This is a genomic window from Streptomyces sp. NPDC005017 (assembly GCF_042873115.1).
In the GTDB taxonomy this organism is placed as follows: domain Bacteria; phylum Actinomycetota; class Actinomycetes; order Streptomycetales; family Streptomycetaceae; genus Streptomyces.
In genome coordinates, this window is record NZ_JBIALD010000002.1 from 98,830 (window position 1) to 212,397 (window position 113,568).

The following is a 113,568-nucleotide window of genomic DNA, read 5'->3' on the forward strand; positions in this document are numbered from 1 at the left end:
CGGCCCCCGGGGGGGGGGGCGCCCCCCCCCCCCCCCCCCCGCCGCGCGCCCCCCCCCCCCCCCCCCCCGGTGGGCCGATCGGTGTCAGCCGAGGATGCGGCGCTTCTGCTCCGCGAACTCCGCTTCGCTGAGCAGGCCCTGTTCCTTCAGTTCGCCCAGCTTCTTGATCTGGTCGAGCTTGCTCGACATGTCGTCCGGCTGGGCGGCCGGCGGCGGTTCGGCGGGTTGCTGCTGCTGGTAGGTCTGCTGCTGCTCGTAGCTCTGCTGCGCCCAGCGGCCGGCCTGGCGGCGCGATACACGGTTGGACACCGCCGTGGCGGTGCCGGCGACGACTGCGGTGCGCGCGACACCGCGAAGCAGTCCGGGCATGTCCCCTCATCTCCCAAGGGTGTGCGTCGGTCAGGCTGCAGTGGGGCCGGCCCCGGGCGGGGTCTCCTCGACGGCTTCCAGCGAGGCCAGCAGTGCCTGGACCGGGATACGCCCGCTGGCCACCAGCTGGGCCCCGCCGCGCCGCAGGGCACGGGCCAGGGGCGCTGCCCACAGGTTCTCGTAGACGAGGAGCGCCGCGGAGTTGCCCGGCTCGAGCACGGCTCCCGCCTCGTCGAGGTCGTCCTGGCCCATGAGGCCGGAGGAGGCTCCCTCGAAGACGGACAGGTCCACCTCGTCACCGAGGTCGGTCAGCTCCACGACGGCGACCGAGCCGTCCTCGTCCTTGCGGACGAAGAGGAGGTCGAGGACGCGGATGATGCCGCGATCGACCAGATCGACGAGCAGCGGCAGCCCCTCGCCGGTCATCCGGTTGCCGGGGAACTCGACGACCAGGTAGTCGACGGGCCCCATCTCCTCCACGTCGTCACTCATGGCGACTCCTCACAGGCGAACGGCACGGGGGTACCGCCATCGGCGCCCGGCCTCATTCCACCACCGCGCCGCAGGGGCCGCATTTCGTGCGGAGCCGGGCATCCGGGGCGCGTCACGGGAGGGACGCCCGTGCCGCCGCGCCCGTACGCCCCGCGGGCCGCCCTGGAGCGGTACACCCAGCAGGCTGCCCCAGGCCGGTACCGCCCCGCGGGCCCTAGAAGAGCACCGCCCCTCGCTCGAAGTCCAGCAGCCGCTGCTTGCGGGCGATGCCGCCGCCGTATCCGGTGAGGCTGCCGTCGGCGCCCACCACGCGGTGGCAGGGCACGATGAGGCTGACCGGGTTCTTGCCGTTGGCGAGGCCGACCGCGCGGGAGGCGTTGGGGTTGCCGAGGGCGTCGGCGAGCTGGCCGTAGCTGCGGGTCTCGCCGTAGGGGATGCGGACGAGCTGCTCCCAGACCGAGCGCTGGAACGGGGTTCCGTGCAGCCGCAGTTCGAGGTTGAACTCCTTCAACTCGCCCGCGAAGTAGGCCTGGAGCTGTTCCTCCGCCTCCGCGAAGAGGGTGTCGTCGAAGGTGCCGAAGGTGTCCTCGGCGGGACGGTGGCGCTGGTCGGTCATGTAGAGGCCGCACAGGACACCGTCGTCGGCGACGAGGGTGAGCAGGCCGTAGGGGCTGTCGATGACGGAGTGCTGCTTCATGGTGAACGTCCTCATACGGGCAGGAAGTTGATCGGGTGGCTGTCGGTCGCCCACAGGTACTGGACGGCGTAGGCCCGCCAGGGGCGCCAGGCCGCCGCGGCGGCGGTGAGGGCGGCCGGGGTGGAGGGCAGGCCCAGTTCCCGGGCGGCGCGGCGCATGCCGAGGTCGGTGGGCAGGAAGGCGTCCGGGTCGCCGAGGGCGCGCATGGCGATGACGTCGACGGTCCAGGGGCCGAAGCCGGGCAGTTCGAGGAGCCGGGCGCGGGCCTCTGCCCAGTCGCTCTCCACGCCGAGGTGGAGCGAGCCGTCGGCGAGCCGCCCGACCAGGGTGGTGAACGTGGTGCGACGGGTGCGGGGCATCGCCAGCGTCCCGGGGTCGACCGAGGCCAGCGCCGCGGGCGTGGGGAACAGGTGGGTCAGCCCGCCCTCGGGGTCCTCGACCGGGTCGCCGTGGGCGGTGACCAGGCGCGCGGCGTGGGTGCGGGCGGCGGCCGTGGAGACCTGCTGTCCGAGGACCGCGCGGACGGCGAACTCGGCCTCGTCCACGGTGCGCGGCACCCGGCGGCCGGGCGCCTTGTCGACCAGCGGCCGGAGCACCGGGTCGGCGCGCAACTGGCCGTCCACGGCGGCCGGGTCGGCGTCGAGGTCGAGCATGCGGCGGCAGCGGCTGATGGCCACGGGCAGGTCGCGCAGGTCGCTGAGGGAGAGCCGGCAGCCGATGTGGTCCGGCTTCGGCGTGAGCGCGACGACGCCGTGTCCGTACGGCAGGCGCAGGGTGCGGCGGTAGGCGCCGTCGCGCCACTCCTCGACGCCGGGTACGGCGGTCGCGGCGAGGTGGCCGAAGAGGTTGTCGGGGTTGAGCGGGGCGCGGAACGGCAGGCGCAGGGTGAGGGCGCCGTTCTGGGCGCCGGTGCGGGGCGCGCGGTCGCGCAGCAGGCTCGGGGTGAGGGCGTAGACCTCGCGGACGGTGTCGTTGAAGGTGCGGATCGAGGCGAACCCGGCGGCGAACGCGACCTCCGCCATGGGCAGTTGGGTGGTCTCGATCAGCAGGCGGGCGGTCTGGGCGCGCTGGGCGCGGGCCAGGGCGAGCGGGCCCGCGCCCAGCTCGGCCAGGAGCTGGCGTTCGATCTGCCGGGCGCTGTAGCCGAGCCGGGCGGCGAGGCCGGGGACGCCGTCGCGGTCGACCGTGCCGTCCGCGATGAGCCGCATGGCGCGGGCCACCAGGTCGGCCCGGCGGTTCCACTCGGGCGAGCCGGGGGTGGTGTCGGGGCGGCAGCGCTTGCAGGCCCGGAAGCCGGACTGCTGGCAGGCGGCCGCGCTCGGGTAGAACACCATGTTCTCCGGCTTGGGCGGTACCACGGGACAGCTGGGCCGGCAGTAGATCCCGGTGGTGCGGACCGCGGTGTAGAACCATCCGTCGAACCGCGCGTCCTTGCCCTGGACCGCGCGCACGCAGCTCTCCCGGTCGGTGTGCATCGCCTTCTGCATGCGTCCAGCATCCCGGACGCGCACCCGCGGGGCTGGCGAGAATCCGACATCAACCCCGTCTGTCCTGGGCCTGCCATGCGCTAGCGGGCAGGGCCGTCGCTTCATGTGCCCGACGCAGGCCGGCAGGGCCCCCGCCACGGCCCCCCCGCCCGCCGCACCCTCAGCCCGCCACCCAGGCGGTCGCCTCCGCGCGTCGCGCCGAAGGGAAGGTCCTGGTCTCCCCCGGCGTCATCCAGCCGAACATCGCGGTGAGATGGGTCATCCACTCGATGTCGGTGACCAGCGCGATGCGCTTCCACGAGCGCAGGTGCTCGACGCCGACCTTCAGGTCCTCCCAGACCGCGCCGCCGGTCATGCCGTCGAAGTCGCCGACGACGAGCAGGAACCGTACCTCGCCCCCGCTCGCGGCCTCGGTGAGCGCGGGCAGGACCGCGTCGCGGTAGTCCTCCGCGGAGATCGTCCCGGACGCCTCGAAGCCGATGACCCCGTCCGGCATCCCGTCGAGTCTGCTGATCATCCGCGCCTCACCCCGCGTGTTCCATACGGCTGGCCAGGGCCCAGATGACGAACACGTCGACGGCCATCATGATCATGGACCAGACCGGCGCGTACGGCAGGAACAGGAACTGGGCGACCAGACTGAGCGCGGCGAGGAAGATGCCCACGGGCCGGGCCCAGACGGCGTCCTTCAGCAGGCCGCCGCCCGTGACCGCGACGAGGACGCCCAGGACGACGTGGATCCAGCCCCAGCCGGTGAGGTCCAGCTCGTAGACGTAGGAGCCGATCCGGCCGTACACGTCGTCGTCGGCGACGGCCGCGATGCCCTGGAGGACGGCGAGGACGCCGTTGCAGAGCATCAGGACGCCCGCGAAGAGGACTCCGCCCGAGACCCAGGGGGTGCGCTCGCCGGGGTCGGCGGACGGCCGCTCCCGCTTCGGCGCGGTCCAGGCGTCGCCGACCTCGCCCTCCGGCTCGCCGCCGGGCTGTGCCGTCTGTCCGCTCATGACGCGACGCCTTCCCTGGTCCCGCCTTCCCTGGTCCCGTCGGCCGGTCCGCTCGCCGGGCCCGGTCCGCCCTTGTCGTCCGCCTCACCCTGCCCGCCGCCGTCGCCCGGGGTGCCCGGGCCGGGGGCGTCGTCCTCGGCCAGGAAGTCGACGACGGTCAGCGCGAACAGCAGGCCGAGCGCCAGGCCGAAGATGACCCAGCCCGTCGGGTACGACCACAGGACGAAGGCGAGCACGGCGGCCGCGACGAGGATCCAGGTGATCCAGGTGCGGTAGCGGTGCACGAACGGGCCCACGGGGCCGGTGCGCATGCCCAGCCGGTCGGCGCTGGAGCGGACCGCGCGGATACCGGAATGCCACATGTTCCGCAGCCCGGTCGCCCAGCGGCCCGGCCCGGACAGCCAGGCGGCGAGCGCGACCACGATGCCCAGCGTCACCACCATCCGCACCGCGGCCCGCAGATAGCGGATCAGCGTGTCGTACACCGACCCGGCGGCCGGCTGGTTCACCCCGGACGGCAGGGCGTCCAGGTACACGCCCCGGAAGACCGTGAGGGCGACGCCGAGCACCAGTGCCGCGAAGGCGAAGCACAGGGCCGCGGCGACCAGGACCTTGCGGCGGTGGGTGGACAGGAACACACCGGCGGCGACCAGCAGGACCGAGATGACGGGCAGCCAGAAGCCGAGCAGCTGGAGCAGCCGGAAGTACGTCTTGATCTTGCCGATGTCGTCGGACTTCACGACGGTGATGCTGGTGTGGATCTCGGGGATGTTCGAGGCGACCGTGAGGCCGGAGTCGACCAGTCGCTGTTTGACCTGCTCCACGACGGGTCCGAGGTCCACGGTGACCGTGTCGTTGTTGAGCTGCACGGTGCCGTCGCCGCCGCCGGTCAGCGCCTCGTCCACGGCGCCGTGGATACGGCGGTTGGCCTCGGTCCAGATCCGTTCGAAGGCGTCGGAGGCGACCACCGCCTCGGCCTTGTCGTGCACGAAGCTCTTGACCGCGCTCTCCAGCGAGTCGCCCACCTTGCCGAGGGCCTTGTCGACCAGCGGCCGGTCCGGCGGAGCCACGTCCGACAGCAGAGAGGGCAGGTCCAGGTACTTCATCACCGCGTCGGTGACCCGGTTCGCCACCGCGTTCTGCACGTCCTCGTCGGAGGCGAGCGGGGCGACGGTGTCGACGTAGCGGCCGGTGTCGCCGACGATGCTGGAGGTCCAGGCCGCGACCAGGCTCAGCGGGGCGAGGACACAGCCGAGGAAGATGAGCACCACGGAGAAGAAGGCCCGCACGCGGTGGTGCTGCGGACGGACCCGTTCGGCCTCCAGCGCCGCGATACGAGCGTGCAGACGATCCAGTTCGCTCTCGCCGCGGCCCTGCGGGGCCTCGCCGTCCGCCATGGCGGCTCCCTCCTGTGCGCCGGAGTGCGTCCGACGCAAGAAGGACAACCCGCCGGAGCGGCGGCGGCGAGCGCTGCGGGGCCGTTCGGGTGAACGGCCCCGCCCCGTCTCACATGTTGATCATGTGTCCCGCGAGGCCGTGGACGGCCTCCTTGACGGCCTCGCCCAGGGTCGGGTGGGCGTGCACGTTGCGGGCGACCTCGTGGACGGTGAGGTCCCACTGCTGGGCCAGGGTCAGCTCCGGCAGCAGCTCGGTGACGTCGGGGCCGATGAGGTGGCCGCCGATCAGCTCGCCGTACTTCGCGTCGCTGATCAGCTTGACGAAGCCGGTGGTGTCGCCGAGGCCGTGCGACTTGCCGTTCGCGGTGAAGGGGAACTTGGCGACCTTCACGTCGTAGCCGAGCTCCCGGGCCTGGGCCTCGGTGTAGCCGAAGCTGGCGATCTGCGGCTGGCAGTAGGTGGCGCGCGGGATCATCGCGTAGTCGAGTTCCATCGTCTCGGCGCCCGCGAGCGTCTCGGCGGCGATCACGCCCATGGCCTCGGCGGTGTGCGCGAGCATCAGCTTGGCGGTCACGTCACCGATGGCGTAGATGTGCGGCACGGACGTACGGCAGCGGCCGTCGACGTCGATCGCGCCGCGCTCGGTGAGGCGTACACCGGTCTTGTCCAGGCCGAAGCCCTCCACGTTCGGCGCGAAACCGATCGCCTGGAGCACCTTGTCGGCCTCCAGCACCTGCTGGGCGCCGTCCTTGCCGGTGACCGTGACGCGCACCGTGGGGCCGGACTCGTCGATGGCGTCCACGCGGGTGGAGGTCAGCACGTCGATGCCCAGCTTGCGGTACTGCTTGGCCAGTTCGGCCGAGACCTCGGCGTCCTCCAGCGGGGCCATGCGGTCCAGGAACTCGACGACGGTGACCTTCACGCCGTAGTTGTGCAGGACGTAGGCGAACTCGATGCCGATCGCGCCCGCGCCCGCGATCACGATCGACTCCGGCAGGTCGTCGGCGAGGATCTGCTCCTCGTACGTCACCACGCGCGCGCTGCGCTTGGTGCCCGGCAGCAGCTTCGGGGTGGCGCCGGTGGCGATGACGCAGTCGGTGAAGCCGATGGTGCGGGTGTCGCCGTCGTAGCCCGCGACCTGGAGGGTGTTCGCGTCGAGGAAGGTGCCCCGGCCGTCGAACTCCTTGATCTTGTTCTTCTTCATCAGGTAGTGGACGCCCTTGACCCGGCCGTCCGCGACCTTGCGGCTGCGCCGGAACGCCTCGCCGTAGTCGAAGGAGACCGTGCCGTCCACCTTGATGCCGAAGGTCTTCGCCTCGCGGGTGAAGATGTGCGCCAGTTCGGCGTTGCGCAGCAGGGCCTTGGTGGGGATGCAGCCGACGTTCAGACAGACGCCTCCCCAGTACTTCTCCTCCACGACGGCGACCGTCTTCCCGAGCTGGGCGGCGCGCACGGCGGCGACGTACCCGCCGGGGCCCGCTCCGAGTACGACGACGTCGAAGTGCTCGTCCTGCTCGTTCATGGTGGTCCTCTTCGGTGAAGTGGGAGCGGGGTGACCGCTCGGTGAGGTGAGAGCGGGGTGACCGCCTGGTGCGCCTCAGATTGTTTCGTCCGGCCCCGCTCACCGCCACACAGCTCCACCAAAGGTGATCACCCTCTCAGTGGTTGGGGACCGCCCGGCTGATGTCCGCCAGCGCGGAGTGCGGGTCGTCGGCGGCGGCCAGGTCGCCGAGCGTGACCATGCCCACCGGGCAGCCGCCGTGCTCGACGACGGGCAGCCGGCGCACGGAGTGCAGCCGCATCAGCTCGGCCGCGCGGTCGGTGCTGTCCTCGGGCGACAGCGTCACCACCGGCGGCCGGGTGCACACCGAGCCGACCGTGGTGGCCTGCGGATCGCGGCCCTCCGCGACGACCCGGACGGCGATGTCCCGGTCCGTCAGCACACCGAACAGGTCGCAGTCGTAGGCCACCAGCACATCGCCGATGTCCTGCTCGCTCATCAGCCGTGCGGCCCGTGCGACCGTGGTCATCGGTTCGACGGCCGCGGTGCCGGGCGACATCACGTCACGTATCTGCCGGGACATGGGCACCTCCTGGGTGGAGGGGGGCGTCGCCTTCCATTGTCGCCCGTTCCGCCGGTGGCGCAGTTCCTCGGTGTGGGAACCTGTCCGTTCATGATCCACGAGCTGGTGCGGACGCCCGGGTGTTCGTCCCCGCCGTCCACCGGGAGCACCTGTGACCAGTGCGGCCGTCCCCGCTCTTCTCTCGGACGTGGTCCGTTCCGCCGACCGCTTCCTCGCGACCGCCGCCCGGCTCGACGAGGAGCGGCTGCGCGCCCCGTCCGCCCTCGCGGGCTGGAGCCGCGCCCACGTCCTCGCGCACGTGGCCCGCGGCGCCGAGGCGTACATCCGTCTGCTGGACGAGGCGGAGAGCGGCGGCTCCGGCACACGGGCGGACGCCACGGCCCTCGCCGAGGCGACGGCGAGCGCGGTCGCACTGCCCGCCGACGAGCTGCTGGCCGATCTGCGCACGAGCGTGGACCGCTTCGTCGTCCGGGCGCGGACGCTGCCGGAGCCCGCCTGGGAGGCTCTGGTGACCGCGCTGGCGGGCTGGCGGCACCCCGCCTGGTTCACCCTGCACCGCTGCCGGCGCGAGCTGGAGACGCATCACGCCGACCTCGACGCCGGTTACGGCAGCGCGGAGTGGCCCGCCTCCTACGTCACCTGGGCGCTGGACGACACCCTGCGGTCCCTCGCCGCCCGCGGCTTCGCCCTGGGCACCGTCGAGGCGACCGACCTCGGCCGCACCTGGCGGCTCTCCCCGCACGGCCCGAGTCCGGCCGCACCGGGGCACGTCCTCCTGGCCTGGCTCGCCGGCCGTGCCCCGGCGTCCGGCGTCCACCCGGCCCCGCTGCCGAAGCCGCCGGGCTGGCCGCTGCCGCCCGTGCCGGGGTGGTGACGGGGACCTGCCGGACAGGCCCGGGGCGTGTTGAGCCGCTCTCAACCGGCCTGCTTCGCGAAGGCGTTGTACGCCTGCTCGTCGAACAGCACGAAGCGGACCTCGTCGACGGAGGTGTCCGTGCCGCGGACCGTCTCGAGCGCGATGCGGGCCGCGTCGTCGAGGGGCCAGCCGTAGATGCCGGCGGAGACGGCGGGGAAGGCGACGGTACGGGCGCCGAGTTCGTCGGCGACGCGGAGGGATTCGCGGTAGCAGGACGCGAGGAGGGCTGAGCGGTCCTCCTCGCGGCTGAACACGGGGCCGACGGTGTGGATGACCCACCGGGCGTCCAGCTCGCCGGCGGTCGTCGCGACGGCCTGGCCGGTGGGCAGGCCCTTGCCGTAGTGGCCGGCGCGCAGGCGGCGGCAGTCCTCCAGGACGGCGGGGCCGCCGCGGCGGTGGATGGCGCCGTCGACGCCTCCGCCGCCGAGCAGGGAGGAGTTGGCGGCGTTGACGATCGCGTCGACGGTCTGGTCGGTGATGTCGCCCTGGACGAGCTCGATGGTGGTCATGGTGGCCTTCTCCCGGTGTGTTCCGGCCGGTCGGGGGTGCCCCTCACGCCTGGCGGAGCCGTCTCCAGACCGCCTTCGCCGCGTTGTGCCCGGACATGCCGTGCACACCGGGGCCGGGCGGCGTCGCCGAGGAGCAGATGAAGACGGCCGGGTGCGGGGTGCTGTACGGCCGCAGGGAGGGGCGGGGGCGCAGCAGTGACTGGAGGCCGGTGAACGCGCCGGTGGCGATGTCGCCGCCGACGTAGTTGGCGTTGCGGGCGGCGAGTTCGGGCGGGCCGGCGATCGCGCGGGCGAGGACGCGGTCGCGGAAGCCCGGGGCGAAACGCTCCAGTTGGCGTTCCATGGCGTCCGTGAGGTCGCCCTTCCAGCCGTTGGGCACATGGCAGTACGCCCAGAAGACGTGCTTGCCCGCCGGGGCGCGGGTGGGGTCGACGACTCCGGGCTGCACGGTGATCAGGAACGGCACCTCGGGCGCCCGTCCCTCGCGGGCGGCGGCGTGCAGGGCGGTGTCGATCTCGGTGGCGCTCGCGCCGACCTGGACCGTGGTGGCGGCGCGGGCCTCGGGCGCGGTCCACGGCACCGGGCCGTCCAGGGCGTAGTCGATCTTGAAGACGGCGGCGCCGTAGCGGTAGCGGTCGTAGCGGTCGCCGAGGCCCGCGATCCGGGCGAGGGCGGTGGGCGAGGTGTCGAAGACGTAGGCGCGTGCGGGCGGCAGGTCGTCGAGCCGCTTGACCTCGTAGTCCGTGTGGATGGTGCCGCCGTGGGCCCGCAGCAGGGAGGCCAGCGCGTCGGAGATCGACTGTGAGCCGCCCTCGGCGACGGGCCAGCCGCGGGCGTGCGCGGCGAGCGCGAAGACGAGGCCGATCGCGCCGGTCGCGAGGCCGTTCAGCGGGGCGATGACATGGGCGACCAGGCCCGCGATCAGGGCCTTGGCGCGCTCGTCCCGGAAGCGGCGGGTCAGCCAGGTGGACGGCGGCAGGCCCAGCAGTCCGAAGCGGGCGAGGGTGACCGGGTCGCGGGGCAGCGCGGTCAGCGGCAGGGACATGAAGTCGCGCACCAGGGTGTCCCAGTGCGGCAGGAACGGCTGGACCAGCCGGCGGTAGGCGCCCGCGTCACGCGGTCCGAACGAGGCGGCGGTCTCGGCGACGGACCGGGCGAGGACCGCGGCGCTGCCGTCGGGGAAGGGATGCGCCATGGGCAGTTCGGAGTGCAGCCAGCGCAGCCCGTGCTCCTCCAGCGGCAGGGCGCGGAACGCGGGTGAGCTGATACCCAGCGGGTGTGCGGCCGAGCACGGATCGTGGCGGAATCCGGGCAGGGTCAGTTCCTCGGTGCGGGCGCCCCCGCCGACGGTGTCGCGTGCTTCGAACAGGGCCACGGAGAAGCCGCGGCGAGCCAGCTCGACGGCGGCCGTGAGCCCGTTCGGCCCCGCACCCACCACGACGGCATCGAACATGGACGGCACCTTCTGACCCCTTCGTCAGCGGACGGTCTTGCCGGGGCCTGTCGTCACCTTCCCGTCGTCGCCCGAAGGGCGGCCTCGCGGCGTCCGGTGCGTGCTCTGGGGGTCCCCCCTCCGGGGGAGTGCCGGGCGGGAGTCCTCGTACTGGACGTGCTTGGGCTTTCGCCCGGTGCGGCGGGTGGGGGCACCTCCCACGAAGCGGGGGAGCGTGCAGGGCGTCGCGAGGCGGACGGGAAGGTGACGACAGGCCCCAGGGTTCAGGATATGCCGCGGCGCTGACAACACCCGTGCCCGGGGCGCCCCCTGCATGCCCGGTGCGGACTCCGTGCATCGCGACGGTCTCAGGAGGCCGGGGTTCCGCTCCGCGCGGCGGTACCGGCCCGGCCCTCGGCGTCCGGCCGGGTGCCGGACGCGTGGGCCGGGTCGTCCCTCGTCAGGCCGCACCCGCCAGCAGGTCGCGCACGGTCCGGGCCGTCGCGGCGTCCCGGGCGGCCGTGAAGGGCAGGGTGTTGCCGCCCGTGACACGGAAGGGCTCGCCGGTCAGCGTGAGGTGGGCGCCGCCCGCCTCCTCGACCAGCAGCAGGCCCGCCGCGTGGTCCCAGGCCGCTTCCCAGGAGAAGGCGATGGCGTCCAACTCGCCGCGTGCGAGGGCGAGATACTCCAGGCCCGCGGAACCGCACGGGCGCGGGGCCGTGCTGGCGGCCCACACCCCGAGCAGGGCCCGCTTCTGCTCGTCCGTCGTGTAGTCCGGATGCGAGGTGGCTATCCGCAGCGGGCTGCGAGCCGCGGGCGGTCCGGCGAGCAGCCGCTCCCCGTCGAGGTACGCGCCCCGGCCCCTTACGGCGGTGGCGAGTTGGTCGCGGGCGGGGGCGTACGTCCAGGAGGCGAGCAGGACGCCGTGCCGGGCGAGGGCGACCAGGGTGCAGAAGCCGTCGTCGCCGTGCACGAACTGCCGTGTCCCGTCGACCGGGTCGACGATCCACACCGGCGCGTCGCCGCGTATCGCCTCGTAGGTCGCCGGGTCGGCGTGCACCGCCTCCTCGCCGACCACCACGGAGCCGGGCAGCAGACGGGTGAGGGCCTCGGTGAGATACCGCTCGGCCTCGCGGTCGGCGTCCGTCACCAGGTCGTGCGGGCCGCTCTTCTGGTCGATCTCGTGGGCACCGAGCTGCCGGAAGCGGGGCATGATCTCGGCCGCGGCGGCCTTGCGGACCGCCTCCTCCACGTCGGCCGAGCGGCGCGCGAGAAACTCGTCGATGGTTTCCGTGTCTTCGATCATGTCCCCCATAAGAGCACGGACCACTGACAATCCCTGCCCGTTTCGTGAACTACCAGCAGAATTGCGATGAATACCGGGTGAGGGGGCTCACGCCCTCGCCCGGCCGGGTCCGGGATCCGCCACTGGGGGTCCGCCGCTCACCCCCGCTCACCGCCCGACCGCGTACCCCTGCATGCCCCGTGCGTTCGCCGCCGCCGACAGCACTCCCGTCCGCGGGTCCCGCGCCACCGCGCACAGCCGCCCCTCCGACCAGGCGTCACCGACGGTGACGTCATGACCGCGCCGCCGGAGCCCGGCCACGACCTCCGGCGGCGTCCGGGACTCCACCGTCAGGCTGCCGGGCCGCATCCCGCGCGGGTAGAAGGAACCGGTGAAGGAGTCGTTGTGCCAGTTCGGGGCGTCGATCGCGCCCTGGAGGTCGAGCCCGCCACGCACCGGGGCCCGTAGCGCGACGGCCAGGAAGAAGTGCAGCTGCCACTGGTCCTGCTGGTCCCCGCCGGGCGTGCCGAACGCCATCACCGGCACACCGTCGCGCAGCGCCAGGGACGGCGTGAGGGTCGTACGGGGACGCCGGCCGGGCGTCAGGGTGTTCGGCAGGCCCTCCTCCAGCCAGGCCATCTGGAGCCGGGTGCCGAGCGGGAAGCCGAGTTCGGGGACGACGGGGTTGGACTGGAGCCAGCCGCCGCTGGGCGTGGCCGCGACCATGTTGCCCCAGCGGTCGACCACGTCCAGGTGGCAGGTGTCGCCACGGGTGCCTCCGTCGGCGGCGACGGAGGGCTCACCCGGCGGCCGTACGCCCGCCCTCCCAGGCCCGCCCACCGGCCCGCCCGCCGGATCGAAGCCCGCGACCGTCGGCTCCCCCACGCCCATCGGGCTGAAGCCGGGCGGCTCCGTCACGGCCACGCGCGCGTGGCCGCTCAGCCGCGGCTCCCGGCCGCCCGGCGCCCCGGGTCGCAGTTCGTACGACGCCGAGTCACCGATCAGCTCGCGCCGCCCGGCGTTGTACGCCTCCGACAGCAGCTCCGCGAGCGGCACCTCGGCGGCGTCGCCGTACCACGCCTCACGGTCGGCCATGGCGAGCTTGCAGCCCTCGACCAGGAGGTGCACATACGCCTCGGAACCGTAGGGCGGCAGCCGCCGCGGGAGCAGCGCGAGCTGCTGGAGGAGGACGGGGCCCTGGCTCCAGGGGCCCGCCTTGCACAGGGTCCAGCCGTTCCAGTCGTAGGTCACCGGCGACTCGTAGGAGGCGGACCAGCCGGCCAGGTCGGCCGCCGTGAGCGTGCCCGTGTGGCGCCGTCCGCTGGTGTCGAGGGTGGGCCGGGCCGACTGGCGCAGCAGCGCCTCGGCGACGAAGCCCGTGCGCCACACCTCGCGGGCGGCCTCGATCCGCGCCTCGCGGTCCCCGGCTCCGGCGGTCTCGGCGAGCAGCCGCTTCCAGGTGGTGGCGAGGGCGGGGTTGCGCAGCAGCTCGCCGGGGCGGGGCGCCCGGCCGCCGGGGAGGTAGACCTCGGCGGAGGAGGTCCACTCGGTCTCGAAGAGTTCGCGTACGGACTCCACGGTCGCGCCGACGTTCTCCACGGGTGCGTGGCCGTGCTCCGCGTAGCCGACGGCGTACTCGAGGACGTCGTCGAGGCCCTTGGTGCCGTGGTCGCGCAGCAGCAGCATCCAGGCGTCGAAGGCGCCGGGCACGGCGGCGGCGAGCGGGCCGGTGCCGGGGACCAGGTCCAGTCCGAGCCCCCGGTAGTGCGCCGCGCTGGCCCCGGCCGGGGCGACGCCCTGTCCGCACAGCACCCGCACCTCGCCGCCGGCCGGGGCGAGCAGGATGGGGACCTCGCCCGCGGGGCCGTTGAGATGGGGCTCGACCACGTGCAGCACGAAGGCGCCCGCCACGGCCGCGTCGAAGGCGTTGCCGCCGTCCTCCAGCACGGCCATCGCCGACTGCGAGGCCAGCCAGTGCGTGGAGGACACCATGCCGAAGGTGCCCTGGAGGGTGGGACGTGTGGTGAACACGGGCGGACTCCCCTACGGTGCGGCGACGGACCGGGTGATCGTAACGACGGCGGTCCGGCGCGGGGAGGGATCGCCGGGCGGGCCACGAGGGCGAATCACGGGTGCGGATCACCGGGGCGGGCCACGAGCGCGAATCACCGGTGCGGATCACCGGGGCGGGCCGCGAAGGGAGCCAGGAGGCGGACCACCCGGGCGGGCCGCGAGCGGGAATCACAGGTGCGGATCACCAGGGCTGGCCACGAGGGGGACCAGGGCGCGGGTTCACCGAAACGGACAACTCGCCCGAACCGCACCCGAAGGCGCCCTGACCGGGTCACCGGAACCTCGACGGAAGCGCCACCGGGGCGGGTCGCCGGCCCGGGCAACTCACGTCGCCGCGACGGCACGCCCCTTCCCACCGCAGGGACATAACCGGACAGAATACCCGCCGGTAACTCGCCCCCGTCACCGGCCGCGTACGGAGCGAGTTGGCACTTCCGCCCCACTGCCAGTCGTGTGACACTGGCGTCCCCGTCCGCTGTGCGGACCGCTTCCGCACCGTCCCCCACGAAAAGTGCGCCGTGCGTTCTCTTCCTCTGCCGCTCGCCCTCACCGCCCGACTGACCCCCGTCGCGGTACTCGCCTGCGCCGGCTGGGTCCTCACGTCCGGCCCCGAGACCGCGGCGGCCGCCAAGGACACGCCCAGCCGGAAGACGGGCACGCAGTCGGCCTCCGAGTCGTCCGCGTCGACCGCGCCCCGCACGTACGCCACCTCGCCCGCGCCCTGCACGAGCCTGGCGAAGAAGACGATCACCTCGCTGGTGCCCAGCGCGAAGACGGCCGGCAAGGAGATCAAGTCCACGGACTCCAAGGTGCGCCGCACCTGTTCCTGGAACGCGCTCGACGGCTACGACTACCGCTGGCTCGACGTGTCCTTCGAGGTGATGGACTCGGACGCGGCGGCGGAGAAGTCGTACCGGGGACGGGTGGAGAAGGCGAAGGGCGGCGGCGAGGTCCCCGGTCTCGGGGACGCGGGCTACTCCGTCGTCAACCTCACCACCGAGGACGGCCAGAAGAGCCGCGAGGGCATGGTGCTGGCCCGGACGCACAACGCGCTGGTCGTCGTCACCTACACGGGCAGCGACTTCGAGTCGAAGGACGCGCCCAGCACGGACGAGATCAACAAGGGCGCCATCAAGGCGGCCAAGGAGGCGACGGCCGCGCTGGAGAACGGCGGGGCCTGAGCCGTTCTCCGGCGGACTGCCGTCAGCGGGCGGTGTGTTGCCGTCCGGTCGTCAGCATCAGCAGCAGGTACAGCGCCATCGACGTGCCGAGTCCGACGGCCCAGCCGTAGTCGGCGAGCGGCTCCAGCGCGGGGACGGGCCGGCCGTCGATCAGCGGTTTGAAGGTGGCCCCGCCGACCGCCAGGACACCGCCCGTCAGGAAGGCGACGACGGCCCGCCAGTTCCAGCCGCCCTCGTACCAGTAGCGGCCGCCCTCGCGGTACAGCTCGACCAGGTCGAGGCGGGAGCGGCGCAGGATCCAGTAGTCGGCGATGAGGATGCCCGCGACCGTGCCGAGCAGTCCGCCGACCAGGCCGAGCCAGGTGAAGATGTAGCCCTGCGGGTCGGAGTACAGCTTCCACGGGAAGATCAGCACGCCGAGGACACAGGTGGCGAGCGCCCCGGCCCGGAAACTGATCCTCCTGGGCGCGATGTTGGAGAAGTCGAAGGCCGGGGAGACCAGGTTGGCGGCCACGTTGACGGACAGGGTCGCGACCAGCACGGTCACCAGGGCGAACAGCAGGCCCACCGTGTTGTCGGTCTTCGCCGCCAACTGCACCGGGTCCCAGATGGGTTCGCCGTAGACGGCCTGCGAGCCGGAGGTGACGAGCACGGACAGGAACGCGAACAGCGTCATGGTGGTGGGCAGGCCCAGGGCCTGCCCCCGGGTCTGCGCCTTCTGGCTCCTGCCGTAGCGGGTGAAGTCGGGGATGTTCAGCGACAGCGTGGACCAGAAGCCGATCATGCCCATCAGGGCGGGCCAGAACAGCTTCCAGAAGTCGCCGCCCCAGCCGAGCCGGGAGGGCTGGTCGAACAGCGGGCCGAGGCCTCCCGCCTTGCTGCTCATCCACCACAGCATCACGAACGCGCCGACCAGCACGAAGGGCGCCGCCCAGTTCTCGAAGCGGCGGATGGTCTCCATGCCCCGGTAGATGATGGCGACCTGGATCGCCCAGAAGACGGCGAAGGACAGCCACATCGTCCAGGCGTGGCCGCCGACCTTCGCGGCGTCCGTCCAGCCCTCGCCGATCAGCTTCCCGGCGAGGAAGTAGATCGCCTCGCCGCCGATCCAGGTCTGGATGCCGAACCAGCCGCAGGCCACCAACGCCCGTACGACAGCGGGGAGGTTGGCGCCGCGGATGCCGAAGGAGGCCCGTGCGAACACCGGGAAGGGGATGCCGTACTTGGGGCCGGCGTGCCCGGTGAGCAGCATCGGGACGAGCACGATCACATTGGCGAGGGCGATGGTGAGCACCGCCTGCTTCCAGTCCATGCCGACGGCGATCAGCCCGGAGGCGAGCGTCCAGGAGGCGGTGTTGTGGGCCATGCCGACCCACAGCGCGGAGAAGTTGTACGTCGTCCAGGTGCGCCGCGCCACGGGGACCGGGAGCAGGTCCTCGTTGGCGAAGCGGCCGCTCGGCGGCGGGGAGTCCGGGGCGATCTCCACGCGCCCGTCGGCGAGGGTGACTTGGGTGGTCGGCGGTATGGCCGTGGGAGCGGTGTCGGTCATGGGCAGGCCAATCGGACGAGGTGGGACGGGAGAGGCCGTGCGGGTGGCGCCGAGGGGGGTGCGCGGGGCCGCGCGACGTCGGCGGCCCGGGGCGCGGATGCGCCCTGGCCCCCTTCCCGGGACGGCGGGAAGGGGGAGTCCGGGGAGGGATCAGCCGTTGACGGCCGGGATCACCTGGGAGCCGTACGCGTCGATCACGGTCTCCTGCGCGTCGTGCATGTCGTACACGGCGAACTGGTCGACACCCAGTTCGCGCAGCGCGTTCAGCTTCTCGATGTGCTTCTCGACGGGCCCGACGACGCAGAACCGGTCGACGATCTCGTCGGGCACGAACTGGGTGTCGGGGTTGTCGGAGCGGCCGTGGTGCGCGTAGTCGTAGCCCTCGCGGGACTTGATGTACTCGGTGAGTTCGTCGGGGACCTGCGCCGAGTGCTCGCCGTACTTGGCGACCAGGTCGGCCACGTGGTTGCCGACCATGCCGCCGAACCAGCGGCACTGCTCGCGGGCGTGGGCGAGCGCCTCGGGCGAGTCGTCGGCGGTGACATAGGCGGGCGCGGCGACACAGACGGTGACCGAGTCCGGGTCGCGTCCGGCGTCCGCGGCGGCCTGCTTCACCGCCTTGACCATGTACTCGGTGAGGTAGAGGTCGGAGAGCTGGAGGATGAAGCCGTCGGCCTCCTCGCCGGTCATCCTCAGCGCCTTGGGGCCGTACGCGGCCATCCACACGGGCAGTTCGGCGCCCGGCTTGATCCAGGGGAAGCGGACGACCGTGCCGCCTAGGTCGGCCTCCTGCCCGCTGCCGAGCGCGCGGATGACCTTCATGGCCTCGCTGATCCGGGCGAGGGTGTTGGGCTTGCGGCCGGCCACCCGCATGGCCGAGTCACCGCGGCCGATGCCGCACACGGTGCGGTTGCCGAACATGTCGTTGAGGGTGGCGAAGGTGGAGGCGGTGACCTCCCAGGTGCGGGTGCCGGGGTTGGTCACCATCGGTCCGACCTTCAGCCGGGTCGTGTTCGCGAGGATCTGGCTGTAGATCACGAACGGCTCCTGCCAGAGCACGGCGGAGTCGAAGGTCCAGCCGTACGAGAAGCCGTTGCGCTCGGCGCGCTTCATCAGGCTGACGACCCGCGAGGCCGGCGGGTCGGTCTGGAGAACGAGTCCGAAGTCCATCTGCTCCACTCCTAGTTGAGGTACTGACAGGTGGAACGCGGGGTGTAGACGCCGTGCCCGGCACGGCCGGTGTACTCCCGCTCGGTGACGACGGGCACCCCGCGCGAGAGCACCGTCTCGACCCGGCCGCCGACCCGCCTGCCCTCGTACGCCGAGTAGTCGACGTTCATGTGGTGCGTCCCGGCGGAGAGCACCTGCTCGGCGTGCGGGTCGTAGATCACGACGTCGGCGTCGGCGCCCGGCGCGATGGTGCCCTTCTTCGGGTACATGCCGAACATGCGGGCCGGGGTCGCGCAGGCGATCTCGATCCAGCGGCGGCGCGAGATGTGTCCGTCGAGCACGGCCTGGTGGAGCAGGTCCATGCGGTTCTCCACGCCCGGCAGGCCGTTGGGGATCTTCGAGAAGTCGCCCCGGCCCAGTTCCTTCTGGCCGACGAAGCAGAACGGGCAGTGGTCGGTGGAGACGACCTGGAGGTCGTTGGTGCGCAGGCCCCGCCAAAGCACGGACTGGTGCTCCCTGGGCCGCAGCGGGGTCGAGCACACGTACTTCGCGCCCTCGAAGTCCGGCTCGGCGAGGTTGTCCGTGGACAGGAACAGATACTGCGGGCAGGTCTCGCCGAAGACGTTGAGGCCTTCGTCGCGCGCCTTGGCCAGTTCCGCGACCGCCTCCATGGCGGAGACGTGCACGACGTACAGCGGGGCTCCGGCGACCTGGGCGAGCCTGATCGCCCGGTGGGTCGCCTCGGCCTCCAGCAGGGCCTTGCGGACCTCACCGTGGTAGCGCGGGTCGGTCTCGCCGCGGGCCAGGGCCTGTTCGACGAGGACGTCGATCGCGATGCCGTTCTCCGCGTGCATCATGATCAGTCCGCCGTTCTCGGCGGAGCGCTGCATGGCGCGCAGGATCTGGCCGTCGTCGCTGTAGAAGACGCCCGGGTAGGCCATGAACTGCTTGAAGGAGGTGACGCCCTCCTCCACGAGGTGGTCCATCTCCTTGAGCGTCCCCTGGTTCACATCGGAGACGATCATGTGGAAGCCGTAGTCGATGGCGCAGTTGCCCTCCGCCTTGGCGTGCCAGGCGTCCAGGCCCTCGCGCAGGGACTGGCCGACGCTCTGCACGGCGAAGTCGACGATCGTGGTCGTACCGCCCCACGCGGCCGCGCGGGTGCCGGTCTCGAAGGTGTCGGAGGCGGAGGTGCCGCCGAAGGGCAGCTCCATATGGGTGTGGACGTCGACGCCGCCGGGGACGACGTACTTTCCCGTGGCGTCGAACGTCGTGTCCGCGGTGAAGGCCTCCGCGGCGGGGGTGCCGGTGGCTGCGAGGGCGGCGATGCGGCCGTCCTCGATCAGGACGTCGGCGTGGAGTTCGTCGGATGCGGTGATGACGAGGCCGCCTCGGATGACGCTACGGCTCATTGCTCGCTCCTCACGGATTGCGTCTGCCGGTTGTCTGTGGCTGGTCGCGCTCACGCGGCGGCAGCCGCACGGGGAACAGGGCCCCGCGCCCCTTGCGGGTGTTGCCGTCCGGGTCTCTTGTCAGGGAGCTGTGAGCGGGCCGTAGGCGCCCGGGGCGCGGTCGCGGTAGAACTGCCAGCGGTCCCTGACCTCCCGGAGCTTGCCCATGTCCAGGTCCCTGACGACCAGTTCGGGTTCCTTGTCGCTGGCGACCTCGCCGACGAACCGGGCCTCGGGGTCCACGAAGTACGAGGTGCCGTAGAAGTCGTTGTCGCCGTACTCCTCCACGCCGACCCGGTTGATCGCGCCGACGAAGTACTCGTTGGCCACGGCCGCCGCGGGCTGTTCCAGCTGCCAGAGGTAGCCGGACAGGCCGCGCGAGGTGGCGGAGGGGTTGAAGACGAGCTCGGCGCCCGCGAGGCCCAGGGCCCGCCAGCCCTCGGGGAAGTGGCGGTCGTAGCAGATGTAGACACCGACCCTGCCGACGGCGGTGTCGAAGACGGGCCAGCCGCTGTTGCCGGGGCGGAAGTAGAACTTCTCCCAGAAGCCGCGCACTTGGGGGATGTGGGTCTTGCGGTACTTGCCGAGGTAGGAGCCGTCGGCGTCGATCACGGCCGCGGTGTTGTAGAGGACACCCGGCTGCTCCTCCTCGTACATGGGCAGCACCAGGACGAGGCCCAGCTCCTTCGCGAGGGCCTGGAAGCGGCGCACGATCGGACCCTCGGGGATCTGCTCGGCGTACTCGTAGAACGCCGGGTCCTGCACCTGGCAGAAGTACGGTCCGTAGAACAGTTCCTGGAAACACAGGACTTGGGCGCCCTGGGCGGCGGCGTCGCGGGCCGCCTGCTCGTGCACCCGGATCATCGACTCCTTGTCGCCCGTCCAGGCGGTCTGGAAGACGGCGGCGCGGATCACTCGGCTCATCGGGACCTCCGGTAGCTCGGTGTCCGGTGAGCCTAGAAAGTCCGCGCGTCCGCTTTGAGTTGCACCGTGTCACGTCTGCGGGGGTGCGGCGTGGCACCGTGTCACCCTTGACCGACCCCATGTTTCCTCACCGTTTTCCCAGGTCGTCGCATGTTTCACCCCTGTTGCGCGTCATGCGCGAGGAGCGCGATGTGCACCGAGGCCGCCTGCTCGAAGTCGTCGAGGTCGGCACCGAGCCGGGCCTGTATCGCCTCCAGCCGGCGGTAGAGGGCGGGCCGGGAGACGTGATGGAGCTGCGCGGTCAGGGACTTGTTGCGGCCGGTGGCCAGATAGGTGCGCAGCACGGCCAGCAGGTCCTCGTCCGCGGCGCGCAGCAGTCCGGCCAGCTCCCGCTCGGCGAAGGACTGCACATGCGGGTCGTCGCGCAGCAGCCGGACGAGGCCGCGCAGATGGACGTCCTTCAGACGGACGACCGGCGGCGGTTCGAGGGCGGAGCCCGCGACGGCGTCCGCGACGTGCCGGGCCTCGCGCAGCCCCGCGGGGACGTCGTCCCAGTCGGGGCGGGGCGCGGCGGCGGCCACCACGGCCACCGGGCCCTCCTGCCGCAGCCGGGCCGCGAAGTGCCCGGTGAGCGTCTCGGCGTCCTGGTCTCGGGCGAGGCTGAGCAGGACGGCCGTGGCGTCGTCGGCGAGTTCGGCGACCAGGCCCGGCAGACCGATCAGCCGCAGCACCCGGTCGAGCCGCTCGCGATCCGGCCCGCGCACCACGAGCGGGACGAACGTACGGCGGTTGACCGGCAGTCCGGCGGCCCGCGCCCGCGGCAGCAGCTGCCGTGGGGGGACGACGCCGGAGACCAGGTCGGTGAGCAGGCTCTGCGCGGACTGCTCCTCCCAGGAGGCCGCGGTGCCGCCGAGCATGCGGTGCAGGACGAGGGCCTCGGCGGCGCGGTCGGTGAGGAGGCGTCCGGCGGCGGTGTCCCCGCGGAAGCCGCACAGCACGAGGCGGCCCCAGCGCTCGCCGCGGCCGCCGAGTTCGGCGCGGATCCAGCCGTCGCCCTCGCGTCCGCCGGCCTGCCGGGCGATGCGCTCCCAGTCGCGCAGGACGTCGTCGACGGCGGGCCGCTCCCCCGCGGTGGCCAGCACCCGGTGGGCGAGGTTGGTGACGACGACGGGGCAGCCGCTGTGCTGGGCGACCTCGTCCAGCAGCCGTTGCAGGGGCGCCCCGGCCGTGATGAGGCCGGTGAGCGCGGTGCGTACGGCCTCGGAGAGGCTGACGGCGGCGAACTTCCGCCGGACCAGCCGGGACTGGACCTCCTCGGTGAGTTCGGCGAAGGGGAAGGGCCGGTGCAAAACGACCAGGGGCAGTCCGCAGCGTTCGGCGGCCCGGCGCATCACGTCCGGCGGCGCGGGGAAGGCGCGGCCGAGTCCGAGGACCACGGCGGCGGCCTCCGCGCGGTGCAGGGAGCGGATGTACTCGGCCTGTTTGTGCTCGTCACCGGCGAGCAGCACACCGGTGGTGAGGACCATCTCCCCGCCGGAGAGCATCACCCCGACGTCGGCGGCCTCGGCGACGTGCACCCAGCGCACCGGCCGGTCGAGATGGCCAGCCCCGGCCACCACCTCGGGCTCCCCGGCGAGCACCCGTTCCAGGCCGAGCACCTGACGGACCGACAGGGCGGGTTCCAGGGACTCCAGGGCGATGGTCATCGGCGGCGCTCCCTCAACTCACGTGCTGCTAGCGGATGCTCCTCAGAGCGCGTTCGAGGATCGCGGCTCCCTCCTCGGCCTCCGCGACGGTCAGGGAGAGCGGCGGGGCGACCCGCAGGGCGCTGGTGTTGTGGCCGCCGCCCTTGCCGATGAGCAGTCCGCCCTCGCGGGCCGCCTCCAGGACGGCCGACGCGGCCTGCGGGTCGGCCTCGTCGGTGCCGGGGCGGGCCAGCTCGATGCCGATCATCAGCCCGCGGCCGCGGACCTCGCGCACGGCCGGGATCTGCGCGCCGACGGCCCGCAGCCGCTCGATGAGCAGTCCGCCGACCCGGCGGGCGTTGCCCTGGAGGTCGTGCTCCAGCAGGTAGTTGAGGTTGGCGAGGCCGGCCGCCATGGTGATCTGGGTGCCGCCGAAGGTGGAGATGCTGTTGGCGTCCAGGCAGTTCATGATCTCGGAGCGGGCGATGACGCCGCCGATGGACATGCCGTTGCCGATGCCCTTGGCGAAGGTGACGATGTCGGGCGGTCCGGCCTTGGCGTGCGCCTGCCAGCCCCAGAAGTGCTCGCCCGTGCGGCCCCAGCCGGTCTGCACCTCGTCGGCGATCCACAGGACGCCGCGCTGGGCCAGGACCTCCCGGAAGGCGGCGTAGAGGCCGTCGGGCGGTGAGGTGAAGCCGCCGACCCCCTGGATCGGCTCGGCGATCAGCGCGGCGGGGGCACGGGTGTGGCCGAGCAGGTCCTGGAGGTCCTCGACGCAGGCGGCGACGAACTCCCGGTCGTTCAGGGCCGCGTAGGGCCCGCGGGTGCGCACACCGCCGTGGACGTAGAGCGTCTGGAGCGGGGACAGCGAGGTCGGTGACCAGCCCCGGTTGCCGGTGACGCCGACCGCGCTGAACGAGCGGCCGTGGTAGCTGTTGCGCATCGCCAGGACGGTGTTGCTGCGCCGGTACGTCGTGGCGAGCAGCAGGGCGGTGTCGTTGGCCTCGGTGCCGGAGGTGGTGAAGAACACCCTCGGGTCCGGGATGCCGCTCAGCTTGGCGATGCGCTCGGCGAGTTCGACCATCGGCCGGTTGAGGTAGAGCGTGGAGGAGTGGATGATCCGTCCGGCCTGTTCGCTCACCGCCTTGGTGATCTCCGGCAGGGCGTGCGCGGTCATGGTGGTGAGGATGCCGCCGAAGAAGTCCAGGTAGCGTCTGCCGGCCGCGTCCCAGACGTACCGGCCCTCGCCGTGGGTGATCTCCAGCGGGTCCTCGTAGTAGAGGGCGAGCCAGTCGGGGAGCACGCGGCGGTGTCGGCCCAGCAGGTCGTCGGTCACGGCTGCACCAGCCCTTCGTAGGCGTCGGGGCGGCGGTCCCGGTAGAAGGCCCACTGCTGCCGGACCTCTTCGATGGTGTCGAAGTCGAGGTCGCGGACGACGAGTTCCTCCTTGCTGTCGCTGGCGGCCTCGCCGACGAACTGCCCGCGCGGGTCGACGAAGTACGAGGTGCCGTAGAAGTCGTTGTCGCCGTACTCCTCCACGCCGACCCGGTTGATGGCGGCGACGAAGTACTCGTTGGCGACGGCGGCCGCGGGCTGCTCCAGGCGCCACAGATAGGAGGACAGGCCTCGGTGGGTGGCGGACGGGTTGTAGACCAACTGTGCACCGTTCAGCCCCAGTTGCCGCCAGCCCTCCGGGAAGTGGCGGTCGTAGCAGATGTAGACGCCGACCTTGCCGACGGCGGTGTCGAAGACGGGCCAGCCGAGGTTGCCGGGCTTGAAGTAGTACTTCTCCCAGAAGCCCCTCACCTGCGGGATGTGGTGCTTGCGGTACTTGCCTAGGTAGGTGCCGTCGGCGTCGATCACGGCAGCGGTGTTGTAGTAGAAGCCCGACTGCTCGACCTCGAACACCGGCACGACGACGACCATGCCGGTCTCGCGGGCCAGCTCCCGCATCCGGCTCACGGTGGGGCCGTCCGGGACCGGCTCGGCCCAGCGGTAGTGCTCGGGTTCCTGGACCTGGCAGAAGTAGGGGCTGTTGAAGACTTCCTGGAAGCCGATGACCTTGGCTCCCCGGCGGGCCGCCTCGCGGGCGTGCTCCTCGTGTTTCGCGACCATGGACTCGGTGTCGCCGGTCCAGGTGGCCTGGACCAGAGCGGCACGGACGACGTTCGCCATGAGCTGCTCCTTCGACGGGACGTCAGCGCCTCTACGCCCGTAGAACAGGGACGTAGAGGGATGAACGTATGCCTCCCCGAGAGCCTTGCCAAGACCATTGTCGTCAACCCGCGGGGTCCGGGGCGATTGCCACTCCCGTGGGTGAGCCGGGGCAGGGCCGCGGGCCGCGCGGCCGTCCCGCTCAGACGGCGAAGCCCGCGACCCGCAGGGCGTGCAGCAGGTCCCAGTACCGCTCGTCGGACACTCCCTGGGCGGCCTCCAGCAGTAAGGGGACCAGGGCCTGGGGGGCGACGGCGGCGCTGCGGGCGACCTCCTCGGGGGTGCGCATCCGCACGTAGGCGTCGAGCAGCGCGCCCACCTCGCGGCGCCGGCCCTCGGCCGCCATGGCCACGACGGCCTGCGCGACCTCGTGCGCGGGCCGTACGACGCCCTGCCGCAGGATCTGGTGCCCGTCGGCCTCCCGGCCCGCGGCGGCCAGCGCGTCCGCGGCGGCGACCAGCCGCTCGGGCGGCAGCGAGGCGGCCTCCCAGAGCAGGGTCGCCCAGTCCGCGCCGAGCCCGGCCTGCTCGAGTTCGGCGGCGAACACGGGGAAGCGGACGGCGGGCCAGTGGGCCGCCTCCACGAGCAGGGCGTGCGCCTCCCCGCTGCGTCCCTCGCCGCGCAGCCGCAGCAGCGCGCGGACGGCCCCGACCACGGCGGCCCGGTCCTCGGCGTCGGCGTGCAACTCCGGCACGGCCGTCCGCTCCGGTTCCCCGGCCGACCCGGCGAACCTGGCCCCGCGCGGGGTACGGCCGCCCGAGCTGGGCGGCACGGGCAGCTCCGGCATCGCCGCGTCCGGCACGGGCACGGGCGCCGCGGTCACCTCCTCGGCCATCCCCGCGAAGCGTGCACTTCCCCGGCGGCGCTTGCGCTGCTTGGGGGTGGGGGCGGTGGCGCCGGGCGGTGCGGGGGCGGGGGCCGGGTCGGCCGTGGGGGGCGTGTGCGGGCGGTTGCGGGGCGCGGGTCCGGCCGTGGAGGGTTGCGCGGGTGTGGACGGTCGGCGGTAGGGCGCGGGCGTGGGTTCGGGGGCCGGGGCGGGGTGCGCGTAGGCGGAGGGTTCGGGGGCCGGGGCCGGTTGGCTGTAGGGAGCGGATGCCGGGGCCGGGTGGTTGTAGGGAGCGGGTACGGGCGCGGTCGGGGCGTGGGGGTGCCCGGCGGGGCCCCGTTCGCCCCGGACCGCCCGTGCCGCCGCCGGGTCGGGCGGCCACTGCGGCGCGGGGGCGGGAGCGGGCGCGCCGGGCCCGCCGTCGGCCGGGGCGGGCGTGCCGCCGCCCCTCGGGCCGGGCCCCGCCGCTCCCCCGGCGCGCGGGGCGCGGCCTACGGCACCCGCCTGGGGCGGCACCCTGTCGTCACCCCACGCGAGCCGTCCTTCGTGCCCCGTGGCGCGGTCCAGGTCTCCCATCCGCCGGCGCAGCTCCACGCACCGGGCGCCCGCGCGGACGTGGTCGTCGCGGGCCCAGGCGAGGTCGACACGCAGCGCCTCGGCCTCGGCGGCGGAGGTGGCGACGGCCAGGGCCGCGGTGAGGGTGGTCAGGCGTTCGGCGGCGTACCTCTGCTCGCGGAGCATCACGTCGAGGCGGTCGCGGAGGGCCTCCCGGCCGCCGGGGCGCAGGTCGTGGGCCGTGAGCGCGGCCGTGTGCAGCGGGCGGGCGCGGGCCGTCTCCTCGGCCGCGACTCCGGGGCCGTACTCCGCGGCGTAGTCCTGGAGCAGGGCCTCCAGGACGTCCCAGGGCGGCAGCTCCCGCCCGTCGAGGCAGGCCTGCATGCCTTCGGGGTCGCGTTGCCAGAACACCCCGCACCAGCCGCCGCTCTCGTCCAGGCGGGCCAGCAGGCCGTCCAGGTAGTTCGCGAACTCCCGTACCTGAGTCGGGAGTTGATCCACTGACATCGTACGACCCCCGCAAGACCGGAGCATTCCGGTTCGTTAGCGAACACCAGCCGTGTTACGGACCGGCTACGGGGAGTTTTCCGGAAGGGCGCGGACCTCTCCACGGGCACTCCGACCTGCGGTGACCTCAGGCAGGCAAAAGTTCACAATGCGCGACGAGTTCGTCCATCGACAGACCGAGCGCACGCGCCAGCGCCGCCACGGTGAAGAAGGCCGGGGTCGGGGCACGGCCGGTCTCGATCTTGCGGAGGGTCTCGGCGGAGATGCCGGCGTCCGCGGCGACCTCGGCCATGCTGCGGCCGCCACGGGCCTCGCGCAGCAGTCGGCCGAGCCGCTCGCCACGTTCACGCTCTTCGGGAGTCAGCGGGGTGCGCACCATGAGGTCAGTCTACTATCGATCCCCATTCTTATACCGGTATAGTAATTGGCATGGTGGAACTGAAGACGGAATCGTCGATCGAAGCGATGTACGAGGCGGGACAGGTCGTCGCGCGGGCCCTCACGGCGGTGCGCGAGGCCGCCGACGTGGGGGTCTCCCTGCTGGAGCTGGACGAGGTGGCCCGTGGCGTACTGCGCGCGGCGGGCGCCGGCTCCCCCTTCCTCGGCTACCGGCCCTCCTTCGCGCCCACCCCGTTCCCCGCGGTGATCTGCGCCTCGGTCAACGACGCGATCGTGCACGGCATCCCGACCGCCTACCGGCTGCGCGACGGCGACCTCGTCTCCGTCGACTGCGGCGCCGAACTGGGCGGCTGGGTCGGCGACTCCGCCCTCAGCTTCACCGTGGGCCGGGCCCGCCCGGCGGACGTGCGCCTGATCGAGACCGCCGAGCGCGCCCTCGCGGCCGGGATCGGCGCCGCCGTCCCCGGCAACCGCATCGGCGACATCGCCCACGCCGTCGGCTCGGTCTGCCGCGAGGCCGGCTACGGCATCCCGGACGGCTTCGGCGGACACGGCATCGGCCGCCGTATGCACGAGGACCCCGGGGTCCCGAACGAGGGCCGGCCCGGCCGCGGCATGCGCCTGCGGGCCGGCATGGTGCTGGCCATCGAGCCGATGGTGGTCGCGGGCGGCCGCGACGACTACCACGCGGCGGGCGACGGCTGGACCCTGCGGACGAACGACGGCTCCCGCGCGGCGCATGCCGAGCACACGGTGGCGATCACGGCCGCCGGGCCGCGCGTGCTGACGGCCCGCACGGACACGACGGCGGTGCGGGGCACGGGTCTTCGGGCGGGCTAGGGCGGGGCGGGGCGTGCCGGGCGGGGCGGGCGGGGCGTGCCGGGCGGGACTTTCGAAGCACGCCTCGCCGAGCGGCGCGAAGCTGGCGGGCCGTGGCGCCGCCGCTGGTGCGGAAACCCGGTCCCCCGCCTCGTGCTCCGCGAGCCCCGGCAGAGCCCTGGTGCACGCGTCCGCCTCCCGAGGCAGGGGCCGGCGTACCCCGCGAGGAGCCCCTCCCGCCGGGCGCCCTCTGGAGGTGCCCCCGGTCCCTGTTCGTGCGAAGGTGTTCTACGGACGCGGTCAGGTGTAACCGGCTTCCGGCCGGGTTACCCGGCTCCGGCATGTCGATCAGCGAGGGCGACCCTGCCCGCGCAGGGAAGCCGGATGGGAACGCCATGACCAGCGGTTTCAGCGGTCCGGAGGGGTACGACGCCTTCGGAGAGTTCCTCGCCCGCTTCTTCGGCGGACCTCGCCCCGGTCCCCGGCAGATCAACATCGGCCAGCTGCTCAGCCAGCCGGCCAGGGAGCTGGTGCGCGGCGCCGCGCAGTACGCCGCCGAGCACGGCAGCCGAGATCTGGACACGCAGCATCTGCTGCGCGCCGCGCTGGCCGCCGAGCCCACCAGGACCCTGATCAGCAGGTCCGGCACGGACCCCGACTCCCTCGCCACGGAGATCGACGAACGGTCCGGCCCGGTCGTGCACCAGCCCGCCGAGGCCCCGCCGCCCACCTCGCTGTCGCTCACCCCGGCCGCCAAGCGCGCCCTGCTCGACGCGCACGAGCTGGCCCGCTCGCGCGGCGCGGGGTACATCGGCCCGGAGCACGTGCTCAGCGCCCTCGCCGCGAACCCCGACTCGGCCGCCGGGCACATCCTCAACCAGGCGCACTTCAACCCCGGCGCCGCCGCGCCCTCCGAAGCCCCGGAGCTGGCGCCGCCGCGGACCGAGCGGCGGCCTGGCACCACGACGCCGACCCTCGACAAGTACGGCCGGGACCTGACCGACCAGGCCCGCCAGGGCCGGATCGACCCGGTGATCGGCCGGGAGACGGAGATCGAGCAGACCGTGGAGGTGCTGTCGCGGCGGGGCAAGAACAACCCCGTGCTGATCGGCGACGCGGGCGTCGGCAAGACCGCCATCGTGGAGGGCCTGGCGCAGCGGATCGCGGACGGAGACGTGCCGGACATCCTGGCCGGCCGCCGGGTGGTGGCCCTCGATCTGACCGGTGTGGTGGCCGGCACCCGCTACCGGGGCGACTTCGAGGAGCGCCTGAACTCCATCGTCGAGGAGATCCGCACGCACTCCGACGAACTCATCGTCTTCATCGACGAGCTGCACACGGTGGTCGGCGCGGGCGGTGGCGGCGAGGGCGGCTCGATGGACGCGGGCAACATCCTCAAGCCCGCCCTGGCCCGCGGCGAACTGCACGTGGTCGGCGCGACGACGCTGGAGGAGTTCCGCCGTATCGAGAAGGACGCGGCGCTGGCCCGCCGCTTCCAGCCGATCCTGGTGCCCGAGCCGACCCCGGAGGACGCGCTGGAGATCCTGCGCGGCCTGCGCGACCGCTACGAGGCCCATCACCAGGTCCGCTACACCGACGAGGCGCTGGACGCGGCCGTAGAGCTCTCCGACCGCTATCTCACCGACCGCAGGCTGCCCGACAAGGCGATCGACCTGATCGACCAGGCGGGCGCCCGGGTCCGGCTGCGCGCCCGCACCAAGGGCACGGACGTACGCGCGATGGAACGCGAGGCCGAGCAGCTGACCCGGGACAAGGACCAGGCGGTCGCCGACGAGAGCTACGAGGAGGCGATGCGGCTGCGCGACCGGATCGCCGAGCTGAAGCAGCGGATCGCCGACGCCACCGGGGAGGGCACCGCCGACGAGGGCCAGCATCTGGAGGTCACCGCGGAGGCCATCGCCGAGGTGGTGTCACGGCAGACCGGCATCCCGGTCAGCAGGCTGACCGAGGAGGAGAAGGACCGGCTGCTCGGCCTGGAGGAGCATCTGCACCAGCGGGTGATCGGCCAGGAGGAGGCCGTACGGGTCGTCGCCGACGCGGTGCTGCGCTCCCGGGCGGGCCTGGCGAGCCCGGACCGGCCGATCGGCAGCTTCCTCTTCCTCGGGCCGACCGGCGTGGGCAAGACCGAGCTGGCGCGGGCGCTGGCGGAGGCGCTGTTCGGCAGCGAGGACCGCATGGTGCGGCTGGACATGAGCGAGTACCAGGAGCGGCACACCGTCTCCCGGCTGGTCGGCGCCCCGCCCGGATACGTCGGCCACGAGGAGGCCGGGCAGCTCACCGAGGTCGTCCGCCGCCACCCGTACTCGCTGCTGCTCCTGGACGAGGTGGAGAAGGCGCACCCGGACGTCTTCAACATCCTGCTCCAGGTGCTGGACGACGGCCGGCTCACCGACTCCCAGGGCCGCACGGTCGACTTCACCAACACGGTGATCGTGATGACCAGCAACCTCGGTTCGGAGGCCATCACCCGGGGCGGCGGCGGGATCGGCTTCGGGCCGGGGGACGGCGCGACCGACGAGGAGGCGCGCCGCGAGCGTGTCCTGCGCCCGCTGCGCGACCATTTCCGGCCGGAGTTCCTGAACCGCATCGACGAGATCGTCGTCTTCCGGCGGCTCACCTCCGAGCAGTTGCACCGGATCACCAATCTGCTGCTGGAGCGGACCCGGCGGCTGGTGCACGCGCAGGGCCTCACGGTCGACTTCACCGGTGCCGCGATCGACTGGCTGTCCGAGCACGGCTTCCAGCCGGAGTACGGCGCCCGTCCGCTGCGCCGCACCATCCAGCGCGAGGTCGACAACCGGCTCTCGCGGCTGCTGCTCGACGGCAAGGTCGGCGAGGGCGACCGGGTGACGGTGGACGTGACGGACGGGCACCTGGACTTCCGTACGGAGAACGTGGTCCAGGACACCTCGGGCGGCGCGTAGCACCGCCCGAGGGGCTTCCCGGGCGGGCGGGGCCGGGGTCAGGGCGCCGGGTGGACGACCATCGCCGATCCGCCGCCCCTGCGCGCCTTCTCGGCGGCGGCGAGCCACTTCCCGCCCGGCAGCCGCTGCACACCGGTCGCCGCGCCGATCTCCGGGTTCAGCCGGAAGCCGTGCCCGATCGCCTCCAGCTGGGCCCTCAACGGGCTGTCGTAGAGCCCGGGTTCGAGCTCGGTGGTGGTCTGGTTGCGCTGGCTGGCGCGGGGCGCGGCGATGGCGTCGACGAGCGGCAGGCCGCGGTCGAGGAAGCCGGTCAGGGTCTGGAGCACGGTGGTGATGATGGTCGCGCCGCCGGGTGAACCGAGCGCCAGGACAGGGCGGTTGTGCGCGTCGAGCACGATGGTCGGGGAGATGGAGGAGCGCGGCCGCTTGCCCGGTCCCGGCAGGTTCGGGTCGTGCACCGCCGGGTTGGCGGGCGCGAAGGAGAAGTCGGTCAGCTCGTTGTTGAGCAGGAAGCCCCGGCCGGGGACGGTGATGCCGCTGCCGCCGGTCTGCTCGATGGTGAGGGTGTACGCGACGACGTTGCCCCACTTGTCGGCGGTGGTGAGGTGGGTGGTGTTCTCCCCCTCGTACGTCGTCGGGGCCGCCGTGCCCGTCGCGGCGCAGTCGGCCGGGTCGCGGGGGTCGCCGGGGGCGAGCGGGCTGGTGAGGACGGCGTCGTCCTTGATCAGGCAGGCGCGGGAGTCGGCGTAGCGCTGCGAGAGCAGTTCCCTCGCCGGTACGTCCTCGAAGGCGGGGTCGCCCACCCAGCGCCCGCGGTCGGCGAAGGCGATACGGCTCGCCTCGATGAGACGGTGGAGATAGCGGGCCTCGGGCGCCTTCGACAGGCCGGTGTTCTCCAGGATGTTGAGGGCCTCGCCGACGGTGGTGCCGCCGGAGGAGGAGGGCGCGATGGAGTAGACGCCGAGTCCGCGGTACGAGGTCCGGGTCGGGGCCTGGAGTTTGGCGCGGTAGGCGCGCAGGTCCTCGGTGGTGAGCCGGCCGGGCCGGGCGTTCCAGCCGGAGGCCGGGTCCACGGGCGGGTGGTTGACCGTGTCGAGGATGTCGCGGCCGAGGCCGCCGCGGTAGAGGGTGCCGACGCCCTTGGCGCCGAGTTCGGCGTAGGTGCGGGCGAGGTCGGGGTTCTTGAACGTGGAGCCGACGACGGGGAGTTCGCCGCCGGGCAGGAACAGGCCGGCGGTGTCGGGGAAGGCGCGGAAGCGGGTCTCGTTGGCGGCGGTCTGCGCGCGGAAGGTGGCGTCCACCGTGAAGCCGTCACGGGCCAGGCGCTCGGCGGGCTTCAGCAGCGGGGCGAGGGGTCTGCTGCCCCAGCGTTCCAGTGCGGTCCGCCAGGTGGCCGGGGTGCCGGGGACGCCGACGCCGAGGCCGCTGCTGACCGCTTCGGCGAAGGGGACCGGCCTGCCGTTCTCCAGGAACAGGTCGGGCCCGGCGCCGAGCGGCGCGGTCTCGCGGCCGTCGACGGTGTGCACGGTCCGGGAGGCGGCGTCGTAGTAGACGAGGTAGCCGCCTCCGCCGATGCCCGCGGAGTAGGGCTCGGTGACGCCGAGGGCGGCCGCGGTGGCGACGGCCGCGTCGACGGCGTTGCCGCCCTTGCGCAGGACCTCGATGCCCGCGGCGGAGGCGTCCGCGTCGACGCTGGCGACGGCGCCGCCGTAGCCGGTCGCGACAGGGACCTTCTCGACGGGCGTGGGCGGTGCGGCGGGTGGCGCCGCGGCCCCCACCGTGACGACGGCGGCCGAGACCGCCAGGATCGTCAGCTTCCGGGAGACGGGTGGGACACGGACAGGGCGACGCATGCGCACCTCCAGTCGGGACCGTCCGCGCAGCCTAATCGACCGCTCCCGTCCCCGTCAGGAGCGCGCGGGGAGGGCACTGCGAGGTGCGCCGAACACGAGTTCGCCGGGGACCGCTAGCATGCGCGCCCATGAATGACGACGTCCGCAACATTGTTCTGGGGGTCCTGGCGGCCGGCATCAGCGCCACGCTGGGCTGGCTCGCCCGCACCTATCTGTGGCGGCGCAGACTCCGCCGCAAGCAGCGGTTCCTCGGCCTGCCGGAGAACGCGGAGGCCGTACTCGTCGTCAACCGCGACCCGGCGGCCGCGGAACCGGCCGTCCACCGCTTCGACGTGTTCGCGCTGGTGGAGCTGTCCGCCCTGATCAAGGACTGCGGGGCGCACGCGCAGCTCGTCACCCAGGACACGGCCCAGCCCGGTTTCGGGGAGCGCACGGAGTTCTGTGTCGGTGGGCCCGGCTCCAACCGGCGCATGGCCGCGCACATGTCGGCCATGCTGCCGGGTGTACGGATCAACGTGGACGCCGAACCGGGGCCGGACCGCGGCGCGTTCCAGGTCGGCTCCGAGCGCTACCGGCTGGAGGCGGGCCGTACCGAGTACGTACTGCTGGCCAGGCTGACGGACAGTCAGAACCCCAAGGCGCGGCCGGTGTTCCTCTTCTGTGGCCAGCGGGCGATCACCAACCAGGCGGCGACCCGCTATCTCGCCCGCAACCACGAGCGGTTGACCCGCAAGTACGGCACGGGTTCCTTCGTGCTGCTGCTGAAGGTGGTCAACTCGCAGGCGTACGGGGCCGATGTGGTGGAGCTGGTGGCGGATGTGACGCGGGCGGCCCAGGAGGCGCTGCCCGCCCCGTCTACGAGGGCGTCCCGCCGGGCCTCCTGACGCCGCGTCAGCAAGTCGCCGCGGAAGATCGTTACTCGTACGTAACTTACCGGTGGGTTACCCGTGGTATCCGGCCGAGGTTACCGTCAGGTCACTTTGCCACTGACACGCGTCGAGTGAGGAGTGACCCATGAAGCAAAGGGGCGCGGAGCACCTTCGAGCAGGGGGGTGGTGGGAGACGGGCGGGCCCCACCGCAAGGCGTTGCGCACCGCCGCCGTGGGTGCCGTCTCCGCGACCCTGATCGCCGGCAGCGCCCTCGGCCTCGCCCCCGCCGCCCAGGCGGCCCCGAACAGCGTCCGCTTCGTCGACATCACGGGCCAGGGCGGAACCGTGCTCAAGGCCAACGTCGTCACGCCCCGGGGCGCCGACGGCGGCCGCCGCCACCCGCTCGTCGTGCTGCCCACGAGCTGGGGCCTGCCCCAGGCCGAGTACCTCGTCCCGGCCCAGCGGCTCGCCGACTCCGGCTACGTCGTCGTCACCTACAACGTGCGCGGCTTCTGGCAGTCCGGCGGCTCGATCGAGGTCGCCGGGCCGGCGGACGTGGCCGACGCCTCCGAGGTCATCGACTGGGCGCTCGCCCACACCCCCGCCGACCCCGGCCGTATCGGCATGGCCGGTGTCTCCTACGGTGCCGGGATCAGCCTGCTCGCGGCCGCGCACGACCCGCGGGTCAAGGCCGTGGCCGCGCTCAGCGGCTGGGCCGACCTGATCGACTCCATCTACGGCGGCCGCACCCAGCACGTCCAGGCGGCCAGGCTGCTGGACGTCGCCGGCGCGCTCACCGGCCGCCTCAGCCCCGAGTCCAGACGGGTCTTCGACGACTTCTACGCCGCCGAGCTCGGCAACGAGGCGGACCTGATCGCCTGGGGCAAGGTCCGCTCCCCCGGGACCTACGTCGACCGCCTGAACGCCAACGGCACCGCCGTGATGCTCGCCAACGCCTGGGGCGACACCGTCTTCCCGCCCGGGCAGTACGCGGAGTTCTACGAGCGGCTGACCGGCCCGAAACGTCTCCAGCTGCGCCCCGGCGACCACGGAACGGCCGAGATCACCGGTCTGTTCGGGCTGCCCAACGACGTGTGGACCGACACCGGCCGCTGGTTCGACCACCACCTCAGGGGCGCCGCCAACGGCGTCGACCGCGAGCCGCCGGTGCGGCTCAGGTCCCGTACGGGCGACGGCTACGAGGGCTATCCGGACTGGAAGTCGGTCGCCGCGACGGACCGCAAGATCGCCCTGTCCGGCACGAAGAGGATCCACACGAACATCGATTCGGGCGCGAGCGGCGGCATCGTCCTGCTGTCCAGCGTCCTCGACCAGTTCGCCAAGCTCCCGCCGATGGCGTCGATCCCGCTGATCCCGCGCCTGTGGGCCGCCGTCTGGCAGTCGGAGAAGTACCCGACGGCCCAGCACGTCCGCGGCACCGCCCGGCTGCACACCACCGTCACCGCGACCGAGGAGAGCGGAACCCTCGTCGCGTACCTGTACGACGTGGGCCCGCTCGGCCTCGGCAAGCTGGTCGGCCACGCGCCGTACACCTTCCACGGGCGCACCCCCGGGAAGCCGTTCGGTGTCGACCTGGAGGTGTTCTCCACGGCCTACGACGTCCCGGCAGGGCATCGGCTGGCCCTGGTCGTCGACACGGTCGACCCGCTCTACATCGAGCACAACCCGACCGGCGCGCAGCTGACCTTCTCCTCGCCGGCGAACGACCCGTCCTATGTGACGGTCCCGCTGCGCGAGCAGTGATCTCCGGCTGCCGCCGGGCGGGTCTGGCTCTCCGCGACTGCTGCCACCCGTGGTCAAGGGGCGTGGGGGGATCCCCACCCGGCAGCAGCGTCCCTGGTCCGGCGGCGACGACCGCGGCCGCCCTCGCCGGAGGGACGAAGGTCCGATCGTAGTCGAGACCCCCCGCGGCGCGTCGGCCGGTGGGGGTCGGCCCGGCCCCGGCGGCACGCACGGGTGTGCCGTGGAGCACGGCCCGAGCCGGCCGGTCAGTGGTGGAGGATCTTCGACAGGAAGTCCTTGGCCCGGTCGCTGCGCGGGTCGCTGAAGAACTCGTCGGGGCTGCGGTCCTCCACGATGCGGCCGTCGGCCATGAACACCACGCGGTTGGCGGCGGACCGGGCGAAGCCCATCTCGTGCGTGACGACGACCATCGTCATTCCGTCACGGGCGAGTTGCCGCATGACCTCCAGCACCTCGTTGATCATCTCCGGGTCGAGCGCGGAGGTGGGCTCGTCGAACAGGAGGGCCTTGGGCTCCATGGCGAGGGCGCGGGCGATGGCCACGCGCTGCTGCTGACCGCCGGAGAGCTGGGCGGGGTACTTGTCGGCCTGGTCGGCGACGCCGACGCGGTCGAGGAGTTCGCGCGAACGCCTGTCGGCGTCCTCCTTCTTGCGCTTTCTGACCTTGATCTGACCGAGCGACACGTTCTGCAGTACCGTCTTGTGGGCGAAGAGGTTGAAGGACTGGAAGACCATGCCGACGTCGGCGCGCAGGGCCGCGAGCGCCTTGCCCTCCGAGGGGAGCGGTTTGCCGTCGAGCGTGATGGTGCCGGACTCGATCGGCTCCAGCCGGTTGACGGCCCTGCACAGCGTGGACTTGCCCGACCCCGAGGGGCCGATGACCACGACCACCTCCCCTTTGCCCACCGTGAGGTCGATGTCCTGAAGGACATGCAGCTCCCCGAAGTACTTGTTCACTTCACGCAGCTCGATCAATGGATCGACGGCCATTCCCAGCCCCACTCGCTCGTCGCCGTGTCGTGGCTGCCGCAAACTATCCACCCGGAAAGGGGGTTGATCAACGACACGCACTATTCGGTCATAAGCCGTATAACCGGCTCAGGCTTCCGCGACCTCCCCGTAGAGCTGGGAGAGTTCTGGCACTCCGCTGGCCGCCCATTCGCGTCCGGCGGTCACGACGTCGAACTCCCTCCCCGAGGCCAGCCGTACGACCGGCTGTCCGTTCGGCCACAGCCGCCATGCCGCGCCCGGCACGGTCCGCACGAGCACCGTGCCCAGATAGAGACCCGCGTCGTTGCCGAGCCAGGACAGGGTCTCCTCGTCGTCGCGCCAGCGAGGCAGCAACTGGTCCAGGGCCTCCAGCGAGGCCGCCGTGTCGTCCAGTCGCACCCCCGCCCGCTCCGCGTGGGAGCGCAGCAGTTCGCACTCGGACAGCAGCGCGGCGATCCCCTCGGGGTCCGGGGCGGCGCCGTCGGCCTCGTACACCGCGACACCACGTGCCGGGCCGTGCTTCTTCCGCAGATGGCCGAGGAACGGGATGTTCATACGTCCAGACTGTCATTCGCCCCCCGGTGCGCACCACAGGCGCGCGGGTCGGCCCTTCCGGGTGATTTTCCGGGGCCCGCACCGTCGTGATTTGACGAGGTCGTACCGTCTTCCTAGCTTCGACCTGCGCCGCTCGAGTGCACAGCGGCCGATTCGCCCCACCTGTGACCTGGAGGATCGGTTGGTACGCCGGGGACGCCGGATCATCGCTGCCGCCCTGTTCGTCATGCTCGCGTCGGCGGTCCCGCCGAACACGCCGAGCGCGACGGCGTCGGTGGCGGCACTCCCACAGCCGCTGGAGCGGCTGTTCGACAACACCGCCGTCAGCGACGACGCCCGGCCCGGCAGGGCCGACTTCGACGGCGCGGGCGGCTCGCTGTCGGCCCAGGACCTCGCCGCCGCGGGCTGGACGGCGGGCCGCACCTTGACGGTGCAGGGCGCCCGGCTGACCTGGTCGCGCGGCGCGCCCGGCAGCCCGGACAACGTACGGGCCGCCGGACAGCTGGTGCGGGTCACCGGCCACGGCGACGCGCTCGCCTTCCTCGTCTCGGGCACGGGCGCCGACACCAGCGGCACCGGCACCGTCGAGTACGGCGACGGCACCACCGGCCTCTACCGCCTCACCGCCCCCGACTGGCGCACCGGCCCCCTGGCCGCCAAGGCCGTCGCCCTGCCGCACATCAACACCCCCGGCGGACAACTCGCCGAGAAGGCAAGGCTGTACGTGGTGACGGTGCCGCTCGACGGCAACCGCGAGGTCAGCGCGGTGCGCCTGCCGCAGGCCGGTGATCTGCACGTTCTCGCGCTCTCGGTGCGCCCGGCGACGACCGGCTGGACCGGCACCTGGGGGGTGGCGACCGCGGGGCACCCGGCCGTGGGGCCGTGGACCGACCGCACGCTGCGGCTGGTGGTGCACACCTCGACGGGCGGCCCGCGGGTACGGCTGCGTTTCGACAACACCTTCGCGTCCGGCCCGGTGACGATCGGCGCCGCGTCGGTGGCCGTGCAGGGGCAGGGCGCGGACGCCCTCACCGCGCCCGTGCCGCTCGGCTTCGACGGCTCGGCGGGCGTCTCACTGGCGGCGGGCGCGCAGGTCTACAGCGACCCGCTCGACTTCGAGGTGCCCGCGGACACCAATCTGCTCGTCAGCCTCCGGCTGGCCGGCACGGTGAGCGCCCTGCCCGTGCACTCCCTCGCGGTGCAGCGGTCGTACGTCAGCGAGCCCGGCGACCACACGGCCGATGTGTCGGGTGCCGCGTACACCACGACGATCACCCACTGGCCGCTGCTGACCGGCGTGGACGTCACCGGCGGGCCGGGCTCCGTGGTGACGCTCGGCGACTCGATCACCGACGGCGGACGCTCCACCACCGACGCCAACCGGCGCTGGCCCGACGTGCTCTCCGACCGGCTCGGGTCGCAGGCCTCCCTGCCACGCTACGGCGTGCTCAACCAGGGAGTCTCGGGCAACCGCGTCACCCAGGACCGCTACCCCGGCGACGGCACCCAGACCACCACCTGGGGGGTCAGCGCCCTCAACCGCCTCGACCGGGACGTGTTCGCCCAGACCTCCGTGCGCACCCTCTTCGTCTTCGAGGGCATCAACGACCTGATCGGCGGCGTCGACGCCGATCAGGTCGCGACCGGCCTCAGCGAGATCGCGGACCGTGCCCGTGAGCGCGGACTGCGGGTGCTCGCGGCCACCCTTCTGCCCTGCGCGGGCCACGCCAACTGCACCCCGGCCGTACAGGCCGAGCGGACCGAGCTGAACACCTGGATCCGGCGGGCCGGGGCGAGCGGGGTGTTCGACGGGGTGACCGACTTCGACGCCGCGCTGCGCGACCCCGCCGACCCGTCCCGGATGCTGCCCGCCTACGACAGCGGCGACCATCTGCACCCGGGTGACGCGGGGATGGCCGCGCTCGGCGCGGCGGTGGATCTGGAGACCCTCTGACGATCCGCCGATCCGCCGATCCGCCGCTTCCGCCCACGCCCGCGGGTCCGGGCCCCCCGGCCCGCGGGCGCGGCCATGCCCGCGTCACCCGGCGGAACCCGGCCGCCCTACTGGACGTCCAGGTCCACGACCACCGGGGCGTGGTCCGAGGCGCCCTTGCCCTTGCGCTCCTCACGGTCCACATAGGCGTCGGTGACGGCCTTGGCGAACGGCTCGTTGCCGTAGACCAGGTCGATGCGCATCCCGCGGTTCTTGGGGAAGCAGAGCTGGCGGTAGTCCCAGTAGGTGTAGGGGTGCTCGTACTTCAGGGGGCGCGGCACCACGTCGTTCAGTCCGGCCTCCCGCAGCGAGGTCAGGGCGGCCCGCTCGGCGGGGGTGACATGGGTGGCGCCCTCGAAGGCCGCCACGTCGAAGACGTCGTCGTCGGTCGGCGCCACGTTGTAGTCACCGAGGACCGCGAAGGGGCGGCTGCCCGTCGCGTCCCCGGCGACGGCGGCTCTGAGGGCCTCGAACCACTGGAGCTTGTACGCGTAGTGGGGGTGGTCCACCTCGCGGCCGTTCGGCACGTAGACCGACCAGACGCGGACCGGGCCGCAGGTCGCGGAGACGGCACGGGGCTCGACCGAGCCGTCGTAGCCGGGGCCGCCTGGCAGGCCCTTGACCACGTCCTCCAGGCCCACGCGGGAGAGCACCGCCACCCCGTTCCACCTGCCGGTGGCGTGGACCGCCGACTCGTAGCCCAGCTCGCGCAGCTGGTCGGCCGGGAACTGCTCCTCGGAGACCTTGGCCTCCTGGAGGCACAGCACGTCGGTGCCGCTGCTCTCCAGCCAGGCCAGCAGCCTCGGCAGGCGGGCGGTGATCGAGTTCACGTTCCAGGTCGCGATGCGCATGCCTCACAACCTACCCGGAGGGTCTGACAACGCCCGTCCGCGGCCGTCACACCTCGGCGGAGTCGCCCGGGGTCAGCCGCAGGTGCTCCGCGCCGCCGAGGGCGCCGATCTGGCGGTCGTAGATGGGCCGCGCCAGGTCGGTGAGCAGGGCGTCGTGGATGTCGTAGGCGCGCTGCGGACGTACCTCGCGGACGTAGTCGATCACCTCGGAGATCTTGTTCCAGGGAGCCATCACCGGGAGCATCAGGGTCTCCACGGAGCGTCCGGGGACGGTGAGGGCGTCGCCGGGGTGGAAGACCCGGCCGCCGTCGACCAGATAGCCGACGTTGGTGATGCGCGGGATGTCCGGGTGGATCACCGCGTGCAGTTCCCCGTGCACCTCGACCTCGAAGCCGGCGGCGGTGAACGTGTCGCCGTGCCCGACGGTGTTCACCCGGCCCGGGAACGCCGCCGAGAGCTGGTCCGCGACGGACTTCAGGGTCCAGACGGCCGCCGCCGGGTTCGCCTCCAGGGCGGCGCGCAGCCGGCCCTCGTCGAAGTGGTCGGGGTGCTCGTGCGTGACCAGGATCGCCTCCGCGCCGAGCGCGGCGTCCGGCTCGGTGAACATGCCCGGGTCCACGACGAGGGCACGGCCGTCCTTCTCCAGGCGGACACAGGCGTGCGACATCTTGGTGAGCTTCATGACCACCATCCTGCCGCGCGGCTCCGGCCCGCGCCCACCGCCGCCGTGCCCGCCCGGGGCCTCAGTCCTGGAGGGTGGTCTCCTCCCGGATGACCTGCTGCGCGACCCGGAACGCGCTGCCCGCCGCGGGCATCCCGCAGTACACGGCCGCCTGCATCAGCACTTCCTTGATCTCGGCCGGGGTGAGGCCGTTGCGCAGGGCGGCGCGGGTGTGCACGGCGAACTCGTCCAGGTGTCCGCCCGCGACCAGCGCGGTGAGCGTGACGCAGCTGCGGGCCCGGCGGTCCAGTCCCGGCCGGTCCCAGATCTCGCCCCAGGTGTACCGGGTGAGCAGGTCCTGGAAGTCGGCGGCGAAGTCGTCGGCCTGGGACAGGGTGGCGTCCACGTGCGCGTCGCCGAGCACCTCGCGGCGCACCTTGAGCCCGGTCTCGTAGGCGTCGGCCCGGCCGCCCGCCTCGGGCCGGGCCGGGGGCGGGGCGAGCTCGGCGATCGGCGCGGCCTGCGCGGGCACCAGGAACGGCTGGGCCGGGGCGAGCGGCATCGGGATCTGGCCGGTGCCGGAGTCCTGGGCGTTCTGCCAGGCCGTGGAGAAGTGCCGCAGCAGCAGGTCGGTGACGGCCGCGGGCTGCTCGACGGGCACCAGGTGCGAGGCTCCCGGCACGACGGCCAGTCGGGCGTCCGGGATGCCGGCGACCAGGGTGCGCGCCTCGGCGGGTCCGGTGACCTGGTCCTCGGAGCCGACCAGCACCAGCGTCGGCACGCCGACCCGGGTCAGTTCGGGGCGTACGTCGAAGGCGGCGAGCGCCTCGCAGGCCGCGATGTAGCAGCCGGGGTCGGTGGTGCGGACCATCTGCACGGCCCAGTCGGTGATGGCGGGCTGGGCGGCGGCGAATCCGGCGGTGAACCAGCGTTCGGGCGAGGTGCGCGCGATCGGGTCGAGTCCGTTCGTACGGACTATCACCCCGCGCTGGCGGAACTCGTCGGCGGTGCCGAACCGCGGCGAGGTGGCGATCAGCGCCAGCGAGGCGAGGCGCTCGGGGTGACGCAGCGCCAGCTCGATGCCGACGGCGCCGCTGAGCGCGCAGCCCGCGAAGCCGAACCGCTGCACGCCGAGCCCGTCGAGGGTGGCCAGCAGCCGTGCCGTCAGATCCGCGACCGACCCGGCGGGGTAGGCGGGCGCCCCGCCGTGGCCCGGCAGGTCGAACCGGAAGACGCGCCACTGCTGCGCCAGTTCCGGCACTTGGCGGTCCCACATGTGCCAGGTGGTCCCCAGTGAGGGTCCGAGAATCAGGACGGGGGCGTCTTCCGGCCCTTCGAGGCGGTACTGCAGGATGTTCGGTGGTGTCTCGCTCACCCGTCGACTCTCTCATCTCTCACGAGATCTCACATCGCCGGTCCCAGCCTACGGGCTCTGCGGCGTGCGCTCGTGGCCTTCTCGGTCCCACGACGGGACGGCAGACGGACAGAGCAGGCGCCGAGGGGCAGGCCTCGCGCCACCGCCAGGCCTGCCCCTCACTTCGCTGGCCAGAACTGCACCAGAAATCGTTCCACGTCTTCAGGCGCCCCCTGCTGAGCGAGCCGCCGTGCACGCTCCTGGCCAGTGACATAAGCCCGCACCTGCCACGATGTGTCCGGCAGTCCCAGTTCCACGAGGGGCTCGCTCGGTCCTCCGTACGACCACAGTGCCACCTCCCCGGACCTGCAGAACCACTCGGCGTCCGCGCACGCTTCCCAGGTTTCACGCTCGTCCTGAGGCGGCTCCCGGTCCCAGATCTCCGTGGTGCTCGCGGCTGAATGCGTGTGACCGCCGCTCCTGAAACACAGCCGCCGGTCACGCGATGCCAGGAGTTCAGTCTCGGCGGGCACCGGAACTTCGCCGGGATCCACCTCGTCCGAGTCCTCCGTCCAGAGAGCGTAGAACTCGACATACACCTCGAGATCCTGGCGCCTCACCAACGGCATATCCGTTTCCTCCTGCGGCTGACGCGCCTGCGGAGCAATAGACAGTCAGCAACCAGTGGGCCTCATCCGGTCGTTCCTGCGCCGAGGCCACGCAGAGTCAAAGGGTCAGGGCGGTCAGTGATCCCTTGATGCCCGCTGCACAGGACCCAGGTATCCGGCGAGGCCGGAAGCTTTGGGTTGCGCCAGTTCGACGAGGTCGACGTTTCGGAGGTCGCCTCCTTACGCGGTCATGATCTGCTGCACCTCATCGCCATCGGCAGTTGCCGCGGTGAGTGCGATGCGGCTCTCGAGGCCTCCACTCCCTCCGGCACGCGGATGAAGTGGAGGATCAGCACGGCCAACGCGACATCTCTGGGCTCGAGTTGGACAGCGTCTCGAAGTCTGGCGACCTCCTGAGCCATCACCATGACTTCGCGCGCATCGGCCGTCATGTGTCTCATCGCGTCCCCTGGACGGTCGATGCGCGCGGGTCAGCGTGCGGACCGGAGAGCAGCAAGGCGGAAGTGTTTGTACGTTGCAGCGGAAGCCGACGAAGGCCAGGGCGATCACGCCGATGATCCAGGTCACGAGGACCAGACGGCGGCGCCGGTAACAGAACCGCGCCAGCCCCGCCAGGGCCCCTTCCGCGCGCCGAGTCTCGGTTGGCATCGTCTCTCCTCGATCGAGTGGCTGAGCGTCGCCCTCAATCCTGGTGAGGCCGCCTCACGGCGTCGATGTGCGTACGCAGGCACTATGGCGTGGCCACTACCACGGTTGCGGTACTCCCCGCGCAGTAGTGGCCGCGGCGGGACGGGCGGGTACGTGGACGGGTGCGTGGCCAGGTGCCTTGGCGGCGCGCGGCAGACCCGTCGGCATGGGCAGGTGCCCCGGCGGCACGCGGCAGGCCGGGGCCCGGCAAGCGGTCAGAGGCCGGACTCTGTGCCGAGGCCGGTGAGGGCGCCCACCGGGTCGTGGTCGGGGGTGCCGCGCGGCCACCAGTCGTCGGCGCCGGGCTCCGACTCGTAGGCGTACCACAGGCCGTCGCGGCCGAGGCGGAGCTGGACATGGCCGCCGGGGTGGGTGAGGCGGTTGCGGGTGGGACGGAAGGCGGGCAGGTCGGCGGCGAGGAGCAGGGGGCGCGCACGGTCGAAGCGGCCCGCCGGCGGGTCCCAGGGCTCCTCCAGCACGGCGAGCCCGTCCGGGCCTCCCTGCCGCCAGGCGGCGACGGCGCGCGCCAGTTCGGCCGGTGTGCGTCCGGCCGCGGCGGCGAGCGAGGCGTACAACGCGCGTGTGCCCGCGGTCAGCCCGGAACCCGGCCGGGCCGCGGCGAGGCGCACCGCGTCCTGCCACAGGGTCAGTTCGGCGACCGGGTCGCGGCCGGTGGCGAGCAGCGCGTGGGCCCGCGCGGCGGCGTCGGTGGCCAGCTGGTCCAGCGCGAGGGGGTCCGGGCCGCCGGGGGCCGCCGGGTAGGCGGGGGGCTGCTCGGGGTGCGCGGGGACGGGCAACGGGTCCGGCAGCGGCGGCCGTTCGCGCCGTGCGAGCACCTCGCTCGCCCGGACGGCGGGCAGCGCCGCAGGTTCCCGCTCGCGGGCGGCCCGGGCCGCGCGGGCCGCGTTGCGCCGTGACAGGGCGTCCAGCAGCGTCCGTTCGCCCCGGCCGCGCAGCAGGAGCAGCACGAACGGGTCGGCGTCCAGCAGCCGGGCGGTCTGGTAGCACAGGGCGGCGGCGTGCTTGCAGGGGTGGCCGCGGTCCGGGCAGCTGCACTGCGGCGCCAGGTCTCCCGGGCCGGGCAGCAGCGGGGTGCCGCCCTCCGCGAGGGCCGGGGGCAGCTCCTTGTCGAGCAGCGCGGCGATGTGCGCGGGCCGTTCGGCCGCCGTGTCCAGGAACCGCTCCCAGTCGGCGTCGTCGAGCGTGCGCAGCCGGACCTGCACCCGGTACGGGCGGGGGCGGCTGCCCTGTACGTACGCCAGCACCAGTCCGGGGGTGACGGTGATCGCGTCGACATGGCCCTGCTCGGCGTAACCGCGGCCGCGCGCCAGCCGCTTGGCGTCCAGCGCGCCCTCCTCCAGGGCCGTGACCCAGGCGTTGCCCCACCAGGTCGTGGCGAAGGCGGCCGCGCCCGTGGTGGGGGCGAGGGCGGGGAAGGTGCGGCGGAGATCGCCGTCACGGTGGGGGGTGGCCATGGTCTGGGGGGTCGGGTGCGCGGAGCGGGGCGCCGGATGGGCGGAGTGGAGGGCCGCCGGTGGGTCGGCTTCCGGAGCGGGGGTGGCGGTGGGGGCCTTTCGGGTCGGGGTGCCGACGGGGGCTTTCGAGGTCGAGGTGCGGGTGACGGTTTTCGGGGGCGGGGCGGTCTCGCCGGTGGCGCGGGACTGGCGGTGGGCGGCGAGGGCTTCGCGGAGGCGGTTCTTGGCGGCCGAGGCGGGTGTTTCTCCGGCGGGCGGGGCGGGCGCTTCGGCGGCGGGCTCGGGGAGCGGGTCCTTCTCGGGCGCGGCGGGTGAGGCGGGTGAGGCGACCGTCCTGGCGGACGGCCGGGGCTCGGCGGCGGGACCGGGGCCGGGGCCCGGTGCGGTGACGGTGGGCGCCGGGGCGGTGTCGCCCTGCTCGGGGTGCCTGTCGTCCTGCTCGGGGTGCCCGCCGGTCTGCTCGGCGTCGCGCCGGGCCGCGTCTTCCGTGCGGTGGGCGGCTCTGGCGGCCCTCAGCGCGGCGCGGGCGGCGTCACCGGGGCGCGGACGGCCGTCCTCGGGTCGTGCGGGGGCGGCCTGGCGCGGACCGGCCGGGGGCTGCTCGGTGTCCGGGTCCGGGGTGGCCCGCCGCAACGCGGCGCGCAGTGCGCGGCGGGCCTCGTCGGCGGGGTGTTCGTCCGTCATGCCGGCCTCCGCAGGGAGACCAGGTCGGACAGCTCCCGGTCGGAGAGCTCGGTGAGGGCCGACTCGCCGGAGCCGAGGATCGCGTCGGCGAGGGCGCGCTTGGCCGCGAGCATCTCGGCGATACGGTCCTCCACCGTGCCCTCGGTGATGAGCCGGTGGACCTGCACCGGCTGGGTCTGCCCGATGCGGTAGGCACGGTCGGTGGCCTGCTCCTCGACGGCCGGGTTCCACCAGCGGTCGAAGTGGACGACATGGCCCGCGCGGGTGAGGTTGAGGCCGGTGCCCGCGGCCTTCAGCGAGAGCACGAGCACCGGGGTGGCGCCGCTCTGGAAGCGGTCGACCATGCGCTCCCGCTCCGCCACCGGCGTGCCGCCGTGCAGCAGCTCCACCGGGATCGCGCGGGCCTCGAGGTGCGCGGTGATGAGCCGGGCCATGCCGACGTACTGGGTGAAGACGAGGGCCGAGCCGTCCTCGGAGAGCAAGGTGTCCAACAGCTCGTCCAGCAGGGCGAGTTTGCCGGAGCGGGCGGCGAGCCGGTCGGTGTCGGCGGGGGTGTGCCCCTCCTTGAGGTAGAGCGCCGGGTGGTCGCAGATCTGCTTGAGCGCGCCGAGGAGTTTGAGGACCAGTCCGCGCCGGGCGATGCCCTCGGAGGTCTCGATGGCGAGCATCGACTCGCGGACCACCGCCTCGTACAGCGCGGCCTGTTCGCGGGTGAGCGGGACCGGATGGTCGGTCTCGGTCTTGGGCGGCAGTTCGGGCACGATGCCCGGGTCGGACTTCTTGCGGCGCAGCAGGAACGGCCGCACGAGCCGGGCCAGCCGGGTCACCGCCTCCGCGTCCTCGCCGTTCTCCACGGCGCGCGCGTGCCGGGCGCGGAAGGACTTCAGGGGGCCGAGCAGGCCCGGGGTGGTCCAGTCGAGCAGGGCCCACAGCTCGGAGAGGTTGTTCTCCACGGGGGTGCCCGTGAGGGCCACCCGCGCGGGCGTCGGGATGGTGCGCAGCGCCTTGGCGGTGGCGGAGTACGGGTTCTTCACGTGCTGTGCCTCGTCGGCGACGACCATGCCCCACTTCTGCTCGGCCAGGGTGGCCGCGGCGGAGCGCATGGTGCCGTAGGTGGTGAGCACGAAGCCGCCGTCGACGTCGGTGAGGCTGCGCTCGGGGCCGTGGAAGCGGCGGACGGGGACGCCGGGCGCGAAGCGGTTGATCTCCCGCTGCCAGTTGCCGAGCAGCGAGGCCGGGCAGACCACCAGGGTCGGTTCGGTACGGGCGCGCCGCAGATGCAGGGCGATGACCGTGACGGTCTTGCCGAGACCCATGTCGTCGGCGAGGCAGCCGCCGAGGCCGAGGGAGGTCATCAGGTCGAGCCAGGCCAGACCGCGGAGCTGGTAGTCGCGCAGGGTGGCGGCGAGTCCGGCGGGCGGCCGGGCCGGCAGTACCCCGGCCGTGAGGCGGTCGCGCAGGGTGGCGAGCGCGCCCACGGGCACCGCCTCCACGGTCTCCCCGTCGATCTCCGCGCTGCCGGTGAGCGCCGCCGAGAGCGCGTCGACCGGGTCGAGCAGGCCCAGTTCGCGCCTGCGGGCCTTGCGGACCAGCGCGGGATCGACGAGCACCCACTGGTCGCGCAGCCGGACGACGGGGCGGTGGGCCTCGGCCAGGGCGTCCATCTCGCCCTCGGTGAGGGGGTCGCCGCCGAGGGCCAGCTGCCAGCGGAAGCTGAGCAGTTCCTCGCTCTCGAAGAAGCCGGTGCCGTCGGTCGCCGAGCCGGGCGCGGGACGTACCACCGCGGCCGCGGTGAGGTCCCGGGCGAGGTCGCGGGGCCAGTGGACGGCGACGCCCGCCGCCGCGAGCCGGGAGGCGGCGACTCCGAGCAGGTCGGCCAGTTCCTCCTCGGACAGCGCCAGGACGTCCGGCACGTCCTGTTCGGCGAGGCGCTCCAGCGGCGGCCAGACGCGGGCGGCACGGCGGACGGCGAGCGCGGCGTCCACCCGCGCGCGGGGCCCGAACGCGGTGTCGGCCTCCCCCGCCCACAGCGCGGCGGCGTCGGTGACGAGGGTGGGGTCGGCCAGGCTGTGCACCTGGACGAGCGCCGCCCCCGCGCGCCGCAGGCCGCGGCCGGAGGCACCGTCGGCGTCCGCCCCGTCCGTGTCGAACACCTCGTGCGCCGAGAGGTCCAGGCGCAGCGAGACGCGCACGCCCGCGTCCATGCCCGCGGCGACCTCCGCGGCCCACGCCTCGGCGTCGGGCAGCCGCTGGGGGCGGTGGTCGGCGAAGGGCCTGCCGACGGCGTGCGGGGCGGCCGGTGTGCGGGGCAGGGTGTCGGCGACGGCGTCGAGGAAGGCGCGCACGAGCGGCTCCGGCTCGGGCAGCCGGAGGGGGCCGGGTCCGGGCAGCGGGACGGCGTGTCCCTCGGCGGGCAGGGCGGCGGCCACCGCGCGCAGATGCGCGATGTCGTCCGGGTCGAGGGGTCCGGCCCGCCAGGCGTCGTGCCCGGACGGCGTGAGGCCGGGCAGCAGCCGTCCCCGGGCGGCGATCCGCAGCGCGTGCAGCGCGGCCGCGCCCCAGCAGACGGTGGCCGGGTGGGCGGCGGGGTCGCGCCGGGCCCGGACCAGGACGGGCAGGGCCTCGGCGAGGGACAGGGTGAGCGCGGTGGTCCGCACCCGGCGGACGCCCTTGCCGTGCGGGCGGACCACGGTCAGCTCGGTGGGGCCGTCGAAGGGCGCGGCCTCGCCCTCGGGGTCCCAGAACGCGACGCGGCTGTCGCGCGGCAGCGGCGCGGGCAGGAACACGGCCGCCAGGCGCGCGGGGACACGGGGCACGACGGGTGCCTGCGCGGCTGTCGCCGTCGCCGTGCCGCTCATCGGTCCCGCCACCTCCCCTCCGCACGTCGGATCCAGGTCTTCGACTCTACGGGCGGGGTCTGACATCGGGCCCCGGGGAACGGCCGGGGCCGCTCCGTCACGGGACCGTGCGGGAGACGACGTACACGAACGGGTTGTTCGGCTCGGACATGTTCACGACCACGTCCTGGGTGGGCGCGGGCTTGTCCTGTTCGTGGACGAGGCCGTACCAGGGGCCCGGCCCGCTGAAGTCCCAGCCGGTGATCCTCTGGTCGCGGGCGCCGATGGTGATGTCGTCGCGCTGGAGGGCGGTGCGGTCGGTGCCCATGTTCCGCAGGAACTCGTCCAGGTTCGCGTTCGGCGTCTGGAACTGGACGTAGAGCCTGCTGGTCCGCCAGTTGTTGGTCTCGTAGTAGGCGACCTTGCCGGACGGGTGCGGGACGGGCACCTGGTAGAGGCGGCGCTGGACCTTGGACGGCCAGTCCTCGGTCAGGCCGCGCGCCGAGTAGCGCGCTTCCTTGTCCTTGCCGCTGTCGCGGCTCTGCTCGGCGGAGATCGCCAGATAGCCGGCCGGCACACCGATGAGCAGCACGATGATCAGCAGGGTGAGCGCCCGGCGGCGGTTGCGGTGCCGGCGGTCCTCGGCGTCGTGGGCCGGCTCGTCGGGCGGACCGGACTGGTGGGGCAGTGACCCGGTCACAGCGAGTCCTCCGTACGACGGGCGGCGAGGCGTTCGTAGCGCTCGTGGCGTTCCACGCGGCGGCGCTTGGCACGCCGGAAGCGGCGGGCGACCAGTCGGGCCAGGTCGGCGGCGCCCACCATGCCGGCCTCGGGGCCGAGCTGGGCGCGGACGATCCGGGCCTCGGGGCGGTAGCCCCGGCCGGTCAGGTGGCGCTTGAACGCGTCACGGGCGGGGCCGATCAGCAGGTCGTCGGCGGCCGAGACGCCACCGCCGATCACGAAGCAGGACGGGTCGAGGGCGGCGGCGAGGTTGGCGATGCCGACACCGAGCCACTGGCCGATGTCCTGGAGCAGTTCGATGCACATGGCGTCGCCCTCGCGGGCGAGCTCGGTGATCACCGGGCCGGTGATGTCGGCGACCTGTCCCTTGACGTGCTCGACGATCCCGTACGCCACCGGGGAGTCGGCGGCGGCCAGTTCCCTCGCCTCGCGCACCAGGGCGTTGCCGGAGCTGTACTGCTCCCAGCAGCCGCGGTTGCCGCACGGGCAGCGGTGGCCGCCGGGCACGACCTGCATATGGCCGAACTCGCCCGCGACGCCGTACTTGCCGCGCTTGACCTGGCCGTCCTCCAGGATCGCGCCGCCGATGCCGGTGCCGAGGGTGATCATCACCAGGTGGTCCTCGCCGCGTCCGGCGCCGAAGCGCCACTCCGCCCACGCGGCGGTGTTGGCGTCGTTGTCGACGAGGACGGGCACCGAGAGGCGGCCTGACAGGCGGTCCCTGAGCGGCTCGTTGCGCCAGGACAGGTGGGGGGCGAACAGGACGCGGTTGCGGTCGGCGTCGACCCAGCCCGCGGCGCCGATGCCGACCGCGTGCACGTCGTGCCGGTCGGACAGGTCCAGGACCAGTTCGACGATGGTGTCCTCGACGACCTTGGGGCTCTTGGACTTGTCCGGCGTCTCGGCGCGGAGCTTCTCCAGGATGGTGCCGTCGGCGTCGACCACACCCGCCATCACCTTGGTGCCGCCGATGTCGATGCCGACGGTCGGCACACGGGGGGCCGTCAGGTGCGAGCGGCGTTCCCTGGTGCCGACCGTGCGCAGCACGGGGGCTCGGCGGGAGCCGATGGGGGCGGTTAGGTCGCGGTAGGTGCTCATCAGGGCCTGATTCTGCCGTACGCTCACGCTGGGTGTGGGCGGTGGCGCAGCGAGGTGGCTCGTCTCATATGACGTGCGCGGGTGATCTGTGGTTGATCGCGCCCCGCGGCGGAGCTGCAGACGGACACAGTCCCGCGCCCGTGTCCACGCCGCAGTTCGTGGCCTCGGGCCTCCAGCTCCGTGCCGCCTGCTGTCTGGTGTGTCGGCTCGTCCGGAGTGATCCGGTCCCGCCTGTGGTTCCCCACCATCGTGCCCCTTTTCAGCAGCACGAAGCGGTCGCCGACCGGGTAGACGTGGTGGGGGGTTGTGGGTGATGAGAACAACACCCAGAGCCTCGTCCCGTGCCGCGGCCGCATCCTTCAGGGACCTGGTGGCCGGGGGCGCGCGTCGGCTGGATTGTCCGGACATTGCGACGAACTCGGCGACGGCGCGAAGGTCGGGAGACGCCAGAGGGGCGCCCTCAGGGACGTACGAGGAGCTGGAACTCGAAGGAGTAGCGGGAGGCGCGGTAGGTGTGGCTGCCGTGCTCGACCGCGCGGCCGGTGTCGTCGAAGGTGGTGCGCACCATGGTGAGCAGCGGCGCGCCCTCGCCCTCGGCGAGCCGTTCGGCCTCGACGGCGGTGGCGGCGCGGGCGCCGATCGACTGCCGGGCGCTGTGCAGGGTGATCCCGGCGCCCCGCAGCAGCCGGTACAGTCCGGTGGCCTCCAGCTGGGCGCTGTCCAGGTCGAGCAGTCCGGGCGGCAGGTGGTTGCAGAGGTACGCCATCGGCTCGGCGTGCGCGAGCCGGAGCCGCTCGACGCGGTGGACGTCGCCGCCCTCGGGGACACCGAGCGCCGCCGCGATCTCGGGGGAAGCCGGGACCACCGTGTTGACCAGCACCTTCGTCCCGGGGCGCTGGCCCGCCGCCTCCAGGTCGTCGTAGAGGCTGCTGAGCTCCAGCGGGCGCTTGACCTGGCTGTGCACGACCTGGGTGCCGACGCCCCGGCGGCGCACCAGCAGACCCTTGTCGACGAGGGACTGGATGGCCTGCCGGACGGTGGGGCGGGAGAGTCCGAGACGGGCCGCGAGGTCGATCTCGTTGCCCAGGAGGCTGCCGGGGGTGAGGGTGCCGTGCTCGATCGCGGCCTCCAGCTGCTGGGACAGCTGGAAGTACAACGGGACCGGCGAACTCCGGTCGACGCTCAGTCCGAGCCGCACGGTCGGATCCACTTCAGGTTTCGGCACGGCCCGAGCGTAGCTCCGTGACGGGATGACGGGAAGTTGTGTAGTCAGATTGTCCGGACATGCACGTTGACAGATGCCCGGTCGGCCCTCACCTTGATTCCATGCGCATCGGGGTCATCGGTACGGGCCGCATCGGCACCTTCCATGCCAACACACTGAGCCGTCATCGGGAGGTCGGGTCCCTGATCGTGACGGACGTGGACCCCGTGCGGGCGCAGGAGGTGGCGCACCGGCTGGGCGAGACCGCGGCGCCCGGCGTGGACGAGATCTTCAAGTGGGGCGTGGACGCCGTGGTGATCACGACGGCGACCTCGGCGCACGCCGAACTGATCGGCCGGGCGGCCCGCTCGGGGCTGCCGGTGTTCTGCGAGAAGCCCATCGCGCTGGACCTGCCGGGCACGCTTCAGGCCATCGCGGAGGTGGAGACGGCCGGGACCGTGCTGCACATGGGGTTCCAGCGCCGCTTCGACACCGGCTACACCGGCGCGCGCGACGCGATCCGCGGCGGGCGGCTGGGCAGGCTGCACACCGTGCGGGCCATCACCTCCGACCAGGCGCCGCCCCCGGCCGCGTATCTGCCGCTGTCGGGCGGGCTGTACCGGGACACCCTGATCCATGACTTCGACGCGCTGCGCTGGGTGACCGGCCACGAGGTGGTCGACGTGTACGCCGCCGGGTCCGACGCCGGTCCCGCCATGTTCCGGGACGCCGGTGACGTGGACACGGCCGCGGCCGTGCTCACCCTCGACGACGGCACCCTCGCGACCGCGACCGCGACCCGGCTGAACGGCGCCGGCTACGACGTGCGCATGGAACTGGCCGGGGAGCTGGACCAGATCACCGTCGGCCTCGACGACCGCACACCGATCGCGTCCACCGAACCGACCGGGCCGCCGGCCGCCACCAAGCCCTGGACCGGCTTCCTGGAACGCTTCGGGCCCGCGTACGAGGCCGAACTCTCCGCGTTCATCGAGGTGGTGCGCGGCGAGCGGGCCAACCCCTGCGACGGACGCGAGGCGCTTCAGGCCCTGCGGATCGCGGAGGCCTGTGACGTGTCCCGGCGCGAGCGCCGGTCCGTACGGCTCGCCGAGATCGCCGGGGGGCGCGACACCGGGGCCTGAGCAGGCGGGCGCGGCACCGGGGCCTGAGCAGGCGGGCACGACACCGGGGCCTGGGCCTCGGGCCGCCAGGCCGATCGCCCCGGCCACGAGCCGCGACGCCGGACACCTGGGCCCGGCCGCGAGGCCCGCGTCCGGGTTCTCAGGGTCTGCCCGCCGACAGGACCGTGCCCTGCGCGACCGCGCACAGGGTCTGTGTGCCGTCCTCCGCGACGGTGAGCACCTCGCAGCGGACCACGGCCTGGCGGCGCCCGGCGTGCACCACCTCGGCCCGCGCGCGCAGCAGGCTGCCGACCGCCGGGCGGATGTACTGGATGGAGTACCCCGAGGTCAGCACGGCGGCGCCGAGCGCGGTGCCGGCGGCGAAGGTGATGGCGTTGTCCGCGGCGTAGGAGAGGACCCCGCCGTGCACGAAGCCGTTCTGCTGGAGCAGGTCCTCACGGATGTCGAGCTCCAGGGTGCACTCGCCGTCGCCGAAGGAGCGCAGGCGGGTACCGAGGAGCTTGCTGAAGGGCTGGGCGTGCAGGGCCAGTTCGGCCGCGCCGAGGTCGAGCGCGGCGGACGCCCCGGGACGGGCGGACCCGGCGGCGGGGTCGGAGGACGTCTCGCGGCGGGACGGCTCGGCGGCGGGGTCGGAGGGGTGGGTCATCTGCGGGCGGCCTCCGGGGCGTACGGACGGTCGGCGGGCTGTCGGTCGGCGGGCTGTCGGTCGGCGGACTGCCGGTCGGCGGACTGCCGGTCGGGCGAGCGGCCGGATCGGCCGGTCACCAGCGCACCGGCAGGGTGCGCACACCGCGTATCAGCATGCCCGGCAGCCACTCTCCGGCCGGTCCGTCCAGGGCGAGACCCGGAGCGCGCTCCAGCAGCGTACGGACCGCGATACGGCCCTCCAGCCGGGCCAGCGGGGCGCCCAGGCAGTAGTGGATGCCGTGGCCGAAGGCGACATGGCCACGCGGGTCGCGGCGGATGTCGAAGCGGTCGGCGTCGGGATAGCGGGCCGGGTCACGGTCGGCGGCGGTCAGGCCGACCAGCACGGACTCGCCCTGGGCGATCGGCACCCCGGCGATCTCCAGGGGCTCGGCGGCGAACCGGAACGTGGCGTTCTCCACCGGGCCCTCCCAGCGCAGCATCTCCTCGACCGCGCCGTCCAGCAGGCCCATGTCGGCGCGCAGGTCGGCCAGTTGGCCGGGGTGGGTGAGCAGCGCGTGGACCCCGTTGGTGATGAGGTTGACGGTGGTCTCGTGGCCGGCGATGAGCAGCAGGTAGGCCATGCCGCGCAGTTCGCTCGCGGAGAGCCGGTCGCCGTCCTCGGCGGTGGTGCGGATCAGGTCGCTGAGCATGTCGTCGCTCGGCCCGCCGCTGCGCTTGTCCTCGATCAGCTCGGTGAGGTACGCGGCGAGGCTCAGCACGGCGTCGTACTCGCTGCCGGGGCTGCTGGGCGCGACCACCTCCGTGGAGATCTTGCGGAACTCGGCGCGGTCCATCTCGGGGATGCCGAGCAGCTCGCAGATGACGGTGATGGGCAGCGGGAAGGCGAAGGACTCGACGAGGTCGGCGCCGGCCCGCGGCAGCATCGCGTCGAGCAGGTCGTCGGTGATCTGCTGCACGCGCGGGCGCAGTTGCTCCACCCGGCGCGCGGTGAAGGCGCGGGAGACGAGGGAGCGCAGCCGGGTGTGGTCCGGCGGGTCGACGCTCAGCAGGTACTTGCCGATGTGCTCCTCGTCCAGGAAGGTCATCCCGAGCTTCGCGGGGTCCTTGGCCAGACGCGGGTCGGCGAGCGCCTCGCGCGCCTCCTCGTACCCGACGACGAGCCAGCTCTCGTGCTCGGCCTCCGCGCCGGGCGGCCGTACACGGTGCACCGGGCCGCGCTCGCGCAGCTCGGCGTAGACCGGATGCGGGTCGGTGCGGAACGCGTCGCCGTACCGGCCCAGGTCGATGACCTCGGTCATGGTCTCCCCCTCACGGCACCCGGCCCCTGCGGTGTGCCCTCACCCGTCCCAACGGCCGGGCCGTGCCGCTAGTGCCCTTCTGACGGATCTCCGTGGGAGAAGGAGCGGCGTTCGGTGCGTGCGATCGGCGTGCGGTGCGGAGGGACAGGTGGCTCCGCGCCGTGCGACTGGGGGTACTCCCACGCCCTTGAGGCGGTGGGGAGGGCGTGGCGGGCGTCGCGGCGCCGCGGAGAGCCGTCAGAAGGGCACTATCCCCACGGCAGCCACGCCCGTACCTCGAAGCCGCCCTCCGGGGTCGGTCCGTGACGCAGGTCGCCGCCGGTCAGCGTGGCCCGTTCGGTGAGGCCGATGAGGCCCTGGCCGGAGCCGGGGACGGGCGGGACCTCGCCGTCGGGGGCGGGGTTGCGGACGGCCACGGTCAGGCCGTCGCCCGGGGTGCCGGTGACCGTCACGGTGACCTCGGCGCCGGGCGCGTGCTTGCGGGCGTTGGTCAGGCACTCCTGCGCGATCCGGTAGGCGGTGCGGCCGACGGAGGCGGGCACGTCGGCGGGGTCGGTGATCTGCTGGGCGAGCGTGACCTTCATGCCCGCCTCGCGGGACTCGGCGACGAGCGTGTCCAGCGCGGCCAGCGTCGGCTGCGGCCGGCCCGCGTCGTCGGACTCGCCCGCCCGCAGCACGCCGATGATCTCCCGCAGGTCCTGGAGGGCGTCGTGCGCGCTCTCCCGGATGACACCGGCCGCCCGCGCGATCTCGTCGCGGGGCGCGTCCGGCCGGAACTCCAGCGCCCCGGCGTGCACGCTGAGCAGGGTCAGTCGGTGCGCCAGCACGTCGTGCATCTCCCGGGCGATGGCCTCGCGGGCCAGCCGCTGCGCCCGCTCGGCCCGCAGCCCCGCCTCGGTCTCGGCCCGGCGCGCCCGGTCCTGGAGGGTCACCACCAGCTGCCGCCTGGACCGTACGAGCAGACCGCAGGTGATCACCGCGACGGTGAACAGGACGCTGAACGCGACCGCCACCAGGTAGGGCAGATCGGGGTCGGGCCGCAGCCAGTAGTAGAGGGGCTGCAACGCGAGCCAGACGCCGCCGATCCACGCCACGTACCGGAAGGGCCGGTGCACGGCGAGCGTGAAGACGGCGATCAGCCCGGCGCCGCCCGAGGTCATCGACAGGAGCCCGACCGGGATCATGGCGATGGCCAGCCCGACCGGCCGGCGGCGGCGCAGCCACACCGCGACGCAGGCCAGGGCGCCCAGCCACTGGTCGAGCAGGACGAGGCCGTCCGGCAGGTCCTCCTCGCGCGACACGGCTTCGGCGGCCAGTACGGCGAAGCCGACGGCCACGAGGAAGAAGGTGCAGTCGACGAGCCAGTCGCGCGCGGTGCGCCGCGGACGGTGGCCGGGTCGCACGGCGCCGGGGTCGAGTTCGTGGATCACGGCGGACGGGAACAGCCACCGGCGCCCCTCGAACGCCGGCCCCGTCGACTGACTGCCCTCGGTCCTCACGGTCGACCAATCTACGCAGGTGGGCGCCCCGACGCTTCCCCGCGCCGACGACCGGCTGCTTAAGTCGCGCGATCGTCATCCTTCGGACCGCGGCCCCGCCGTGACCGGCGGCTTCGGTCGCCGCCCCGCCGCCCGATGCGCGGGGCGGGGCGGCGGCGCGAGAGTCGTGGGCATGAGGAAACCCGTGCTGGAAGTGCTCGGATTCCTCGCCCTGGCGCAGGGCGTCCCCGGTCTGCTGCACGAGTGGGTCCACCGGGACATGGGCCTGGTGCGGCGGCTCGGTGTCCTCGACGGCTACGAGGTGCACGCGAGCGTCGCGCTCGTCGTGCCGGGGATCGCGTTGTCCGCGAGGGCCGGGAGCCGGGAGGGGAACTGACGCGGCGGGCCCGGGGGCCGCCCGGGCACCCCGCCAAGCGGGCGGCAAGTCACGGAACAGTGCCGGCCAAGAACGGTGTCCCAACCTGGGCGCATGGAGCGCCAACATCAGGACACCACCATCAGTGAAGCGGCCTGGGCCGGCCCGGAGGACGCGGTGCGAGGCCTCTACGCGGCGATCGAGGAATCGGCTCGGACGCTGGAAGTGCCGTGCGAGCCGGACAAGGTACTGCCCCTGCTGAACGCGTACGGCGACGGTCTCGCGGAGGCCGTGGTCGCGTTCCGGGTGGCGACCGGGGAACGCCGGGCCGGGGACCTCGACACCCGGTTCACGGTGCCGCGCGAGGTCGATCCGTACCAGCGGGCCGTCGAGAAGGGCCTGCTCCCGAGGACCGGCCACCCCGTCGGGGAACTGCTCGGGGACATCCGGGCGCACTGCCCCGTCGACAGCTACGGCATCGACTTCGGGATCGTCGGGGGCCTCAAGAAGATCTGGATCGTCCTTCCCCGGACCGACCTCCAGAGCGTGGCGAAGCTCGCCGGGATCCCCTCCATGCCGCGCGGTCTGGGCGCGAGCATCGACTTCTTCCAGCGGCACGGCCTCGGCGACACCGCCGGTCTGCTCGGCATCGACTACCGCAACAAGACGGTCAACATCTACTTCGGCGAGCAGCCCGCCGAGTGCTTCGAGCCGGAGGCCATCCGTTCGATGCTGGCCGAGGCCGGCCAGGCGGCCCCGACCGAGCGCATGATCGCGCTGGGCCGCAAGGCGTTCGGCATCTACGTGACGGTCAGCTGGGACGCCCCGAGGCTGGAGCGCATCTGCTTCGCCGTGGCGACCGCGAACCCGCTGGAGCTCGGGGTGCCGATCGACCCGCGCATCGAGCGGTTCGTGGAGCACGTCCGCGCCTCGCAGACGAACCGGAAGTTCGTCTACGCCGTCGCCTCCCAGCCCGACGGCGAGTACTACAAGCTCCAGTCCTACTACCGCTGGGCCGACGAGGTCATGGACATCATGCAGCTGTCCGACGCGGCCATCGAGGACCCGGTGTAGCGGCGCCGCTCTCAACAGCCCTCGGAAATAACGCTCTCTGACAATCCGCTGCTCTCTGGAAGGACAGAAATGGGAGCCATCGAAGTCCCGGTACTGATCGTGGGCGGGGGCGGGTGCGGCCTGTCCGCCTCGGTGTTCCTTTCCGACCACGGCGTCGGGCACCTGCTGGTGGAACGGCGCCCGGACACGTCGAAGCTGCCGAAGGCGCACTACGTCAACCAGCGCACGATGGAGATATTCCGTCAGCACGGCCTCGAGGAGTCGGTGGCCGAACAGGCCGCCACGCCCGAGCAGTTCGGCAAGGTGCGCTGGCAGACCACGCTGACCGGCGGGCAGCCGCTGGACGCGCGGGTGATCCACGAGATGGACGGCTTCGGCGGCGGCGCGCTGCGCGAGACGTACGAGGCGGCCGGTCCGGCCATGCCGGCGAAGCTGCCGCAGCTGCGGCTGGAGCCGATCCTGCGCAGGCACGCCGAGGAGCGCAACCCCGGGCGGGTGCTGTTCGGGCACGAGCTGACCACGCTCACGGACCAGGGCGACAAGGTCGTCGCCGAGATCCGCGACACCGCGACCGGTGAGATCACCACGGTCGAGGCCCGTTATGTGATCGGCGCGGACGGCGGCCGTACGGTCGGTGACGCGGTGGGCGCCCAACTCCAGGGCCTGCCCGCGCTGTTCGACGCCACGACGGTCTACTTCTCGGCCGATCTGTCCGAGGTGTGGAACGGCGGCTCGCTGATCACCTGGTTCCTCAACCCCTACCGCCAGGATTTCTCCAGCGCCCTCATCGAGATGGGCCCGACCTGGGGCAAGCACTGCGAGGAGTGGGGCATCCACCTCTCCCTGGCGGGCGTGGACCGCGAGGACGAGCAGGCCGTCGCGGCCCGTGTCCGCGAGGTGCTCGGGCTGCCCGAGCTTGAGCTGACGCTTCATCAGGTCACCAGCTGGACCGTGGAGGCCGTGCTCGCGGAGCACTACCGCTACGGCCGCGTGCTGCTGGCCGGTGACGCCGCGCACCGCCAGCCGCCCGCCGTCGGCCTCGGCCTGAACACCGGCATCCAGGACGCGCACAACCTCGCCTGGAAGCTCGCCGCCGTGGTCAAGGGCAGCGCGCCCGACAGCCTCCTGGACACCTACGAGGCGGAGCGCCGCCCGGTCGGCCAGTTCAACCTGGGCTGGGCGATGTCCGCCGCGTCGAACCACACGGTCGTCATCGACGCCGCCGTCGGTCTCGGCCAGCACGTGCCGCCGGAGCGCCGGGTGCCGGTGTTCTTCGGGTACTTCGCGCCGACCCCGACGGGCGTGGCCCAGCGGGCGCGGGCCGCGGAGATCTTCGCCACCCACCGCGGCGAGTGCCAGGCCCACGACGTGGAGATCGGCTTCGCCTACGAGGCCGGCGCCGTCGTCGCGGACGGCAGCAACCCGCCGGCCCGCGCCCCGCTCGGCGACGTCTACCGGGCCACCACGCGCCCGGGTCACCGGCTGCCGCACGCCTGGCTGGAGCGCGCCGGGCGGCGGGTGTCCACCCTGGACCTGGCCGGCACCGAGACCGGGTTCGTGCTGATCACCGGCGCGGACGGCTCGGCGTGGGCGGAGGCGGCCGCGCAGGTGGCGGAGAAGTTCTCCGTCCCGATCGTCACGGCGCGCGTCGGTGACGGCGCCGAGTACACGGACGCCGACGGCGCCTGGGCCGGCGTCCGGGAGATCACCGACGGCGGTGCCGTCCTGGTCCGCCCCGACAACCACGTGGCCTTCCGCAGCGTGGACGCCGCCGAGGACCCGGCCGCCGCCCTGGCCGACGCCCTCTCCCAGGTGCTGGACCGCTCCGCCGTCTGACCCGCGGGAGCGCGCGGCGTGCCCCGCCCCAGGGGCCGTTCGCGCGCTCCGCTCCCCCCTCCATCCGGCCTGCAAGTTTCCTCGACGAAAGAGTCAGCACATGATCAACCGCAGATCGTTCCTCGTCGGTGCGGGAGGGACCGCGCTGGCCGCGACTGCGCTGTCCGGCGTCACCACCGCCCGCGCCTCCGGGGTCAGGTGGGACCAGCTGAGCCGCTACCTCAAGGGCCGTCTCGTCCTGCCGTCGGACGCCGACTACCAGCGCGCCAAGCAGCTCTACCAGGTCCAGTTCGACACGACCTCGCCGCGCGGTGTCCTCTACGCGGCCTGCGCCTCCGACGTGGCGCTGGCCCTGCGCTTCGCCCAGGACAACGCGCTGCCCGTCGCCGCGCGCAGCGGCGGCCACAGCGCGGGCGGGTTCTCCACCACGCCCGGCCTGGTCATCGACGTGTCGAAGCTCAACGGCATCAGCGTCGGCAGCGAGAGCACGCGGATCGGTGCGGGCGCACAGCTCGTCGACGTCACCAACACCCTCGCGCCGCAGGGCCTGACGATATCCGGCGGCTACTGCCCGACCGTGGCCGTCGGCGGTTTCCTCCAGGGCGGCGGCTTCGGCCTGTTCACCCGCAGCATCGGCATGGCCTCGGACAAGGTGAGGTCCGCCCGGGTGGTCCTCGCCAACGGCCGTCGTGTGACGGCCTCCCCGCAGGAGCACAGCGACCTGTTCTGGGCGCTGCGCGGCGGCGGTGGCGGCAACTACGGCATCGTGACCTCCTACGAGGTCGAGCCGACCCCACTCACCAACCTCGCGGTCACCGCCCTCACCTGGCGCTTCGACCAGTCGCTGGACATGCTGGACGGCTGGGCGAAGTGGCTGGTGGACGCCCCGTGGACGATCGGCAGCGGTCTGAACGTCACGCTGGAGGACGCCGCGCCCGGCAAGGTCCCGGTCGCGACCGTCTTCCTGGCCTCCGTGGACCTCGGCCCCGGCTTCGCCCCCGAGGTGGACCGGCTGATCTCCCTGGTCGGCCAGGCGCCGCTGTACAAGCAGGCGTTCACGGCGCCGTACCAGTCGGTGATGATGAACCTCTACCGGTGCGCGGACCTCACGGTGAACGAGTGCCACCGCGGCGACACCACCGAGGGCGGGAAGGTGCCCCGGCCGGCGTTCGGCGCCTGGCGCAGCCGTCTGTTCAGCGACGCGATGCCGCGTGACGGCTGGGCGCAGGCGCTGTCCGTGCTCGAGTCGGACCGGATGGCGGGCCAGGCCCGTCAGCTCCAGGTGTCCGCACTGGGCGGCCAGGTCAACACGGTGTCGCGCACCTCCACCGCGTATGTGCACCGCGACACGCTGTTCTCCGCGAGCTTCCTGACGGCGAACGTCGACTCACCGGTCGCCGACGAGGCCAAGGCCTCGGCCCTGCGCTTCGTCGACAACGGCTTCGCCGCGCTCGACCCGCACTCCAACGGCGAGACGTACCAGAACTTCATCGACCCGCGGCTGCCGGACTGGAAGCGGTCCTACTACGCGGAGAACTACCCGCGACTGGCCCGGATCAAGGGCAAGTACGACCCGTACAACGTGTTCGAGTTCGCGCAGAGCATCCGCTGATCCCAGTTGTCCGGCGCCGGGCGGACGACTCGGCGCCGGTCCAGGTGATCCGGCGCTTCCCGCCGGCCGCCGCTGCGGTGTGCCCCTCCGGCACGCCCGGCGGCGGCCGTGCCTCTCCGTACCGCCGTACTCCCATCGACACCCGCTCCGGGGCCGCCGTGTGTCCGGTGCCGGTTCCGGGTGCCCCCCTTCTTCCGAGGAGCCAGGAATGAAACCGCAGTTGACCCGTTCGGCCCCGATACCGTGGCCGGTCGACGTCGACCGGAATCACGTTCGCCAGGCCACTTCGCGGCTGCTCGCCCATGTCAGCGACAAGGTCGAGTCCGACGGCGCGATCCGCGGGCTGTGCGACAGCCGGGTACTGGAGTCGGCCCTCGCGCTGTCGCTGATGACGCGCGTCGGCACGGTCTCCCCCGAGCGGGACCGCCTGCTCGGCTATCTCCAGGTGCGGCAGCACGCACCGCACCGACTGGAGCGCGTGCTCGCCACGCTCGCCGTCCAGCGCGCCACCGGGAAGGCGGCCGCGGGGGACGCCGAGCTGGTCGGCAGGGTCACCGAGGGTGTGCTGGGCGCCGCGCCGGGCTTCATCTCCACGCGTCGCCGCAAGATGGTCTCCGCGGTGCTGTCGGTGCTCGGCTGTCCGCTGCCCGCCGATGTCACGCCGACGGCCGACGAGCAGTCGCCCACCGACCCGCTGCACTCCTGGGCCGCGGTCCAGCAGGCCTCCGTGGCGCTGATCCTCGCCAACGCCGCGGGCGTCGGCAACAAGGTCACCGAGGACGCGCTGCGCACTCTGCTCGCCACCGACCCGGCGGACACGGTGTGGGAGGGCTATGTGCTGATGCACCTGCTCACCCTGCACGCGCTCGCCGGTGTCCCCGGGCAGGAGGAGACCGTGCGCCGGGGCGTGCGGGCGGTGCTCCGGCACCAGCGCGCGGACGGCGGCTTCCCGTTCGTGGCGGAGATGCACAACTGGTGCACCGCCACCGGCGGCATCGCCATGGCCGCGGCCGGCGCGCCCTTCGGCCTCCAGCGCCAGATGGCGGGGATGCTCGTCGCCCACCAGGGCGGCGCCTCGCACGCCGCGCTCTCCCGCGGCGCCACGCTGAGCGGCGGCTGGTCCATGTCCCCCGCCGTCGCGCAGAACGACGTCGACGACACCTCCTGTGCCCTGGAGTTCCTCCAAGCCGTCGACCCGGTCGCGTACGGCGCCGGGATCCGGCGCGGGGTGGACGCGCTGCTGGCCGTGCAGGGCGAGGACGGCGGCTTCCCGACGTATGTCGCGGGCGCCTCCTCCGAGCCGTGCATGACGGCCGCCGCGATCTGCGCGCTGGCGCCGCACGCCGCCACCGCCGCGGACCGCGACCGCGCGCTGGGCTTCCTCGCCGACAGCCAGCTGGCGGACGGCGGCTGGGAGCCGGGCTGGAGCAGCAGCCGCTTGCACACCCTGTTCCGGGCCCGCCTGGCGGCGGCCACCGCGGGCCCGCGGGACCGTCGTTCGGCGGCCATGGCCGAGCGGATCGAGCGTACGGTGCGCGCCACGCAGAACGACGACGGAGGCTGGGGCATGCAGCCCGGCGACCCCAGCGACGACATCAGCACCGCCTACGGTGTGATCACGCTGACCTGCGGCAACGACGAACAGCCCGTCGGCCGCGCGCTGGCCTGGCTGCTCGAGCACCAGAACGCGGACGGCGGGTTCGGCGGACCGCCCGACATGGTCGGCCCGCGTCCGTTCCCGTACAAGTTCCCTGTGCTGACGGACATTCCGGTGCTGCTGGCGTTCGGCCATGTCCGTTCGCGGGTCTCGGGCACGCCGGCCCTGATCGAGGCGGCGCGCTGACGCGTCGCTCTCCCCGGGGACATCGAGGAGATCTTGACCGGATCTCGAGGGGGATGCTGTCACACTCCGGTAGTCCGGACAGTTTTCCGGCCAGAACGTATCCGCGACGGGGAGGCCGCACCATGCACCGTCTCCCGCCGGTTCCGTGGACAGCGTCCCCCGACCGTCCACCGTCTCCGGACAACGGGCCGGCGGCCGCCGCACGGCCCGTACGGACGGGCCCGCCCGACCGCCGCCCTCACTCCCCCGCCTCCGGCGACGGACTCACCGCCGCCGCAGAACTCTGCCGTGTCGACCGATAACCGAGGAATCCACGTGTTGCGAAAATTGGCGTCCTTGCCCAGTGGGAGGGTGGCGAAATGGGTCGTCCTCGCCTTCTGGGTCGTCCTGTTGGTGCCCGCCGTGATGCTGGCCGGCAAGCTCGGCGACGTCGAGGAGAACGACAACTCGGCGTGGCTGCCCGGCAATGCCGAGTCGACGAAGGTGGTCGAGCGGGCTGACAAGTTCGGCCTGACCAAGACGGTCCCCGCGATCGTCGTCTACGACCGTGGCGACGGTGTCACCGACGCCGACATGGCGAAGGCCGCCGCCGACGCCAAGGCCTTCCAGGGCCTGGACAACGTCGTGGGCCTACCCCAGGGGCCGGTCAAGTCCCAGGACGGCAAGGCGATCCAGACCGTCGTCCAGATCGAGAAGGACAAGTCGGGCTGGGAGGGGCTCGGCAAGGTCGTCGACGCGATGACCGACGTCGGCGAGAAGGACACCGACGGACTCGGCTTCCATGTCACCGGACCGGCCGGCCAGGCATCGGACTCGATCAAGGCGTTCAGCGGAGGCGGCAGTCTGACCACGATCACCGCGCTGGTGGTGGTCCTGATCCTGCTGCTCACCTATCGCAGCCCCTGGCTGCCCCTGGTGTCGCTGGTGACCGTGGGCGGTGCCCTGGTCGCCTCGGAGGCCGTGATCTACCTGCTGGCCAAGCACGCCGGCCTGGTCGTCAACGCGCAGACCAGTTTCACCCTGACCGTGCTGGTGTTCGGCGCGGCCACCGACTACGCGCTGCTGCTCATCTCCCGGTACCGCGAGGAACTGCGGCGGCACGAGGACCGGCACGAGGCGATGGCGGAGGCGCTGCACCGCTCCAGCCCCGCGATCATCGCCAGCGCCGCGACCGTCGCCATCAGCCTGATGCTGCTGATGCTGGCCACCCTCAACTCCACCCAGGGACTGGGCCCGGCCTGCGCGGTCGGCGTCCTGGTCGGACTGCTCGCCATGGTCACCCTGATGCCGGCCCTGCTGGTCATCTGCGGCCGCTGGGTCTTCTGGCCGGTCAAGCCGGCGTACGGCTCCGAGCCCTCGGCCAAGGAGGGCATCTGGACCAAGGTCGGCAAGGCCGTCTCCGGCAGGCCGCGGCTGGTGTGGATCGGCACCGCGCTCGCGCTCGGCGTGATGTGCCTGGGCATGTTCAACCTGAAGGCCGACGGGCTGGCCAGCAAGGACCAGTTCACCGACAAGCCGCAGACGGCGATCGGCGAGGAGATCCAGGCCGAGCACTTCCCGGCGGGCTCCGGCGACCCGATCTACGTCGTCACCAAGGCCGCCTCCGCGCAGGCGGTCAGCGCCACGCTGGCCGATGTGCCGGGCGTCGCCGAGGTCTCGCCGCCGATCGTCAAGGGCGAGGACGCCGTTCTGCTCGGTGAGCTGGAGGACAGCCCCACCGGCGACGCCGCGATGCGTACGGTGGAGCAGGCCCGGACCGCGGTCCACCAGGTCGACGGGGCGGACGCCCAGGTCGGCGGCAACGCGGCGATCCTGCTGGACACCCAGGAGGCGGCCACCCGTGACTCGGTGGTGATCATCCCCATCGTCCTGGTGGTGGTGTTCCTCATCCTGGCGGCGCTGCTGCGGGCCATCGTGGCGCCGCTGCTGCTCATGGGCACGGTGGTGCTGTCGTTCGGCGCGGCCCTCGGCGTGAGCAGCCTGGTGTTCGAGCACGTCTTCGGCTTCGCCGGCGAGGAGGCGTCCTTCCCGCTGCTGTCGTTCGTGTTCCTGGTGGCCCTGGGCATCGACTACAACATCTTCCTGGTCACCCGGGTGCGCGAGATCGCCCCGCTGCACGGCACGAAGCCGGCGGCGCTGATGGGTCTGTCCGCCACCGGAAGCGTGATCACCTCGGCGGGTGTGGTGCTGGCCGGCACCTTCGCGGCGATGGCCTCGCTGCCGCTGGTGTTCGCCGCCGAACTCGGCTTCGCCGTGGCGTTCGGCGTGCTGCTGGACACGCTCGTGGTCCGCTCGGTGCTGGTCACCGCGCTGACCCTGGACGTGGGCCGGTGGATGTGGTGGCCCAGCAAGCTGTTCCGGCAGCAGGAGCCCGCGCAGCCGGTGGCGGCCGAGCCGGAGCGCGAGACCGCGCGGGCCTGACACGTCGCCCGCGCCGCGCCTTCCGAGGGCGGTGACGACCCCAGACGGGGCCGTCACCGCCCTCGCGGCGTTGTGCGCCACCCGCCAGCCCCTCGACGGCGTTGAGGGCGTCTCCTGGGCGCTGAGAGCCTCCGGCGGGGCGGGGGCGGGCGGACGCGCGGCTGCGTCGTCGGGCCGGCCCGAACTCCGGGGCGGCGGGGCGGGTGCGGGCGGACGCGGCTGCCCCGCCCGCCCGGCCTGAACTCCGGGGCGACCGCGTCCCCACGCGCCCGGCGGTGTGCGGTGCGCGTGGGGGGCAGCCGTTCCACGACACCGTCACAGGCGACGAGCCGGAGCGGACGCCCCGGACGACGGTCCCGCGGGCGTACCGGGACCGCTCGCACGGCCCCGGCGGTCGTCCGCGGTCAGTCCAGGGCCGGGGCCTGGCGCAGGATCTCGCTCTCCAGGCGCCGCAGGGCCGGGCTCGGGTCGATGCCCAGTTCCTCCGCCATGCGCTGCTGATGCGCCCTCAGGACCGCCAGCGCGTCCGCCTGCCGTCCCGACCGGTACAGCGCCAGGCCGAACAGCTCGCAGCCGTACTCCCTGAGCGGATGGGCCTGGGTGAAGGCGGCCAGTTCGGACACGGCCACCTCGTACGCCCCCACGGCGATCAGGCTGGCGCAGCGGCCCTCCATCACGGACAGCCGCAGCTCGTCCAGCCGCACCACCTCCGGCGCCACATGCGCGGCCGCGGCCACCTCCGCGTAGGCCTGGCCCCGCCACAGCGAGAGCCCCGTCTCGAACGCCCGCAGTGCCCGCTGCGGGTCACCCCGGTCCAGGGCCTTCCAGCCGGCCGTCGCGTGGGCGCCGAAGTGCTGGACGTCGACCTCGACGGCCCGGCTGTCCAGCAGATAGCCCCGGCCGCGGGTGCGCAGCACGCTGGCCGGCTGCCGGGGCGCCCGGTCCGGCTCCAGCGCCCGCCGCAGGTTGGCCACATAGGCGTGCAGCGAGGTGATGGCCGAGGGCGGCGGCGCGCCCTCCCAGAGCTCCTCCAGCATCACGTCGACCGACACGGTCTGGCCCACCTGGCTGACGAGCAGGACGAGGGCGGCCCGCTGCTTGGGCGCGCCCAGCTCCACCCGCCGTCCGGCCACGTCGGCCTCCACGGGGCCGAGCACCCGCAGTTCCACCCCGGCCGCGGGTGTCTCCACGACCTGGAGGCGCGGGGCCTCGGCGGACCGGCCGGGACCGGGCAGGGTCCGCCGCGCGGGTGCCGGGAAGTTCGTGACCTCCCGGTCGCCGACCGCCCGGGCACCGGGTTCCTGGAGGGGGAGATCGAGGTCGAGTTCGAGCGCCTTCGCGAAGTACATCTTCAGCGTCTCGTTCACCCGCCTCAGTTCCCTCACCTCACGCTCCAGTTCGGCGATACGCCGTGCGTCGCCCGGCCTTTCCCCCGGTCGTCGCTCCAGCGATATCTGGGTCCCCCGCTGATTCATCATCCGTGAACTCCTCTTTATTGAAAGGGACTTGATACGAGCACCGCCGGACAAGCCGAGGACAAGCAGGTGGCAAGAGCGGTGCAGGACATTGGGAGCCGTACACACCGTGCGATCAGCGGAACTGTCTCCGCCCGGGGAACGGGAGAGACCCCGGCATTCGCAGGTGAGCCGGAAAGGTGAATTCGGCCGGCGCTTCGCCGCCGTATCTGGGAGGAACAGCATGAACAGCGCCCAACCGACGTCGGACCGGATCATGCAGCTCATCAACGGCTACTGGGCCACGGGAATTCTGGGCACGGCGGCCGGCTACTCGGTGTTCACCCACCTCGAGGACGGCGCGGCCACCGCGGAGGAACTGGCCGTGCGCGCCGGGATCTCACCGCGCGGCGCACAGGCCGTGCTCGACGGGCTGACCAGCATCGGCCTGGTCGAGCCGCACGACGGCCGCTACCGCAACACGGCCGAGGCGTCCGCCTACCTGGTGGAGGGCCGGCCCTCGTCGCTGACCGGCTTCGCGAAGCTCAAGATGGGCCACATGGCCGCGCTGGCCGGCCTGCCGGAGGTCGTCCGGGTCGGCGGGCCCCTGACGGACCCGGTGGTGGAGGTGGCCGACAACCCGCACTGGGCCGGGCTGGTGCAGGCGCTCGCCGCGCAGTCGGCCCCGGTGGCCGAGATCGCCGCGGACGCGCTGAACCTGGCGGAGGCCGGCGAGATCTCGATTCTCGACATCGGCGGCGGCTCGGGCATCTACTCGGCGACGTGGCTCGAACGCAACCCGGACGCACGTTCGACCCAGCTCGACTGGGCGCCGATCAACGCCATCGCCAAGCGGCTGCTGACCGCGCGGGGGGTGGCGGACCGCGTCACCTTCGCCGAGGGAGACCTGCACTCCGCCGACTTCGGCGAGGCGGCCCACGACATCGTGACCTTCGCCAACATCGCCCACCAGGAGGGCCCGGACGACAACGTGGCGATCTTCGCCAGGATCCGGAGCGCGCTGAAGCCCGGTGGCACGCTGGTGATCTCGGAGTACGTCGTCGACGACGACCGCAGCGGCCCGCCCTTCCCGCTGACCTTCGCCGCGGAGATGCTGCTCAAGAGCCGCCACGGCAACAGCTGGAGCCGGGCCGAGTACCACGAGTGGCTGGTCAAGGCCGGGTTCGAGGAGATCACGTTCCAGCGCACGCCGTCCCCGAGCACGCTGATCTTCGCGCGCTGAGGCGGGTGGAGGAGGCGACGGGACTCGGGCGACCCCCTCTTCGTCCCGCGCCGTATGGCCGGATCCCTACGGCGCGTGGAGCGCTGCGCCGGGTGCGAGGTGGGCGGAGTCCTTGGTTACAAGTATATTCTTAGCCTCTTCGCAGATACTTCGTCAAGTCCCTTGTACGGAACGGCAGTTCAGTAAAAAGCGGGCCGCCGCGAGAGTGCGGCGGCCCGCGGGGCGGGTGTCCCGGTGCCGGCTCAGCCGCTCGGGCGGCCCAGCCGGTCGAGCGTGTCGGCGACGTCGCCGGGGTGGTAGTAGGCGCGTCCGGCGTGGGTGTAGCGGCGCCAGCCGTACTGATGGGCGTAGCGGTAGACGGAGCCCTTGGCGACGCTCAGCAGGCCGGCGATGTCATCGGCCGTCAGCCCGGCCGGCGCGGATTCCTGTCTCATGTTCCCCCTCCTTGGTCCGCATCTGACGGGCGAGCGTGCTCCACCAGGTGACCGGCCAGGTGTGGCCGGGCGTCGTGGTGCACACGATCCTGGGCGGATGGGACTCACCGCGACGGCGGATGAGCGCCGTCAGGTCGCCGTCGCAGTCGCGGTGCGGACAGTGGCCGATCCGCACGCGGCGCCCGGTGTCCGGGTAGGCGATTCCATGGGCGGTCCGCACGAGCGCGCGGACCTCGTCCACCAGCTCCCCGGCGGCCGGGTGCCCGGCCAGCCAGTCGAGATGGCGGTTCAGGAAGCGCGTGAGCTCCGCGATGTCCCGGCCGGGGGCAGGGAGGCGGCGCTGCTCGGCGACCAGGCCGGCCCAGGACGACAGCACCGAGCGGATCGCGAAGCGGATCTCGGCCGCGGCCGGACTCATCGCGTCCGTGGCGGGGTTCCGCCGGGCGGTCCGCCGGATCACACGCGGACCCGCCGATCCGGAATTCCCGGCGCAGTCGTGATGAAGAGCCGGAAGATTCAGCAGGGCGTTCCGCAGCCCGTCGTTACAGTCACGGCACAGGAACTCCCCACGGTCGACGGTTTCCGACTTCTCCTTGACGCCACGGCTGTGCGAATTCCTGCACGACACAGCACTGCATGCCCGTTGACGTGACACAGTTTCTCCCCTTGGCGTGCGGCCACGCGCCCCCCGCGTGTAGAACCCTGTAGAGCCCGTCGCGGAAGGATTCGTCGCGGCCGAGACCCCCGTCAAGGCGTATCTTCCGGCGATAGCGCTGTGGTCATTCCGTTTCCCCCTCGCCGGCGACTCCGGTTTGCTGGTGCGACCACGGCCGGGCGGGAGGAACCGGGTTGATCGTCAAGGTCGCCGCGCCGCGAACCCCGCGCGGCCCACAGATCGGAGCCTCTGATTCCGCAGGCTCCGAACCCCTTCTGAGCTGCCGTTGCCGTCCGGCCGACAGTCGGGGCAGCGACCGAACCGACAGTCACTGTCACGCCATGACCGTCGCGAGGCGCTGGTCACGGCGGCTCTCGGCCGAAAATCGCCGGTCCGTTCCGGAGGGAGCGAATAGTGTCCGGCCGCGCCAGCGGGACGCGATCAATACCACGCTTCGACTCGATCGAAGGTGTAGGCGCGTTCGAGCACCCGTCCAGCACATCTATCGGCTCGCCACGGACATCCCGACAACCGTCCTGGCAGCCGCCAAGCCGATACCAATTCACCGATCAGTCCGGGGCAAGTCGTTCGGCCGATACTGATTTCCTCAGCTCGGCAAGTCCCCGCGGAACAGCCGGCCCCTCACGGGGAAATTCCCCGGAATGACCGCACCGATTTCCCGGCGACCGCGGCAACCGAGGTGGGAGGCCGTTTCAGGCCGAGCCTCCGTCCCTGGACCGAAGACCGCCGAGGCACTGATCGAACCTGAGAGGGAAACATGTCGTCTGTCCCACGCCGAGTCCTGCTCGCCGAGCCGCACGGCCACCGCGCCGGAGTGCACAGGGCCGTCGACACCGTGGAGCGCGCGTCCGCGCCCCACGGCGCGCCGGTGTACGTACGCAAGGAGATCTCTCCCGACGAACAGGCGCTGGTCCTCGTGGTCGGTGCCGCCGACCCGGGCGAGTCGGCCCGCCTGGTGAAGGCCGCGCAGGCCTCCGGGGCCGTCGCCCGGCTGCTGCCGCGCGCGGACCAGCTGGACCCCGAGTGGCTGGCCGGGGTGCGGTCGGTGCGGCTGAGCGCCGCCGCCGACGCGCCCGGGGCACTGCTGGAGGACGTCGTCGAACGGCTCGGGTCCCTCGGGTTCTCCGATGTCGCGCGGGACATGACCGAGACCGCCAGGACCGGCACCGTCGTGGCCGAACCGCGGCCGGCCCGCGCCGCCTTCGACGCCGGCGACTCCTGCGACCGGCTGCTCGCCCGCACCCAGGTGTGCATCGAGGACCTGCTGGCCGGGGAGTGCGCGCGCTGGGGAGCGGTCGACGCGCGGGCCGCGGCTCCGGTCGAGGCCGTGGCGGAACTGGTCACCGCCGGCGGCAAGCTGCTGCGCCCCACCTTCTGCATCAGCGGCTTCCTGGCGGCGGGCGGCGCTCCGGAGCAGGAGGACGCGGTCGTCGCCGCGTCCGCCGGACTGGAACTGCTCCAGGTCTTCGCCCTGATCCACGACGACATCATGGACAACTCCCCCGCCCGGCGCGGGTCTCCGACCGTGCACGTCAGGCACGCCGACCTGCACGCCCGCAACGGCTGGGTCGGCGAGCACCGCCGCTACGGCGACGCCTTCGCCATCCTGGCCGGCGACCTGGCGCTCAGCTACGCGGGCCGGCTGACCCGGGACCTGAGCGGTCCGGCCATGGAGGTGTGGACGGAGCTGGTCACCGAGATCATCATCGGCCAGCAGCTGGACATCCGGCTGGCCGCCGAGCTGTCGCCGGACCCGGGCCTCGCCCGCTGGGTCGCGGTCTGCAAGTCCGGCCGCTACACCATCCACCGCCCGCTCGCCCTCGGCGCGGCCATCGCGGGACGCCCCGGACTCCAGACCCCGTTCGAGGAGTACGGCGTCACGGCCGGCGAGGCGTTCCAGCTGCGCGACGACCTGCTGGACGCCTTCGGCGACTCGGCGGCGACCGGCAAGCCGGTCGGTCTCGACGTCAGCGAGCACAAGATGACCCTGCTGCTCGCCCTCGGGGCGGCCAAGGACGACCGGGTGGCCCGACTGGTCAAGGAGGGCCGTGACGGCGACTGGGACCCGGCCGCGCTGCGCGAGGCGCTGCTCGCCTCCGGTGTGCGCCAGGACGTGGAGGACCACATCGACCGGCTCGTGGCGATGGCCCGCGCCGCCCTGGAGGGGGCCCCGCTGGAGGGCGACTGGCAGCAGCGCCTGAGCAAGCTGGCGGAGCAGGTGGCGTACCGCGACCGCTGACGGGGCCGTCGGCGCCTGCCTCGCTGCACAGGGTCGCCGGCGTCTGCCTCATGCGACATCGGGCCGCCGGCTCCCGCCTCGTGCGACACGGCTCCGCCCCGCGGCCGGTGGGGGCGGGCCGCGGGGCGGGGCGGTGGGAGTGCCGGAGGTCCGGGTGAACGCGGCCCGGGCCTCCGGCGCTCGTGCGCGCCGTTCCTCGGGGGACCGCGACGCGCCCGGCCCGATCGCCTCAGCAGGAATGGCCGACCAGGTCGAACGTCGCGTAGTGGCCGGCGGTGCAGTAGTCCTCCTGGGCGGCCTGGCCAGTGACGATGCGCCGGGCACCCCGGTTGGAGGAGCCCGGGGTCTTCACCGTGTACCCGTGGTAGTGGCCGGTGGTGTGCCGGGGCAGGACGCCCCCGCAGCCCGTCGTTCCGGGGAGTCAGCCCGCGGCCCTGCGCCCCCACGCCGTTCCCATCAGCACCAGCGCCCCGCCCAGCAGCCCCGCCGCGCCCAGCCGTTCCCCTCCCAGCGCGATACCGGTCGCGGCCGCCCACAGCGGCTCGGTGCCCAGCAGCAGGCTGACCCGCGAGGGGGAGGTGCGGCGGACGGCCCACATCTGCACGAAGAAGGCGAACAGCGTGCACAGGACGGCCAGGAACAGCAGCGCGGCCCACTCGCGCGGCCCGAAGTCCGCCGCGGTGCCCCACGGCGTAGCGTCGGAGCCGGTGGACAGCAGCGCGAACACCACCACGGCGGTGCCCAGCTGGACCGTCGTCAGCTCCAGCGCACCCGCGCCCCGCACCGACTTCAGCCGGGCCATCACCAGGACGTGCACGGTCCGGGCGAGGGCGGCCAGCAGCATCAGCACATCGCCCGCCGCGGGCCGGGTGAAGCCGCCCCCCTGGGTGAGCAGCACGACGCCGAGCACCGACAGGGCGGCCGCGCCGAGGAAGGCCCGGGACGGGCGCTCCCGGGTGACGGCCGCCTCGGCGAGCGGCGTGAAGATCATGGTGAGGCTGATGATGAGGCCCGCGTTGGTCGCCGAGGTGTGCACCACCCCGTACGTCTCCAGCAGGAAGATGCCGCTCAGGATCAGCCCCAGCAGCCCGGCGCCCCGCCACTGGGCGGCCGTCAGCGCGCGCAGCGACCGCCAGGAGGCGAGCAGCAGCACCGGCAGGACGAGGGCGAAGCGCAGCACCAGCACGGCGAGGACCGTGCGGGCGGTGGTGACGTCCTTGGCCGCGAGATAGCTCGCGCCCCAGACGGCGGCCACCAGCAGCAGGGGCAGGTCGACGAGCCAGGCTCGGCGGAGTGCGGGGGCGGAGGGTACGGCGATCGTCGACACGGCGGATGCGGCTCCCGGTCTCCAGCGGGCAAACGGGCGTGGAGACGGCGGCGGCTCGCACGGGAACGGTCACCGTACCCGCGCGGATGATCTCTCGACCAGCCCTTTCCGACGGGTGCGGGTGCCCTGGTGGGACGGGTGCTGGTACCCCCGGTCAGACGGGTGCGGGTGCCGTGGTCCGACGGGGGCGGGTGCCCTGGCGGGTCAGGCCTCCGGGGGCAGGTCGAAGGCGCCGAACTCGGGCCGCCCCGCCAGGTCGTACGTCTGGAGGGAGACGCCGGCCGGGGTGCCCGTCCCCCTTGTGGTCGATGTCCGTTCCCCGCCAGCATCCGGGGGCGCGCACCGCTGAGATGGTCGTATGACGACGACGCACGAGATGACGCCGAACAGTACGGACGTACCCCTGCACGGCAAGGTGGCCCTGGTCACCGGTGGCGGTCGCGGGATCGGCGCGGCGACCGCGCTGCGGCTGGCGCGGGCGGGGGCCGATGTGGCGCTGAGCTATGTGAACGGCAAGGGGGCGGCCGGCGAGGTCGCCCGGGCGGTGGAGGCGCTGGGGCGCCGGGCGGTGGCCCTGCGCGCGGACGCCGGGGACGCGGCGGAGGCGGCCGGGGCGGTGCACGCGGCGGCCGACGCGCTGGGCCGGCTCGACGTGCTGGTGAACAACGCGGGCATCGGGGTGCTGGGGCCCATCGAGGAACTGGGGCTCGGGGACGTGGACCGGCTGCTCGCGGTGAACGTGCGCGGGGTGTTCCTGGCCTCGCAGGCGGCGACGCGGCGCATGGCGGACGGCGGGCGGATCATCATGATCGGGACCTGTATGACCCAGCGGGTGCCCGGCCCCGGCGGGACGCTCTACACGACCGGCAAGGCCGCGCTGAACGGACTGTCGAAGGCGCTCGCCCGTGAGCTCGGTCCGCGCCGGATCACCGTCAACGTCGTCCACCCGGGGCCCACCGACACCGACATGAACCCGGCGGACGGGCCGTACGCGGCCGGGCAGCGGGCCCTGACCGCCCTCGGCCGCTTCGGCACGGCCGACGAGGTGGCGGCGATGGTCGCCTATCTGGCGGGGCCGGACGCGGCGTACGTCACGGGTGCGGAGTTCTCCGTCGACGGCGGCCACGCGGCGTGACGTCCCGCGTGACGTGGGGCGTGACGTGTGGCGGGGGCGCACCGGTGTTGTTTCGGGGCCGGTACGCCCCCGGCTTCGGGGCCGGCGCGCCCTCGGGTTCGCGGCCCCTGCCGCGGTGGGTGGGGCGGGGCCGCGCCGGGGGATGTGCGTCCTCGGTCCGCCGGACTGGCCTCCTACGGGGGTTCTGGTGTTCGACGGCGGCCACTGCGGGCGGACACCCCCGGCACGTCCCCTTGCCGCCGTACGCGGCTGAACGTCCGGTCAGCCGCCGAGTTCCTGGTGGCGGGCCGCCAGGGCGGCTGTGCCCTGTTCGGTCAGGGAGCCGTACAGGCGCAGGCGGGAGATGCCGCCGTCGGGGTAGATGTCCACGCGCGCGTGGCTGCCCACGGCCGGTTCGGGCAGGACGAAGCGGTGGTCGGTGTCGGGCTGGAGGCGGGTACGCGGGAGGATCTCCGTCCACGGCCCGTCCTCGCCGTCCTTCACGGACACCGAGGCCCAGCCCGCGCTGTTGCCCTTCAGGTACGCCGTGTCGATCTCGATCGCGCGGATCCGGGACTGGGCGGCGAGGCGGTAGCGGATCCAGTCGTTGCCCTGGTCGCGGCGGCGGCGCGTCTCCCAGCCGTCGTCCATCTTGCGGGACCGCCCGGGCCGGATGGTGTTGGTGGCGGGCGAGTAGAAGAGGTTCGAGGCGTCCTCGACCTGGCCGCCGTTCTCCAGCGCGACCACGTCGAAGGTGCCGAGGGCGGCCAGCCACCGCGGGTCGGGCACGACCTCGCCGTGGACCCGGAGGCGGGCGATGCCGCCGTCGGGGTGCTGGTTGACGCGCAGGTGGGTGAAGCGCTGTTCCGCGGACACGGTGAAACCGTTCGCCGCGTGGCCGCCCACGGGGGTGCGCGGGACGAGGGTCGTCCACTTCACGTCGTCGCCGAGCAGTTCCTCCGGGGAGGGCGAGCCCGGCACGGAGGTTCCCTCGACCGACACGGCCTGCGGGTAGTTGCCGCGGAAGTGGGCCGTGTCGACGACGATGCCGCGGATCACTCCGGGTGCGCCGAGGCGGATCAGCGCCCAGTCGTGGTCGTCGGCCGTGGGCCAGGGGTGCTCGGCGGACCTGCCGCGCCGGCGCCGCGTCTCCCAGCCGTCCATGATCTTGCCCTTGTGGCCGAAGTGCTCCGGATCGAACTCGGCCCGCTCGGGCACCAGCAGGTTCTCGCGCTGGGCGAAGAACTCGTCGTTGGCCGCGACGACCCCGGCCCCTAGCTGCCGGTCGGCGAGATCGGCGTACTGGGTGAAGGGGAAGTCGGCGGTGCGGTAGTCCGCGAACGGGTCGCCCCCTCCGTAGGGGTTCGCGTCGCCGGTGAAGCGGGGTGTCGCCGTCACAGTGATCAGGTCTGCCTTTCGAAGCTCGGTGGGTGGGATTCAGTCGGTCCGGGTGAGCAGTCGTCCCTTCGGCTCGGTGAACTCGCCGTCGGCGACGATGCGTTCGCCGCGCAGCCAGGTGGACTTCACGACTCCGTGGAGGGTCCTGCCGGCGTACGCGGTGACACGGTTGCGGTGCTGGAGGGCGGCGGGGTCGACGGTGAACGTCTCGTCGGGGGCGAGGACGGCGAAGTCGGCGTCGCGGCCGGCCTCGATGGCGCCCTTGCGGGCCAGGCCCGCGAGTTCGGCCGTGCGCGTGGACATCCAGCGGACGACGTCCTCCAGGCCGTGGCCCCGCCTGCGCGCCTCGGTCCACACCGCGGCCAGGCTGAGCTGGAGGCCGGAGATGCCGCCCCAGGCGGTGGCGAAGTCGTCGGTCTTCAGGTCGGCGGTGGACGGGGAGTGGTCGGTGACCACGCAGTCGATGACACCGTCGGCGAGAGCCTGCCAGAGCAGGTCCTGGTTGGCGGCCTCGCGGATGGGCGGACAGCACTTGAACTCGCTGGCGCCGTCGGGGACTTCTTCGGCGGTCAGGGTGAGGTAGTGCGGGCAGGTCTCCACCGTGAGGCGTACGCCCTCGGCCCTGGCCGCGGCGATCAGCGGCAGCGCGTCGGCGGAGGACAGGTGCAGGACGTGCACGCGGGCGCGCAGCCGCTTCGCCTGGGCGATGAGCTGGGCGACGGCGGTGCCCTCGGCGTCACGCGGGCGGCTGGCGAGGAAGTCGGCGTACTTCGGGCCGCCCTGCTGCGGGGCGGCGGCCAGGTGGTGCGGGTCCTCGGCGTGCACGATCAGCAGGCCGTCGAAGGAGGCGATCTCGGCGAGCGACAGGGCCAGCCGGTCCTGGTCCAGGTGCGGGAACTCGTCCACGCCGGACGGCGACAGGAAGGCCTTGAAGCCGAAGACACCCGACTCGTGCAGCGGGCGCAGGTCCTTGACGTTGTCGGGGAGGGCGCCGCCCCAGAAGCCGACGTCGATGTGCGCCTTGTCCGCGGCTACCTGCTGCTTCACCCGGAGGTTGTCGACCGTGGTGGTCGGCGGGAGGGAGTTGAGCGGCATGTCCACGAGGGTGGTGATGCCGCCGGCCGCCGCCGCGCGGGTGGCGGTCCAGAAGCCCTCCCACTCCGTGCGGCCGGGGTCGTTGACGTGCACATGGGTGTCGACCAGACCGGGCAGCAGCACGTGGTCGCCGAGGTCCTCCAGCCGGGCACCGGCCGGCACGGGGGCGTCGTACGGCAGTACGGCGGTGATGGTGCCGTCGGCGACCGCCACCGACGCGGCGCGCGTCCCCTCGGGCGTGATGACGCGCGTCGAGCGCAGCACCAGTTCAGCGTCGGACACCCGGACCCCTCTCTGCCGCGTTTACTTCCGCGCAATGAAATTCAACAGTCTGTTGAAGGCCTTTAGGAGTCTTCACTCCCGCAGGGATGCCGTCAAGAGCGGACCCCTCCACAGTGCACCCCGCGCGCATTTCCTGGACCTTTTCACAAGATGGAAATAGCATTCCGTTGAGCGGAACGTAGTTACGCACAACAGGGGAGTCGACCGGCCGCCGGGTAGGCTTCAGCCCTCTCGCCAGTCCCGAAAGGAACGCGCCGTGCCGACGTCCAGCGCCAGCACCAACGACTCCGCCAAGTCCGCCACGGGCGGGGTCCAGTCCCTCGAGCGCGCCTTCGACCTCCTGGAGCGGATGGCGGACGCCGGCGGCGAGGTCGGACTGAGCGAGCTCTCGGCCAGCAGCGGGCTGCCGCTGCCCACCATCCACCGCCTGATGCGGACCCTGGTGGCCTGCGGTTACGTCCGCCAGCAGCCCAACCGCCGGTACGCCCTCGGCCCCCGGCTGATCCGCCTCGGCGAGTCGGCCTCCCGGCTGCTCGGCACCTGGGCCCGGCCCTACCTCGCCCGGCTGGTCGAGGAGACCGGGGAGACGGCGAACATGGCCCTGCTGGACGGCGACGAGATCGTGTATGTCGCGCAGGTGCCCTCGAAGCACTCCATGCGTATGTTCACCGAGGTGGGGCGTCGGGTGCTGCCGCACTCCACGGGGGTCGGCAAGGCCCTGCTCGCGAGTTTCCCGGACGACGAGGTGCGTGCGCTGCTGGCCCGTACGGGTATGCCGGCCGCGACCGAGAGGACGATCACCACGGCGGACGGGTTCCTCGCCGCGCTCGCGGAGGTACGGCGGCTCGGGTACGCCGTCGACGACAACGAGCAGGAGATCGGGGTGCGCTGTCTCGCGGTGCCGGTGCCCGACTCCCCCACGGCGGCGGCCATTTCCATCTCCGGGCCCGCGGGGCGGGTTACCGAGGGGGCGACGGATGTGATCGTGCCGGTGCTTCAGGAAGTGGCCGGGGAGTTGTCTCAGGCGCTGGTCAGTTCTGGGGCGTAGTTTTTTGGCGCGTGGTGGGGCGCGGCGGCTTGTCTTGTCGGCGGGTGTGGGTGCGAGGGCCCGTGCGGGTGCGTGGGGTGTTTGCGCAGTTCCTCGCACCCCTTGGCCGTGGGCGGGTGCGGGTGCGTCGTGGCTTTTCGCGCAGTTCCCCGCGCCCCCATTCCCGTGAGCGGGTGCGGGTGCGTGGGGGTGGTCGCGCCGTTCCCCGCGCCCCTGACGCGTCGGCCCGGTGCGGGCGCGTCGTGGCTTTTCGCACAGTTCCCCGCGCCCCTTGGCCGTGGGCGGGTGCGGGTGCGGGTGGCTTTTCGCGCAGTTCCCCGCGCCCCCGTTCCCGTGCGGGTGCGGGTGCGTTGTGGCTGGTCGCGCAGTTCCCCGCGCCCCCTGACAGCGGCCGGTCGCGCCGTTCCTCGGGCCCCTGACCGTGGCTGGTCGCGCCCTTTTGGGGCGTCGCGGGGTTCAAGGTCTCGGTTGTGGGCTGCCGAAGAGCTCTACCGCCGTGCGTACCTCTGAGAGGGGTCTCGTCAGGGCGCTCACGCTGCCCAGGGCGCTTGCTATCAGGAGGAGGGAGCCGCGTAGGCGGGGGATCTCCGGGCTGCCGTGCGTGGTCATGGCGGCGAGCGCGGCGAGTTCGTCCTCCGCGACGGCGCGGTCGGGGAACTCGGCCGGATACGCGGCCAGTTCGCGGCGCAGCCGGGACACCGCGGTCCGCAGGCCCGCCACTCTGGGATCCTCGTCGCTGCCCGTCACCGGCCTCTGCCCCAAGCTCCGCGACATGATCCTCCCCCGGCCCGCCCAGGGCCTGTCGTCGCGCCCACCCCTCGCCGCCCGGCGGCTCGCGGGCCAGTAAACGCCACCCGCTGCACATGCGCCACCACTCAGCGCGAAATTCCGCCCGGCGGGACGCGCGGTTGACGCGCCGTCAGGTATGCAGGAGCCATGACCGAACAGATCGAGGACCCGGTCGCGGGACTGGTGCTCGCCGCGGGCGGCGGGCGGCGGCTCGGCGGGCGGCCCAAGGCCCTGCTGGTCCACCGCGGCCGCCCCCTGGTGGAGCACGCCGTCGCGGCGCTGCGCGCGGCCGGCTGCACTCGGGTGCACGTGGTGCTCGGGGCCGGCGCCGGCACGGTGCGTGAACGTGCCGAGCTGACCGGATGCGTGCTGGTGGACAACCCGGAGTGGGAGGAGGGTATGGGCTCCTCACTGCGCGCCGGGCTCGCCTCCCTGGGCCCGACCGACGCGCGGGCGGCGCTCGTGTCGCTGGTCGACCAGCCGGGCGTCGGCGCCGCCGCGATGGGCCGTGTACGGGCCGCCTGGGACGGAGAGGACTCCCTTGTCGCTGCCTCCTACGACGGGGTGCGCGGCCATCCCGTGCTGTTCGGGTCGGCCCACTGGGCGGGCGTCGCGGCGAGCGCGCGGGGCGACCGCGGGGCGCGCGACTACCTGCGCGCGCACGCCGCCGGGGTCACGCTGGTGGAGTGCGGCGACGTGGCCGAGGCCCATGACATCGACACCGAGGCGGACCTGGGCCACCTTGAGTGAACGGGGTGGCACCGTGCGCCACCTTCCCTCGACCCGGAGAATCTCGACATCAACAAACCATTGAAGTTCCACGATGAGGAAACTACTATCCACTGATCAGGAGCACCCGACCGCACAGCGGGTGCGAAATCTCCCTGTACGTACCTCAGGCACCCGGTGCCACCGCTGAAGGAAGTGACAGCTCATGTCCGCACCAGCGCCGTCTCCGTCGGCCGTCGTCGACGCCGAGCCCCTGCCCCGGCAGGAAGAGGTCCTCACCGACGCGGCGCTAGCCTTCGTGGCGGAGCTGCACCGGCGGTTCACTCCGCGCCGCGACGAACTCCTCGCCCGACGGGCGGAACGCCGCGCCGAGATCGCCCGCACCTCCACGCTCGACTTCCTCCCGGAGACCGCGGCCGTCCGCGCGGACGACTCCTGGAAGGTGGCCCCCTCCCCCGCCGCGCTGGACGACCGCCGGGTCGAGATCACCGGCCCGACCGACCGCAAGATGACCGTCAACGCCCTCAACTCGGGCGCCCGGGTGTGGCTCGCGGACTTCGAGGACGCCTCCGCGCCCACCTGGGAGAACGTCGTCACCGGTCAGCTCAACCTGATCGACGCCTACACCCGCTCGATCGACTTCACGGACGAGCGCAGCGGCAAGTCGTACGCCCTGAAGGCTCCCGAGGAGCTCGCCACCGTCGTCATGCGCCCGCGCGGCTGGCACCTGGACGAGCGGCACCTCCTGGTCGACGGACGGCCCGTGCCCGGCGCGTTCGTCGACTTCGGGCTCTACTTCTTCCACAACGCCCAGCGTCTGCTGGACCTCGGCAAGGGCCCGTACTTCTACCTGCCGAAGACCGAGTCGCATCTGGAGGCCCGCCTCTGGAACGACGTGTTCGTGTTCGCCCAGGACCACGTCGGTGTCCCGCAGGGCACCGTGCGCGCGACCGTCCTGATCGAGACGATCACCGCCGCGTACGAGATGGAGGAGATCCTCTACGAACTGCGCGACCACGCCTCGGGGCTGAACGCGGGCCGCTGGGACTACCTGTTCTCCATCGTGAAGAACTTCCGGGACGGCGGGCCGAGGTTCGTGCTGCCGGACCGCAACGCGGTCACGATGACGGCCCCGTTCATGCGCGCGTACACCGAACTCCTCGTGCGCACCTGCCACAAGCGCGGCGCGCACGCGATCGGCGGCATGGCGGCGTTCATCCCGTCCCGCCGTGACGCCGAGGTCAACAAGGTCGCCTTCGAGAAGGTCCGCGCCGACAAGGACCGTGAGGCGGGCGACGGTTTCGACGGCTCCTGGGTCGCCCACCCCGACCTGGTCCCGATCGCCATGGAGTCCTTCGACAAGGTGCTCGGCGACCGGCCCCACCAGAAGGACCGGCTGCGCGAGGACGTCCACGTCGAGGCCGCCGACCTGATCGCCGTCGACTCCCTGGAGGCGAGGCCGACGTACCAGGGGCTCGTCAACGCCGTCCAGGTCGGCATCCGTTACATCGAGGCCTGGCTGCGCGGGCTCGGCGCGGTCGCCATCTTCGACCTGATGGAGGACGCGGCCACCGCCGAGATCTCCCGCTCGCAGATCTGGCAGTGGATCAACGCCGGCGTCGAGTTCGAGAACGGCGAGCGGGCCACGCCCGAGCTGGCCCGCAAGGTCGCCGCCGAGGAGCTGGGCGCCCTGCGCGAGGAACTCGGCGAGGAGGCCTTCGCGGCCGGCCACTGGCAGCAGGCGCACGACCTGCTCCTCGAGGTCGCCCTCGACGAGGACTACGTCGACTTCCTCACCCTGCCCGCGTACCAGCAGCTCAGGGGCTGACGTCACTCCTGCGCGGACCGGTCCGAGTGACCCAGGGACTTCCCCGGGGCCACTCGGTCGCGTACGACGCGCTTGACCGCCGTGGGCTCGGGGAAGCCCTGCTCGCGGCGGTCCCAGACCACCTCGTCGTCGACCCGGACCACGAACACCCCGCCCGTGCCGGGCTTGAGGGACAGCTCGTCCAGGTCCGCCTCGAACGTCGTGAGCAGCTCCTGCGCGAGCCAGGCCGCGCGCGGCAGCCACCGGCACTGGGTGCAGTACTCGATCTGAACCCGTCCACTCATCCCAGGTGCACCGACCAATCCTGTTCCGCGGCCGGCTTGCCGTGCAGGTCGGGGACCCGCTTCAGCCAGTCGGGCCGGCTCTGCCGTGTCCGCGCGGCACGCCGGGCGTCCTCGGCGGCGAGCTCCTGCGGGCTGGGGAAGTCCGTGGGCAGCCAGCTCTCCGACGCCCGCACGCGCGCGTGGAGATGGGCCACGTACGCCTCGCGCGCCGCGTCGGGCGTGGCGAAGCCGGTGTCGTCGAGCCAGGCGTCCGGCACCTCGTCGACGATCGCGCGCAGCAGCTCCCCGGTCACCTTCGGCGCGAGCTCGGCGTCGGCGGCCCGCACGTCGGGGCCGTAGTGGCCGAGGGCGTGGTGGCGGAAGTCGTAGGTTCTGCCCGGGTCCGCGCCGTCCCAGCGGTGGTGGAACACGAGGGCGGCGCCGTGGTCGATGAGCCACAGCCGGGGCGGCACGGTGCCCAGCGTGGGCCAGACCATCAGGTTGGAGCTGTGGACCGTACGGTCGACGTTGACCGTCAGCGCGTCCAGCCACACGATCCGGCCGGCCTCCAGCGGGTCCACCCGGAAGACCTTCGCGACCTCCGGGCTGAAGTCCTTCGCGCCCGGCAGGAAGTCCATGCCGAGGTTGACGCCCGCGCTCGCCCCGTGCAGCTCGCGCACCTCCTGGTGCGGCTCGTGCGCGGCGACGGACGGGTCGAAGTGGACGAGCACCAGCTCGGGGAAGCGCAGGCCCAGCGCCCGTGCCAGTTCCCCGACGATCACCTCGGCGACCAGCGCCTTGTGGCCCTGCGCGGAGCCGGTGAACTTCACGACATAGGTGCCGAGGTCGTCGGCCTCCACGAGCGCGGGGACGGAGCCACCGGAGCGCAGGGGTTCGATGTAGCGGGTTGCGACGACCTCTCTCAGCATGAGGCGAGCATAGTTTCCGCCGGAGAGGTCCGACGGTTGCGGACCGAAGCGGTCCGCAAGGCCGCCGAGCCGCCGGTCGGGGAAATCAGTCCGCTCCGGCCTCCGTGAGCGCCGGGGCCGCGACCGGCCGGAGCGAGCCGTGGACGTGTACCAGGCTGTCGCCCGGGGCACCGGACACGGTGTGGCGGACCGCGCCGACGACCAGATGGTGGTCGCCCAGGCGGTAGCGGTCGTGCAGCGAGCAGACCAGCCAGGAGAGGCAGCCGTCCAGCAGGGGGACGCCGTGCGGGCCGGTGTGCCACCGGGTGGGCGGGGCGAAGCGGTCGATGCCGGTGGTGGCGAAGCGCCGCGCCAGGTCGTGCTGGTCCGCGGACAGGAGCTGGATGCCGAACCAGTCGCAGGACCTGACCCGGTGCCAGGTCGAGGAGGACTCGGCCAGGGCGAAGGAGACCAGAGCGGGTTCCGCGCTGATCGACGTCATCGAGGTGATCGTCACTCCCGCGGGGCCCTCGGGGCCCGCCGCCGTGAGGACGGCGACGCCCGAGGGGTGGCACCGCAGGGCACCGCGCAGGGCCGTGCCGTCGACCGTGGAGGCGGTGGAGGGCGCCGGCGCGGCGGCCGGTCCGGGCGTCGGGTGGCTCCGGATGTCGCGGTGGACCGAGGGGGAGGCCATGCCCGTCACTCCTTTCCGCCCTGGGGCGCGATGCGCACGGGTCTCAGGGCGATCGCCGCGACCACCGCGACGGCCAGCAGGATCGCGGAGCCGGTGAGCGCCGCGACGCGCAGTCCGTCGGTGAAGGCGTCGATGCCGCCCTGTTCGAGTGCCTTCCCGGCGGGGCCCGGCAGGCTGCGTGCCACCTCCAGGGCGGCCTGGAGGGTGCTGCGGGCCGCGTCCCCGGCGGCCGTCGGCAGTCCGGGCGGGATCGACGCGTCCACCTCCTGCCGGTAGACGGTGAGCGCGATGCTGCCCAGCATCGCGATGCCGACCGCGCCGCCGAACTCGTTGCTCGTCTCCGACAGCGCCGACGCCGATCCGGCCCGCTCCGGCGGGGCCGTCGCCACCACCACGTCCGTGGCGAGCAGGACGACCATGCCCACGCCGAAGGTCATCACGGCGGCACCGGTCACCACGACGGCGAGGCCGTCGTCGGAGTCCACCAGGCTCATCACCGCGAAGCCGGCGGACGCGACGACGAGACCGGCGCACACCACGAACACGGGCCGGACCCGCCGCGCGATCACCCCGGCCGTCGCCAGCCCGGCGAACAGGGTCAGGATCGCGGGCAGTTGCCACAGCGAGGCGACGAACGGCCGCAGCCCCAGCACCGACAGGGCGTACTGCGAGCTGAGCATCATCATGCCGAGCATGGCGAACTGCACGACCGTGGTGGTGACGATGGCGGTGCTGAACGCCCGGTCGCGGAACAGCCGGGTGTCGATGAGCGGGTCCGCCGAACGCCGCTGCCGCTGGACGAACAGCACGCCGACGGCGATGCCCGCGAGGACGGCGCCGACGGCCCGCGCGTCGGCGTGTCCCTCCGCGAACCGCTTGGCCCCGTAGACGACCGGCAGCACGGCGGCGAGGGACAGCGCCGCGCCGAACAGGTCGAAGCGCTCGGGGCTGGGGCTGCGGTACTCCGGCAGCAGTACGGGGCCGAGCGCCAGCACCAGCAGCATGACGGGGACGTTGACGAGGAACACCGAGCCCCACCAGAAGTGCTCCAGCAGCACACCGGCCGTGATGGGGCCGAGCATGGCGCCGGCGGCGAAGCCCGCCGTCCACACGCCGATCGCCGCGCGGCGCTGACCCTCGTCGTGGAACATGTTGCGGATCAGGGACAGCGTCGACGGGGCGAGCGTCGCCCCGGCGACCCCGAGCAGCGCCCGGCTCGCGATCAGCATGCCGGGGCTGTCGGAGTAGGCCGCGAGGACCGAGGCGGCGCCGAAGCCCGCGGCGCCGAGCATCAGCAGCCGCCGCCGGCCGATCCGGTCCCCCAGCGCACCCATGGTGATCAGCAGGCCCGCCAGGAGGAACCCGTAGATGTCCATCACCCACAGCAGCTCGGAGGTGCTGGGGGTGAGGTCGGCCGCGACGAAGGGCACCGCGTAGAAGAGCACGCTGATGTCCATCGCCACGAGGACGCAGCACAGCACGATCACCACGAGGCCGAGCCACTCCTCGTAGGTCGCCCTGCCGTGCGGGGCCCCGGTGTCCTGGGCGGTGGGTGCGCCGGGGGTCCCGGTCACCGCGGTCCACCTCCCGCGAGTGCCCCGGTGACGGCGGCCGAGCGCGAGGGCGCGCAGGTGGTGCCCGTCGCGGGCACGCTGCCGCTGAGCAGGTACCTGGCCTCGTGGCCGCGTGCGCAGCCGGAGTTGAGGATGCCGGTGTGACCGTCGCCCTCGACGGTGAGCAGGCTGCTGCCCTCGATCCGCGCCGCGAGCCGCTCGGCCCACACATGCGGAGTCGCCGCGTCGTAGCGGGTGTTGACGAGCAGGACCGGCGGGGCGCCGTGCACGGCGAGGGGGGCGGGCGGGTTGGCGGGGGCCACCGGCCAGCCCGCGCAGCCGCTGGTCCAGTCCCAGAACTCCGAGTAGCGCCAGGTGTGCGGGGCGATCCGCTTCAGCCGGGCCGCCTGCGCGCTCATGTCGGGGAACCCGGGGGTGCGGGAGACGAAGTCGTGGCAGCCCACGGTCCGGTAGGCGTCGTACTCGGGCTGGAGGAAGGAGGCGGGCGCCACCAGCGCGGAGGCGTCGGCGTCCGCCCCGCCCAGGCCCGCGGCGGCGGCGAGCGCGCCGGCCAGGTACGGCCAGGTGGCGGGCTGGGTGAGGTACGTGTAGGCGCCGTTGGTGAGTTCCTCGGCGTTCACCCTGCGGCCCGGCTCCGAGGCGTTGATGCCGGTCGCCTCTGCGGCGGCGAGGACACCGTCGTACACGGCGAGCGCGTCCGCGCCCTTCAGCACGCAACTGTCGTCGTCGGCGCACCAGTCGGCGAAGCGGTGCAGCGCCCTCTCGGTGGCGCGGGCCTCGTCGGCGGCGGCGCGGCGGGTCGAAAGGCTGTGGTCGACTACGCCGTCGAGGACCATGGCCCGCACCCGGTGGGGATAACGCTGGGCGTAGAGCGAGCCGATCTCGGTGCCGTAGGACAGTCCCAGGTAGGAGATCTTCTCCGCGCCGACGGCCTTGCGCAGGGCCTCGACGTCGCGGACGACGCTGCCGGTGTCGACGTGGTCCATCAGTGCGCCGGTGGCGGCTCGGCAGGCGCTGCCGGCCGCCTTGTTGAACCGCTTGAGCGCGGCGTGTTCGGCGGGGGTTCCCGGGAAGGCGCCGACGGTGGGGTCGTGCAGCGGCTTCGGGCAGGTGACCGGGGTGCTCCGGCCGACTCCGCGCGGGTCGAAGCCGATCAGGTCGAACCGGTCGCGCAGTTCGGCGAACTCGGGGGCCGCGGACAGCAGATCGCTGTAGGCGACGGCGGCCGCGCCGGAGCCGCCGGGACCGCCGGGGTTGAACAGCAGCGGCCCGATCCGGTTCGCCGGGTCCCGGGCGGGCAGCCGGGACAGGGCCAGCGTGATCTTCTCACCGCGGGGCCTCGCCCAGTCGAGGGGCACCTGCACCGCCGCGCACTGGGCGCCGGGGACGGAACCCTCGCCGCAGTCGGCCCAGGCGATCGGCTCCGTGCCGGCGGGGCCCGGCTCCTGGGCCCTGGCGATACCCGGCAGCACCACGGCCGCGACCGCCGTGGCGCAGACCGCGGCCGTCAGCCTCCGGACGCGGCGGGAGACCCGCGCACGATGTTGCACCATGTCACTCTTCCTTAACTGTCATGAACTGTCGGGAGCCGTCAGGGCTTTGCGGCGACCACGGCGATCAGCGAGCTGCCCGCGGGCGCGGGCAGCCGGCGGGTGAGCCAGTGGTCGAGGCGGCTGAGCCCGTACATCAGCTGGTTCACCGGCCGCGCCGGGGCCTTGACGAAGTGGCTGTGCTCGGAGGCATCGGCCTTGAACAGCAGCCGGCGCAGGAACAGCGGCAGCACGGTCCAGGCGTAGTAGTAGCGGACCTCCAGCACCCGCAGCCCGGCGCCCTCCAGCGCGGCACGCAGGGAGGCGCGGGTGTAGCGCCGGAAGTGGCCGCTGAGTTCGTCGAACTCGCTCCACAGGGCCGTCAGCGCGGGGACCGTGACGACCGCCCGTCCGTCGGGGCCGAGCAGGGCGGCCACCCGGCGCAGCGCCGCGCCCTGGTCCTCGATGTGTTCGAGCACGTCGAGGAGGAGCACCAGGTCGTGGTCGGCGTCGCGCGGCCGGCCCTGGACGAAGTCGGCGACCTCGATGCGGTCGCGCCGCGGCGAGTGCGGTGACACGAGGACCCGGTCCGGCTCGATCCCCTCGACGTCGGCGAAGGGTTCCAGGTGCCGCCAGATGAACCCGTCGCCGCAGCCCACGTCGAGTGCCTTGGCCCGGCGCGTGCCCCATCGGGCGTGCTTGGCGACGTAGTGCAGCACCTGGTGCTCGCGGGCGCGCCACCACCAGTGCGTGCGGTAGATCTCGCCGTAGACACCGCTGTAGGTGGCGTCCATGAGGGTGGTGTCCGCCGTCGGACCGCCCTGCGGGTCGGGCCGCTTGCCGGTCGCCGGGTCCGGGGTCATCGCGCCTGCTCCGCGGCCTTGTCCGGGGCGCCGGTGCGGCGGGCCAGGTGCTCGCGCTCCAGCTCCCGCTCCGAGCCGCGCAGTGCGACGATCTCCTCGAAGCTCGGCATCAGCGGCTCGCCCTCGCCGGGGATGACGCACCGGGTGACGTCCGTCAGGAGCTTCTTGAGGGCGACCGGGTTGCGCAGCAGGGCGTGTCCGGACACCGCGACCTCGACGACGTCGTCCTGGTCGCGGCCGGACTTCTCGAAGGCGAGGCGTACGTCGGCGATGTCGACCCAGTCGTCGTCGGCGGCGACGAAGTTGCGCACCGGGACGTCCAGCGCGGACAGCGCGTCGACGGTGGCGGACAGCTCCCACCAGTTGACGGACCGGGTCTCGGCGACGATCGGGCGCGGGTCGACGGAGTGCTTGTCGATCTGCACCCGCTCGGGCAGGTCGTCCAGCTCCCAGTCCAGGTAGTCGGTGTCGAGCACCTTCACCAGGGTCTGCCGGCCGTTGACCACGCCCAGCATGAGGGCGATGTTGTCGGCGCAGCCGCGCTCGGCGGCGAACTGGAGCACGGGCAGCGCCGACAGGCTGGTGGCGACCATCGACACGGCGTCGACGCCCTCGCGTTCGCGGACGGTGTCGACGACGGCCGTCAGCGCCTCCATCAGCTGGGTGACGGAGTAGTCGACGATCTCGCCGTCGCTGAGCCCGACGTGGTCGAGCGCGTCGAAGCGGTACACGGTGGCGCCGTTGTAGGTCAGCATCAGCGTGAGCACGCCGGAGCTGCGCATGCGCTGGCCGAATCCCGGCGCCATGACGACGACGGGTCCGCCGGTGTCCCCGTCGGGCGGGCTGTCCCGCCACACCGCGACGGTCCTGCCGTTCTTCGTCCTCACGTCGAAGCACTCTGTCGACATGACTCCCCCTTCGGTTCGTCTGTTGCGGTACCTGCGGTGGTGTGTTCAGTCGGTACGGACGGTCTCGGCCAGGCGCAGCGCGCAGCCGTGGTGGCTGGAGGCCTTCATCCGGCGGTGGATCTCGACGGTGGTGCCGCCGCGGCCGCACGGGCAGCCGCCGGTGACGGCGGAACCGAAGTCCTCCGCCAGCAGGAAGCAGGGGTAGCTGCGCGCGGTCGGGTCGAGATACGACATCAGGCCGGTCTCCCCGGCGGGCAGCGGGGCGAGGTCGCGTGGGTCGCGGACGATCACCTCGACCCACGGCGGCACATGCTTGCGGTGGTGCTCGCACTCGATGAACGCCGTGTTCAGCTCGACCTGGTTGAACACGTCGCGCACCTGCGAGGCGTCGGCCAGGCCGAAGGTGTCCATGGCGAGGGCGCGCAGCTCGTCCGGGTCGAGCCTGGTGGACTCGCTCTTCTTCCAGCCGCCGCCGGTGATCACGGCCATGCGCTCGCCGGCGGCCACCTTGACGCTGTTCTCCGCCATGTGCCGCAGCAGTTCCGCCACGAACACCGGCGGACCCGCCACGCACACGAACCGGCCCTCGGCCAGCGCGTTCTCCAAGTCCCTGACCGCGTCCTTGAGATGGAGGACGCCGTCACGGACGTAGGAGGTGGTGGAGGCGAACATCTCGACCAGCGTCATGATGTAGCTGATCCAGACCCCGTCGGCCTCACAGCGGTTGGGACCCAGGTGGATCATCATGCCGTCGTCGTCGAGGTCGATGTCGCCGTAGAGCGTCCGCCAGATGTCGCCCTCGGGGTGCAGCGAACCGGCCAGGCGCTCCAGCGAGGGCTCGTCGCGCCAGACCATGCTCCGGGTGCCGCTGGTGCCGCTGGACTTGAACACGTCGCATTCCTGGGCGGGCACGCTGCGGATCTCGGCCCGCTTGAACAGCCGGGTCGGGAACTGCGGCACCCGCGCGAGGCCCGCGGGCTCGTCGAGGTCGGCGAGGGTGAACCCGCGCGCCTCGGCGAACCTGCGGTAGTCGGCGTTGTGCTCCAGATGGTGCTCGACGGCCGCGGCGACGAACCGGTGCCGCAGCGCGGCCTGTTCGGCGACGGGCAGGGCCCACCAGTTCTCCTCCTCGAAGACGAGCCGGTCGAGTTCGGCGAACTCGGTGCCGGTGCGCACGAGGGACGTAGGAGGCACGAGGGACGGGGCCGGCCGGGCTTCGCTCGGGTCCGTCACTGGGCGTCCTCGGCGAGGTTCGGCTTCCAGCCGACGCGCGGCAGGACTTCCTCGGCGAACATGTTCATGTTCTCGAGGATCCGGTCGCGGTTGAGGGTGGCCTCGACTCCGAGCTGGAAGTTCTTCACGCCGGTGGCCTCCATGGTGCGGCCGATGCGGTCCACGCACTCCTCGACGCTGCCGACGATGCTGTTGTCCAGCATGTAGTTGGTGAAGTCGGCGTTGGTGCGGTCGCCGCGCAGCGCGGCGGCCTGCCACTCGCCGTACTGGAAGCGGTAGTTGGGGAGCTTCTGGAGCTGCTCCATGGTGAAGGCGGCGTCGTCGTGCTCCTGCTCCCACCAGCACATGTGCTTCCAGATCTCGTCCTGCGCCTTCTGGGTGGTCTCGGCGACGTGCGCGACGGTGCACATGGCGTGCTCGACGGTGGTGGGGTCGATGCCGTGGCTCTCGGCGGTCTCGTTGTACAGCTCGATGATGGAGCGCATCGCCTCGTAGGTGCCGATGACCGGCATGATCAGCGGCAGTCCGCGGGAGGCGGCCCACTCGATCGTGGTCGGCGACTGGCCCACGCCGTACATCGGCGGGTTCGGCCTGGTGTACTGGGTGGGGAACGGGGTGACGTCGGGGAGGGTGATCTCCTCGCCCTCCCACTTGGCGCTGCCGGTCTCCCAGATCTTGCGGATGATGTCGACGTACTCGGTCTGGAGGGTGTGCGACTTGGCCGGGTCGACGCCGAAGGCCTCGAAGTCCTTCGGGAAGTAGCCGCGGCCGACGCCGAGGATGAAGCGGCCGTGGCTGAGCTGGTCGAGCATGTTGGTCTGCTCGGCGATCCGGATCGGGTGGTCCAGCGGGAGGATGACGACCGCGGTGCCGACCTTGATCTGGCGGGTCTTGCCGAGCACGTAGCCGGCCATGGTCAGCGTGTTGGGGCACAGGCCGTAGCGGGTGAAGTGGTGCTCCAGCAGCCACGCGGACTGGTAGCCGAGCCTGTCCGCCTCGACGGCGAAGTCGATGGAGTTGTCGAAGACCTCGGTCTCGGTCCAGTGGTCGGGGTGGGCGGTGGTGATCATGATGCCCATGTCCATGGGATTCTCCTCAGTGGGTGTGGGTGGAAGGACCGGCAGGGCGCGGCGGGTCACATCAGCAGGTCGCGCAGGCGACGGTGCTCGAGGAACTCCGACTGGTCGATCGGGACGACCATGCCCTTGCCGTGGTCGAGCCGTGGAGCCTCGACCGAGACCATGCGGGTCATCAGCTGGAGCGGCTGAAGCCCGTCGTGCGAGCCGCCGAGGCGGAACAGCGGCGAGAGGCCGGCCTCGACGAACCGGCAGGCGCCGCGCCGCGCCAGCTCGTGGCGCAGCTCCTCGTGCAGGGACCAGGGCGCGAGTCCGATGGTCTGCACCGTCGGGTCGACCCACCGCGCCACCTCGGACAGGTCCTCGACCGGGTGCACGAACAGCGTGCGGGCGGGCGGCAGTTCGGTGACGTTCGACGGGTCGGTGACGATGACCGATCCCCAGGAGCCCGACCGTACGCGCGAGCCGAGGAACTGCTGGGCGGCGGCCTCCATCGACGCCTGCGCGGCCTCGTCGGCGGTGACCGAGGTACGCGGGAGCATGCCCTCGTAGCGGACCAGCTCCTCCTGGAGGCGGGCGGCGAACTCCTCGGGGTCGGCGTCGGTGAACACCTGGTGGGTGGAGAAGCAGGCCCGCTGCTCGTACATCGAGGCGTCGTGGGCGACGCCCCGGGTGGCCCGCGCCATGTCGGCGTCCTTGCCGACGACGGTGAAGCTGCGCCGGGGGCCGTAGGGCACCACGACCGCCTCGGGCGAGCAGGTGCGGTAGGCCGCCTCGACGGCCTCCGCGCCGCCCCAGGCGCAGATCACGTCGGCGTCGCCGAGGATCCGCCTGCCGAGGTCGCTGTCGCGTTCCCAGAACACGGCGCTGACCGAGCGGGTCACCGGGTGGCCGGGGTCGATGTCGGTGAAGGACTGCGCGAGCACGACCGCGGTGGCGGGCTCGCCGGCGGCGTACTTGAGCACCGAGGTGTTCTTGGTCAGCAGGGCGCGGACCAGCGAGACCGTGGTGGAGTACGGCACGTTGCCCGGCAGGATGTGCACGCTGCGGCCGCGCGGGTAGGCCCGGACCTCGGCGTCCTCGCGGGGGATCCAGCGGTCCATGATCTGCCGGTGGCCGAGCTCCACGGCCACCATGTCGTGCAGATGCCCGTGGGCGCGCAGGGTCGCGGAGATCAGGTCGGCCTCGGCGTCGGCCATCTGCTGGGAGTAGCCGTGCATCCGCTTGAGTTCACGGACGTAGAGCCTGCGGCGGGCGTACTCCTCGTTGTTCCACAGGTGTCCGATGCGGTTGAGGTAGGCGATGATCTCCTGGAGCGGGGTGTCGGCGAGGTCGGTCGGCGGGTCCAGCAGCCGGTCGACGAGCGCCGGGGTCAGCCGCGGTACGGCCGCCTTGGCCCCGTTGGGAAACTCCAGGACGCGGGGCTCCGCGTCGGGTTCGACCCGCTCGCCCCACACCATGAACGGGTGGGGTTTCACCTTCGTCCGGGGTTGCCCCTGCGTCGGCGCGGGCTGCGCCACGTGACCGGTCACTGCGGTCGTCCCTCCTTCGAATCGCTGATGGGTGACTCCGACTGCTCCCACGGCTTCGGCCGCTACGGCTGCCATGTCCCGCGCAGCACGCTGAACGCCTCGGCGGCGGCGGTGCCCGCGTGCGCGCCGAACAGCTCGGCCTGGGCGGTGATGGCCTTCAGGGAGCGCGGGTGGGGGAAGTCCCGCAGCTCGGACGCGTAGGCGCGCATCGCGTCGAGCTTGCGGTCCAGGCTGTCGGTGATGTCGCTGTAGACGGCCGGCACGAACGGGTCGCGGCCCGCGTACCCGGCGTCGGTGGCCGACAGGGTGGAGAATCCGAGCAGCCAGCGCACCGGGCTGACATGCGGCCGGCAGGCGATCATGCAGGCCCGGGCGGTCAGTTCGTGGTCGACGTTGAGGTCGCCGCCGTGGTGGGTGTACACGGTGTGCGGGGCGACGCGCTCGACGACCGCGCTCACCTGTTGCGCGAGGGTCAGCAGCGGGTAGGTGTCGAGCTGGTTGTCGGCGAGGTCCAGCCGGTGCACGGCGGCGGTTCCGAGGACGGCGGCGGAGTCGGCCGCCTCCTGGGCGGAGGCCGCGGCACTGGCCTCGGGGGCGGGGTCGTCGGCGCGTGACGTCTTGCCGTCGGCGAGGATCAGGACGTGCACCTCGTCGCCGGCCTTGGCGTGCTTCGCCAACGTGCCGCCGGGGCCGATGACTTCGTCGTCGGGATGTGCGACGACGGCGAGCACGGTGCTCATGACGTGGTCCCCCTGACGATGTCGGCGCTCTCCGGTCCGCAGTGCATGAGCAGGTCCAGCACCGACAGATGGGACCGGAACTCCTTTGTGGTCTGCGGGTATTCGGGGTGCGCGTAGTGGAAGTACTCGATCTCGATGCCGTCGAGGAGCGACGGGTCCAGGTAGTCGACGGCGTTCGGGCCCGCGATGAAGGTGTCCGCGCCGAACCGCTCGCACAGGACGGGGATGATCGTCCGCCGGTCGAACTCGGGCAGGTCCAGCTCCGAGATCCGGTGCACCGGGCAGTCGATCTTCAGCTGGTCGAGGCAGTAGTCGATGAACGGCAGGCAGACCTCGCCCAGCGTGGCGAACTCGGTCGCGTAGTACGCCTCCAGGAACTCCGCGTGCGCACGGAAGTGGGGTGCGCGCCGGTAGGCCATCTGGACGGCCTTCCAGTGCCTGCGCCGCCAGCCGTCGTCGACCAGCCGCACCTCGTCGAGGGGGGCCTCGGCCCGCAGGTCCTCGTGGTCGAGGGGGATGGTCAGCAGCAGTTCGCCGCCGGGGCCGCCGATCTTGTTGCGGTTGAGCATGTTGCGCCGGCCGATACGGCTGCGGTCGTGCAGCACGAACAGGTCCGAGCGGGCGATCTTGGCGAAGTAGCCGAGCCAGGGCAGGTAGGCGGGCTGATGCGCGCTGATGATCACCGGGCCTCCTCCTGTCCTTCGCCGGTCCGCTGGGTCCCGTGCGGCCACCGGACGGTCCGGGCCGCGGCGGCCGAGGCGCCCCAGCCCGTCTTGAACCCGGCCTGGCCCTCCCCCGCCGCCGCGCCGAGGTCGGCGGTACCGGTCCCGCGCCGGGCGAGCTCCGCCACGGCCGTCCAGAACGCCAGGTGACCGGCGTTGGCCGCGCGCCCCCGCTCGGAGGTCAGCTGCATGAGGTGGAACGCGGCCCGCCCGCCCACCGCGAACACGGACGCCGCCTGGACCCCGTCCCGGTCGCTCACCACGGTGGTGAGCGTGTCACCGCCCCGCGTGAGGAACTCGACGTCCGTCGCGGCGAGGGCCGTTCCGATGCCGTGCCGGCCGAGCGTCTGCCCGTACAGACGGGCTAGTTCCGTGCCGTGACCGGGCTCGGCGGCCGCCGCGACGAGCCCGAGCGCCTCCGCCCGGCGTACGGCGGTACGGCATCGGCCGCGCGCCGCCCGCCAGAGCGCGTCCACGCCCGGGGTGAGGTCGAGGAGATAGGTGTCGCGGCCCGGCCGGGTCGTCCAGTGCGCCGTCGGCTCCGGGCCCGGGAAGGCTTCGGCGGGCGGCAGCAGGGTCGTGAGCTCCGTCAACTCCCGCTCCCGGCACACCGCTTCGGCGAGGTCGGCGAAGTCGGGCAGCGCGCCGCGCCAGTCGGCCGACACGGCCACCGAGCCGTAGCCGTAGCAGCCGATCTGCGCACGGGTGCCGGACACGCACAGCGGGAGCAGCAGTTCGCCGGACCGGCCCCACTCCACCACCGTCGGGCTGAACCGCAGACCCGGCGAGCCCTTCAGGCCGAGGGCGAGCCAGTGGGTGCGGGCGAACGGCAGGGTCTCCCGCGCCCCGGCCAGCCGTGCGTCCCAGCCGGACTCCGGCAGGACCGACACGGCGTACCCCTCGCGGAGGTCAGTCATGGCCGGCCTCCTGCCGCCGGACCGCGCGGTCGGCCGCCAGCAGCGCGGCCACCAGCAGAGGTGCCGTGAGCCGTGGCTGCGGCTGCTTGGGCACGGTCAGCACACGCGGCCACAGCGAGTCGGCGCCCGCCAACGGGCCCGCGGCATAAGGCGCGTACGGCTTGAGGCGGTGCAGCGGGTAGTAGTTCCAGGTGCTCGGCACCCCGTGTTCCGCCAGTGCCCTGGCGAACAGGAAGCGCCGGCCCGGGCGGTGGAAGAGGAGCTCGATGCCGGGGCCGAGGTCGGGGTCGGAGTCCAGCGGCCGGCAGGTCGTCAGTTCCGCGGTGACCGCCGCGCGTACCCGCTGGTGCAGGGAGGCGGCCCGGTCCGCGACGCGGTCCGCGGTCCGCAGCAGCGCGGCGGCCGCCGCGGCCTCCCAGCGCGAGGGCGCGCCGAAGTCCACCGGGCCCGCCTCGGCGGGCAGATGGTCGGCCTTGGTGTGCGACCAGCCGGGTGTACGGGACTGGGCACGCGCCACCGCCGTGCGCACCGCGCCTGGGGCGTGGGAGACGAGCCGGGCGGTCACCGCCCTGCGCAGGGCGGCGAGTCCGCCTCCGGAGCGCAGCCCGTTCTCACCGGTGCCCGGCGCCGAGGTGAGCAGCGCGCCCCCGCCGAGCCCGCCCAGCTGCTTGCCCTCGCCGAAGCTGAGCACGACCGGGCAGGAGGTGCCGCGGAAGCGGCGCAGCACTCTCGGCGAGAGGCCCGCCTGCGCGAGGTCCAGCAGGACGACGCCGCCGCGTTCGGTGATCCGTGCCGCGTGGGCACGCCATTCGTCGAGGCCGAGCCCGTTGGTGAGGATCACCGCGCGGCCGTCGAGGTCGGCCGAGGTGTACGCCGGGCCCGTCACCGGGTCGGTGTCCACCAGGACCGGCCGGGCGCCCGCCGCGAGGACGGCGTCGGCCACGGCGGGGCAGTTGAACGTGGAGAGCACGACCTCGCGGGCGCCGGTGTGCTGCACGGCGTGGGCGAGCGCGGCGCGCCCGGTCGCGGCGAGGAGACACCGGTCGCGTCCGGCGTGCTCACGCAGCAGGCCGGCCAGGCCCGTCAGGGTGTGTCGCGGCCGGGCCGCCGCGCGCAGCGTCGCGGCGAGGCGGCCGGCCGTCATACGGGACGGGTGGAGGTAGCCGGCCGGGCGGTGCGGCACGGGCGCGTACCACAGGTCGGACGTCTCCGACTGGTCGAGTATCACGACGCCGCCGCACCCGCCGGCGCGGTGTTCCCCCGCGGCCAGTCGGTGCGCTCCAGGCGCAGGGGCATGACGCCGCTGCCGCCGCGCACCCATTCGACGGTCTCCCGCAGCCCCGCCTTGAAGTCACGGCGCGGCTCGTAGCCGAGCAGGGTGCGGGCCTTGGTGAGGTCGGGCCTGCGCGATCGGATGTCCGGGCCGGTGTGCGGGACGTACCGGACCTCGGCGCCGGTGCCGCTCAGCTCGGCGGTGAGGCGGCCCAGTTCGCTCATGGTCAGGTCGTTGGTGTCGTCGCCGATGTTGAAGGCCTCGCCGGCGGCGGCCGGCGTGTGCAGGGTGCTGACGAGTCCGAAGGCGAAGTCCTCGGCGTGGCACCAGGCCCGCGACTGGGAGCCGTCGCCGTGCACGGTGACCGGCTCTCCGGCGACCGCCCGCGCGGCGAGCGCGCCGACGGCGTAGGAGCCGGTCCGCAGCGGGCCGTACACGTTGAACGGCCGGACGATCGCGAAGGGGAGGCCGTCCTCGGTGCCGCAGGCGGCGGTCATGGACTCGGCGGTGACCTTGCTGACGGCGTAGGACCAGCGCGGGTCGCCGACGGCGACCGACAGCCACTCGCTCTCCTTGGCGCCCTTGGCGTCGCCGCCGTACACCTCGCTGGTGCTCAGCAGCACGAAGCGGCTCAGGTGCGACTGGCGCACGGCGTAGTCCAGGGCGACGGCGGTGCCGTCGACGTTGACGCGCAGGGTCTCACGGGGTGAAGCGCGGACCTTGTTCACGCCGAGGAGCGCGGCGGCGTGGACGACATGGTCGACCTCGCCGAACCGGTCGAGGGAGCCGCGTTCGGTGATGTCGGCCGTGCCGGTCTCGACGGAGGGGTCGTCGAGCAGGCCGGACAGGGAGGCCGGTGTGCCGTCGGGCTCGCGGTTGTCGACCAGGACCACGCGGTGGCCCGAGCGGAGCAGGCCCGCGGCGACCCAGGTCGACAGGAAGCCGAAGCCGCCCGTGATCAGCGTGCGCGGCGCCGTGTGCTGGTTGCTCATGACCTTCCCCTTGCTCGTCGAGTCGATCCGTGCACGGTCTCGGTGACCGCGTCGACGACCCGGTCGCAGTCGGCGTCGGTCATGCCGCGCCACAGCGGGAGCGAGACCAGCCCCGCGAAGGCGGTGTCGACGGTGGTGAGCGGCGTCCTGAGCCGGGGCGGGACGTCCGCGAAGGCGGGCAGCCGGTGCAGGGGCGTGTAGTGGACCTGGCAGCGGATGCGGCGGTCGAGGAAGCCGGCCAGCAGGTCCTTCTTGGCCAGGCCGAGGGCGGCCACGTCGAAGACGACGGGGAACAGGTGGTGGGCCGACCCGGGGCGTCTGCGGGGTGGTACGACGCGGACGTACGGCAGGCCGTCCAGGGCCTCGTGGTACCGGTCGGCCAGCCTGGCCCGTTCGCGCCGGGACTCCTCGGCCCGGTGGGCCTGGGCCACGCCGACGGCGGCGTTGAACTCCGACAGGCGCAGGTTCATGCCGGGCCGCTCGATGGTGTAGGGCCAGGGACCGAGGTCGCCGTCGTGGGCGTCGACCGGCCGCATGTCGTGGTTGCGCAGCCGCCGCAGCTCGTCCAGCAGCACGGGGTCCGCGGTGCTGACGGCGCCGCCCTCGCCGGCCGCGACGGGCTTGGTCGGGTGGAAGCTGAAGCAGGCGGCGCGGGAGCCCGGCCAGGACCCGATGGGCAAAGTGCCGTCGTAGGTGCCGCCGACGGCGTGGCAGGCGTCCTCGACGAGGTCGGCGCCGTAGCGGTCGCACAGCGAGGACAGCGCGGGCATGTCGGCGCCGTGCCCGGCGTAGTGCACGGGCAGGACGACGATCCGGGCGTAGTCGCGGTGCACGCGGTCCAGGAGTTCAGCGAGCCGGACCGGGCAGAGGGTGAGGTCGTCCGCGGTCACGTCGGCCACGGCGACGTCCCAGCCGAGCAGCCGGGCCGAGGCCGCGGCGGCGGCGAAGTTCAGGGCCGGGGTGATCAGCAGCCGGGGCCCGGTCGCCTGGCGTCCGAGGACGTGCAGCACGGCGTGCAGGGCGGCGGTGCCGCTCGACAGGGTCACGGTGGGGGCGCCGGTGATCCGGCCCAGGGCCTCCTCGAACCGGGCGACCTGGCCGCCGTTGGTCCAGAAGCCGGACTCCAGGGCCGTCATGAGGGCGGAGGCCTCGTCGGCGTCCCAGTAGGGGCGCGCGTAGGGGAGGTCGGAGTCGGTCACCGCTCGCTCCCCGAACAGTCGACGAGCGCGGCGAGCCGGGGGTCGCCCGCCAGCCAGTCGCGGGTCTTCCAGCAGTTCTTGCGGCCCTCGTAGTCGTCCTCCTGCACCTCGAGGACGACCCCGGGTGTCCGGCCCTCGGCGCACGCCGCGCCGAGGGCGGCCTCGACCGCCGCGGCGAGCATCCCTGCGAGCAGGTCCTGGCCGATCGAGCCGTCCTGCGGCGGTACGCCCTCGGTGCACTGCTCCGGCCAGCCGGGCATGGCGTGACCGGCGAACGAGGCGAAGTGGACGTGCTTGACGGGCAGTCGGGGCAGCTCGTACGGCCCCACGGGCACGGGCCGTCGCTCCAGGCGGGCGATCGCGCTCAGCGTGGAGTACGACACGGCCCAGTGGCACACGTCCCAGGTGACGCCGATCCGCTCCGAGCCCAGCTCGGCGAGCGGGCCGAAGTCCTCCGGTGTGACGAATACGGAGTCGAAGTCGATGCCCTGCGCGCCGATGACCGGCAGGTTCTCGACGCCGATCCAGACCGGGACGCCGGCCAGGTCCTCGTCCAGCCGGGCGAGCTTCTCGACGGCCTTCGCACGGGCGCCCGCGAGGTCGAACCCGGGCCAGTCGGCCAGTTCCACGAACTGGTTGGCGTGCAGGACGACACCCTGCGCGCCGGTGTCGGCGGCCAGTTCGCAGAACCGGCGCAGCCGGTCGTAGACCACCCGGTCGGCGACCCAGTCGGCGTTCTCCGTCGGGAAGTGCAGGGTCAGTTCGCGGGCGATCCGGCGGGCGTGGCGGAGGTTGCCGTCGAGCACGCGCCACTGGTCCTCGTGCTCGAGGTCGCCGCCGTCGAAGACGTACGCCTCCAGGCCGCCGAGTTCGCGGGCCCAGCGCCGGTCGATCTGGCCGCGGCGCGTGCCGTCGAAGGTCAGGCGCAGACTGGCGTTCACAGCTGCTCGACCTCCGGTGCGCCGATCACGCCGCGGCAGTCGAAGACGAGGCGGGAGGAGGCGAGGACGGTCTCGTAGTCGATCTCGTCGTGGTCGGTGACCAGCAGGACGGCGTCGGCGTCCCGGCACTCCTCCGCGGTCAGCTCGACCGCGGTGAAGGTGTCGGCGGCCATGTCGATGCCGAGCCAGGGGTCGGTGACCTTCACCGTGGTGCCCATGCTGACGAGTTCGGCGCCGATCGCGAAGGCGGGCGAGTTGCGTGAGTCGGCGACCCCGGCCTTGAACGCGACGCCGAGGATGAGCACGGTCGCGCCCTGGAGGGTCTTGCCCCGTTGTTCGAGCGACAGGGCGAGCCGGCGCATCACATGGCGCGGCATCGACTCGTTGATCTCGGCGGCGGCGGCGAGTAGTTCGCTCTTGTGTCCCGCGGAGTTCAGCGCGTGGCTGAGGTAGTGCACGTTGTTGGGCAGGCAGTGTCCGCCGACGCCGGGCCCGTGGTGGAACGGCATGAACCCGTACGGCTTGGTGGACGCCGCGGAGACGACCTCGCGCAGGCTGATGTCCATCTCCGAGGTGGCCTTGCTGAGTTCGTTGACGAAGGCGATGTTGAGGTAGCGGAAGGTGTTCTCGAGGAGCTTGGTGAACTCCGCCACCTCGCAGCTGGTGACCGGCACGACCTCCTTGAAGACCGAGCCGTAGAAGTTCCGGACCAGTTCGAGCGCCTTGTCGTCCAGGCCGGAGACCAGTTTGGGTATGTCGCACAGCTCGATGTCGCGGCCCGGGTCGACCCGGTCGGGGCTGTAGGCGAAGAACACGTCCGTGCCCGACCTCAGGCCCGACAGCTTCTCGAACAGCGGCGCGATGTGGTCGCGGGTCGCCCTCGGGTAGACCGTGGACTCGATCACGATCAGGACGCCGGGCCGGGCGACCTCGGCGATCTGGGCCAGCGCCCGGTCCACATGGACGAGATCGGGCAGCTTGTCCTCGGTCAGCGGCGTGGGCACGGAGATCACGTAGACGTCGACCTCCGGCACCTCGGCCAGGTCCGGCACCGGCAGGTAGCGCCCGTTCCCGGTCTCCGTGCGCAGTTCGTCGTCGGTGACGTCGCCGATGTACGACCGGCAGGCCCGCAGGGACTCGAACCGGTCCGGGTTCGTCTCGACCCCGTACAGGGTGTGGCCCGAGGACGCCATGGCGATGGAGAGCGGCAGACCCACAAAGCCCTGACCGATGGCCGCAACTCGCATGTTCCCCCCTTTCATCGTGGTTTCCGTCCGCCTCGGGGCATGCCGAGGGCACCGTCCGGCATGGACTGGGCGTTGTCGGTGTCAGGCCGTGCTCAGTCGTGCGCCGCTTCCCCTTCGAAGATCGGCAGTTCGGTGGTGGCGACCCGCAGGGAACGCCGGTTGAACCATTCGGCCGCGGCCACGGAGCCCAGCGCCGCCACCGCGGTGACGCCGGCCGCCGTCCGTGCGAGGCGGGAGCGGGAGCGCCGTGCCGTGAGCGCGGCGACGGCACCGCCGGTGATGCCGAACCGGGTCAGTACGCCCGTCAGCGCGAGGGAGCCGACCGCCTCCTCGACATGGCCGCGCAGGCCGAGCCGGGAGTCGTCGCGGTAGCTCTTGGGCTTGACGTAGTTCACCGTGCGCATGCCGAGCCCGAGGGCGGCCATGATCGCGCCGACGTTGCCCTTGGTGAAGGTGAGCCGGCCGAGCCTGCGGGCGACGTCCTGGCGCATGACGAAGAAGGAGCTGGCGCCGTGCGGGATGGGGTGCCTGCCGAAGGTCGTCTCCAGGAAGTAGAAGACGGCCTGTCCGACCAGCAGCCGTGCCGGGTCGTCGCGCTTGCGGGTCGAGGTCACCCCGAACACCGCGGCGACCTCGGGCCCGGCCTGGTCCAGTGCGGCCACGAGCTGCGGCACGATCTCCGGCGGGGTCTGCATGTCGGCGTCCAGGACGCACACCACGTCACCGCGCGCCGCGATCATCCCGGCCTTGCTGGAGGCGGGCTGTCCGCAGTTGGGGCGCAGCTGCACCCAGCGGAACTCCGGTGTGGTGGCCCGCAGTTCGGCGAGGACGCGCGCGGTGGAGTCCGAGCTGCCGTCGTCTACCGCGAGCACCTCGAAGGAGCGGCCCCAGTTCTTGCCGACGGTCACGGCCCGCTCCACGGCCTCCCGGGCGATGTCCTCCTCGTTGTACATGGGGATGACGAAGCTCAGGTCCACTCGGTCGGCCGGCTCGCCTCGGTGCGCGTTGGGTTCGTGGCTCATGGTGTCCCTACAGTCGTGAGTCGGACGGCCGGCCGTCAGCGGGCCCGCTTGAAACTGATCATCATCTGGGCGGTGGGGGCGAACCGGGCCCGCAGGAAGTCGACGACGGCGAAGAACGCGGTCAGCGGCTCGTACACGACGTTCGTGTAGGCGGGCTTCTGCGGGGTGACCTTGATCCAGCCGCGGTCGCTCAGCCACGCCATCACACTGATCGCCCACTGGGGCGCGCCCTGTGTGTAGTAGCTGTCCGACTTCCGCAGCCCCACCTCGGCGCCCAGGCGGTCGAGTCCGGGCTCGGTGAAGAGCACGAAGTGCCGGGGGCAGTGCAGTCCGCCCCAGTTGCGATGGCGGAACAGCCTGGCGTCGACGGTGTCGGTGTTCGGAGTCTTCATCAGCAGGACACCGTGCTCCGAGAGCAGGCCGTTCATCGCCTCCATGACCCTGCGCGGGTCGGGCACGTGCTCGATGATGCTCATCATCAGGATCAGGTCGAACGGCTCGTCCGACTTGAACTCCTCGATGGGCATGCAGTGGTAGACGTGCCCGGCGGCCTCGGCGATCGGCGCGGCGGCCTCCTGGAGGTCGACCTCGTGGGTCTCGGTGACCCGCTTGTCCACGCCGCGCACGGTGGTCAGCAGCCAGCCGGAGCCGCCCCCCACGTCGAGAACCCGGAGCTTTCTACCCGGAATTCCTTTGAGCACCTTCTTGAGCATACGGCCGTCGAGCCGCTCCTTGATGCGCTCGGTGAAGGTGGTCGATTCCGCGATACCGCCGTAGGAGTAATAGTTCGGCGGGTAGATCTCGTCGAGGCGGTCGGCCGGCGGGGAATCCAGATATACGGCCGTGCAGGAGGGGCAGCGGGCGTAACTGTATTCCTGGTCGCTGGTGAAGTATTCCTTGTCGTACGCCTTGCCGAACAATTCGACCGAGGTCTCCCCGCAAATGGGGCAGGCCATCAACTTCTCAGCCACGACGAGCCTCCAGTATCAGCGCTCTGACAGCCGTTCCGTATCCGATACGACTGGCCTCCATCTCCGCCGCGAGGGGTGTGCGGGCGAAGAACTCTTCCATCTCCGCGAATCGGGTGTACGAGATCGCGGGGTCCCAGTGGTGCAGCAGATGCTGGTTGAATCCCGCGGCCCCGAAAGTGCGCGCCAGCGGCCCGGTACCGAAGAGGCGGTTCACCGGCCCGTGGAGCTCCACCGAGAAGTCGGTGTCGCAGGGGGCGTCGAGATGGCGGTGCTCGACGATCGTCCGCACGGTCGCCAGCAGCGGGAACACCGTCGCGACCGCGATGATCCAGGTGAGGGCGGCGAGCTCGGCCCCGCCGAGGAACAGGCCGGCCACGAGGCCCGCGTGGACGGCGAACGAGCGCAGGGAGGCCAGTACGCCGCTGGAGGTCCGGGTGGACCTCGCCCGGCTCTCGCCGCGCTTCTCGCTCTGCTCGCGTTTGCGCAGCAGGACCTCCAGCACATGGACGCCGGTCACCGCCTTCAGCATGTTGAGCACGGAAAGACACAGGTGGTAGGTGGTCTCCGTGTCCTCGTGGTCGCCGAGGTGGGCGTGGTGCGCCATGTGGGTGAAGCGGTAGTTGACGGTCGTGGAGCCGTAGAGGAGCCAGACGAACCAGTCGCCGAGGCGGTCGTTCGTCCTGCGCCTCGGCGCGAGGTTGGTGTGGGCCGCCTCGTGGCCGAAGAGGAACAGGGAGTGCAGCCAGTAGCCGGTCCAGCAGGCCGCGGCCGCGACCAGCGCCGCCGTCGTCCAGGCCGGCCCTCGCGGGGTGGCGGCGACGGCCAGGACGCCGAGGGCGAGGAACGCGTAGCAGAGCCCGATGTCCCGCCACACGACGCCGTAGCGCGGCTTCAGCTCCTTGCGGAAGTCCACCCAGCGCACCCCGTCATAGGTGACGATCGACGGCAAGTGCGGCGAGCCCGGATTACCCTTCCCCCGCGCCCCGCCCTTGACTGATTCCATAACCACCCGCCCCCGCGTTGTGTCGTAGGACCGTCCACCGGTTCACCGGAGGATCCGCTCACGCCGATTCGTTGATTTTTGACACAGGTGTGCCTTTCAAGGCGTACGAATTCGATTTCTCACACACCGGGGAAACCGGTCACCTCGGGCAACAGCCATGGATCGCGGCTCGATCCGTGGCACACCGGGCGATGGCGGTGAGTATCTCCATCCCGTCGGCGGCGAATCCGGAAGGTCGGGTCCGGTTTCGCGACGACGCACTATTGAACGTTTTTCCAGAGCCTCCCCGTCGATGCTCCGCGCCTCGGGACGGCCCCAGTAGAGCACACTCCAAGAGCGAGAGAAAAGATTTACCGGGCGCTTTCCTGTTCACTGTCCAACTGATCTTGCCCCGGACCGGGCGGCGTATGGGGGCCGGACCGGGCGACTTACCGACAGAAAGGCATTCCCGGATTTCCGGGACTCGCGGTTCCGCTTTCCGCCCTGACTGGGAGAACGGCTACGGTGACTACCCGTAGCCGTCCGACGAGCAAGTGCACCGGCGAAGGAGAACCATGATCCGACCAGCCACAGCCAGGGAGCTGCCGCTCCTGCAGGACATCGAGCGGGCCGCCGGCAAGTGCTTCGCCGACATCGGCATGGTCGCCGTCGCCGAGGACGAACCGCCGTCGCTCAAGGTACTGGGTGAGTACCAGGAGGGGGGCCGCGCATGGGTCTGGGCGGACGGTGACGACCTGCCGGTGGCCTACCTGATCGCGGACCTGGTCGACGGCAGCGGCCACGTCGAGCAGGTGTCGGTCCACCCCGACCACGCCGGCCGGCGCATCGGCCGCGACCTCATCGGCCACGCGGCCGACTGGGCCAGGGCCCAGGGCGCCCCGGCACTGACCCTGACCACGTTCACCGAGGTCGTGTGGAACGGGCCGTACTACGAGAAGCTCGGCTTCCGCCTTCTCCCCGAGGCGGAACTGACGCCCGGACTGCGGGAGATCAGGGCCGCGGAGGCCGCGCACGGGCTGGACCGGTGGCCGAGGGCCTGTATGCGCAAGGAGCTGTGAACGACTGCCCAGGCCCGTCGGCAGCCGGAGCGTCAGAGACGCGTCAGCACCCGTCAGAAACGGTCGGTGGTAGGCCGGTCGGAAGGACATGACGGTCGGGCCGGACCCGGGCGGTGCCGGACCGCACCAGGTCACGGGGCGCGCCATCAGCGAGGTGCGGGCGGGATGACGCGTCAGCGGCATGTCAGCGAGGTGCCGTCGGGGCGGCATGTCAGCGGCGTGCCGACCCGCGGGCGGCCCGCACGTCGGGGCGGCATGTCAGCGGCATGCCGGCCTGCGGACGGCCCGCCCGGGGGATGTCCCGCGGGCGGCCCGCCCGGCGGTGACGGCCCGGCCCTCGGGCGGCCCGCCCCTCACCCCCCGGCGAGCGGGTTCGCCAGCGGCCGGTAGCGCGCGTCGGCCCCGTCGGCGCCGGTCCAGCGCAGCAGCAGGTTCGTCTTGCCGGGCAGGGTGGGCGAGGCGAGCAGCGCGGCCGCCTCCGGCAGGTCGTGCCGGGCGAGTTCACGGCGTACGGCGGGCCACGGGTCGAGGCCGGGTGCGCGCTCGGCGAGCGCGGCGGCCATCTCCATCAGGTGGTTGACGACCAGGCAGTACACGAGGCGCTCCCAGCCCGCCGCGCGGTCCACGTCGGACAGCACCTTCACCCCCTCGGCGTCCCGGAACAGGGCCTGCACCGGGGTGCCGTGGGCGTCCACGGCGACGAGCGTGTTCTGCAGGTGCGCCTCGACGACCACCCCGTGGTCCGCGAAGGCCGCCAGGGCCGGGGGCACGACGGCCCGCAGATAGGCCTCCCACCAGGCGGCCGGGTCCGCGGCGCGGTCCAGCGGACTGCCGTCGAAGCCCTCCACCAGACCGGCGCAGAGCACCGGTTCCGTGCCGGGCGGCAGACGGCCGGTGAAGCCCTCGCGGACCAGGACGGCGAGTTCCTCGAAGGCGAACCGGGCGGTGCGGTAGCCGAGGTCGCCGAGCCAGGCGGCGTTCCCCGGGGCGGCCGTGAAGGCCTGCGCGGTGGCCTCGTCGGTGCGGCGCAGCTTCAGCAGGTCGTGGCGCCACAGCCGGCGGACGTCGTTGGTGATGCGCACGTCCAGGCTGAACTTGAGGAACAGGTCCCGCTCGGGCGTGTACAGCGTGCGGATCGCCGCCGTCGGCCACAGCGGGAAACCGGTCGTGCCGAGCCGGACGAGGCGCCCGTCGGCGAAGGCCGGGGCCAGTTCCCTTCCCGTCAGGTCGAGTTGCCAGGGGTGCGCGGGCAGCAGCCGGTAGCCGGGCGGGGCCTCGCCGAGCGCGTCCAGCGCCGAGGTGTCGCCCTCCTCCGCGACCTCGTCCTCGCGCAGCCCGAGCAGCACCACGGGGAAGCGGGCGTAGGCCTCCGGCGCGTAGGGCAGCCAGGCGCTCGCGGGGCCGCCGCCGCGCGCCTTGGGGGCGGGGTGGTGGGGGTGGCCGGTGACCAGGGACTGCTCGGAGCGCAGATAGAGGCCGCGCGGCGGGGTGGCACGGGCGCGGGCGGCGAGGATCGCGGCGACCGCGTCGCGGCTGGCGGCGATCTCCGCGGGCAGTTCGTGGCTGGAGCGGCCGGTGTGCGCGGTCAGCTCCTCGACGACGAGCTTCACCAGCTCGGCGTGGTCCAGGGAACGCCAGCCGCCGTCCGCGCGGACCTGCGCGTCGGCGGGCCGCCGGGTGCCGCGCACCCGCAGCAGCCGGCCGCCCGGCAGCCGGTGCACGGACCACTCCCCGTCCCGCTCCAGCGGCCGCGCCACCTCCCGCAGCAGGCAGTTGAGGAGCGGCGCGGCCGCGACGGCGTCGGCGCGCGCGGCGACGCCGTCGCGGTGCGCGGCGTCGTCCGGCGCGGTGCCGTCGGCGGCTGCGGCGTCGTCACCGGCGGGCGGGGGCAGGTCATGCACGCGATCCACTCGTTCTCTGCGGTCGGTTCGGGCGGGAACGATCAGTATCTCCTTCGTCACGCCCCGGCGTGACCGTCGTACGCTCTCACTCCCGTACCCGAGGAGCCCGACGTGCACCGATCCCTGACCGCCGAGCCCGCGGCGGCCGCCGAGCTGGCCGTCGTACGGCCCGACCTGCTGGGCCGGTTCACGGCCGCACTGCCGGGTGCGCGTGCCGCGGTGCTGACCCGGCTGTGGCGCGGGCTCGCGTACGACCCGCTGCCGTGGGTGGAGCGCCGCGAGCAGGACCCGGACGGGCTGACCCTGCGGCTGCGCGACGGCCGGCCGCTGCGCGGCCCGGTGCCCGACCCGTACGCCACCGACGCGTATGTCACCGTCGTACGGCTGGACGAGCGGGAGTACGGCGATCCGGCGCTGCTGATGGACGCGCTGGCGGTCCCGGACGGGGCCGGTCTGGCGACGGAACTCGACCACAGCGCGGTGTCGCTGGCGCTGTCCCGGGCCAACCGGGCCCAGTACGGCCCCGGTTGGCCGGTGCACGGCTGGGAGTGGGAGCGGCGGGTGGTGGACGGGCACCCGTATCACCCCAACTGCCGTTCCCGGCCCGGGTTCTCGGTGGCCGATCAGCTGGCGTACGCGCCAGAGCACGGCCAGGTGGTGCGGCTCGGGCTGGTGCCGGCCGCCGCGGAGCGGTGTCTGGTGTCGGGCGAGTGGCCCACCGAACTGCGGGACGGCGGGCGGCTGCTGATCCCGGTGCATCCCTGGCAGGCCGGGCATGTGCTGAAGCAGACGCCGGGGCAGGGTCCAGAGGCGCGGCCACTGATGTCGTTGCGCACCCTGGAGATCCCCGGCGGGCCACATGTGAAGACCGCGCTCAGCGCGCGGCTGACGTCCTCGGTGCGGGACATCTCGGTGGGCTCGGTGGTCGCGTCGGCGGCGCTGTCGGAGTTCGGCGAGTCGCTCGCGGCACGCTCGGACGGGCTGCTGCACGTCACCCGAACGCTGGGCGCGGCCACGGCCGGCTCGCCCGAACTGGCCGCGATGCTGCGGGAGTCGCCGTCGGTGTACGCGGCCGGGGACGAGCGGGTGGTGCCGGTGGCCGCGCTGCCCGCCACCGGTCTGCCGGACGACCCGCAGTGGTCGGCGCGGTTCGCGCGGCTGGCGCTCACGGTGGGGCTGCGGCTGCTCCGGCTGGGCGTGGCGCTGGAGGCGCACGGGCAGAACCTGCTGGTCGTCCTGTCCGCGGCGGGGGCTCCGCTGCGGCTGGTGTACCGCGATCTGGCCGACATCCGGGTGAGCCCGGAACGCCTGGCCCGGCACGGGGTTCCGCTGCCCGGGGGGATGCCCGGGCGGATTCTCACCGACGAGGTGCCGGACCTGCGCCGCAAGCTGTTCGGTTCGCTGGTCGCGGGCGCGCTGGCGGGGACGACGGGTTCGGGGCGGGCGCTGGGCGCGGCCCTCGGCGAGGCGGTACGGGATCTGCCGCGCACGCCGGATCTCGACGCGCTGACGGGTGGGCCGCTGCCCGCCAAGGCGTTGACGCTGATGCGGCTGTCACCGGGTACGCCGGGCGATCAGTGGACGAACCTGCCGAATCCGCTGGGCTGACGGCGGGGCGAGGAGCGGCCGAGAGGAGCCGCCCCGTCTCAGGGCCGGACCCCGCTTTGAAGATCGTCACCCGGGCTCAATAGGATCCGCCGATGATCACAAGAAAACGGCTGGCGGCAGGAGTCTGCGTCCTGTTCGCCGCCCTGGCCGCCGGGATCGCGGTCCCGTCCGGGGCCGTCGCCGACGAGACCACGGCCCTCGCGCCCAAGGTGAATCTGGTCCTCGACGTCAGCGGCTCGATGCGGGCCCGGGACATCGACGGCCAGTCGCGGATGGCCGCGGCGAAGCAGGCCTTCAACGAGGTCCTCGACGCCACGCCGGAGGAGGTGCTGCTGGGTATCCGCACCCTCGGCGCCAACTACCCGGGCGACGACCAGAAGACGGGCTGCAAGGACACCGCGCAGCTCTACCCGGTCGGGCCGCTGGACCGGACCGAGGCCAAGACGGCGGTGGCGACCCTCACGCCCACCGGCTGGACCCCGATCGGCCCTGCGCTGCTGAAGGCGGCCGACGACCTCGAGGGCGGCTCCGGCTCCAAGCGCATCGTGCTGATCAGCGACGGCGAGGACACCTGCGCCCCGCTGGACCCGTGCGAGGTCGCCCGGCAGATAGCCGCCCGCGGCATCGGCCTGACCATCGACACGCTGGGCCTGGTGCCCAACGCCAAGATGCGCCAGCAGCTCAGCTGTATCGCCGAGGCCACGGGCGGCACCTACTCCTCCGTCGAGCACACCGACGAACTCACCGACAAGGTCAACCAGTTGGTGGACCGGGCGGCCGATCCGGTGGTCACGCCGGTGGCCACCGAGGGCGCCGAGGCGTGCGCGAAGGCGCCCGTGCTGAAGTCCGGCCTCTACACCGACCGGGCGGAGTTCGGGCAGCAGCGCTGGTACCGGGTGGACGTGGAGCCGGGCAAGGAGCTGCGCGTCTCGGCGAGCGTGGCCGCCGACCGGGCCGTCGCCCCGTCCTACGGTGTGCTGCTGCGGGCGGTGACCGTGCACGGCCGGGAGATCGTGCGCGGCGAGGCGTCGGGCAACGGCCGTACGGACGTGATCTCGACGGGTCTGCGCTATCCGAAGACGGAGGGCGACGAGGAGGACGCGCCGGCCGAGGGCGTCTGCGTCCAGGTGACGCACTCCTTCGCCGCGGCGGCCGGTGTGGAGACCACGCCCGGTCTGCCGCTGGAACTGACCGTGGACGTCGTCGACGGCCCCGGTGACTCCGACGACGTGGCCTCCTTCGGTCTCGGGCGCGGCTGGTGGCTGCTGGGCGCGCTGATCCTGACCGGGTTCGTGGCCGGTCTGCTGTGGGGCTGGCTGTCGCGCTGGCGGGTCGCGGTCTGGAGGACCAACTGATGCGTTTCACGAGGATGTTCGGCACGGCCCTGCTGATGCTGGGCCTGGCCGCCGCGCCCGCCGCGGCGGACTCCACCCCGTCGGCCAGCCCGTCCGGGGACAGCGGCGCGCCCACCGAGGCGGGTACGTCGTTCCGTACGGCGGCCGAGATCGACCAGGGCCAGACGGCCACGGCGAACGGCTCCACGGGTGACTTCCTGTACTGGTCCTTCCCGGCGGACGCCGGTCAGCGGCCGGAGGTCCGGGCGACGGTGAAGCTCCCCGAGGCGCACACCGGCGAGACCTGGCAGGTGGAGGTCTACGACGGGCTGCGCCGCCGCCAGGCGTGCCAGTACGGCAAGCAGACGCGGACGGCCGCGCCGGGCACGGCCTCGGTCGAACTGGCCTGTGTGATGCGGACCGTGCGCGCCTGGTCGGAGCCGTGGGCGAACGACCCGCTGCCGGGCACGTACTACGTCCGGCTGAGCGCCGTGGGCCTTGGTGCCGCCGACCGGGGCCTGCCGGTCGGCGCCGAGGTGCGGGTGGACGCCAAGGAGATCGGCGGCGCGGCCGCGGTGGACGGCTCGCTCGGCGAGCCGCTGGTGCCGGGCGTCGCCATGGAGGCCGCGAACTCCGCCGAGGAGGACGAGGACTCGGCCGCGGCGGTGCTGTCCGCCATCGAGCCGGAGGACGGCTGGGCCTCGGGCTGGTGGTCCGACCGCTGGGTGTGGACGGGCGTCGGCGGTGTGCTGGCCGCGCTCGCCGGCATCGGCGGCTACCGGCTGACCCGGGGTGCGGGCCGGCCGACGCACGTCCCTCCGGGAGCCTGATCCGGGAGCCCGGAGCACACCGAGGGCCCGCCGTGCGTGACGCGCACGGCGGGCCCCGCGCTTTTCTCAGCCCTCCCGCAGGGACGCGGCGATCGCCCCGTCACCGCTCACCCCGGCCTTCCCGGCCCGCACGGCCTCGGCGAGGTCCAGTTCGCCCCGTACGACGGCCAGGCAGGTCCCGGCGTCCATCTCCAGCCGCGCGTCCGGGTCGCGGGGGGCGGGCCCGTGGCCGTAGGCCGGTCCGTCCGCCGCGCCGACGTGCAGATGGAAGTCCCCCTCCTCCAGCCGCACCTCGACCAGGCCCTCGCCGTCCAGCAGTCGCAGCAGCGGCAGCGCGAACCAGTGGGCGCGGACCGCGTCCGTCGGTCTGCGCTCGGCCAGTTCGCCCTGTCCCCAGGTGCCGAGCGCGAGCAGTACCGGGAGCAGGGCGCGGCCGTGCGGGGTGAGTTCGTAGACGTGGGCCGCGCCGGGCGGCGGCAGCCGGCGCCGCGTCGTCAGACCGTCGCGCTCCATGTCCCTCAGCCGGGAGGCGAGCACGTCCGTGCTGACGCCCGGCAGGTCCGCGTGCAGGTCCGTGTAGCGGCGGGGACCGGCGAGCAGCTCACGGACGATCAGCAGGGTCCAGCGGTCGCCCACGGCGTCGAGTGCCCGGCCGGCGGAGCAGTACTGGTCGTAGCTTCGGCGAGGTGGCATGCGACGCAGTCTAGACATGTCGTTGGACTTTCCAAGTCGCCACTTGGTAAAACCAAGTAGCCACTTGGCAGAACCGTACCGGAGGGCGCAGCGCATGGAGTTCCGGCAGTCGAACAAGCTCAGCGAGGTCTGCTACGAGATCCGCGGCCCGGTCATCGAGCACGCCGACGCGCTGGAGGCGGCGGGGCACAGCGTCCTGCGCCTGAACACCGGCAACCCGGCCCTGTTCGGCTTCGAGGCGCCGGAGGAGATCCTCCAGGACATGATCCGGATGCTCCCCCGGGCCCACGGCTACACCGACTCCCGCGGTGTCCTCTCCGCCCGCCGCGCGGTCGCACAGCGCTACCAGACCCTCGGCCTGGAGGTCGGCGTCGACGACGTCTTCCTCGGCAACGGTGTCTCCGAGCTGGTCTCCATGGCCGTGCAGGCGCTGGTCGAGGACGGCGACGAGATCCTGATCCCCGCCCCGGACTTCCCGCTGTGGACGGCCGTCACGACGCTCGCCGGCGGCAAGGCGGTCCACTATCTGTGCGACGAGCTGTCCGACTGGAACCCGGACCTGGCCGACATGGAGTCGAAGATCACCGACCGCACCAAGGCGGTCGTGCTCATCAACCCCAACAACCCCACCGGCGCGGTCTATCCCAAGGAGATCGTCGAGGGCGTCCTCGACCTCGCCCGCCGGCACGGCCTGATGGTCTTCGCCGACGAGATCTACGACCAGATCCTGTACGACGACGCCGTGCACCACTCGGCCGCCGCCCTCGCCCCCGACCTGGTGGTCCTCACCTTCTGCGGTCTGTCCAAGACCTACCGGGTGGCGGGCTTCCGTTCCGGCTGGCTGGTGGTCACCGGGCCCCGCCAGCACGCCAAGGACTACCTGGAGGGCCTGACCATGCTGGCCTCCATGCGGCTGTGCGCCAACGCGCCCGCCCAGTACGCCATTCAGGCCGCGCTCGGCGGGCGGCAGTCCATCGCCGAGCTCACCGCGCCGGGCGGACGGCTGCACGAGCAGCGCGATACGGCCTGGGAGAGGCTGAACGAGATCCCGGGTGTGTCCTGCGTGAAGCCCAAGGGCGCGCTGTACGCCTTCCCCCGCCTGGACCCCAAGGTGCACAGGATCCACGACGACGAGAAGTTCGTCCTCGACCTGCTGCTGCGCGAGAAGATCCAGGTCGTCCAGGGCACCGGCTTCAACTGGCCCGCCCCCGACCACTTCCGCATCCTCACCCTGCCCCACGCGGAGGACCTGGAGGCGGCGATCGGCCGGATCGGACGCTTCCTGAGCGGATACCGGCAGTAGCGGGCGGCGCGGGTCGGGGCGGGCGCCGCGGTCGGCCAGGGCCGGCCGGGGCGGGCTGTCAGTGGTGGGCCGTACGCTGCGAAGTGTTCGGATCCTCGAAGGCACCCTGCCCGGACCCCGTCCCCGTCCCCGTTCCCGTCCTCCGGAGAGGAGCACGCCGTGAGCCGGCCGCCCACCGCCGCGCAGCGGCGTGTCATCGACGCCGCCGACCCGGTCACCGGGCGGCTGCGCGGCACCCCGGCGCAGCTCGCGGCCCTGGTGAGCCGGGGTCTGGCCTTCCGGCACCCGAGACCGCCGCACGACCATTTCCTCACCCCGGCGGGACACCGGATACGGGAGGCGGTAGCCGAGGAGAAGGCCCCGCCGCCCCTTCAGCCGCCCGCCACGGGAGGTGTGTTCGCCGCCCGGGTAGGCGGCGAGGAGGAGCCCGCCGCCGGGCCGGCCCGCCTCCGTGAGGTGCACAGCGCCTGGCAGGGGCTGCTGGAGCTGCGCCGGATGACCAACCCCGACGCGGCCGTGGACCGGCCCTGCGGCTGGGAGCGGGCGCATCTGGTGCGGGCCGCCGCGCTGGCGCTGGAGGCGGGCGGACACCCCCCGGCCGGAGCGGACGGCCCCGGCTACCGGGTGCGGGCGACGCCGCAGCCGGACGCCGTCGCCGTGCACGAACCGGACGAGAGGGCGCTGCGGGCCTGCGCCGTCACGCTGGAGCGGGCGGGCTGGCAGACGGGCGAGCACACCGAACCGCGGACCCGTGCGCGCTACCTGCTGGCCTCGCCGCGCCGGGTCTGAGCGCATGACAGGATCGTTGCAGCGCACACAGAGTGTCTGCCGCCGACGAGGGGGAACAGTGAACGAGTCAGTGAACGAGCCGTTCTCGGTGCCGGTGACCGTCCGCGGCTACGAGACCGACACCCAGGGCCACCTGAACCAGGCGGTCTATCTCAACTACGCCGAGCACGCCCGCTGGTCGCTGCTCCAGGCGGCCGGTATCCGCCAGGCCGACCTGGTGGGCCGGGGCGTCGGCCCGGTGGCGCTGGAGACGACCATCCGCTACCGCCGCGAACTGCTCGCCGGTGACGAGGTCGAGGTGACCTGCGCCTTCCTGTGGGGCGAGGGCAAGACGTTCCGGATCGCGCAGACCATCCGCAAGGCGGACGGCACCGTCGCGGCGGAGATCGAGGCCGTCGGCGGCCTGATGGACCTCGCCGCCCGCCGCCTGGTCGCCGACCCGCGCGAACACTTCAAGGAACTGGCCTCGGACCCGGCGCTGTTCGGTCTCTAGGTCCTGTCGTCGAATTCGCCAGGCGGACGGGACGTCGTCCACAGGCCTCAGGGCCCCGAGGACGACGTTCGCCCGCCGGGTCCGGTCCGCGCCGAGTACCGCGCCCGCGCGGAGAATCTCGGATGCGCGGGCCGCCGATGGCCTGCGATGCTGCGGGCCCATGGCATCACGTCGTATCAAACCGAGCCTTTACATCTCCGTCGACATCGAGGCGGACGGCCCGATCCCCGGCCCCTACTCCATGCTGAGCCTGGGCGCGGCGGTGGCCGGGACGCAGGACGCCGACGGGTTCACCGCGGCCGACCCCGAGAAGCAGACCTTCTACCGTGAACTGCGGCCCGTCAGCGAGGACTTCGTGCCCGAGGCGCTGGCGGTGAGCGGTCTCGACCGGGAGCGGCTCAGTGCCGAGGGCGCCGAACCGGCCGTCGCGCTGGCCGAGTTCAGCGACTGGGTCCACGAGGTGAGTGCCGGGGCGCAGCCGGTGATGTGCGGCTACCCGGCGTCGTACGACTGGACGTTCCTGTACTGGTACCTGATCCGTTTCACCGGCCGAAGCCCGTTCGGGCACTCGGGATGCATGGACATGAAGACCCTGTTCGCCACGAAGGCCGGGCTGCCGCTGCGGGCGGTGGTGAAGGGGACCATGCCCCGGGAACTGCTCTCACGGCGCCGCCATACGCATCACGCGCTGGACGACGCCGTGGAGCAGGCCGAGCTGTTCGCGAACCTTATGAGGTGGCCGGGGCCCGGGCCGGCGCGGGACTGAGCTCCTCGCCCGCCTCCATCGGGTGGGTGACGTCATGGGCGTCGCGGCCCCTGCCGAGGTGGTTGAGGACGAGGTTCGGCAGGACCGCCGCGACACAGCCGGTGGAGATGCCGGAGCCGAGGACGGTCCTCGCGGTCTCCGGGAAGGCGCGGTAGAACTCCGGCTCCGTGATCGGGATGATCCCGACGGCCAGGGAGACGGCCACGATCAGGACGTTGTCGTCCTTGTCCGGACCGGCCCTGACCAGCGTCCGGATGCCGCTGGAGGCGACCGGGCCGGACAGCACCACACCCGCGCCGCCGAGGACCGGGCGCGGCACGACCGCGATGGGCGAGGCGGCGACGGGGCACAGCCCCGTCAGGACCACGGTCGGCACGTCGGCTCTGACGCGGGTTTCAGGGAGGTGGTGCTCGCGGTCGTGGGGGACGGGAGACCGTCCCGGGGCGCACGCGTGCCGCACACGCCCCGGGGACGGCCGCCGTGGACCCCGCTCGGGTCCACGGCCACCGGACGGGAGCCGTCCCTCCCGGCCGGAGATCATCGACTGGTCAGCCCTGGGCGGCGATCCGTGCCAGCCGCCGCGCCTCGTCCCGGGTGGAGCGGGCGATCGCGTCCTCGTCGATGGTGAGCAGACGGCCGTTCCCGACGATCTGCGTGCCGTTCACGAAGGAGGCGGTGACCGGGGCCGCCGCGCCGAAGACCAGGGCGGTCACCGGGTCGGCGATGGAGGCGTGGGCGAGGGTGTCCAGCTTCCACAGCACCAGGTCGGCGAGCTTGCCCGGCTCCAGGGAGCCGATCTCGGCCGCGCGGCCGAGCACCTGGGCGCCGCCGTACGTCCCGAGGCGCAGCGCCTGTCGGGCGTTGAGCGCGGCCTCGCGGCGGGCGCCCAGCCGGTTGATCAGCAGGGCGTTGCGCAGCTCGGTGTGGAGTTCGCCGGACTCGTTGGAGGCGGTGCCGTCGACGCCGAGGCCCACGGGGACGCCGGCGGCGAGCATGTCGGGGACGCGGGCGATGCCCGCCGCGAGCCGGGCGTTGGAGGACGGGCAGTGGGCCACCCCGGTCCTCGTGCGGGCGAAGGCGGCGATGTCGGAGTCGTTCATATGGACGCAGTGGGCCATCCACACGTCCTCCCCGAGCCAGCCGGTGGACTCGAAGTAGTCGGTCGGGCCCATGCCGAACAGCTCGTGGCAGAACTTCTCCTCCTCCACCGTCTCCGAGCCGTGGGTGTGCATGCGCACCCCGAGGCGGCGGGCGAGTTCGGCGCCCTGCCTGAGCAGTTCGGTGGAGATGGAGAACGGGGAGCAGGGGGCGACGGCGACCTGGGTCATCGCGCCGAAGGAGGCGTCGTGGTGCTGCGCGACGGTCTCCTCGGTCGCGGTGAGGGCGCCCTCCAGGGTCTCCACGGCGAAGTCCGGCGGCAGGCCGCCGTCCTTCTCGCTGCGGTCCATGGAGCCGCGGGCGAGGGTGAAGCGGACGCCCATGTCGCGGGCGGCGCCGATGATCGCGCCGGACAGGTCGCCGGAGTTCCGCGGGTAGACGTAGTGGTGGTCCATGGCGGTGGTGACGCCGCCGCGGGCCATCATGGCC

Annotated in this window: 97 protein-coding genes and 3 pseudogenes (1 of these 100 only partly in view); 28 read left to right on the forward strand and 72 right to left on the reverse strand. The window is 72.8% G+C overall.

The genetic code is table 11. The annotated features are described in order from the left end of the window. Positions 1–84: 84 nt before the first annotated feature. From ACFYR0_RS03270 to ACFYR0_RS03310, 9 genes are all read right to left on the reverse strand, one after another. Entirely contained in the window at positions 85–369 is a 285-nt protein-coding gene (locus tag ACFYR0_RS03270; protein ID WP_389321335.1) for an SHOCT domain-containing protein, read from the reverse strand. 30 nt (positions 370–399) lie between these two features. After that, positions 400–861, reverse strand: a complete 462-nt coding sequence (locus ACFYR0_RS03275; RefSeq protein WP_389321337.1) for a DUF6325 family protein — start codon at positions 859–861, stop codon at positions 400–402. 214 nt (positions 862–1,075) lie between these two features. Then, entirely contained in the window at positions 1,076–1,558 is a 483-nt protein-coding gene (locus tag ACFYR0_RS03280) for a methylated-DNA--[protein]-cysteine S-methyltransferase (protein ID WP_389321339.1), read from the reverse strand. Positions 1,559–1,569: 11 nt separating this feature from the next. Further along, on the reverse strand, positions 1,570–3,033 hold the full coding sequence (locus tag ACFYR0_RS03285; protein WP_389321963.1) for an AlkA N-terminal domain-containing protein: 1,464 nt from the start codon (positions 3,031–3,033) through the stop codon (positions 1,570–1,572). 172 nt (positions 3,034–3,205) lie between these two features. Beyond that, the gene (locus ACFYR0_RS03290) at positions 3,206–3,562 is read right to left on the reverse strand and encodes an STAS/SEC14 domain-containing protein (protein ID WP_389321341.1); all 357 of its coding nucleotides are present in this window, start codon (positions 3,560–3,562) and stop codon (positions 3,206–3,208) included. A 7-nt stretch (positions 3,563–3,569) separates the two neighbouring features. Then, positions 3,570–4,049: a hypothetical protein gene (locus tag ACFYR0_RS03295; RefSeq protein WP_389321343.1), complete on the reverse strand. Its 480-nt coding sequence runs from the start codon at positions 4,047–4,049 to the stop codon at positions 3,570–3,572. Beyond that, the gene (locus ACFYR0_RS03300; protein WP_389321345.1) at positions 4,046–5,446 is read right to left on the reverse strand and encodes a hypothetical protein; all 1,401 of its coding nucleotides are present in this window, start codon (positions 5,444–5,446) and stop codon (positions 4,046–4,048) included. Before ACFYR0_RS03300 ends, ACFYR0_RS03295 begins: the two co-directional genes overlap by 4 nt. Positions 5,447–5,555: 109 nt before the next feature. Continuing rightward, positions 5,556–6,968: a dihydrolipoyl dehydrogenase gene (gene lpdA / locus ACFYR0_RS03305; protein ID WP_389321347.1), complete on the reverse strand. Its 1,413-nt coding sequence runs from the start codon at positions 6,966–6,968 to the stop codon at positions 5,556–5,558. A gap of 136 nt (positions 6,969–7,104) precedes the next feature. Beyond that, the gene (locus tag ACFYR0_RS03310) at positions 7,105–7,530 is read right to left on the reverse strand and encodes a CBS domain-containing protein (protein WP_389321349.1); all 426 of its coding nucleotides are present in this window, start codon (positions 7,528–7,530) and stop codon (positions 7,105–7,107) included. 151 nt (positions 7,531–7,681) lie between these two features. Here ACFYR0_RS03310 and ACFYR0_RS03315 point away from each other — a divergent pair, with 151 nt between their 5' ends. Next, positions 7,682–8,404, forward strand: coding sequence for a maleylpyruvate isomerase family mycothiol-dependent enzyme (locus tag ACFYR0_RS03315; protein WP_389321351.1), 723 nt, complete (start codon positions 7,682–7,684; stop codon positions 8,402–8,404). A 41-nt stretch (positions 8,405–8,445) separates the two neighbouring features. Here the strand turns inward: ACFYR0_RS03315 and ACFYR0_RS03320 are convergent, their stop codons facing one another. The 4 genes from ACFYR0_RS03320 to ACFYR0_RS03335 form a co-directional block, all read right to left on the reverse strand. Then, positions 8,446–8,955 (reverse strand): O-acetyl-ADP-ribose deacetylase, encoded by a 510-nt coding sequence (locus ACFYR0_RS03320; protein WP_389321353.1) that lies wholly within the window; start codon positions 8,953–8,955, stop codon positions 8,446–8,448. A 43-nt stretch (positions 8,956–8,998) separates the two neighbouring features. Then, positions 8,999–10,417 (reverse strand): phytoene desaturase family protein, encoded by a 1,419-nt coding sequence (locus tag ACFYR0_RS03325; RefSeq protein WP_389321355.1) that lies wholly within the window; start codon positions 10,415–10,417, stop codon positions 8,999–9,001. Between the two features lie 430 nt (positions 10,418–10,847). Further along, entirely contained in the window at positions 10,848–11,693 is an 846-nt protein-coding gene (locus ACFYR0_RS03330; RefSeq protein ID WP_389321357.1) for an inositol monophosphatase family protein, read from the reverse strand. A gap of 147 nt (positions 11,694–11,840) precedes the next feature. Next, the gene (locus ACFYR0_RS03335; protein ID WP_389321359.1) at positions 11,841–13,703 is read right to left on the reverse strand and encodes a gamma-glutamyltransferase family protein; all 1,863 of its coding nucleotides are present in this window, start codon (positions 13,701–13,703) and stop codon (positions 11,841–11,843) included. Between the two features lie 560 nt (positions 13,704–14,263). Here ACFYR0_RS03335 and ACFYR0_RS03340 point away from each other — a divergent pair. After that, positions 14,264–14,926, forward strand: coding sequence for a hypothetical protein (locus ACFYR0_RS03340; RefSeq protein ID WP_389321361.1), 663 nt, complete (start codon positions 14,264–14,266; stop codon positions 14,924–14,926). A 22-nt stretch (positions 14,927–14,948) separates the two neighbouring features. Here the strand turns inward: ACFYR0_RS03340 and ACFYR0_RS03345 are convergent, their stop codons facing one another. From ACFYR0_RS03345 to ACFYR0_RS03385, 9 genes are all read right to left on the reverse strand, one after another. Next, a complete protein-coding gene (locus ACFYR0_RS03345; protein ID WP_389321363.1) occupies positions 14,949–16,475 on the reverse strand; it encodes an NCS1 family nucleobase:cation symporter-1 in 1,527 nt (508 codons plus the stop codon). A gap of 150 nt (positions 16,476–16,625) precedes the next feature. Then, complete coding sequence (locus ACFYR0_RS03350) at positions 16,626–17,645, reverse strand: TIGR03842 family LLM class F420-dependent oxidoreductase (RefSeq protein ID WP_389321365.1); 1,020 nt, start codon at positions 17,643–17,645, stop codon at positions 16,626–16,628. 11 nt (positions 17,646–17,656) lie between these two features. After that, a complete protein-coding gene (gene hydA / locus ACFYR0_RS03355) occupies positions 17,657–19,057 on the reverse strand; it encodes a dihydropyrimidinase (protein WP_389321367.1) in 1,401 nt (466 codons plus the stop codon). Positions 19,058–19,177: 120 nt separating this feature from the next. Next, complete coding sequence (locus ACFYR0_RS03360; RefSeq protein WP_389321369.1) at positions 19,178–20,020, reverse strand: nitrilase-related carbon-nitrogen hydrolase; 843 nt, start codon at positions 20,018–20,020, stop codon at positions 19,178–19,180. 155 nt (positions 20,021–20,175) lie between these two features. After that, on the reverse strand, positions 20,176–21,726 hold the full coding sequence (locus ACFYR0_RS03365) for a PucR family transcriptional regulator (protein ID WP_389321371.1): 1,551 nt from the start codon (positions 21,724–21,726) through the stop codon (positions 20,176–20,178). Positions 21,727–21,754: 28 nt separating this feature from the next. Beyond that, a complete protein-coding gene (locus ACFYR0_RS03370; protein WP_389321373.1) occupies positions 21,755–23,041 on the reverse strand; it encodes an aspartate aminotransferase family protein in 1,287 nt (428 codons plus the stop codon). Beyond that, a complete protein-coding gene (locus ACFYR0_RS03375; RefSeq protein WP_389321375.1) occupies positions 23,038–23,880 on the reverse strand; it encodes a nitrilase-related carbon-nitrogen hydrolase in 843 nt (280 codons plus the stop codon). Before ACFYR0_RS03375 ends, ACFYR0_RS03370 begins: the two co-directional genes overlap by 4 nt. Positions 23,881–24,061: 181 nt before the next feature. Continuing rightward, positions 24,062–25,807, reverse strand: a complete 1,746-nt coding sequence (locus ACFYR0_RS03380; protein WP_389321377.1) for a hypothetical protein — start codon at positions 25,805–25,807, stop codon at positions 24,062–24,064. A gap of 127 nt (positions 25,808–25,934) precedes the next feature. Next, positions 25,935–26,186: a helix-turn-helix domain-containing protein gene (locus ACFYR0_RS03385; protein ID WP_389321379.1), complete on the reverse strand. Its 252-nt coding sequence runs from the start codon at positions 26,184–26,186 to the stop codon at positions 25,935–25,937. Between the two features lie 50 nt (positions 26,187–26,236). Here ACFYR0_RS03385 and map point away from each other — a divergent pair, with 50 nt between their 5' ends. Together map and ACFYR0_RS03395 are read left to right on the forward strand one after the other, a co-directional pair. Next, positions 26,237–27,046: a type I methionyl aminopeptidase gene (gene map / locus ACFYR0_RS03390; RefSeq protein ID WP_389321381.1), complete on the forward strand. Its 810-nt coding sequence runs from the start codon at positions 26,237–26,239 to the stop codon at positions 27,044–27,046. Positions 27,047–27,420: 374 nt separating this feature from the next. Further along, the gene (locus tag ACFYR0_RS03395) at positions 27,421–29,970 is read left to right on the forward strand and encodes an ATP-dependent Clp protease ATP-binding subunit (protein ID WP_389321383.1); all 2,550 of its coding nucleotides are present in this window, start codon (positions 27,421–27,423) and stop codon (positions 29,968–29,970) included. A gap of 38 nt (positions 29,971–30,008) precedes the next feature. Here the strand turns inward: ACFYR0_RS03395 and ggt are convergent, their stop codons facing one another. Continuing rightward, on the reverse strand, positions 30,009–31,823 hold the full coding sequence (ggt, locus tag ACFYR0_RS03400; RefSeq protein WP_389321385.1) for a gamma-glutamyltransferase: 1,815 nt from the start codon (positions 31,821–31,823) through the stop codon (positions 30,009–30,011). A gap of 128 nt (positions 31,824–31,951) precedes the next feature. Between ggt and ACFYR0_RS03405 the strand changes: the two genes are divergently transcribed. Both ACFYR0_RS03405 and ACFYR0_RS03410 read left to right on the forward strand, forming a co-directional pair. Further along, entirely contained in the window at positions 31,952–32,707 is a 756-nt protein-coding gene (locus tag ACFYR0_RS03405; protein ID WP_389321387.1) for a hypothetical protein, read from the forward strand. 130 nt (positions 32,708–32,837) lie between these two features. Further along, positions 32,838–34,457: an alpha/beta fold hydrolase gene (locus ACFYR0_RS03410; protein ID WP_389321389.1), complete on the forward strand. Its 1,620-nt coding sequence runs from the start codon at positions 32,838–32,840 to the stop codon at positions 34,455–34,457. Between the two features lie 245 nt (positions 34,458–34,702). Here ACFYR0_RS03410 and ACFYR0_RS03415 read toward each other — a convergent pair whose 3' ends face one another. Beyond that, positions 34,703–35,446 (reverse strand): amino acid ABC transporter ATP-binding protein, encoded by a 744-nt coding sequence (locus ACFYR0_RS03415; protein ID WP_389321391.1) that lies wholly within the window; start codon positions 35,444–35,446, stop codon positions 34,703–34,705. 108 nt (positions 35,447–35,554) lie between these two features. After that, positions 35,555–36,001, reverse strand: coding sequence for a DUF6278 family protein (locus ACFYR0_RS03420; RefSeq protein ID WP_389321393.1), 447 nt, complete (start codon positions 35,999–36,001; stop codon positions 35,555–35,557). A gap of 226 nt (positions 36,002–36,227) precedes the next feature. On the opposite strand from ACFYR0_RS03420, the gene ACFYR0_RS03425 reads away from it, so the two are divergent. Then, the gene (locus tag ACFYR0_RS03425) at positions 36,228–37,955 is read left to right on the forward strand and encodes an SGNH/GDSL hydrolase family protein (protein ID WP_389321965.1); all 1,728 of its coding nucleotides are present in this window, start codon (positions 36,228–36,230) and stop codon (positions 37,953–37,955) included. Positions 37,956–38,062: 107 nt separating this feature from the next. Here ACFYR0_RS03425 and ACFYR0_RS03430 read toward each other — a convergent pair whose 3' ends face one another. From ACFYR0_RS03430 to ACFYR0_RS03475, 10 genes and pseudogenes are all read right to left on the reverse strand, one after another. Then, positions 38,063–38,845: an exodeoxyribonuclease III gene (locus ACFYR0_RS03430; protein ID WP_389321395.1), complete on the reverse strand. Its 783-nt coding sequence runs from the start codon at positions 38,843–38,845 to the stop codon at positions 38,063–38,065. Between the two features lie 46 nt (positions 38,846–38,891). Then, complete coding sequence (locus ACFYR0_RS03435; RefSeq protein ID WP_389321397.1) at positions 38,892–39,527, reverse strand: MBL fold metallo-hydrolase; 636 nt, start codon at positions 39,525–39,527, stop codon at positions 38,892–38,894. A 61-nt stretch (positions 39,528–39,588) separates the two neighbouring features. Further along, positions 39,589–40,881 (reverse strand): alpha/beta fold hydrolase, encoded by a 1,293-nt coding sequence (locus tag ACFYR0_RS03440; protein ID WP_389321399.1) that lies wholly within the window; start codon positions 40,879–40,881, stop codon positions 39,589–39,591. A 158-nt stretch (positions 40,882–41,039) separates the two neighbouring features. Beyond that, the gene (locus ACFYR0_RS03445) at positions 41,040–41,459 is read right to left on the reverse strand and encodes a hypothetical protein (protein WP_389321401.1); all 420 of its coding nucleotides are present in this window, start codon (positions 41,457–41,459) and stop codon (positions 41,040–41,042) included. Positions 41,460–42,391: 932 nt separating this feature from the next. After that, entirely contained in the window at positions 42,392–44,335 is a 1,944-nt protein-coding gene (locus ACFYR0_RS03450; RefSeq protein WP_389321403.1) for an SWIM zinc finger family protein, read from the reverse strand. Further along, positions 44,332–47,193 (reverse strand): DEAD/DEAH box helicase, encoded by a 2,862-nt coding sequence (locus tag ACFYR0_RS03455; RefSeq protein WP_389321405.1) that lies wholly within the window; start codon positions 47,191–47,193, stop codon positions 44,332–44,334. The genes ACFYR0_RS03450 and ACFYR0_RS03455 overlap by 4 nt, the downstream gene beginning before the upstream one ends. A 97-nt stretch (positions 47,194–47,290) precedes the next feature. Then, on the reverse strand, positions 47,291–47,872 hold the full coding sequence (locus ACFYR0_RS03460; RefSeq protein WP_389321407.1) for a sugar kinase: 582 nt from the start codon (positions 47,870–47,872) through the stop codon (positions 47,291–47,293). Continuing rightward, a complete protein-coding gene (locus ACFYR0_RS03465; RefSeq protein ID WP_389321409.1) occupies positions 47,869–49,011 on the reverse strand; it encodes an ROK family glucokinase in 1,143 nt (380 codons plus the stop codon). The genes ACFYR0_RS03460 and ACFYR0_RS03465 overlap by 4 nt, the downstream gene beginning before the upstream one ends. A gap of 143 nt (positions 49,012–49,154) precedes the next feature. Beyond that, a pseudogene (locus ACFYR0_RS03470) lies at positions 49,155–49,374 on the reverse strand (sugar ABC transporter ATP-binding protein); the annotation flags it as partial. A gap of 97 nt (positions 49,375–49,471) precedes the next feature. Further along, positions 49,472–50,209, reverse strand: coding sequence for a GntR family transcriptional regulator (locus ACFYR0_RS03475; RefSeq protein ID WP_389321968.1), 738 nt, complete (start codon positions 50,207–50,209; stop codon positions 49,472–49,474). Between the two features lie 128 nt (positions 50,210–50,337). On the opposite strand from ACFYR0_RS03475, the gene ACFYR0_RS03480 reads away from it, so the two are divergent. After that, the gene (locus ACFYR0_RS03480) at positions 50,338–51,357 is read left to right on the forward strand and encodes a Gfo/Idh/MocA family oxidoreductase (protein WP_389321411.1); all 1,020 of its coding nucleotides are present in this window, start codon (positions 50,338–50,340) and stop codon (positions 51,355–51,357) included. Positions 51,358–51,496: 139 nt separating this feature from the next. On the opposite strand, the gene ACFYR0_RS03485 is transcribed toward ACFYR0_RS03480, so the two are convergent. The 4 genes from ACFYR0_RS03485 to ACFYR0_RS03500 all read right to left on the reverse strand — a co-directional run bounded on the left by ACFYR0_RS03485 (position 51,497) and on the right by ACFYR0_RS03500 (position 54,802). Next, positions 51,497–52,003, reverse strand: a complete 507-nt coding sequence (locus ACFYR0_RS03485; protein WP_389321413.1) for a PaaI family thioesterase — start codon at positions 52,001–52,003, stop codon at positions 51,497–51,499. Beyond that, on the reverse strand, positions 52,000–52,122 hold the full coding sequence (locus tag ACFYR0_RS03490; protein ID WP_389321415.1) for a hypothetical protein: 123 nt from the start codon (positions 52,120–52,122) through the stop codon (positions 52,000–52,002). The genes ACFYR0_RS03485 and ACFYR0_RS03490 overlap by 4 nt, the downstream gene beginning before the upstream one ends. After that, a complete protein-coding gene (locus ACFYR0_RS03495) occupies positions 52,119–53,303 on the reverse strand; it encodes a cytochrome P450 (protein WP_389321417.1) in 1,185 nt (394 codons plus the stop codon). Before ACFYR0_RS03495 ends, ACFYR0_RS03490 begins: the two co-directional genes overlap by 4 nt. Positions 53,304–53,551: 248 nt before the next feature. Further along, positions 53,552–54,802 carry a histidine kinase gene (locus tag ACFYR0_RS03500; protein WP_389321419.1) on the reverse strand — a complete coding sequence of 417 codons (1,251 nt, stop codon included), beginning with the start codon at positions 54,800–54,802 and terminating at the stop codon, positions 53,552–53,554. 172 nt (positions 54,803–54,974) lie between these two features. Here ACFYR0_RS03500 and ACFYR0_RS03505 point away from each other — a divergent pair, with 172 nt between their 5' ends. The 6 genes from ACFYR0_RS03505 (at position 54,975) to ACFYR0_RS03530 (ending at position 63,943) form a co-directional block, all read left to right on the forward strand. Continuing rightward, complete coding sequence (locus ACFYR0_RS03505) at positions 54,975–55,178, forward strand: hypothetical protein (RefSeq protein WP_389321421.1); 204 nt, start codon at positions 54,975–54,977, stop codon at positions 55,176–55,178. 93 nt (positions 55,179–55,271) lie between these two features. Beyond that, positions 55,272–56,231, forward strand: a complete 960-nt coding sequence (locus ACFYR0_RS03510; protein WP_389321423.1) for an aromatic prenyltransferase — start codon at positions 55,272–55,274, stop codon at positions 56,229–56,231. Positions 56,232–56,300: 69 nt separating this feature from the next. Next, positions 56,301–58,067, forward strand: a complete 1,767-nt coding sequence (locus ACFYR0_RS03515; protein ID WP_389321424.1) for an FAD-dependent monooxygenase — start codon at positions 56,301–56,303, stop codon at positions 58,065–58,067. Between the two features lie 100 nt (positions 58,068–58,167). Then, a complete protein-coding gene (locus tag ACFYR0_RS03520) occupies positions 58,168–59,679 on the forward strand; it encodes an FAD-binding oxidoreductase (protein ID WP_389321425.1) in 1,512 nt (503 codons plus the stop codon). 208 nt (positions 59,680–59,887) lie between these two features. Continuing rightward, positions 59,888–61,522 (forward strand): prenyltransferase/squalene oxidase repeat-containing protein, encoded by a 1,635-nt coding sequence (locus ACFYR0_RS03525; protein WP_389321426.1) that lies wholly within the window; start codon positions 59,888–59,890, stop codon positions 61,520–61,522. A gap of 315 nt (positions 61,523–61,837) precedes the next feature. After that, positions 61,838–63,943: an MMPL family transporter gene (locus ACFYR0_RS03530; protein WP_389321427.1), complete on the forward strand. Its 2,106-nt coding sequence runs from the start codon at positions 61,838–61,840 to the stop codon at positions 63,941–63,943. Positions 63,944–64,347: 404 nt separating this feature from the next. Here ACFYR0_RS03530 and ACFYR0_RS03535 read toward each other — a convergent pair whose 3' ends face one another. Then, positions 64,348–65,421, reverse strand: coding sequence for a BTAD domain-containing putative transcriptional regulator (locus ACFYR0_RS03535; protein WP_389321429.1), 1,074 nt, complete (start codon positions 65,419–65,421; stop codon positions 64,348–64,350). 220 nt (positions 65,422–65,641) lie between these two features. Between ACFYR0_RS03535 and ACFYR0_RS03540 the strand changes: the two genes are divergently transcribed. After that, positions 65,642–66,640 (forward strand): methyltransferase, encoded by a 999-nt coding sequence (locus ACFYR0_RS03540; RefSeq protein ID WP_389321431.1) that lies wholly within the window; start codon positions 65,642–65,644, stop codon positions 66,638–66,640. A gap of 242 nt (positions 66,641–66,882) precedes the next feature. Here the strand turns inward: ACFYR0_RS03540 and ACFYR0_RS03545 are convergent, their stop codons facing one another. Both ACFYR0_RS03545 and ACFYR0_RS03550 read right to left on the reverse strand, forming a co-directional pair. Next, positions 66,883–67,074, reverse strand: coding sequence for a hypothetical protein (locus tag ACFYR0_RS03545; protein WP_389321433.1), 192 nt, complete (start codon positions 67,072–67,074; stop codon positions 66,883–66,885). After that, entirely contained in the window at positions 67,034–67,492 is a 459-nt protein-coding gene (locus tag ACFYR0_RS03550) for a hypothetical protein (protein ID WP_389321435.1), read from the reverse strand. The genes ACFYR0_RS03545 and ACFYR0_RS03550 overlap by 41 nt, the downstream gene beginning before the upstream one ends. A gap of 1,015 nt (positions 67,493–68,507) precedes the next feature. Here ACFYR0_RS03550 and ACFYR0_RS03555 point away from each other — a divergent pair. After that, the gene (locus tag ACFYR0_RS03555) at positions 68,508–69,989 is read left to right on the forward strand and encodes a polyprenyl synthetase family protein (protein WP_389321437.1); all 1,482 of its coding nucleotides are present in this window, start codon (positions 68,508–68,510) and stop codon (positions 69,987–69,989) included. A 229-nt stretch (positions 69,990–70,218) separates the two neighbouring features. Here the strand turns inward: ACFYR0_RS03555 and ACFYR0_RS03560 are convergent. Both ACFYR0_RS03560 and ACFYR0_RS03565 read right to left on the reverse strand, forming a co-directional pair. Further along, positions 70,219–70,386 (reverse strand): annotated as a pseudogene (locus ACFYR0_RS03560) (ribonuclease domain-containing protein); the annotation flags it as partial. Between the two features lie 24 nt (positions 70,387–70,410). Then, positions 70,411–71,316, reverse strand: a complete 906-nt coding sequence (locus tag ACFYR0_RS03565) for a DMT family transporter (RefSeq protein ID WP_389321439.1) — start codon at positions 71,314–71,316, stop codon at positions 70,411–70,413. Between the two features lie 358 nt (positions 71,317–71,674). Between ACFYR0_RS03565 and ACFYR0_RS03570 the strand changes: the two genes are divergently transcribed. Continuing rightward, a complete protein-coding gene (locus ACFYR0_RS03570) occupies positions 71,675–72,451 on the forward strand; it encodes an SDR family oxidoreductase (RefSeq protein WP_389321441.1) in 777 nt (258 codons plus the stop codon). A gap of 261 nt (positions 72,452–72,712) precedes the next feature. On the opposite strand, the gene alc is transcribed toward ACFYR0_RS03570, so the two are convergent. Further along, a complete protein-coding gene (gene alc / locus ACFYR0_RS03575; protein ID WP_389321443.1) occupies positions 72,713–73,828 on the reverse strand; it encodes an allantoicase in 1,116 nt (371 codons plus the stop codon). Positions 73,829–73,867: 39 nt separating this feature from the next. After that, positions 73,868–75,205: an allantoinase AllB gene (allB, locus tag ACFYR0_RS03580; protein WP_389321445.1), complete on the reverse strand. Its 1,338-nt coding sequence runs from the start codon at positions 75,203–75,205 to the stop codon at positions 73,868–73,870. Positions 75,206–75,461: 256 nt separating this feature from the next. Between allB and ACFYR0_RS03585 the strand changes: the two genes are divergently transcribed. Then, a complete protein-coding gene (locus ACFYR0_RS03585) occupies positions 75,462–76,253 on the forward strand; it encodes an IclR family transcriptional regulator (RefSeq protein WP_389321447.1) in 792 nt (263 codons plus the stop codon). Positions 76,254–76,709: 456 nt separating this feature from the next. Here the strand turns inward: ACFYR0_RS03585 and ACFYR0_RS03590 are convergent, their stop codons facing one another. Continuing rightward, a complete protein-coding gene (locus tag ACFYR0_RS03590; RefSeq protein WP_389321449.1) occupies positions 76,710–77,027 on the reverse strand; it encodes a DUF5955 family protein in 318 nt (105 codons plus the stop codon). Between the two features lie 162 nt (positions 77,028–77,189). Here ACFYR0_RS03590 and ACFYR0_RS03595 point away from each other — a divergent pair, with 162 nt between their 5' ends. After that, positions 77,190–77,792, forward strand: coding sequence for an NTP transferase domain-containing protein (locus ACFYR0_RS03595; protein ID WP_389321451.1), 603 nt, complete (start codon positions 77,190–77,192; stop codon positions 77,790–77,792). 184 nt (positions 77,793–77,976) lie between these two features. Further along, positions 77,977–79,599: a malate synthase A gene (gene aceB, locus ACFYR0_RS03600; RefSeq protein ID WP_389321453.1), complete on the forward strand. Its 1,623-nt coding sequence runs from the start codon at positions 77,977–77,979 to the stop codon at positions 79,597–79,599. A 2-nt stretch (positions 79,600–79,601) separates the two neighbouring features. On the opposite strand, the gene ACFYR0_RS03605 is transcribed toward aceB, so the two are convergent. From ACFYR0_RS03605 to ACFYR0_RS03705, 21 genes are all read right to left on the reverse strand, one after another. Beyond that, positions 79,602–79,883: a SelT/SelW/SelH family protein gene (locus tag ACFYR0_RS03605; RefSeq protein ID WP_389321455.1), complete on the reverse strand. Its 282-nt coding sequence runs from the start codon at positions 79,881–79,883 to the stop codon at positions 79,602–79,604. Then, a complete protein-coding gene (locus ACFYR0_RS03610; RefSeq protein WP_389321457.1) occupies positions 79,880–80,791 on the reverse strand; it encodes a HipA family kinase in 912 nt (303 codons plus the stop codon). Before ACFYR0_RS03610 ends, ACFYR0_RS03605 begins: the two co-directional genes overlap by 4 nt. 85 nt (positions 80,792–80,876) lie before the next feature. Next, entirely contained in the window at positions 80,877–81,464 is a 588-nt protein-coding gene (locus ACFYR0_RS03615) for a flavin reductase family protein (RefSeq protein ID WP_389321459.1), read from the reverse strand. Between the two features lie 5 nt (positions 81,465–81,469). Further along, positions 81,470–83,038 (reverse strand): MFS transporter, encoded by a 1,569-nt coding sequence (locus tag ACFYR0_RS03620; RefSeq protein ID WP_389321461.1) that lies wholly within the window; start codon positions 83,036–83,038, stop codon positions 81,470–81,472. After that, positions 83,035–84,591 carry an alpha/beta hydrolase gene (locus tag ACFYR0_RS03625; protein WP_389321463.1) on the reverse strand — a complete coding sequence of 519 codons (1,557 nt, stop codon included), beginning with the start codon at positions 84,589–84,591 and terminating at the stop codon, positions 83,035–83,037. The genes ACFYR0_RS03620 and ACFYR0_RS03625 overlap by 4 nt, the downstream gene beginning before the upstream one ends. A gap of 38 nt (positions 84,592–84,629) precedes the next feature. Continuing rightward, entirely contained in the window at positions 84,630–85,430 is an 801-nt protein-coding gene (locus tag ACFYR0_RS03630; protein ID WP_389321465.1) for a class I SAM-dependent methyltransferase, read from the reverse strand. After that, positions 85,427–86,338: a hypothetical protein gene (locus ACFYR0_RS03635; protein WP_389321467.1), complete on the reverse strand. Its 912-nt coding sequence runs from the start codon at positions 86,336–86,338 to the stop codon at positions 85,427–85,429. The genes ACFYR0_RS03630 and ACFYR0_RS03635 overlap by 4 nt, the downstream gene beginning before the upstream one ends. A 45-nt stretch (positions 86,339–86,383) precedes the next feature. Further along, positions 86,384–87,571 (reverse strand): hypothetical protein, encoded by a 1,188-nt coding sequence (locus ACFYR0_RS03640; protein WP_389321469.1) that lies wholly within the window; start codon positions 87,569–87,571, stop codon positions 86,384–86,386. Next, positions 87,568–88,656 (reverse strand): LLM class flavin-dependent oxidoreductase, encoded by a 1,089-nt coding sequence (locus ACFYR0_RS03645; protein WP_389321471.1) that lies wholly within the window; start codon positions 88,654–88,656, stop codon positions 87,568–87,570. The genes ACFYR0_RS03640 and ACFYR0_RS03645 overlap by 4 nt, the downstream gene beginning before the upstream one ends. A gap of 50 nt (positions 88,657–88,706) precedes the next feature. Next, on the reverse strand, positions 88,707–90,179 hold the full coding sequence (locus tag ACFYR0_RS03650) for an aldehyde dehydrogenase family protein (RefSeq protein WP_389321473.1): 1,473 nt from the start codon (positions 90,177–90,179) through the stop codon (positions 88,707–88,709). Positions 90,180–90,241: 62 nt separating this feature from the next. Next, entirely contained in the window at positions 90,242–90,919 is a 678-nt protein-coding gene (locus ACFYR0_RS03655; RefSeq protein ID WP_389321475.1) for a PIG-L deacetylase family protein, read from the reverse strand. Next, positions 90,916–91,602 (reverse strand): WbqC family protein, encoded by a 687-nt coding sequence (locus ACFYR0_RS03660; RefSeq protein WP_389321477.1) that lies wholly within the window; start codon positions 91,600–91,602, stop codon positions 90,916–90,918. Before ACFYR0_RS03660 ends, ACFYR0_RS03655 begins: the two co-directional genes overlap by 4 nt. Next, complete coding sequence (locus ACFYR0_RS03665) at positions 91,599–92,558, reverse strand: hypothetical protein (protein ID WP_389321479.1); 960 nt, start codon at positions 92,556–92,558, stop codon at positions 91,599–91,601. The genes ACFYR0_RS03660 and ACFYR0_RS03665 overlap by 4 nt, the downstream gene beginning before the upstream one ends. Continuing rightward, the gene (locus tag ACFYR0_RS03670; protein WP_389321481.1) at positions 92,551–93,786 is read right to left on the reverse strand and encodes a DegT/DnrJ/EryC1/StrS family aminotransferase; all 1,236 of its coding nucleotides are present in this window, start codon (positions 93,784–93,786) and stop codon (positions 92,551–92,553) included. Before ACFYR0_RS03670 ends, ACFYR0_RS03665 begins: the two co-directional genes overlap by 8 nt. Continuing rightward, complete coding sequence (locus ACFYR0_RS03675; RefSeq protein WP_389321483.1) at positions 93,783–94,823, reverse strand: NAD-dependent epimerase/dehydratase family protein; 1,041 nt, start codon at positions 94,821–94,823, stop codon at positions 93,783–93,785. Before ACFYR0_RS03675 ends, ACFYR0_RS03670 begins: the two co-directional genes overlap by 4 nt. Then, positions 94,820–96,022 (reverse strand): DegT/DnrJ/EryC1/StrS family aminotransferase, encoded by a 1,203-nt coding sequence (locus tag ACFYR0_RS03680; protein ID WP_389321485.1) that lies wholly within the window; start codon positions 96,020–96,022, stop codon positions 94,820–94,822. The genes ACFYR0_RS03675 and ACFYR0_RS03680 overlap by 4 nt, the downstream gene beginning before the upstream one ends. Further along, positions 96,019–96,963 carry a sugar phosphate isomerase/epimerase family protein gene (locus ACFYR0_RS03685; RefSeq protein WP_389321487.1) on the reverse strand — a complete coding sequence of 315 codons (945 nt, stop codon included), beginning with the start codon at positions 96,961–96,963 and terminating at the stop codon, positions 96,019–96,021. The genes ACFYR0_RS03680 and ACFYR0_RS03685 overlap by 4 nt, the downstream gene beginning before the upstream one ends. After that, positions 96,960–98,210 (reverse strand): nucleotide sugar dehydrogenase, encoded by a 1,251-nt coding sequence (locus tag ACFYR0_RS03690; protein ID WP_389321489.1) that lies wholly within the window; start codon positions 98,208–98,210, stop codon positions 96,960–96,962. The genes ACFYR0_RS03685 and ACFYR0_RS03690 overlap by 4 nt, the downstream gene beginning before the upstream one ends. A 92-nt stretch (positions 98,211–98,302) precedes the next feature. Next, the gene (locus tag ACFYR0_RS03695; protein ID WP_389321491.1) at positions 98,303–99,232 is read right to left on the reverse strand and encodes a glycosyltransferase; all 930 of its coding nucleotides are present in this window, start codon (positions 99,230–99,232) and stop codon (positions 98,303–98,305) included. Positions 99,233–99,267: 35 nt separating this feature from the next. Next, complete coding sequence (locus ACFYR0_RS03700) at positions 99,268–100,203, reverse strand: class I SAM-dependent methyltransferase (RefSeq protein ID WP_389321493.1); 936 nt, start codon at positions 100,201–100,203, stop codon at positions 99,268–99,270. Further along, the gene (locus ACFYR0_RS03705) at positions 100,196–101,152 is read right to left on the reverse strand and encodes a fatty acid desaturase family protein (protein WP_389321495.1); all 957 of its coding nucleotides are present in this window, start codon (positions 101,150–101,152) and stop codon (positions 100,196–100,198) included. Before ACFYR0_RS03705 ends, ACFYR0_RS03700 begins: the two co-directional genes overlap by 8 nt. 608 nt (positions 101,153–101,760) lie before the next feature. On the opposite strand from ACFYR0_RS03705, the gene ACFYR0_RS03710 reads away from it, so the two are divergent. Then, positions 101,761–102,264, forward strand: a complete 504-nt coding sequence (locus ACFYR0_RS03710; RefSeq protein ID WP_389321497.1) for a GNAT family N-acetyltransferase — start codon at positions 101,761–101,763, stop codon at positions 102,262–102,264. 353 nt (positions 102,265–102,617) lie between these two features. On the opposite strand, the gene ACFYR0_RS03715 is transcribed toward ACFYR0_RS03710, so the two are convergent. Continuing rightward, positions 102,618–104,174, reverse strand: coding sequence for an IucA/IucC family protein (locus ACFYR0_RS03715; RefSeq protein ID WP_389321499.1), 1,557 nt, complete (start codon positions 104,172–104,174; stop codon positions 102,618–102,620). 102 nt (positions 104,175–104,276) lie between these two features. Between ACFYR0_RS03715 and ACFYR0_RS03720 the strand changes: the two genes are divergently transcribed. From ACFYR0_RS03720 to ACFYR0_RS03730, 3 genes are all read left to right on the forward strand, one after another. Continuing rightward, positions 104,277–105,773, forward strand: a complete 1,497-nt coding sequence (locus tag ACFYR0_RS03720) for an IucA/IucC family protein (RefSeq protein ID WP_389321501.1) — start codon at positions 104,277–104,279, stop codon at positions 105,771–105,773. Between the two features lie 92 nt (positions 105,774–105,865). Further along, positions 105,866–107,128, forward strand: coding sequence for a VWA domain-containing protein (locus tag ACFYR0_RS03725; protein ID WP_389321503.1), 1,263 nt, complete (start codon positions 105,866–105,868; stop codon positions 107,126–107,128). Further along, entirely contained in the window at positions 107,128–107,937 is an 810-nt protein-coding gene (locus ACFYR0_RS03730) for a hypothetical protein (RefSeq protein ID WP_389321505.1), read from the forward strand. The genes ACFYR0_RS03725 and ACFYR0_RS03730 overlap by 1 nt, the downstream gene beginning before the upstream one ends. Before the next feature lie 66 nt (positions 107,938–108,003). Here the strand turns inward: ACFYR0_RS03730 and ACFYR0_RS03735 are convergent, their stop codons facing one another. Then, a complete protein-coding gene (locus ACFYR0_RS03735) occupies positions 108,004–108,630 on the reverse strand; it encodes a winged helix-turn-helix transcriptional regulator (protein WP_389321507.1) in 627 nt (208 codons plus the stop codon). Positions 108,631–108,724: 94 nt separating this feature from the next. Here ACFYR0_RS03735 and ACFYR0_RS03740 point away from each other — a divergent pair, with 94 nt between their 5' ends. The 4 genes from ACFYR0_RS03740 (at position 108,725) to ACFYR0_RS03755 (ending at position 111,981) form a co-directional block, all read left to right on the forward strand. Next, positions 108,725–109,933 carry a pyridoxal phosphate-dependent aminotransferase gene (locus ACFYR0_RS03740; protein ID WP_389321509.1) on the forward strand — a complete coding sequence of 403 codons (1,209 nt, stop codon included), beginning with the start codon at positions 108,725–108,727 and terminating at the stop codon, positions 109,931–109,933. Positions 109,934–110,092: 159 nt separating this feature from the next. Next, positions 110,093–110,722 carry a hypothetical protein gene (locus tag ACFYR0_RS03745; RefSeq protein WP_389321511.1) on the forward strand — a complete coding sequence of 210 codons (630 nt, stop codon included), beginning with the start codon at positions 110,093–110,095 and terminating at the stop codon, positions 110,720–110,722. Positions 110,723–110,792: 70 nt separating this feature from the next. Then, positions 110,793–111,215, forward strand: a complete 423-nt coding sequence (locus ACFYR0_RS03750; protein ID WP_389321970.1) for an acyl-CoA thioesterase — start codon at positions 110,793–110,795, stop codon at positions 111,213–111,215. Between the two features lie 160 nt (positions 111,216–111,375). Beyond that, a complete protein-coding gene (locus ACFYR0_RS03755; protein ID WP_389321513.1) occupies positions 111,376–111,981 on the forward strand; it encodes a 3'-5' exoribonuclease domain-containing protein in 606 nt (201 codons plus the stop codon). Here ACFYR0_RS03755 and ACFYR0_RS03760 read toward each other — a convergent pair. Together ACFYR0_RS03760 and ACFYR0_RS03765 are read right to left on the reverse strand one after the other, a co-directional pair. Beyond that, a pseudogene (locus ACFYR0_RS03760) lies at positions 111,944–112,348 on the reverse strand (solute carrier family 23 protein); the annotation flags it as partial. The gene ACFYR0_RS03755 and the pseudogene ACFYR0_RS03760 sit on opposite strands and share 38 nt — an antisense overlap. A 181-nt stretch (positions 112,349–112,529) precedes the next feature. Further along, positions 112,530–113,568: the 3' portion of an 8-oxoguanine deaminase gene (locus tag ACFYR0_RS03765; protein WP_389321515.1), read on the reverse strand. Its footprint extends 341 nt past the window's final position; 1,039 of the gene's 1,380 nt are visible here — the last part of the coding sequence; its start codon lies beyond the right edge, outside the window — the gene reads right to left on this strand; its stop codon occupies positions 112,530–112,532.

Excerpts from the sequence above, each read along its gene's own strand:
- ACFYR0_RS03415 (WP_389321391.1), bottom strand. The coding sequence starts at position 35,446 with ATGGCCGTCGATCCATTGATCGAGCTGCGTGAAGTGAACAAGTACTTC.
- ACFYR0_RS03635 (WP_389321467.1), bottom strand. The coding sequence starts at position 86,338 with ATGTCGACAGAGTGCTTCGACGTGAGGACGAAGAACGGCAGGACCGTC.
- ACFYR0_RS03455 (WP_389321405.1), bottom strand. The coding sequence starts at position 47,193 with ATGAGCGGCACGGCGACGGCGACAGCCGCGCAGGCACCCGTCGTGCCC.
- ACFYR0_RS03430 (WP_389321395.1), bottom strand. The coding sequence starts at position 38,845 with ATGCGCATCGCGACCTGGAACGTGAACTCGATCACCGCCCGCCTGCCG.
- ACFYR0_RS03535 (WP_389321429.1), bottom strand. The coding sequence starts at position 65,421 with ATGATGAATCAGCGGGGGACCCAGATATCGCTGGAGCGACGACCGGGG.
- ACFYR0_RS03310 (WP_389321349.1), bottom strand. The coding sequence starts at position 7,530 with ATGTCCCGGCAGATACGTGACGTGATGTCGCCCGGCACCGCGGCCGTC.
- ACFYR0_RS03655 (WP_389321475.1), bottom strand. The coding sequence starts at position 90,919 with ATGAGCACCGTGCTCGCCGTCGTCGCACATCCCGACGACGAAGTCATC.
- ACFYR0_RS03385 (WP_389321379.1), bottom strand. The coding sequence starts at position 26,186 with ATGGTGCGCACCCCGCTGACTCCCGAAGAGCGTGAACGTGGCGAGCGG.
- ACFYR0_RS03360 (WP_389321369.1), bottom strand. The coding sequence starts at position 20,020 with ATGAGCCGAGTGATCCGCGCCGCCGTCTTCCAGACCGCCTGGACGGGC.
- ACFYR0_RS03505 (WP_389321421.1), top strand. The coding sequence starts at position 54,975 with ATGAGGAAACCCGTGCTGGAAGTGCTCGGATTCCTCGCCCTGGCGCAG.
- ACFYR0_RS03615 (WP_389321459.1), bottom strand. The coding sequence starts at position 81,464 with ATGGCCTCCCCCTCGGTCCACCGCGACATCCGGAGCCACCCGACGCCC.
- ACFYR0_RS03330 (WP_389321357.1), bottom strand. The coding sequence starts at position 11,693 with ATGATCGAAGACACGGAAACCATCGACGAGTTTCTCGCGCGCCGCTCG.
- ACFYR0_RS03300 (WP_389321345.1), bottom strand. The coding sequence starts at position 5,446 with ATGGCGGACGGCGAGGCCCCGCAGGGCCGCGGCGAGAGCGAACTGGAT.
- ACFYR0_RS03485 (WP_389321413.1), bottom strand. The coding sequence starts at position 52,003 with ATGACCCACCCCTCCGACCCCGCCGCCGAGCCGTCCCGCCGCGAGACG.
- ACFYR0_RS03695 (WP_389321491.1), bottom strand. The coding sequence starts at position 99,232 with ATGAGCCACGAACCCAACGCGCACCGAGGCGAGCCGGCCGACCGAGTG.
- ACFYR0_RS03730 (WP_389321505.1), top strand. The coding sequence starts at position 107,128 with ATGCGTTTCACGAGGATGTTCGGCACGGCCCTGCTGATGCTGGGCCTG.
- ACFYR0_RS03515 (WP_389321424.1), top strand. The coding sequence starts at position 56,301 with ATGGGAGCCATCGAAGTCCCGGTACTGATCGTGGGCGGGGGCGGGTGC.
- ACFYR0_RS03285 (WP_389321963.1), bottom strand. The coding sequence starts at position 3,033 with ATGCACACCGACCGGGAGAGCTGCGTGCGCGCGGTCCAGGGCAAGGAC.
- ACFYR0_RS03625 (WP_389321463.1), bottom strand. The coding sequence starts at position 84,591 with ATGGTGCAACATCGTGCGCGGGTCTCCCGCCGCGTCCGGAGGCTGACG.
- ACFYR0_RS03280 (WP_389321339.1), bottom strand. The coding sequence starts at position 1,558 with ATGAAGCAGCACTCCGTCATCGACAGCCCCTACGGCCTGCTCACCCTC.
- ACFYR0_RS03725 (WP_389321503.1), top strand. The coding sequence starts at position 105,866 with ATGATCACAAGAAAACGGCTGGCGGCAGGAGTCTGCGTCCTGTTCGCC.
- ACFYR0_RS03345 (WP_389321363.1), bottom strand. The coding sequence starts at position 16,475 with ATGACCGACACCGCTCCCACGGCCATACCGCCGACCACCCAAGTCACC.
- ACFYR0_RS03710 (WP_389321497.1), top strand. The coding sequence starts at position 101,761 with ATGATCCGACCAGCCACAGCCAGGGAGCTGCCGCTCCTGCAGGACATC.
- ACFYR0_RS03290 (WP_389321341.1), bottom strand. The coding sequence starts at position 3,562 with ATGATCAGCAGACTCGACGGGATGCCGGACGGGGTCATCGGCTTCGAG.
- ACFYR0_RS03420 (WP_389321393.1), bottom strand. The coding sequence starts at position 36,001 with ATGAACATCCCGTTCCTCGGCCATCTGCGGAAGAAGCACGGCCCGGCA.
- ACFYR0_RS03450 (WP_389321403.1), bottom strand. The coding sequence starts at position 44,335 with ATGACGGACGAACACCCCGCCGACGAGGCCCGCCGCGCACTGCGCGCC.
- ACFYR0_RS03740 (WP_389321509.1), top strand. The coding sequence starts at position 108,725 with ATGGAGTTCCGGCAGTCGAACAAGCTCAGCGAGGTCTGCTACGAGATC.
- ACFYR0_RS03605 (WP_389321455.1), bottom strand. The coding sequence starts at position 79,883 with ATGAGTGGACGGGTTCAGATCGAGTACTGCACCCAGTGCCGGTGGCTG.
- ACFYR0_RS03410 (WP_389321389.1), top strand. The coding sequence starts at position 32,838 with ATGAAGCAAAGGGGCGCGGAGCACCTTCGAGCAGGGGGGTGGTGGGAG.
- ACFYR0_RS03595 (WP_389321451.1), top strand. The coding sequence starts at position 77,190 with ATGACCGAACAGATCGAGGACCCGGTCGCGGGACTGGTGCTCGCCGCG.
- lpdA (WP_389321347.1), bottom strand. The coding sequence starts at position 6,968 with ATGAACGAGCAGGACGAGCACTTCGACGTCGTCGTACTCGGAGCGGGC.
- ACFYR0_RS03570 (WP_389321441.1), top strand. The coding sequence starts at position 71,675 with ATGACGACGACGCACGAGATGACGCCGAACAGTACGGACGTACCCCTG.
- ACFYR0_RS03380 (WP_389321377.1), bottom strand. The coding sequence starts at position 25,807 with ATGTCAGTGGATCAACTCCCGACTCAGGTACGGGAGTTCGCGAACTAC.
- ACFYR0_RS03375 (WP_389321375.1), bottom strand. The coding sequence starts at position 23,880 with ATGGCGAACGTCGTCCGTGCCGCTCTGGTCCAGGCCACCTGGACCGGC.
- ACFYR0_RS03555 (WP_389321437.1), top strand. The coding sequence starts at position 68,508 with ATGTCGTCTGTCCCACGCCGAGTCCTGCTCGCCGAGCCGCACGGCCAC.
- ACFYR0_RS03320 (WP_389321353.1), bottom strand. The coding sequence starts at position 8,955 with ATGACCACCATCGAGCTCGTCCAGGGCGACATCACCGACCAGACCGTC.
- ACFYR0_RS03545 (WP_389321433.1), bottom strand. The coding sequence starts at position 67,074 with ATGAGACAGGAATCCGCGCCGGCCGGGCTGACGGCCGATGACATCGCC.
- ACFYR0_RS03270 (WP_389321335.1), bottom strand. The coding sequence starts at position 369 with ATGCCCGGACTGCTTCGCGGTGTCGCGCGCACCGCAGTCGTCGCCGGC.
- ACFYR0_RS03590 (WP_389321449.1), bottom strand. The coding sequence starts at position 77,027 with ATGTCGCGGAGCTTGGGGCAGAGGCCGGTGACGGGCAGCGACGAGGAT.
- ACFYR0_RS03525 (WP_389321426.1), top strand. The coding sequence starts at position 59,888 with ATGAAACCGCAGTTGACCCGTTCGGCCCCGATACCGTGGCCGGTCGAC.
- ACFYR0_RS03395 (WP_389321383.1), top strand. The coding sequence starts at position 27,421 with ATGACCAGCGGTTTCAGCGGTCCGGAGGGGTACGACGCCTTCGGAGAG.
- ACFYR0_RS03665 (WP_389321479.1), bottom strand. The coding sequence starts at position 92,558 with ATGACTGACCTCCGCGAGGGGTACGCCGTGTCGGTCCTGCCGGAGTCC.
- ACFYR0_RS03690 (WP_389321489.1), bottom strand. The coding sequence starts at position 98,210 with ATGCGAGTTGCGGCCATCGGTCAGGGCTTTGTGGGTCTGCCGCTCTCC.
- ACFYR0_RS03610 (WP_389321457.1), bottom strand. The coding sequence starts at position 80,791 with ATGCTGAGAGAGGTCGTCGCAACCCGCTACATCGAACCCCTGCGCTCC.
- ggt (WP_389321385.1), bottom strand. The coding sequence starts at position 31,823 with ATGCGTCGCCCTGTCCGTGTCCCACCCGTCTCCCGGAAGCTGACGATC.
- ACFYR0_RS03495 (WP_389321417.1), bottom strand. The coding sequence starts at position 53,303 with ATGACCGAGGTCATCGACCTGGGCCGGTACGGCGACGCGTTCCGCACC.
- ACFYR0_RS03275 (WP_389321337.1), bottom strand. The coding sequence starts at position 861 with ATGAGTGACGACGTGGAGGAGATGGGGCCCGTCGACTACCTGGTCGTC.
- ACFYR0_RS03350 (WP_389321365.1), bottom strand. The coding sequence starts at position 17,645 with ATGGACTTCGGACTCGTTCTCCAGACCGACCCGCCGGCCTCGCGGGTC.
- ACFYR0_RS03425 (WP_389321965.1), top strand. The coding sequence starts at position 36,228 with ATGCTCGCGTCGGCGGTCCCGCCGAACACGCCGAGCGCGACGGCGTCG.
- ACFYR0_RS03645 (WP_389321471.1), bottom strand. The coding sequence starts at position 88,656 with ATGGACATGGGCATCATGATCACCACCGCCCACCCCGACCACTGGACC.
- ACFYR0_RS03480 (WP_389321411.1), top strand. The coding sequence starts at position 50,338 with ATGCGCATCGGGGTCATCGGTACGGGCCGCATCGGCACCTTCCATGCC.
- ACFYR0_RS03510 (WP_389321423.1), top strand. The coding sequence starts at position 55,272 with ATGGAGCGCCAACATCAGGACACCACCATCAGTGAAGCGGCCTGGGCC.
- ACFYR0_RS03550 (WP_389321435.1), bottom strand. The coding sequence starts at position 67,492 with ATGAGTCCGGCCGCGGCCGAGATCCGCTTCGCGATCCGCTCGGTGCTG.
- hydA (WP_389321367.1), bottom strand. The coding sequence starts at position 19,057 with ATGAGCCGTAGCGTCATCCGAGGCGGCCTCGTCATCACCGCATCCGAC.
- ACFYR0_RS03435 (WP_389321397.1), bottom strand. The coding sequence starts at position 39,527 with ATGAAGCTCACCAAGATGTCGCACGCCTGTGTCCGCCTGGAGAAGGAC.
- ACFYR0_RS03755 (WP_389321513.1), top strand. The coding sequence starts at position 111,376 with ATGGCATCACGTCGTATCAAACCGAGCCTTTACATCTCCGTCGACATC.
- ACFYR0_RS03365 (WP_389321371.1), bottom strand. The coding sequence starts at position 21,726 with ATGACCATCGCCCTGGAGTCCCTGGAACCCGCCCTGTCGGTCCGTCAG.
- ACFYR0_RS03675 (WP_389321483.1), bottom strand. The coding sequence starts at position 94,823 with ATGAGCAACCAGCACACGGCGCCGCGCACGCTGATCACGGGCGGCTTC.
- map (WP_389321381.1), top strand. The coding sequence starts at position 26,237 with ATGGTGGAACTGAAGACGGAATCGTCGATCGAAGCGATGTACGAGGCG.
- ACFYR0_RS03465 (WP_389321409.1), bottom strand. The coding sequence starts at position 49,011 with ATGAGCACCTACCGCGACCTAACCGCCCCCATCGGCTCCCGCCGAGCC.
- ACFYR0_RS03735 (WP_389321507.1), bottom strand. The coding sequence starts at position 108,630 with ATGCCACCTCGCCGAAGCTACGACCAGTACTGCTCCGCCGGCCGGGCA.
- ACFYR0_RS03405 (WP_389321387.1), top strand. The coding sequence starts at position 31,952 with ATGAATGACGACGTCCGCAACATTGTTCTGGGGGTCCTGGCGGCCGGC.
- ACFYR0_RS03295 (WP_389321343.1), bottom strand. The coding sequence starts at position 4,049 with ATGAGCGGACAGACGGCACAGCCCGGCGGCGAGCCGGAGGGCGAGGTC.
- aceB (WP_389321453.1), top strand. The coding sequence starts at position 77,977 with ATGTCCGCACCAGCGCCGTCTCCGTCGGCCGTCGTCGACGCCGAGCCC.
- ACFYR0_RS03520 (WP_389321425.1), top strand. The coding sequence starts at position 58,168 with ATGATCAACCGCAGATCGTTCCTCGTCGGTGCGGGAGGGACCGCGCTG.
- ACFYR0_RS03630 (WP_389321465.1), bottom strand. The coding sequence starts at position 85,430 with ATGACCCCGGACCCGGCGACCGGCAAGCGGCCCGACCCGCAGGGCGGT.
- ACFYR0_RS03540 (WP_389321431.1), top strand. The coding sequence starts at position 65,642 with ATGAACAGCGCCCAACCGACGTCGGACCGGATCATGCAGCTCATCAAC.